The sequence below is a fragment of the Pseudomonas lalkuanensis genome (assembly GCF_008807375.1).
Classification (GTDB): domain Bacteria; phylum Pseudomonadota; class Gammaproteobacteria; order Pseudomonadales; family Pseudomonadaceae; genus Metapseudomonas; species Metapseudomonas lalkuanensis.
Genome location: NZ_CP043311.1, coordinates 2,518,122 through 2,632,737, shown reverse-complemented (window position 1 = coordinate 2,632,737; position 114,616 = coordinate 2,518,122). Strand labels below are relative to the sequence as shown.

General features: G+C 65.8%; 96 protein-coding genes and 3 pseudogenes (1 of these 99 running past the window's edge). 58 read left to right on the top strand and 41 right to left on the bottom strand.

Annotated features, from left to right (window positions below; genetic code table 11):
* The 6 genes from FXN65_RS12355 to FXN65_RS12330 all read left to right on the top strand — a co-directional run.
* Positions 1-943: the 3' portion of a YVTN family beta-propeller repeat protein gene (locus FXN65_RS12355; RefSeq protein ID WP_151133481.1), read on the top strand. It extends 26 nt beyond the left edge of the window; the window shows 943 of its 969 coding nt (coding positions 27-969); its start codon lies beyond the left edge, outside the window; it ends in the stop codon at positions 941-943.
* Positions 940-1,656, top strand: coding sequence for an ABC transporter ATP-binding protein (locus tag FXN65_RS12350; RefSeq protein WP_151133480.1), 717 nt, complete (start codon positions 940-942; stop codon positions 1,654-1,656). The genes FXN65_RS12355 and FXN65_RS12350 overlap by 4 nt, the downstream gene beginning before the upstream one ends.
* Positions 1,657-1,790: 134 nt before the next feature.
* Positions 1,791-2,585, top strand: a complete 795-nt coding sequence (locus FXN65_RS12345) for an ABC transporter permease (RefSeq protein ID WP_151138772.1) — start codon at positions 1,791-1,793, stop codon at positions 2,583-2,585.
* A gap of 162 nt (positions 2,586-2,747) precedes the next feature.
* On the top strand, positions 2,748-3,293 hold the full coding sequence (locus tag FXN65_RS12340) for a PQQ-dependent catabolism-associated CXXCW motif protein (protein WP_151133479.1): 546 nt from the start codon (positions 2,748-2,750) through the stop codon (positions 3,291-3,293).
* Positions 3,294-3,346: 53 nt separating this feature from the next.
* Positions 3,347-4,009, top strand: a complete 663-nt coding sequence (locus FXN65_RS12335) for a response regulator transcription factor (RefSeq protein ID WP_151133478.1) — start codon at positions 3,347-3,349, stop codon at positions 4,007-4,009.
* A gap of 28 nt (positions 4,010-4,037) precedes the next feature.
* Entirely contained in the window at positions 4,038-4,895 is an 858-nt protein-coding gene (locus tag FXN65_RS12330; protein WP_151133477.1) for an EamA family transporter, read from the top strand.
* Between the two features lie 118 nt (positions 4,896-5,013).
* Here the strand turns inward: FXN65_RS12330 and nahK are convergent, their stop codons facing one another.
* The 4 genes and pseudogenes from nahK to pqqF all read right to left on the bottom strand — a co-directional run bounded on the left by nahK (position 5,014) and on the right by pqqF (position 12,892).
* Positions 5,014-7,584, bottom strand: coding sequence for a hybrid sensor histidine kinase/response regulator NahK/ErcS' (gene nahK, locus FXN65_RS12325; RefSeq protein WP_151133476.1), 2,571 nt, complete (start codon positions 7,582-7,584; stop codon positions 5,014-5,016).
* Positions 7,571-8,737, bottom strand: coding sequence for a nitric oxide-sensing protein NosP (nosP, locus tag FXN65_RS12320; RefSeq protein ID WP_151133475.1), 1,167 nt, complete (start codon positions 8,735-8,737; stop codon positions 7,571-7,573). Before nosP ends, nahK begins: the two co-directional genes overlap by 14 nt.
* A 271-nt stretch (positions 8,738-9,008) precedes the next feature.
* Positions 9,009-10,109 (bottom strand): annotated as a pseudogene (locus tag FXN65_RS12315) (porin); the annotation flags it as partial.
* Between the two features lie 326 nt (positions 10,110-10,435).
* A complete protein-coding gene (pqqF, locus tag FXN65_RS12310) occupies positions 10,436-12,892 on the bottom strand; it encodes a pyrroloquinoline quinone biosynthesis protein PqqF (RefSeq protein ID WP_151133473.1) in 2,457 nt (818 codons plus the stop codon).
* Positions 12,893-13,134: 242 nt separating this feature from the next.
* Between pqqF and FXN65_RS12305 the strand changes: the two genes are divergently transcribed.
* The 12 genes from FXN65_RS12305 to FXN65_RS12250 all read left to right on the top strand — a co-directional run bounded on the left by FXN65_RS12305 (position 13,135) and on the right by FXN65_RS12250 (position 27,257).
* The gene (locus tag FXN65_RS12305; RefSeq protein ID WP_151133472.1) at positions 13,135-13,461 is read left to right on the top strand and encodes a hypothetical protein; all 327 of its coding nucleotides are present in this window, start codon (positions 13,135-13,137) and stop codon (positions 13,459-13,461) included.
* A 398-nt stretch (positions 13,462-13,859) separates the two neighbouring features.
* A complete protein-coding gene (locus tag FXN65_RS12300; protein WP_151133471.1) occupies positions 13,860-14,084 on the top strand; it encodes a hypothetical protein in 225 nt (74 codons plus the stop codon).
* A gap of 253 nt (positions 14,085-14,337) precedes the next feature.
* Positions 14,338-15,861 carry a sigma-54-dependent transcriptional regulator gene (locus tag FXN65_RS12295; protein WP_151133470.1) on the top strand — a complete coding sequence of 508 codons (1,524 nt, stop codon included), beginning with the start codon at positions 14,338-14,340 and terminating at the stop codon, positions 15,859-15,861.
* A gap of 550 nt (positions 15,862-16,411) precedes the next feature.
* Positions 16,412-16,789 (top strand): glycine cleavage system protein GcvH, encoded by a 378-nt coding sequence (gene gcvH, locus FXN65_RS12290; protein WP_151133469.1) that lies wholly within the window; start codon positions 16,412-16,414, stop codon positions 16,787-16,789.
* 9 nt (positions 16,790-16,798) lie between these two features.
* Complete coding sequence (gcvP, locus tag FXN65_RS12285) at positions 16,799-19,663, top strand: aminomethyl-transferring glycine dehydrogenase (protein ID WP_151133468.1); 2,865 nt, start codon at positions 16,799-16,801, stop codon at positions 19,661-19,663.
* A gap of 161 nt (positions 19,664-19,824) precedes the next feature.
* Entirely contained in the window at positions 19,825-21,201 is a 1,377-nt protein-coding gene (locus FXN65_RS12280) for an L-serine ammonia-lyase (RefSeq protein ID WP_151133467.1), read from the top strand.
* 77 nt (positions 21,202-21,278) lie between these two features.
* Positions 21,279-22,403, top strand: a complete 1,125-nt coding sequence (gene gcvT / locus FXN65_RS12275; RefSeq protein WP_151133466.1) for a glycine cleavage system aminomethyltransferase GcvT — start codon at positions 21,279-21,281, stop codon at positions 22,401-22,403.
* Positions 22,404-22,776: 373 nt separating this feature from the next.
* A complete protein-coding gene (locus FXN65_RS12270; RefSeq protein ID WP_151133465.1) occupies positions 22,777-23,331 on the top strand; it encodes a hypothetical protein in 555 nt (184 codons plus the stop codon).
* A 354-nt stretch (positions 23,332-23,685) separates the two neighbouring features.
* Complete coding sequence (locus FXN65_RS12265; RefSeq protein ID WP_178119314.1) at positions 23,686-25,458, top strand: multicopper oxidase family protein; 1,773 nt, start codon at positions 23,686-23,688, stop codon at positions 25,456-25,458.
* 19 nt (positions 25,459-25,477) lie between these two features.
* Complete coding sequence (locus tag FXN65_RS12260) at positions 25,478-26,116, top strand: SCO family protein (protein ID WP_151133464.1); 639 nt, start codon at positions 25,478-25,480, stop codon at positions 26,114-26,116.
* 106 nt (positions 26,117-26,222) lie between these two features.
* Entirely contained in the window at positions 26,223-26,405 is a 183-nt protein-coding gene (locus tag FXN65_RS12255) for a hypothetical protein (RefSeq protein ID WP_151133463.1), read from the top strand.
* 375 nt (positions 26,406-26,780) lie between these two features.
* Positions 26,781-27,257, top strand: coding sequence for a hypothetical protein (locus FXN65_RS12250; protein ID WP_151133462.1), 477 nt, complete (start codon positions 26,781-26,783; stop codon positions 27,255-27,257).
* A gap of 253 nt (positions 27,258-27,510) precedes the next feature.
* Here the strand turns inward: FXN65_RS12250 and FXN65_RS12245 are convergent, their stop codons facing one another.
* Both FXN65_RS12245 and FXN65_RS12240 read right to left on the bottom strand, forming a co-directional pair.
* Positions 27,511-27,801, bottom strand: a complete 291-nt coding sequence (locus tag FXN65_RS12245) for a hypothetical protein (protein ID WP_151133461.1) — start codon at positions 27,799-27,801, stop codon at positions 27,511-27,513.
* Positions 27,802-27,886: 85 nt separating this feature from the next.
* Positions 27,887-28,210, bottom strand: a complete 324-nt coding sequence (locus tag FXN65_RS12240; protein WP_151133460.1) for a hypothetical protein — start codon at positions 28,208-28,210, stop codon at positions 27,887-27,889.
* A 188-nt stretch (positions 28,211-28,398) separates the two neighbouring features.
* Between FXN65_RS12240 and FXN65_RS12235 the strand changes: the two genes are divergently transcribed.
* Positions 28,399-28,629 carry a DUF2789 domain-containing protein gene (locus FXN65_RS12235; protein WP_151133459.1) on the top strand — a complete coding sequence of 77 codons (231 nt, stop codon included), beginning with the start codon at positions 28,399-28,401 and terminating at the stop codon, positions 28,627-28,629.
* Positions 28,630-28,678: 49 nt separating this feature from the next.
* Here FXN65_RS12235 and FXN65_RS12230 read toward each other — a convergent pair whose 3' ends face one another.
* On the bottom strand, positions 28,679-29,422 hold the full coding sequence (locus FXN65_RS12230; RefSeq protein WP_151133458.1) for an SDR family oxidoreductase: 744 nt from the start codon (positions 29,420-29,422) through the stop codon (positions 28,679-28,681).
* 126 nt (positions 29,423-29,548) lie between these two features.
* Between FXN65_RS12230 and FXN65_RS12225 the strand changes: the two genes are divergently transcribed.
* Positions 29,549-30,460, top strand: coding sequence for a LysR family transcriptional regulator (locus FXN65_RS12225; RefSeq protein ID WP_151133457.1), 912 nt, complete (start codon positions 29,549-29,551; stop codon positions 30,458-30,460).
* A 251-nt stretch (positions 30,461-30,711) separates the two neighbouring features.
* The gene (gene ptrC, locus FXN65_RS12220; RefSeq protein ID WP_151133456.1) at positions 30,712-30,906 is read left to right on the top strand and encodes a type III secretion system co-regulatory protein PtrC; all 195 of its coding nucleotides are present in this window, start codon (positions 30,712-30,714) and stop codon (positions 30,904-30,906) included.
* Between the two features lie 18 nt (positions 30,907-30,924).
* Here the strand turns inward: ptrC and FXN65_RS12215 are convergent, their stop codons facing one another.
* The 4 genes from FXN65_RS12215 to FXN65_RS12200 all read right to left on the bottom strand — a co-directional run bounded on the left by FXN65_RS12215 (position 30,925) and on the right by FXN65_RS12200 (position 35,890).
* Complete coding sequence (locus FXN65_RS12215; protein WP_151133455.1) at positions 30,925-33,168, bottom strand: xanthine dehydrogenase family protein molybdopterin-binding subunit; 2,244 nt, start codon at positions 33,166-33,168, stop codon at positions 30,925-30,927.
* A gap of 11 nt (positions 33,169-33,179) precedes the next feature.
* Positions 33,180-33,638, bottom strand: coding sequence for a (2Fe-2S)-binding protein (locus FXN65_RS12210; RefSeq protein ID WP_151133454.1), 459 nt, complete (start codon positions 33,636-33,638; stop codon positions 33,180-33,182).
* Positions 33,639-33,739: 101 nt separating this feature from the next.
* Positions 33,740-34,669 carry an AraC family transcriptional regulator gene (locus FXN65_RS12205; protein ID WP_151133453.1) on the bottom strand — a complete coding sequence of 310 codons (930 nt, stop codon included), beginning with the start codon at positions 34,667-34,669 and terminating at the stop codon, positions 33,740-33,742.
* A gap of 198 nt (positions 34,670-34,867) precedes the next feature.
* The gene (locus FXN65_RS12200; protein WP_151133452.1) at positions 34,868-35,890 is read right to left on the bottom strand and encodes a zinc-dependent alcohol dehydrogenase family protein; all 1,023 of its coding nucleotides are present in this window, start codon (positions 35,888-35,890) and stop codon (positions 34,868-34,870) included.
* Positions 35,891-36,052: 162 nt separating this feature from the next.
* On the opposite strand from FXN65_RS12200, the gene FXN65_RS12195 reads away from it, so the two are divergent.
* From FXN65_RS12195 to FXN65_RS12170, 6 genes are all read left to right on the top strand, one after another.
* Positions 36,053-36,970 (top strand): LysR family transcriptional regulator, encoded by a 918-nt coding sequence (locus tag FXN65_RS12195; protein ID WP_151133451.1) that lies wholly within the window; start codon positions 36,053-36,055, stop codon positions 36,968-36,970.
* Positions 36,971-37,240: 270 nt separating this feature from the next.
* Complete coding sequence (mexE, locus tag FXN65_RS12190; RefSeq protein ID WP_151133450.1) at positions 37,241-38,485, top strand: multidrug efflux RND transporter periplasmic adaptor subunit MexE; 1,245 nt, start codon at positions 37,241-37,243, stop codon at positions 38,483-38,485.
* 11 nt (positions 38,486-38,496) lie between these two features.
* The gene (locus FXN65_RS12185; RefSeq protein WP_151133449.1) at positions 38,497-41,685 is read left to right on the top strand and encodes an efflux RND transporter permease subunit; all 3,189 of its coding nucleotides are present in this window, start codon (positions 38,497-38,499) and stop codon (positions 41,683-41,685) included.
* Entirely contained in the window at positions 41,682-43,076 is a 1,395-nt protein-coding gene (locus tag FXN65_RS12180) for an efflux transporter outer membrane subunit (protein ID WP_151133448.1), read from the top strand. The genes FXN65_RS12185 and FXN65_RS12180 overlap by 4 nt, the downstream gene beginning before the upstream one ends.
* Before the next feature lie 215 nt (positions 43,077-43,291).
* A complete protein-coding gene (locus tag FXN65_RS12175; protein WP_151133447.1) occupies positions 43,292-43,483 on the top strand; it encodes a hypothetical protein in 192 nt (63 codons plus the stop codon).
* Positions 43,484-43,629: 146 nt separating this feature from the next.
* Entirely contained in the window at positions 43,630-44,085 is a 456-nt protein-coding gene (locus FXN65_RS12170) for a hypothetical protein (RefSeq protein ID WP_151133446.1), read from the top strand.
* 6 nt (positions 44,086-44,091) lie between these two features.
* Here FXN65_RS12170 and FXN65_RS12165 read toward each other — a convergent pair whose 3' ends face one another.
* Entirely contained in the window at positions 44,092-44,454 is a 363-nt protein-coding gene (locus FXN65_RS12165; protein WP_151133445.1) for a DUF3509 domain-containing protein, read from the bottom strand.
* A 336-nt stretch (positions 44,455-44,790) separates the two neighbouring features.
* Between FXN65_RS12165 and FXN65_RS12160 the strand changes: the two genes are divergently transcribed.
* Together FXN65_RS12160 and FXN65_RS12155 are read left to right on the top strand one after the other, a co-directional pair.
* The gene (locus FXN65_RS12160; protein WP_151133444.1) at positions 44,791-45,132 is read left to right on the top strand and encodes an FKBP-type peptidyl-prolyl cis-trans isomerase; all 342 of its coding nucleotides are present in this window, start codon (positions 44,791-44,793) and stop codon (positions 45,130-45,132) included.
* Positions 45,133-45,437: 305 nt separating this feature from the next.
* Positions 45,438-46,097, top strand: a complete 660-nt coding sequence (locus FXN65_RS12155) for a glutathione S-transferase family protein (RefSeq protein ID WP_151133443.1) — start codon at positions 45,438-45,440, stop codon at positions 46,095-46,097.
* On the opposite strand, the pseudogene FXN65_RS12150 reads toward FXN65_RS12155, so the two are convergent.
* A pseudogene (locus FXN65_RS12150) lies at positions 46,055-46,327 on the bottom strand (LysR family transcriptional regulator substrate-binding protein); the annotation flags it as partial. The gene FXN65_RS12155 and the pseudogene FXN65_RS12150 sit on opposite strands and share 43 nt — an antisense overlap.
* A gap of 158 nt (positions 46,328-46,485) precedes the next feature.
* On the opposite strand from FXN65_RS12150, the gene FXN65_RS12145 reads away from it, so the two are divergent.
* Positions 46,486-47,190: a glutathione S-transferase N-terminal domain-containing protein gene (locus tag FXN65_RS12145; RefSeq protein WP_151133441.1), complete on the top strand. Its 705-nt coding sequence runs from the start codon at positions 46,486-46,488 to the stop codon at positions 47,188-47,190.
* Between the two features lie 148 nt (positions 47,191-47,338).
* Here the strand turns inward: FXN65_RS12145 and FXN65_RS12140 are convergent, their stop codons facing one another.
* Positions 47,339-47,920, bottom strand: coding sequence for an eCIS core domain-containing protein (locus FXN65_RS12140; protein WP_151133440.1), 582 nt, complete (start codon positions 47,918-47,920; stop codon positions 47,339-47,341).
* Positions 47,921-48,064: 144 nt separating this feature from the next.
* Here FXN65_RS12140 and FXN65_RS12135 point away from each other — a divergent pair, with 144 nt between their 5' ends.
* The 12 genes and pseudogenes from FXN65_RS12135 to FXN65_RS12080 all read left to right on the top strand — a co-directional run bounded on the left by FXN65_RS12135 (position 48,065) and on the right by FXN65_RS12080 (position 61,786).
* Positions 48,065-49,492 carry a mechanosensitive ion channel family protein gene (locus tag FXN65_RS12135; protein ID WP_151133439.1) on the top strand — a complete coding sequence of 476 codons (1,428 nt, stop codon included), beginning with the start codon at positions 48,065-48,067 and terminating at the stop codon, positions 49,490-49,492.
* A pseudogene (locus FXN65_RS28185) lies at positions 49,486-49,701 on the top strand (hypothetical protein); the annotation flags it as partial. The gene FXN65_RS12135 and the pseudogene FXN65_RS28185, both read left to right, overlap by 7 nt.
* 97 nt (positions 49,702-49,798) lie before the next feature.
* The gene (locus tag FXN65_RS12125; RefSeq protein WP_151133438.1) at positions 49,799-51,376 is read left to right on the top strand and encodes a malate:quinone oxidoreductase; all 1,578 of its coding nucleotides are present in this window, start codon (positions 49,799-49,801) and stop codon (positions 51,374-51,376) included.
* A 247-nt stretch (positions 51,377-51,623) separates the two neighbouring features.
* Positions 51,624-53,267 carry a phosphoethanolamine transferase gene (locus tag FXN65_RS12120; RefSeq protein WP_151133437.1) on the top strand — a complete coding sequence of 548 codons (1,644 nt, stop codon included), beginning with the start codon at positions 51,624-51,626 and terminating at the stop codon, positions 53,265-53,267.
* Between the two features lie 112 nt (positions 53,268-53,379).
* A complete protein-coding gene (locus FXN65_RS12115; RefSeq protein WP_151133436.1) occupies positions 53,380-54,075 on the top strand; it encodes a class I SAM-dependent methyltransferase in 696 nt (231 codons plus the stop codon).
* A gap of 15 nt (positions 54,076-54,090) precedes the next feature.
* On the top strand, positions 54,091-55,035 hold the full coding sequence (locus FXN65_RS12110; protein WP_151133435.1) for an SMP-30/gluconolactonase/LRE family protein: 945 nt from the start codon (positions 54,091-54,093) through the stop codon (positions 55,033-55,035).
* 191 nt (positions 55,036-55,226) lie between these two features.
* Positions 55,227-56,570 (top strand): UDP-glucose dehydrogenase family protein, encoded by a 1,344-nt coding sequence (locus FXN65_RS12105; protein WP_151133434.1) that lies wholly within the window; start codon positions 55,227-55,229, stop codon positions 56,568-56,570.
* Positions 56,567-57,559 (top strand): NAD-dependent epimerase, encoded by a 993-nt coding sequence (locus FXN65_RS12100; RefSeq protein ID WP_151133433.1) that lies wholly within the window; start codon positions 56,567-56,569, stop codon positions 57,557-57,559. The genes FXN65_RS12105 and FXN65_RS12100 overlap by 4 nt, the downstream gene beginning before the upstream one ends.
* A gap of 6 nt (positions 57,560-57,565) precedes the next feature.
* Positions 57,566-58,348 (top strand): TVP38/TMEM64 family protein, encoded by a 783-nt coding sequence (locus tag FXN65_RS12095; protein ID WP_226282030.1) that lies wholly within the window; start codon positions 57,566-57,568, stop codon positions 58,346-58,348.
* Positions 58,349-58,434: 86 nt separating this feature from the next.
* Positions 58,435-59,175 (top strand): glycosyltransferase family 2 protein, encoded by a 741-nt coding sequence (locus tag FXN65_RS12090; protein ID WP_151133432.1) that lies wholly within the window; start codon positions 58,435-58,437, stop codon positions 59,173-59,175.
* Between the two features lie 104 nt (positions 59,176-59,279).
* Positions 59,280-60,749, top strand: coding sequence for an ArnT family glycosyltransferase (locus FXN65_RS12085; protein ID WP_244620757.1), 1,470 nt, complete (start codon positions 59,280-59,282; stop codon positions 60,747-60,749).
* A gap of 77 nt (positions 60,750-60,826) precedes the next feature.
* Positions 60,827-61,786, top strand: coding sequence for an SdiA-regulated domain-containing protein (locus tag FXN65_RS12080; protein ID WP_151133430.1), 960 nt, complete (start codon positions 60,827-60,829; stop codon positions 61,784-61,786).
* Here FXN65_RS12080 and FXN65_RS28525 read toward each other — a convergent pair.
* Positions 61,773-62,216, bottom strand: a complete 444-nt coding sequence (locus FXN65_RS28525; protein ID WP_394351299.1) for a phosphatase PAP2 family protein — start codon at positions 62,214-62,216, stop codon at positions 61,773-61,775. The two genes, FXN65_RS12080 and FXN65_RS28525, sit on opposite strands and share 14 nt — an antisense overlap.
* A gap of 393 nt (positions 62,217-62,609) precedes the next feature.
* Between FXN65_RS28525 and FXN65_RS12070 the strand changes: the two genes are divergently transcribed.
* From FXN65_RS12070 to FXN65_RS12040, 7 genes are all read left to right on the top strand, one after another.
* A complete protein-coding gene (locus tag FXN65_RS12070; RefSeq protein WP_151133428.1) occupies positions 62,610-63,293 on the top strand; it encodes a response regulator transcription factor in 684 nt (227 codons plus the stop codon).
* A gap of 484 nt (positions 63,294-63,777) precedes the next feature.
* Entirely contained in the window at positions 63,778-64,956 is a 1,179-nt protein-coding gene (locus tag FXN65_RS12065; protein WP_151133427.1) for an MFS transporter, read from the top strand.
* A gap of 106 nt (positions 64,957-65,062) precedes the next feature.
* Positions 65,063-65,572: a sterol desaturase family protein gene (locus FXN65_RS12060; RefSeq protein ID WP_212632334.1), complete on the top strand. Its 510-nt coding sequence runs from the start codon at positions 65,063-65,065 to the stop codon at positions 65,570-65,572.
* 384 nt (positions 65,573-65,956) lie between these two features.
* Positions 65,957-67,279: an amino acid permease gene (locus tag FXN65_RS12055; protein WP_151133426.1), complete on the top strand. Its 1,323-nt coding sequence runs from the start codon at positions 65,957-65,959 to the stop codon at positions 67,277-67,279.
* The gene (locus FXN65_RS12050; protein WP_151133425.1) at positions 67,272-68,552 is read left to right on the top strand and encodes an aspartate aminotransferase family protein; all 1,281 of its coding nucleotides are present in this window, start codon (positions 67,272-67,274) and stop codon (positions 68,550-68,552) included. The genes FXN65_RS12055 and FXN65_RS12050 overlap by 8 nt, the downstream gene beginning before the upstream one ends.
* Before the next feature lie 10 nt (positions 68,553-68,562).
* Positions 68,563-69,585: a phosphotransferase enzyme family protein gene (locus tag FXN65_RS12045; RefSeq protein ID WP_151133424.1), complete on the top strand. Its 1,023-nt coding sequence runs from the start codon at positions 68,563-68,565 to the stop codon at positions 69,583-69,585.
* 123 nt (positions 69,586-69,708) lie between these two features.
* Positions 69,709-70,662 carry an AraC family transcriptional regulator gene (locus FXN65_RS12040; RefSeq protein WP_151133423.1) on the top strand — a complete coding sequence of 318 codons (954 nt, stop codon included), beginning with the start codon at positions 69,709-69,711 and terminating at the stop codon, positions 70,660-70,662.
* Positions 70,663-70,817: 155 nt separating this feature from the next.
* Here FXN65_RS12040 and FXN65_RS12030 read toward each other — a convergent pair whose 3' ends face one another.
* From FXN65_RS12030 to FXN65_RS11970, 13 genes are all read right to left on the bottom strand, one after another.
* Positions 70,818-71,747 carry a LysR family transcriptional regulator gene (locus FXN65_RS12030; protein ID WP_151133422.1) on the bottom strand — a complete coding sequence of 310 codons (930 nt, stop codon included), beginning with the start codon at positions 71,745-71,747 and terminating at the stop codon, positions 70,818-70,820.
* Between the two features lie 118 nt (positions 71,748-71,865).
* The gene (locus tag FXN65_RS12025) at positions 71,866-72,882 is read right to left on the bottom strand and encodes a branched-chain amino acid ABC transporter permease (RefSeq protein WP_151133421.1); all 1,017 of its coding nucleotides are present in this window, start codon (positions 72,880-72,882) and stop codon (positions 71,866-71,868) included.
* Positions 72,882-73,745, bottom strand: coding sequence for a branched-chain amino acid ABC transporter permease (locus FXN65_RS12020; protein WP_151133420.1), 864 nt, complete (start codon positions 73,743-73,745; stop codon positions 72,882-72,884). The genes FXN65_RS12025 and FXN65_RS12020 overlap by 1 nt, the downstream gene beginning before the upstream one ends.
* A 2-nt stretch (positions 73,746-73,747) precedes the next feature.
* Complete coding sequence (locus FXN65_RS12015; RefSeq protein WP_151133419.1) at positions 73,748-74,449, bottom strand: ABC transporter ATP-binding protein; 702 nt, start codon at positions 74,447-74,449, stop codon at positions 73,748-73,750.
* A 4-nt stretch (positions 74,450-74,453) separates the two neighbouring features.
* Positions 74,454-75,176: an ABC transporter ATP-binding protein gene (locus tag FXN65_RS12010; RefSeq protein ID WP_151133418.1), complete on the bottom strand. Its 723-nt coding sequence runs from the start codon at positions 75,174-75,176 to the stop codon at positions 74,454-74,456.
* Between the two features lie 69 nt (positions 75,177-75,245).
* On the bottom strand, positions 75,246-76,556 hold the full coding sequence (locus FXN65_RS12005) for an ABC transporter substrate-binding protein (protein ID WP_151133417.1): 1,311 nt from the start codon (positions 76,554-76,556) through the stop codon (positions 75,246-75,248).
* A gap of 82 nt (positions 76,557-76,638) precedes the next feature.
* Positions 76,639-77,988, bottom strand: coding sequence for an outer membrane beta-barrel protein (locus tag FXN65_RS12000; RefSeq protein ID WP_151133416.1), 1,350 nt, complete (start codon positions 77,986-77,988; stop codon positions 76,639-76,641).
* A 307-nt stretch (positions 77,989-78,295) separates the two neighbouring features.
* A complete protein-coding gene (locus FXN65_RS11995) occupies positions 78,296-78,511 on the bottom strand; it encodes a DUF3820 family protein (protein WP_151138764.1) in 216 nt (71 codons plus the stop codon).
* Between the two features lie 49 nt (positions 78,512-78,560).
* Positions 78,561-78,887, bottom strand: a complete 327-nt coding sequence (locus tag FXN65_RS11990) for a DUF190 domain-containing protein (RefSeq protein WP_151133415.1) — start codon at positions 78,885-78,887, stop codon at positions 78,561-78,563.
* Between the two features lie 96 nt (positions 78,888-78,983).
* Entirely contained in the window at positions 78,984-79,727 is a 744-nt protein-coding gene (locus FXN65_RS11985; protein ID WP_151133414.1) for an SDR family oxidoreductase, read from the bottom strand.
* A 231-nt stretch (positions 79,728-79,958) separates the two neighbouring features.
* Entirely contained in the window at positions 79,959-81,155 is a 1,197-nt protein-coding gene (locus FXN65_RS11980) for a CynX/NimT family MFS transporter (protein WP_151133413.1), read from the bottom strand.
* On the bottom strand, positions 81,142-81,603 hold the full coding sequence (locus tag FXN65_RS11975) for a nucleoside deaminase (protein ID WP_151133412.1): 462 nt from the start codon (positions 81,601-81,603) through the stop codon (positions 81,142-81,144). The genes FXN65_RS11980 and FXN65_RS11975 overlap by 14 nt, the downstream gene beginning before the upstream one ends.
* A 16-nt stretch (positions 81,604-81,619) precedes the next feature.
* Positions 81,620-82,288, bottom strand: a complete 669-nt coding sequence (locus FXN65_RS11970) for an ankyrin repeat domain-containing protein (protein WP_151133411.1) — start codon at positions 82,286-82,288, stop codon at positions 81,620-81,622.
* A gap of 104 nt (positions 82,289-82,392) precedes the next feature.
* Here FXN65_RS11970 and FXN65_RS11965 point away from each other — a divergent pair, with 104 nt between their 5' ends.
* Positions 82,393-83,265 (top strand): LysR substrate-binding domain-containing protein, encoded by an 873-nt coding sequence (locus FXN65_RS11965; RefSeq protein ID WP_151133410.1) that lies wholly within the window; start codon positions 82,393-82,395, stop codon positions 83,263-83,265.
* Positions 83,266-83,348: 83 nt separating this feature from the next.
* Here the strand turns inward: FXN65_RS11965 and FXN65_RS11960 are convergent, their stop codons facing one another.
* From FXN65_RS11960 to FXN65_RS11945, 4 genes are read right to left on the bottom strand one after another with little or no spacing between them, the layout of a single operon-like run.
* A complete protein-coding gene (locus tag FXN65_RS11960; RefSeq protein ID WP_151138762.1) occupies positions 83,349-84,806 on the bottom strand; it encodes an efflux transporter outer membrane subunit in 1,458 nt (485 codons plus the stop codon).
* Between the two features lie 38 nt (positions 84,807-84,844).
* A complete protein-coding gene (locus FXN65_RS11955; RefSeq protein WP_151133409.1) occupies positions 84,845-87,952 on the bottom strand; it encodes a multidrug efflux RND transporter permease subunit in 3,108 nt (1,035 codons plus the stop codon).
* Positions 87,953-88,011: 59 nt separating this feature from the next.
* Complete coding sequence (locus FXN65_RS11950) at positions 88,012-91,104, bottom strand: MdtB/MuxB family multidrug efflux RND transporter permease subunit (protein WP_151133408.1); 3,093 nt, start codon at positions 91,102-91,104, stop codon at positions 88,012-88,014.
* A complete protein-coding gene (locus FXN65_RS11945) occupies positions 91,101-92,369 on the bottom strand; it encodes an MdtA/MuxA family multidrug efflux RND transporter periplasmic adaptor subunit (protein ID WP_151133407.1) in 1,269 nt (422 codons plus the stop codon). Before FXN65_RS11945 ends, FXN65_RS11950 begins: the two co-directional genes overlap by 4 nt.
* Positions 92,370-92,537: 168 nt before the next feature.
* On the opposite strand from FXN65_RS11945, the gene FXN65_RS11940 reads away from it, so the two are divergent.
* Positions 92,538-93,971, top strand: a complete 1,434-nt coding sequence (locus FXN65_RS11940; RefSeq protein ID WP_151133406.1) for a TldD/PmbA family protein — start codon at positions 92,538-92,540, stop codon at positions 93,969-93,971.
* On the top strand, positions 93,971-95,299 hold the full coding sequence (locus FXN65_RS11935; RefSeq protein ID WP_151133405.1) for a TldD/PmbA family protein: 1,329 nt from the start codon (positions 93,971-93,973) through the stop codon (positions 95,297-95,299). Before FXN65_RS11940 ends, FXN65_RS11935 begins: the two co-directional genes overlap by 1 nt.
* Positions 95,300-95,424: 125 nt before the next feature.
* On the opposite strand, the gene tpx is transcribed toward FXN65_RS11935, so the two are convergent.
* The 3 genes from tpx to lspA form a co-directional block, all read right to left on the bottom strand.
* Positions 95,425-95,922 (bottom strand): thiol peroxidase, encoded by a 498-nt coding sequence (tpx, locus tag FXN65_RS11930; protein WP_151133404.1) that lies wholly within the window; start codon positions 95,920-95,922, stop codon positions 95,425-95,427.
* Positions 95,923-96,081: 159 nt separating this feature from the next.
* Entirely contained in the window at positions 96,082-96,399 is a 318-nt protein-coding gene (locus FXN65_RS11925; protein WP_151133403.1) for a DUF2388 domain-containing protein, read from the bottom strand.
* A gap of 23 nt (positions 96,400-96,422) precedes the next feature.
* Positions 96,423-96,905 (bottom strand): signal peptidase II, encoded by a 483-nt coding sequence (lspA, locus tag FXN65_RS11920; RefSeq protein ID WP_244620725.1) that lies wholly within the window; start codon positions 96,903-96,905, stop codon positions 96,423-96,425.
* A 467-nt stretch (positions 96,906-97,372) separates the two neighbouring features.
* Here lspA and FXN65_RS11915 point away from each other — a divergent pair, with 467 nt between their 5' ends.
* From FXN65_RS11915 to FXN65_RS11905, 3 genes are read left to right on the top strand one after another with little or no spacing between them, the layout of a single operon-like run.
* Positions 97,373-97,762 carry a c-type cytochrome gene (locus FXN65_RS11915; protein ID WP_151133401.1) on the top strand — a complete coding sequence of 130 codons (390 nt, stop codon included), beginning with the start codon at positions 97,373-97,375 and terminating at the stop codon, positions 97,760-97,762.
* A 14-nt stretch (positions 97,763-97,776) separates the two neighbouring features.
* Complete coding sequence (locus FXN65_RS11910; protein WP_151133400.1) at positions 97,777-99,171, top strand: D-arabinono-1,4-lactone oxidase; 1,395 nt, start codon at positions 97,777-97,779, stop codon at positions 99,169-99,171.
* A 15-nt stretch (positions 99,172-99,186) separates the two neighbouring features.
* On the top strand, positions 99,187-100,464 hold the full coding sequence (locus FXN65_RS11905) for a DSD1 family PLP-dependent enzyme (protein WP_151133399.1): 1,278 nt from the start codon (positions 99,187-99,189) through the stop codon (positions 100,462-100,464).
* A gap of 196 nt (positions 100,465-100,660) precedes the next feature.
* Here FXN65_RS11905 and FXN65_RS11900 read toward each other — a convergent pair whose 3' ends face one another.
* Complete coding sequence (locus FXN65_RS11900; protein ID WP_151133398.1) at positions 100,661-101,611, bottom strand: SphA family protein; 951 nt, start codon at positions 101,609-101,611, stop codon at positions 100,661-100,663.
* A gap of 255 nt (positions 101,612-101,866) precedes the next feature.
* Here FXN65_RS11900 and FXN65_RS11895 point away from each other — a divergent pair, with 255 nt between their 5' ends.
* Positions 101,867-102,910 carry an AraC family transcriptional regulator gene (locus tag FXN65_RS11895; protein WP_151133397.1) on the top strand — a complete coding sequence of 348 codons (1,044 nt, stop codon included), beginning with the start codon at positions 101,867-101,869 and terminating at the stop codon, positions 102,908-102,910.
* 187 nt (positions 102,911-103,097) lie between these two features.
* Here the strand turns inward: FXN65_RS11895 and FXN65_RS11890 are convergent, their stop codons facing one another.
* The 3 genes from FXN65_RS11890 to FXN65_RS11880 are packed head-to-tail and all read right to left on the bottom strand — an operon-like array spanning position 103,098 to position 109,174.
* Entirely contained in the window at positions 103,098-106,745 is a 3,648-nt protein-coding gene (locus tag FXN65_RS11890; RefSeq protein WP_151133396.1) for a translocation/assembly module TamB domain-containing protein, read from the bottom strand.
* Positions 106,742-108,472: an autotransporter assembly complex protein TamA gene (locus FXN65_RS11885; protein WP_178119313.1), complete on the bottom strand. Its 1,731-nt coding sequence runs from the start codon at positions 108,470-108,472 to the stop codon at positions 106,742-106,744. The genes FXN65_RS11890 and FXN65_RS11885 overlap by 4 nt, the downstream gene beginning before the upstream one ends.
* Positions 108,473-108,520: 48 nt before the next feature.
* Entirely contained in the window at positions 108,521-109,174 is a 654-nt protein-coding gene (locus FXN65_RS11880; RefSeq protein WP_151133394.1) for a GNAT family N-acetyltransferase, read from the bottom strand.
* Between the two features lie 132 nt (positions 109,175-109,306).
* On the opposite strand from FXN65_RS11880, the gene xthA reads away from it, so the two are divergent.
* Entirely contained in the window at positions 109,307-110,119 is an 813-nt protein-coding gene (xthA, locus tag FXN65_RS11875) for an exodeoxyribonuclease III (RefSeq protein ID WP_151133393.1), read from the top strand.
* A 75-nt stretch (positions 110,120-110,194) separates the two neighbouring features.
* Here xthA and FXN65_RS11870 read toward each other — a convergent pair whose 3' ends face one another.
* Complete coding sequence (locus FXN65_RS11870; protein WP_151133392.1) at positions 110,195-110,524, bottom strand: YegP family protein; 330 nt, start codon at positions 110,522-110,524, stop codon at positions 110,195-110,197.
* A gap of 250 nt (positions 110,525-110,774) precedes the next feature.
* Here FXN65_RS11870 and FXN65_RS11865 point away from each other — a divergent pair, with 250 nt between their 5' ends.
* The gene (locus FXN65_RS11865) at positions 110,775-112,142 is read left to right on the top strand and encodes a substrate-binding domain-containing protein (RefSeq protein ID WP_151133391.1); all 1,368 of its coding nucleotides are present in this window, start codon (positions 110,775-110,777) and stop codon (positions 112,140-112,142) included.
* A gap of 115 nt (positions 112,143-112,257) precedes the next feature.
* On the opposite strand, the gene FXN65_RS11860 is transcribed toward FXN65_RS11865, so the two are convergent.
* Positions 112,258-114,483 carry a TonB-dependent siderophore receptor gene (locus FXN65_RS11860; protein WP_244620724.1) on the bottom strand — a complete coding sequence of 742 codons (2,226 nt, stop codon included), beginning with the start codon at positions 114,481-114,483 and terminating at the stop codon, positions 112,258-112,260.
* Positions 114,484-114,616 lie beyond the last annotated feature (133 nt).

The window sequence follows — 114,616 nt, the reverse complement described above, 5'->3', positions numbered from 1 at the left end:
GGGCTCCGCCCTGCTGCTGTTCGCCGGCCAGGCGCTGGCCGCCACGGCCTACGTCTCCAATGAGAAGGACAACAGCATCAGCGTCATCGACCTGGACAGCCTGGAAGTCACCGCCAGCCTCGAGGTTGGCGCGCGCCCCCGTGGCCTGGCACTGTCCAGCGACAACAAGCTGCTCTACATCTGCGCCAGCGACTCCGACACCGTGCAGGTGATGGACCTGGCCACGCGCAAGTTCATCAAGGAGCTGCCCTCCGGCGCCGACCCGGAGCAGTTCGCCCTGCACCCCAATGACCGCTGGCTGTACATCTCCAACGAAGACGATGCGCTGGTGACGGTGGTGGACACCCAGAGCGACCAGGTGCTGGCGCAGATCCAGGTGGGCGTGGAGCCCGAGGGCATGGCGGTGAGCCCGGATGGCAAGTGGGCGGTGAACACCAGCGAAACCACCAACATGCTGCACTGGATCGACACCTCCACGCAGGAGTTGGTGGACAACACCCTGGTGGACCAGCGCCCCCGCCATGTGGAGTTCAGCCCGGATGGCAAGCTGCTCTGGGCCTCGGCGGAAATCGGCGGCACGGTGACGGTGGTCGACGTGGACAGCCGCAAGGTATTGAAGGTGCTGAAGTTCCAGATCAAGGGCGTGCACCCGGACAAGGTGCAGCCGGTGGGGGTGAAGCTGACCCGCGACGGCAAGTACGCTTTCGTCGCCCTGGGCCCGGCCAACCATGTGGCGGTGCTGGACGCCAGGACCTATGAAGTCCTCGACTACCTGCTGGTGGGCCGGCGCGTCTGGCACCTGGCGTTCACCCCGGACGAGAAGCGCCTGCTGGCCACCAATGGCATCAGCGGCGACGTGTCGGTGATCGATGTCGACAACCTCAAGGTAACCAAGTCGATCAAGGTCGGCCGCTATCCCTGGGGTGTGGTGGTGACGCCGTGAACGCCCTCGACCTGGTGGATGTGGGCTTCTCCTATGGCCCGCGTCGCGCGCTCTCGGAAGTCGGTTTCCACCTCGCGGAAGGCAGCTTCACGGCGCTGCTGGGGCCCAACGGGGCGGGCAAGTCCACCCTGATCGCCCTGCTCACCCGGCTCTACGATTTGCGCCAGGGCGAGATTCGCGTCTGCGGCTATTCCCTGCGCCAGGAACCGCGCAAGGCCCTGGCGAACCTGGGAGTGGTGTTCCAGCAGAGCACGCTGGACCTGGACCTTTCCGTCGAACAGAACCTGCGTTACCACGCCGCCCTCCACGGCCTGCCGGGCCGCCTGGCGAGCGAGCGCATCGAGCGTGAACTGGAGCGGCACCAGCTGGGACCGCGCCGGCACGACAAGGTGCGCCTGCTCAATGGCGGCCACCGGCGTCGGGTAGAGATCGCCCGCGCGCTGCTCCATGAGCCGCGCCTGCTGTTGCTGGACGAAGCCAGCGCCGGCCTCGATCCGGCCAGTCGCGAAGGCCTGAACCGGCACGTGCGGCAACTCTGCCGCGAGCAAGGCGTCGCCGTGCTCTGGACCACCCACCTGCTGGACGAGGTGCGGCCCGAGGACAACCTGCTGGTGCTCAACCAGGGACGCATCATCGCCAACGATCGCGCCGCCAGCCTGGGCGCACAGCAGGAAGGCGGCCTGGCCGCGGCCTTCGAGCGGCTGACGGCATGAACCAGCCCGGCCTGTGGGGGCGAATTCATTCGCAAAAGGACGGCGCAGCCGTCCCCAAAACCGTCCAATGGCGACCCCGCAACCCGCTTCGCGATTGAAATCGCTCCCACGAGAAGAGTTTCGGAGGCATGACGATGTTCGCTCCCTACTGGCATTGCCTGCGCGGCATCCTGCTGCGCGAATGGCTGCGGTTCGTGCTGCAGCGCACGCGCTTTCTCAGCGCCCTGGTGCGCCCGCTGCTCTGGTTGCTGGTGTTCGCCGCCGGTTTCCGCGCGGCCCTGGGCATCGCCATCATCGAGCCCTACGACACCTACATCACCTACGAGACCTACATAGTCCCGGGCCTGGCCTGCATGATCCTGCTGTTCAACGGCATGCAGGGTTCGCTGTCCATGGTCTACGACCGCGAGATGGGCAGCATGCGCCTGCTGCTCACCAGCCCCCTGCCCCGCCCCTTTCTGCTGGGCGCGCGGCTGCTGGCCACCTCGCTGGTGTCGCTGCTGCAGGTCTACGCCTTCCTCGCCATTGCCTGGCTCTATGGCGTGCAGCCACCGGCCTTCGGCCTGCTGGCGGCATTGCCTGCACTGCTGGTCGCTGCCCTGCTGCTCAGCGCCCTGGGCCTGTTGCTGTCCAACGGCATCCGCCAGCTGGAGAACTTCGCCGGAGTGATGAACTTCGTGATTTTCCCGCTGTTCTTCCTCTCCTCGGCGCTCTACCCCTTGTGGAAGATGCGCGAGGCCAGCGAGTGGCTGTACTGGCTCTGTGCCCTGAACCCGTTCAGCCATGCAGTGGAGATGGTGCGCTTCGCCCTCTACGAGCGCTTCAACGGCCTGGCGACCGCCGTGTGCCTGGCGCTGACCCTGTTGTTCGCCATCGCTGCGATGCTCAGCTTCAACCCCCAGCACGCTGCCTTGCGCAAGGCCGGCTGAAGGAAGGATCGGCGTCATCCGGCTTCTGCGGTGGCCGCTGCCGGACGCGGGGCCGGTGCGGCCATCTACTACTTTGGTACTGGTTTTCCCCTCTCAACGTCGAATACCCAAAGCAGCGGCACTGGCCTGTAATGGCTGCATAAAAAGAACAGAGTGTCCGCCATGAAGCGCCTACTCACTTGCCTCGCCTGCATTGCCCTCGCGCTGCCCGCCTTCGCCGGCGAGACGGCCGATACTCCGCTGTTTTCCGCCGACGGCTACCGCCTGACGCGCTACCGCAGCCCCACCCCCGCCAGCGCCGACGCCGCCCAGACCCTGGATACCGCCCAGCTCCGGGCCCAGTTGCAGGCCGAGCCCGACACCCTGCTGGTGGACGTCTATCGCCGCCAGTGGCTGCAGGGGCGCTTCATCGAAGACGAGCCCCATGCCAACCTGCCCGGCAGTATCTGGCTGGCCAACACCGGCGACGGCGAGCTCAGCCCCCAATGGCAGGACTACTTCAGCCGCAACCTGCAGCAGGCCAGCGGCGGCCGACGCGACCGCGCTATGGTGTTCTACTGCCGCTCCGACTGCTGGCTCAGCTGGAACGCGGTGAAGCGCGCTGCCGCGCTGGGCTACACCAACCTCTACTGGTACCGTGACGGCATCGACGCCTGGGAACAGGCCGGCCTGCCTCTGCAGCCCGCCCGTCCCGTGCCCTTCCCCTGACCCGGCGCTTCCGGGCATGCCACACCATAATGAGAAAAACGAGGTGAAAGGCCGTGTACAAGATCCTGATTGCCGATGACCACCCGCTGTTCCGCGAAGCCATCCATAACGTCATCAGCGATGGCTTCCCGGAAAGCGAAGTGATGGAGACCGCCGACCTGGACAGTGCCCTGGCGCTGACCCAGGAGCACGACGACCTCGACCTGATCCTGCTGGACCTGAACATGCCCGGCATGCATGGCCTGAACGGGCTGATCAACCTGCGCAACGAGGCGCCCACGGTGCCGGTGGTGATCGTCTCCGCCGAGCAGGACAAGCAGGTGGTGCTGCAAGCCATCACCTACGGCGCGGTAGGCTTCATCACCAAATCCTCGCCACGGGCGCAGATGACCGACGCCATCGAGCAGATCCTCAACGGCAACGTCTACCTGCCGTCGGACATCATCCGCACCCAGAAGGCCTCGCCACGCCGCCACCACGAGGAAGCCGGCATTCCGCCCGAACTGCTGCAGGCCCTGACCCGCAAGCAGCTGCTGGTGCTGGAGCGGATGACCAAGGGGGAATCCAACAAGCAGATCGCCTACAACCTGGACATCGCCGAAACCACGGTGAAGGCCCATGTCTCGGCCATCCTGCGCAAACTCAACGTGCACAACCGGGTGCAGGCCATTCTCTCGGCCAGCGATATCGACTTCACCGCTTACCTGCGTCGCTGACCATCCGGGTACTTCTCCAAGGACGACCATGCCTGCCGCCCGCACGCTGCTGTTCACGGCCCTGGCCATGCTGGCCTTCGCCGGCAATTCCCTGCTCTGCCGTCTCGCCCTCAAGCACACCGACATAGACGCGGTGAGCTTCACCGCCATCCGCATCGCCTCCGGCGCCCTGATGCTCTGGCTACTGTTGCGCCTGCGCCGCCAGCCCCTGGCCGCCACCGGCAACTGGCGCGCTGCCGCAGCGCTGTTCGTCTACGCCGCGGCCTTCTCGTATGCCTACCTGCAACTGGACGCCGGCGCCGGGGCATTGCTCCTGTTCGGCGCCGTGCAATTGTGCATGGTGGTCTTCGGCCTTGTGCGCGGTGAACGCCTGAACCTGCAACAGGCCCTCGGCTTCGCCCTGGCCACCGGTGGGCTGGTGGTCCTGCTGCTGCCCGGCGCCAGCGCACCGCCGCTGGTGGGCGGCCTGCTGATGCTGCTCGCGGGCCTTGCCTGGGGCGCCTACACCCTGCTCGGGCGCCAGGCCGGCCTGCCGCTGGCGGCCACCGCCGGCAACTTCATCCGCGCATTGCCCTTCGCCGCGCTGCTCATGCTGCCCTTCATCGACCAGCTGCGCCTCGATCTGCCGGGTTTCGTCTACGCCGTGCTTTCCGGCGCCCTGACCTCCGGCATCGGCTACGCCGTCTGGTACAGCGCCCTCCCCGGCCTCGGCGCCCTCCAGGCCGCCAGCGTGCAACTGAGCGTCCCGGTCCTGGCGGCACTCGGCGGCGCCCTGCTGCTGGGCGAACACATCAGCCTGCGCCTGGCGCTGGTGTCGGTGGTCGTCCTCGGCGGCATCGCCCTGGTGCTGCGGGCGAAGTTCCAGGCGGTGCCGCAACGGGCTTGAGGCCGGACCCTGGCGCGCGGCGCTGCCTGGCAGGGGGGCGCCAGGTGCATCGATTCAGGTGACCAGATGAATCCGTACTACCCGGACACACCGCCGGTGTGCGCCGCGCACACCGGATTCACCGCTCCAACAAATGACTCATCGCCGTCTTCAGCTTCATCGGCCGGACCGGTTTGTGCATCAGGGTGTGGCCGAGTTCGCGCATCTGCTGCTTGAGCTCGTTGCTGTAGTTGGCGGTGATCATCAGGGCCGGCAGCGGTGTGCTGCGGCGGGCGTTGATGGTGGCGACGGCGTCGACGCCATTGCAGCCGTTGTCCAGGTGGTAGTCGGCGATCAGCAGGTCGGCGTCGGCGTGGAAGTTTTCCACCTGGCGCGCCAGGTCTTCTTCCGAGAGCGCGGTGGTGACCTGGCAGCCCCAGCCTTCCAGCAGGGTACGCATGCCTGCGCAGATGGCCGCGTCATTGTCCAGCACCCAGATCCGCGCACCGTTGAGCCGTTCCAGCACGGCCTCGGGCTCGCTGCGTTCCGGTTTCTGCCGGGGGACGCGCCTTGCAAGCGGCACCTCCACGGCGAACAGCGAGCCCTTGCCCAGTTCCGAGGAGACGTGGATGCGATGGCCGAGCATGCGCGCGATTTTCTCGACGATGGCGAGGCCCAGGCCAAGTCCGCGGTCCTGCTTCTCGCGCACCACCTCCCCGCGTTTGAATTCCTGGAAAATCTCGCCGAGCTTGTCCCGCGGGATGCCAACGCCGGTATCCCATACCTCGATCCACAGGCTCTGGCGACGACGACGGCAGCCCAGCAGGATGCGGCCTTGCGGGGTATAGCGGATGGCGTTGCTGAGCAGGTTGCGGAGGATCCGCGCCAGCAGTTGCAGGTCGCTGCGCACCAGGGCCGAACTGGGCACGAAGTCCAGCTGCAGGCCCTCGCTGGCAGCGATCTGGCGGTATTCCACGGCCAGGTTGTCGAGCAGCTCGCCAACGGCGAAGGACGCGATATCCGGCTTGATCACCCCGGCATCCAGCTTGGAGATGTCCACCAGGGTTCCCAGCAGGTTCTCCACGTCTTCCAGCGAGTTGCTGACGTTGCGCACCAGGGCCAGGTTGCAGGCCTGGCTGCGTTGCTCCAGTAGCGCACTGGTGAACAGCCGTGCGGCGTTGAGCGGTTGCAGCAGGTCATGGCTGACCGCCGCGAGGAACTTGGTCTTGGACAGGTTGGCCTTCTCCGCCTCGAACTTGGCTTCGCGCAGGCGCAGTTCCATCTGCGCGCGCTCGTCGATTTCGCGGCGCAGCTGGCTATTCAGTGCGGTGAGTTCGGTGGTGCGCTCGCGTACCCGTTGTTCGAGGTTCTGGTAGGCCTGGTGCAGGGCCTCGGCGGTGCGGCGGCGTTCGGTGATGTCGCGGATCAGCACGAAGATGCCCACCACCTCGCCATTGGCCAGGCGATTGGGCACATAGGAACGCAACATGCAGCGCTCCTGGCCGTTGTGGTTGGTTTCCGTGACTTCGAAGGACAGGCTTTCACCGTTCAGCGCCCGCTCCACGTAGGGCTCCAGGCGCAGCCAGTGTTCTTCGCTGTGCACCTCGCGCAGGCTCTGGCCGAGCATCGAGCCGCGCGGCCAGCGGTACCACTCCTCGTAGACCTTGTTGGTGAATTCGTAGACCAGGTCAGCGCTCAGGTAGGCGATCAACGCCGGCACATGGTCGGTGATCAGGCGAATCCAGCGCTCGCTTTCGGCCAGTGCCTCGGCATGGCGATAGCGCTCGGTGATGTCGGTGAAGGTGTTGACGAAGCCGCCGGTGGGCAAGGGATGGGTACGCACTTCCAGCACGCGGCCGTTGTACAGGCGCTGCTCCATCTCGCGGATGGGGCGGCCATTGGCGTCGCGGGTGTCGGGGGTGAGCAGCGGCAGTTCGCTGTCGGACATTACGCCGGCGAAGGTGCGATGCGCCTCCACCGGGGCCAGCCCGCAGAGTTCGAGGAAGCGGTGGTTCCACAGTTCCAGGATGCCCTCGGCGCTGACCATGGCCACGCCCTGGGACAGGTTGTCGACGGCGCGCTGCAGCAGGCGTGACTTCTGCGCGATCGCCTGTTCGCGGCGGGCGGTTTCGCTCTGCTTCACTTCGGTGATGTCGGTATAGAGAATCACCAGCCCGCCTTCGCGGGTGGGCCGTTCGCTGACCTGCACCCAGCGACCGTCATGCAGCCGGTAGAGGACGTTGTCGTCGCTGCCGCGATGCTCTTCGACGATCAGCCCGGTGCTGTCCGCCAGGCGCCGGATTTCCGAGAGCCGGGTGCCGGCACCGATGCGCGCGCGGGTGCGGGCCCAGAAGGACTTGAAGCGGCTGTTGAAAAGGACGATCCGCTGGTCGCGGTCGAACAGCACGAAGGCGTCGGAGATGCTTTCGATGGCGTCGATCAGATGCTGGTGGGCGGTTTCCGCCCGCAGCCTGGCATCGCTCAGCAGGCGATTGCTGGCCTTGAGTTCGGCCATGGCCTGGTTCAGCGCATCGGTGCGTTCGCGTACCTGCTCGGCCAGCACCACCGAATGCTGGAAGGCGGCGTAGCTGTCGTCGCGGCGGGAGGCGCTGGACTCCACCCGCTCGATCAGGGCCGCGTTGATGCTGCGCAGCTTGCGGTTCTCTTCCTCCAGCGCCGCCAGCCGAGCCTGCTGTTCAGTGGCCTCCATTGCGCCCCCGGCGGCCGATGGCGACTCCGGTGAAGGTCTGGTTGATGTGCATGCCATTGAACTGCTCTCCATAGGAGTTGAAGCCGATGACCCGCTGCCGACGCAGGATTTCAGAGGTGCGAGCCACGGCATCTACATCGTTTTCTATTTCCAGGCGACGCAGGAAGCAGTCGCAGCCAATGGTCAGCAAGGGCGCGCCGAGCCGCTCACCAAGACGCTCGAACAGCGCCTCGAGGTTGGGCAGCAGTGGTCCGGTTCGCATGGCGGTCAGGACGATGCCGTTCTCCACCGCGCAGTAGAAGGTCAGGCTGAGGTCCGGGTTGACCCGCTGGATGGAGCGCACGTAGTACGAATCCCCCAGCCGCACCGCCAGCGGGTGCGCGGCGAACATGCGCAGGTCGAGAGCGCCGAGCGGAACGCCGATCATCCGCGCATAGACTTCCGCCGCCGGTTCGGCATTCAGTTCGAAGACGCGGCGGCTGGCGTTGTCGGCGCGGGTGACCACCAGCTTTTCCGTTCCCGGCAGGATGTGGTGGGTGCTGAACACCTCGAAATCCAGCGCCGTGTTCACCAGCACCACCACCGCCGCGCCAGCGTGGAAGCGCCCTTCGTAGTAGACGTGGGTGTGCTTGAGGTGATGGTCGTCGGCCGCCGAACCGCCGAAATGCGGGATGCTGCCGAAGGCCGCGCCGAGTGCCGCCAGCACCACCTCCTCGCGGCTGGACAGGCCATCCAGCAGGGTCAGGGCGAAGCTGTGGCCCTTGATCGGCGCCAGGGAGTTGGCCCGGCAGTCCTGCACCAGGCGCTCCACCAGTTGCTGGGCGTCGATCAGGCCGAAGCGGTCCATCTCGTCCACCAGGGCGCTGGCGATGGAAAAGCTGCGATGGTCGAAACCCACCGCGCTGACGCAGTTGCGGCCGTAGCCCAGGGGCGTGATTTCGCCAGCGCTGGTGCAACCCACCAGCCGCACGCCGCCGAAGTACTGCTCCAGGGCCTGGCCGAGAGCTTCGAGGTCGTATTCCGCCGAGCAGAAGAACAATACGAAACCCAGGTACGGGTGAATGAGCTGGCGCGCCAGGTCCTGGGCCACGGCCTCCGCCTCGCTGGCCAGGGACATGGCGGTGACGACGCCCTCTGCCGGTTCTTCGAGCATCCTCGGCCTCACTCAATAAGCCTGTTCGCGATGTGGAAATTCTACGGAGGGGGTCCGGGGCGCCCCATCCTTCTTGGGTAGCGGCGGACTAGTTCGAAGGTAGGGGCTAACCGGTACATACCCCGTAGGGGCGAATTCATTCGCCAAGGGCTACGCAGCGGCCCGTGGGTTCATTTCGCGAATGAATTCGCTCCCACAAAGAACGGGCAAGCAAAAAAAGCGGGAGGACATCAGCCTCTCCCGCCAAAACCGGAGCAATCTGGATCAGGGCTTACCAGGTCAGCACGGCACCCAGGGCGACGGTGTCGGTGTCTTCGTTCTGGGCATCACCCTCGTGGCCGTCGATCTCGAACTGGTTGTACTCGGCCACCAGCTTGAGGTTGTCGTTGATGTCGTGGAACAGCGCGATGCCGCGAGTTTCGTAGTCGGCACCGGTGTTCACCACGCCGTTGCCGTCGTCCTTGGTCTTTCCGTAGGACAGGGCCAGGCGGTTCTTGCCGAAGCGGTAGGAGCCCTGCAGCAGGTAGCCGTCGCTGTCCACCTCGCGCAGGGTCGGCTCGCCGGCGTTGTTGGTGAAGAAGGGGTTGATGCCCTTGGCCTGGAAGCCGGAACCCACCAGGGTGAAGGCGCCCATCTTGGCCTGCACGCCGTAGCCCAGGCCCTTGGAGGTAACGGAATCGACGTTGGGATCGGTGTTTTCCGAGGTCTGGTAGGCGCCGTTGACCCAGGAGTAGATCTGCGCGCCACCCAGGTCGAATTCGTAGGTGACCTCGCTCTCGAAGCGCGGGTTTTCCTGGTAGGCCTTGCCGGTGGCGCTGTCGTCGTTGGTGTCCACCGGGTCCATGATGCCCACGGCGGCGCGCAGGCCGTCGGTTTTCGGGCTGCGGTAGGTGATCTGCGAGGTCGGGAAGGGATAGGGGTAGCCACTGCCGATGTTGCCGAAGGATACGCCGCCACCATCCACCAGGCCGAGGGTATCGCTGACCTGGCCGTAACCGGCAAGCAGTTCATCGAGCAGGATGTTGGAGCGGGCAAACAGGCCGAAGTCCTTGCCCACCAGCACTTCGCCCCAGTCGCTGCCAGCGGTGCCGTAGAACTGGCGGACGTCGATGGCGGTGGCGGTGCCATTGGTTTCGCTGTCGTTGATGGTGACCCAGAAGGAGGAACGGGCGCCGAGCTTGAGGTCGTCCACCTGCTTGCCCATGTTGAAACCGATCCAGTTCGGCAGGAAGCCCATCTTTACCCGCGACTGACGGCGGTCGAACTGCTCGCCGTCGCGATCCACGTCGCTGTTGACGTAGAAGGCGTTGACGTAGCCGTCGGTGGAGAAAGTGGTCTGGTCCTTGTCGTACAGGACGATCTCCGCGGCGGCCTGCTGGGTGGCGAGGGCTACCGCTGCCGCGAGGGCAAGGCGGGACAAACGGGCTTGGGCGATCTTCTTGTTGTGCATGACGCTCTCCGCTGTGGGTTGACGACCGGGCAGGTCAGTCGAGTCGGAGGCGATTATCGAAACGCCATCGGGTCCGCCATAGGCTGCATTCGCGGGGGTTTCGCCCTGCTTTGGCCGGGTTCTGCAAGTCGCGCCGGAAAGGCTTAATACCGGGCTCGTCCAAGGTCGTAGCCCGACGGACGGTCGAACAGCACGAAAGGACGCAGCCCTTTCGGGCTCGTCCTTCAGCACAGGAATGGAGAGGGAAATCAGTACGGGTGGTGCCAACCCGACGCAGAGGTTTCGGCATTGGCCAGGGCAAGGCAGCTCATCCCGGCGATCAGGCGGTCGAGTTGCTCTTGCAGGTGGCTGGGTTGCAGCTCGGTCAAGGCCTGGTGCACCCGCGAGCGATGGTCGGCGGGCAGGCCGGCGAGATGATCGAGCCAGCATTGGCGGGCGTAGCTGGCGAATTCCGTGTCGTCCCGGACCAGCCGCTGCGCGAGGGTCAGGCGCAGAACATCCAGTTGTGCCTGGTCCAGCGCCGCCAGACGCTCTCGTTGATGCTGGAGGAAGTCCTGGAGGTGCGCGAACAGCCCGGCCACGGATTCACGCGGCGACTGCACGGCGAACAGCAGGCCACGGTGCCGCCCGAATTGCCTGAAACCACAGGCCAGGGCGTAGCCCAGTCGCAGTTCGCCCCTCAGCCGTTGGTGGAAGGCCGGCTCCAGAAGACTGGCCAGCAGCCGCGCGGAGACCTCCATCGCGGCGCGGACTGGATCGAGTGGATAGAAGAGCAGCAGCGCCGCTTCGCCTTCCATCTCCAGCCGATGCCAATTACGTCCGCTCTGCCCGGCCAACACGCCGGGCAGGGCAGGCAGCCCTGGCAGTTCGGTATCCATCACCACGTCGCCCACGGCCAGGCCCTGCCAGCGTACCTGACGCCAGAAGTGCGCCAGGGCATCCGCATCGAGCACGGCCGGCCCGTCCGTGGCCGCTGTCAACAAGCCCGGCAGGTGCTGCAGCATCTGACGCAAGGGCAGCTCACCGGAGTTGCGGCGCAGGGCACTTCGCTGCAGGCGCGGCCCCTGGGCAAGACTCCAGAGCGGTGGTGCCTGGAGCAGCGGCAGCATATCGCCGCTCACAGGGCGCAGCAGACGGGCATCGCCCAGCAGCTCAAGCGTGATCCCGCCCTGCTCCGCCTTGAGCCCGCCGGTCACACCGGCCCCGGCGGCGGCCCCCAGGATGGGACGCAGCGCGCGCTGCAGTGCAGGGAGGAGCCCATGGGGCAATCCGCCTACTGCGGCATGCCAGCGCAGGAACAGCGCGCCCTGGCCACGGGCATCGGGCAAGCCAGGCCTGGCGGGCAGCCTTGTGTGGATCGCCGTCAGAGGCACCGGCGGGACCAGGTAGGGGTTGGGCGGCGGCAGTCGCCAGTTGGCGGCGGACGTTCTGCCGGGAGCCACTCCAAGCCGCTCCAGATTCAGGGAGAAGCCGGCCGAAACATGGTTGTTCGCGCGGTCGGAATCTTCGGTCTGGAGATGGATCAGGCGTTCGGCGCGCAATTGCTCCAGCAGCGAGCGGACTTCCGGGAGCGTTGGCAGCCGGGGCGCCAGCGCGGCATCCAGCGGCGCCAGTTCGGCGTGCCGGCGGCGCAGGCACTCCAGCCGCTCCTCCCAGAGCCCCGGCCAGGGTGCGGTGGTGCGCAGAAAGTCCAGCCAGCCCAGGACCTCGGCCTCCAGTTGTGCGCAGTCGGCGTCTTCCACCCGTTCGAGGTCCATCACCAGCAGGCCTTGCCCGCCATCGGCACAAGCCAGGCGCAGGTGCACAGCGTCGCCGAGTTCAAGTGCGCTGAGATGCTCTTGCAGGCCGCCGGTCGAGTCGTCCTGGATCAGGCATTCGAGAAAAGCCGTGGCCGCCTCCAGGGCATCGCCTCGTTGTTGCAGGGCGAACGCCAGCAGGAGCCGTCCGCCTCCGCCCGGTACACCAAGCCGGAGCCGATTCGCACGAAGCGGCAGCATGGGCGGCACCACCGGTTCCGGCAGGCGCCTGCCCGCCTGCAACGGTTCGCCGTAGCGGCGGGTGAGTTCCAGCTGTTGGTCCAGGGGATGCGGCGCTACCAGGGTCAGGCACATGCGGCCCGGCTGGTAATGCTCCCGATGGAAGCCATGCAGCGCAGGCATGAATGCGGGGGATTCCAGTTTCAGGCTGGCGGCGTTGCCCGCATGAAAATCCGCCAGCGGGTGACCGGCCGCGAGCGCCCATGCCAGCGCGGCGTCGCAAAGGGTCCGGCAGTCCCGCGCGCGGGCACTGAACTCGGCCTGCAGCACTTCCCGCTCACGCCAGAGCGCAGCCGTTTCCAGCAAAGGATTGGCCAGCATGTCCAGAAGCCGCGCCAGGGCCTGATCGAGGTGCGTCGCCGGCACCTCGCAGAAGAAGCGCGTGCTGCGGGGCCGGGTACTCGCATTGACCCGGCCGCCCACACCCTGGACGAATGGAATCAGGCCCCGCTCCGGGGGGAAATCGCGGCTGCCCAGGAACACCAGGTGTTCGAGAAAGTGGGCCAGCCCCGGATAGTCGCCAGGTTCGTCGTGGCTACCCCCCTGCACGTCCACCAGCAGCGCGCAAAGCGTCGTACCGGGTCGATGCAGCAGGCGCACTTCCAGGCCATTGGCCAGGCGCGTAACCAATGGCGGCTGCTGATCGGACGACTCGACAAGGCTGGACATGGCACATCGGAAACGGGAAGGACCTGGTCCTAGGTTCCTGCCCACCTTCCGAGGTAGCAATGCTTCTTTGGAACTGGTTCAGTGGTTCATGCGTCCTATCCGGCCGAGTAATAGAAGATTTCCTACAGCGCGTTCAGAGATTTGCCAGCCCCTTGCATGGGCGTGACTCCATCGTTGCCACTGGCATCTCAAAACGATAATGGCGCAATGCCATATGGACTGGTGGCCCAATCGGAGCATTCATGGAACAGACTCCCCAACAACAAGTACCGCCAAGCGAGATCGCCTTGCTGGCCAATATCCTGGCCCTGACTACCCGCAACATGACCGCCATCACCACTCTGTTGGCGAAGGTCACCGCGAACATGGCCAGTTCCACCGACAGCAACCTCCAGGCGGCGTCGGTCGGCCTGCTGGACCAGGTCACGGGCCTGGGCCACGACCTGGAACTGCAGTGGGACCTGATCCAGTCGCTGGACCGTTACTGCCCCCTGCTCGCCCGCACACCGCCGGCGCGAACCTCGCTGGTCACCGAAATCAACATCAGCCAACTACCGCTCAGTCACTGAAGGCTTGATTTTTGCTAGGCGATCCTTTAGGGTCGCCATCGTTAGTACCAAGTTGTAAGTCAATCGGCCTTTCGATCCCTCGCCTCTCTTCCCAAGCGGGCCAACCCAAAGGGACCAGGCCAACCCCGCCGACTCACCGACCGCACTCCCGCCCCAGGCGATGCAGTAAAGCTGTCATGAGCGAGCGCTAGATTGACCAGGACTGCCGATCGGGCCAGACCCTTACCCGACGCAGCACCTGGCACCCCAAGTACCAGCTGCCAGAGCTTGAACCCGATCGGGGAACTTCATGCCGGCACCCTTGCTCCGATAAGGATCATCCGACCAGAGTCTGTTGCTCGGCGGATTCGGAGCCATTGTCTGGCGGCCCATGGCCGCAAAACGAAGGAAGCAACACGATGACCATCCATCATCAAGCCCAAGCTGCAATCAGCACCCTGACCCGCGCATTTGCGCCGTTCACCTGCCATATAACCGCCGCTCGCAACGGCAATTTCAGCTTCACCATCGTCAACGAGTTCGGTGTCGCCCGTCACAGCGAGCGTTTGTACCCGGAGCACTATGGCGACGCCGACCACCTGCAGAATGTGATCGACCGGACGCACAAGGCGCTGAGTGCCTGAGGATGCAGCCCACGACAGAAGCCCCGCAAATGCGGGGCTTTTTCGTGGCCATAACCACAATCTGCAGGAGCGAATTCATTCGCGATGGGACGCGAAGCGGCCCCACCCTCTCCTGCCAGGCAGGCCTTCGGCCTGCATCGAGAATGAATTCGCCCCAACACAGAGCAGGTCATGCAGGACTACGCAGGCCTGTTACCTAAGCACGACAGACCGGGCATAATTCGCCCCTTCAAATCGCCAGCCCAGCGTTTCCATGCGAATTCACGTCACCTTCATCGACCGCGTCGGCATCACCCAGGAGGTCCTGGCCTTGCTCGGCGGCCGCAACCTCAACCTGGATGCGGTGGAAATGGTGCCGCCCAATGTCTATATCGACGCCCCCACCCTCAGCCCGGAAGTGCTCGACGAGCTGCGCGACGCCTTGCATGCCGTGCACGGCGTGCAGGAGGTGACGGTGGTGGACATCCTCCCCGGCCAGCGTCGTCGCCTGCAGCTGGATGCGCTGCTGGCGGCCATGACCGACCCGGTACTGGCGGTGGATGGCAAGGGCCGTATCCTGCTGGCCAACCCGGCACTGATCGCCCTCTACGGCGCCGAGCCAGAGGGCCAACCCCTGGCGCAACTCTTCGGCGACGACAGCCTGCACAGCGCCCTGCTGGAGCACGGCTTCCGCCTTCCCCTGCGGGAAATAACCCTCAAGGGTCAGGCATTGCTGCTGGATGCGGTACCGATTACCGAGGGTGATCACCTGACCGGCGCCCTGCTTACGCTTTACCAGCCCAACCGGATTGGCGAGCGCCTCTCGGCGCTGCATCACGACCATGCGGCCGAAGGTTTCGACGCCCTGCTGGGCGACTCGGCCCCCATGGCCACGCTCAAGGCCCGAGCCCAGCGGGTGGCGGCCCTGGACGCACCATTGCTGATACGCGGCGAAACCGGCACCGGCAAGGAACTGGTGGCTCGCGCCTGCCACGCCGCCAGCGCGCGCCGCAATCAGCCGTTCCTGGCGCTGAACTGCGCCGCGCTGCCGGAGAACCTGGCCGAGAGCGAGCTGTTCGGCTATGCCCCCGGCGCCTTCACCGGCGCCCAGCGCGGCGGCAAGCCCGGCCTGCTGGAACTGGCCCACCAGGGCACTGTGTTCCTCGACGAAATCGGCGAGATGTCGCCCTACCTGCAGGCCAAGCTGCTGCGCTTCCTCAGCGACGGCAGCTTCCGCCGCGTGGGCGGTGACCGCGAGATCAAGGTGGACGTGCGCATCCTCAGCGCCACCCACCGCAACCTGGAGAAGATGGTCGGCGAAGGCGCCTTCCGCGAAGACCTCTTCTATCGCCTGAACGTACTCAATCTGGAAGTGCCGCCGCTGCGCGAGCGCGGCCAGGACATCCTGCTGCTGGCCCGCTTCTTCATGCAGCAGGCCTGCACCCAGATCCAGCGTCCGGCCTGCCGCCTGGCGCCCGGTACCTTCCAGGCGCTGCTGGGTAACCGCTGGCCAGGCAACGTGCGCCAACTGCAGAACGTGATCTTCCGTGCCGCCGCCATCTGCGAGAGCAGCCTGGTGGAGATCGGCGACCTGGACATCGCCGGCACCGCAGTGGCACGCCAGAGCGACGGCGAGGTTAACAGCCTGGAAGAGGCCGTGGAGAACTTCGAGCGGGCGCTGCTGGAGAAGCTCTTCGTCACCTACCCCTCGACCCGCCAACTGGCCGCTCGGCTGCAGACCTCCCATACCGCCATTGCCCACCGGCTGCGCAAGTACGGAATCCCGGGCAAAACCTGATATTTATTCGAGATAAATAGCATATCTTATTGATATATAAAGCTTTTAATCTGGATAAGCACAGGCGAAATCCGCATCGTAGGCAGTGCTGGCCGGCCCCGTGGAGTGCGCCATGCGCACCGACCCCGGGATCGGCAGCGGCACCGTTGCAAACTTCTGGTGCGCGCGGCGCTCCCTGCTTGAATTCGTCGCAGCCAACATCAAGTAACTAATATAACTATATGTTTTTATTCTATTTATTTTGAATGACAACGCACGCCGTAGCGAAATCGCTACAGCGTAACGATTCCGCAACATCCAGCCAGAGCCCGCGCCACTAGTGGTTTCTCCGCCACTCATGCAAAGAGCGCTCTCCACCCTGTAGCGATTTCGCTACAGCCACGATCATGCATTTCCTCAAAAAACCCTCTCAACACCTTGATTTACAAGGCACTCAGACTTCTGGCACTGCCCTTGCTAATGGCCGGGCAACAGCGCGCGGCAATGACCGCGTGCGGGGCTAAGCGCCTGGCAGAAGAAACAGGCGCGTCATACGAGTTGAGGACCAAAGATGAGCGTATTGCGTTTCACCGCCGACCACGAATGGCTGCGTCTGGAAGAGAACGGCAGCGTCACCGTAGGCATTACCGAGTACGCGCAGGACGCGCTGGGGGATGTGGTCTTCGTTCAACTCCCGGAACTGCAGGCCTATGCCAAGGGCGAGGAAGTCGCCGTGCTGGAGTCGGTGAAGGCCGCCAGCAATATCGTCATGCCGCTGGATGGCGAAGTGGTCGAAGTGAACCAGCAACTGGCGGACAGCCCTGAGCTGGTCAACGAAGAGCCCCTGGGCAAGGGCTGGTTCTTCCGCATGCAGCTGGCTGACACCAGCCTCCTCGACGGCCTTCTCGACCAGGCCGGCTACGAAAACCTGCTGAAAGCCAACGGCTGAGGAACGACCATGAGCATCGAGACCCCTGCCCTCGGCACCGCCAACGAATTCATCGCCCGCCACATCGGCCCGCGCGAGGGCGATATCAAGGCCATGCTGCAACTGCTCGGCCATGAAGACATCGAAGCCCTGACTGCCAACGTCATCCCCGACAGCATCAAGGGCACCAGCGTGCTCGACCTGCCCGCCGGCCAGGGCGAGGCCGAAGCCCTCGCCGCGATCAAGGCCATCGCCGCGAAGAACCAGCTGTTCAAGAGCTACATCGGCCAGGGCTACTACCCCTGCCACACCCCCAGCCCGATCCTGCGCAACCTGCTGGAAAACCCGGCCTGGTACACCGCCTACACCCCCTACCAGCCGGAAATCTCCCAGGGTCGCCTGGAAGCCCTGCTGAACTTCCAGACCCTGGTCAGCGACCTCGCCGGCCTGCCGGTGGCCAACGCCTCCCTGCTCGACGAAGGCACCGCCGCCGCCGAAGCCATGACCTTCTGCAAGCGCCTGGCGAAGAACAAGGCCAGCCAGGCCTTCTTCGCCTCGCAGCACTGCCACCCGCAGACCCTCGACGTGCTGCGCACCCGCGCCGAGCCGCTGGGCATCGAGGTGGTGATCGGCGACGAGCGTGAGCTGAGCGACGCCAGCGCCTACTTCGGCGCCCTGCTGCAGTACCCCGCCGCCAACGGCGATGTCTTCGACTACCGCGCGCTGGTGGAGCGCTTCCACGCCGCCGGCGCCCTGGTCGCGGTCGCCGCCGACCTGCTGGCCCTGACCCTGCTGACCCCGCCCGGCGAGTTCGGCGCCGACGTCGCCCTCGGCAGCGCCCAGCGCTTCGGCGTGCCGCTCGGCTTCGGCGGCCCGCACGCGGCCTACTTCGCCACCCGCGACAGCTTCAAGCGCGACATGCCCGGCCGCCTGGTCGGCGTCTCCATCGACCGCCACGGCCAGCCGGCCCTGCGCCTGGCCATGCAGACCCGCGAGCAGCACATCCGCCGCGAGAAGGCCACCAGCAACATCTGCACCGCGCAGGTGCTGCTGGCCAACATCGCCAGCATGTACGCCGTCTACCACGGCCCGCAGGGCCTGACCCGCATCGCCAACCGCGTGCACCAGCTGACCGCGATCCTCGCCGAAGGCCTGAGCCAGCTCGGCGTGACCGTCGAGCAGGCGCACTTCTTCGACACCCTGACCCTGGCCACCGGCGCCCGTACCCTTGATCTGCACGCCGCGGCCCGCGCCCAGCGCCTCAACCTGCGCGAAGTGGATGCTGTCCGCCTCGGCCTGTCGCTGGACGAAACCACCACCCAGGCCGACGTCGAGCAGCTCTGGGCGCTGTTCGCCGACGGCCAGGCCCTGCCGGCCTTCGCCGACCTGGCCGCCACCGTCGCCAGCCGCCTGCCGGCCGCCCTGCTGCGCCAGAGCGCGATCCTCGCCCACCCGGTGTTCAACCGCTACCACTCGGAAACCGAGCTGATGCGCTACCTGCGCAAGCTCGCCGACAAGGACCTGGCACTGGACCGCAGCATGATCCCGCTGGGCTCCTGCACCATGAAGCTGAACGCCGCCAGCGAGATGATCCCGGTGACCTGGGCCGAGTTCGGCGCCCTGCACCCCTTCGCCCCGGCCGAGCAGTCCCGGGGCTACGCCGAGCTAACCACCGAGCTGGAAGCCATGCTGTGCCAGGCCACCGGCTATGACGCCGTGTCCCTGCAGCCCAACGCCGGCTCCCAGGGCGAATACGCCGGCTTGCTGGCGATCCGCGCCTACCACCAGAGCCGCGGCGACGACCAGCGCGACATCTGCCTGATCCCGCAATCGGCCCACGGCACCAACCCGGCCACCGCCGCCATGGTCGGCATGCGCGTGGTGGTCACCGCCTGCGACGCCCGCGGCAACGTCGACATCGCCGACCTCAAGGCCAAGGCCGAGGAGCACCAGGAGCGCCTCGCCGCGCTGATGATCACCTACCCGTCCACCCACGGCGTGTTCGAGGAAGGCATCCGCGAGATCTGCGAGATCATCCACGCCAACGGCGGCCAGGTGTACATCGACGGCGCCAACATGAACGCCATGGTCGGCCTCTGCGCCCCGGGCCAGTTCGGCGGCGACGTCTCCCACCTGAACCTGCACAAGACCTTCTGCATCCCCCACGGCGGCGGCGGTCCGGGCGTCGGCCCGATCGGCGTGAAGGCCCACCTGGCACCCTTCCTGCCCGGCCACGCGCAGATGGCGCGCAAAGAGGGCGCGGTCAGCGCGGCACCCTTCGGCAGCGCCAGCATCCTGCCGATCACCTGGATGTACATCCGCATGATGGGCGGCGACGGCCTGCGCCGCGCCACCCAGCTGGCGATCCTCAACGCCAACTACATCGCCCGCCGCCTGGAGGAGCACTACCCGGTGCTCTACACCGGCAGCAACGGCCTGGTGGCCCACGAGTGCATCCTCGACCTGCGCCCGCTCAAGGAGACCAGCGGCATCAGCGTCGACGACGTCGCCAAGCGCCTGATCGACTACGGCTTCCACGCCCCGACCATGAGCTTCCCGGTGCCCGGCACGCTGATGATCGAGCCCACCGAGAGCGAGTCGAAGGAAGAGCTGGACCGCTTCTGCGACGCCATGATCCGCATCCGCGAGGAAATCCGCGCGGTGGAGGCCGGCGAACTGGACAAGGACGACAACCCGCTGAAGAACGCCCCGCACACCGCCCACGAGCTGGTCGGCGAGTGGACCCACCGCTACAGCCGCGAACTCGCCGTGTACCCCACCGCCAGCCTGGTGGACGGCAAGTACTGGCCGCCGGTGGGCCGCGTGGACAACGTCTACGGCGACCGCAACCTGGTCTGCGCCTGCCCGTCCATCGAGGCCTATCAGGACGCCTGATCCAGCCCGCCCCTGTGGGGGCGGATTCATTCGCGAATGAATTCGCTTCCACAATCCCGGACAAGACATGGAAGTTCGGCGGTCGGACCTTCGGGCCCGATCGTCCGGGCTGTCTACGCTGACTAATAAGAAAGAGCCGAGCGCACGCTCAGGAGCGCGACATGTCCCTCAGTGTCTTCGACCTGTTCAAGATCGGCATTGGCCCCTCCAGCTCCCACACCGTTGGCCCGATGCGCGCCGCCGCGCGTTTCGTCGAAGGCTTGCGCCGCGAGAGCCTGCTGGCCGACACCCAAAGCCTGAAGGTGGAGCTGTACGGCTCCCTTGGGGCCACCGGCAAGGGTCACGGCAGTGACAAGGCCGTGCTGTTGGGTCTGGAAGGCGAACAACCGGATACCGTGGATACGGAACGCGTGGATGAGCGCCTGGCGCGCATCCGCCAGAGCGGCGAACTGCTTCTCGGCGGCGAAAAGCCGATCCACTTCGTGGAGAAGGAGCACCTGGCGCTGATCAGGAAGCCGCTCCCCTACCACCCCAACGGCATGATCTTCCGCGCCTTCGACGACGCCGGCATCCAGATTCGCTCCCGCGAGTACTACTCGGTGGGCGGCGGCTTCGTGGTGGACGAGGAAGCCGCCGGGCTGGACCGCATCGTCGAAGACCGCACGCCGCTGCCCTACCCGTTCAAGACCGGCAAGGAGATGCTCGCCCAGTGCGCCGCCAGCGGGTTGTCCATCAGCGGCCTGATGCGCGAGAACGAGAAGGCCTGGCGCACCCCGGAGGACACCAGCGCCGGCCTGCTGAAGATCTGGCAGGTGATGCAGGACTGCGTGAAGGCCGGTTGCCGCAAGGAAGGCATCATGCCCGGCGGGCTCAAGGTCAAGCGCCGCGCCGCCGCGCTGTACCGCCAGCTCAGCGAGCAACCGGAGGCCAACCTGCGCGACAGCCTGTCGGTGCTCGACTGGGTCAACCTCTACGCCCTGGCGGTGAACGAGGAAAACGCCACCGGCGGCCGCGTGGTCACCGCGCCCACCAACGGCGCGGCCGGCATCGTCCCGGCGGTGCTGCACTACTACAGCCGCTTCGTGCCCGGCGCCAACGACGACGGCATCGAGCGCTTCCTGCTCACCGCCGCCGCCATCGGCATCCTCTACAAGGAGAACGCCTCCATCTCCGGCGCCGAGGTCGGCTGCCAGGGCGAGGTCGGCGTGGCCTGCTCGATGGCCGCCGGCGCGCTCTGCGAAGTCCTCGGCGGCACCCCGCAGCAGGTGGAGAACGCCGCCGAGATCGGCATGGAGCACAACCTCGGGCTGACCTGCGACCCGGTCGGCGGCCTGGTCCAGGTGCCCTGCATCGAGCGCAACGCCATGGGCTCGGTGAAGGCCATCAACGCCGCGCGCATGGCCCTGCGCGGCGACGGCCAGCACTTCATCTCGCTCGACAAGGTGATCCGCACCATGCGCCAGACCGGTGCCGACATGAAGAGCAAGTACAAGGAAACCGCCCGCGGCGGCCTCGCCGTGAACATCATCGAATGCTGATCAATCGTCCGTAGGGTGCGCCGCGCGCACCACAGACGTTCATCGGTGCGCCTGGCGCACCTTACTGGAGATTCCGCGTGACTACTGAAACCCTCGCCCAAACCCCGCTGCACGCCCTGCACCTCGAACTCGGTGCGCGCATGGTGCCCTTCGCCGGTTACGACATGCCGGTGCAATACCCGCTCGGCGTGCTCAAGGAGCACCTGCACACCCGCGAGCAGGCCGGCCTGTTCGACGTCTCGCACATGGGCCAGATCCTCCTGCGTGGCGCCAACGCCGCCCGCGCCCTGGAAAGCCTGGTGCCGGTGGACATCCTCGACCTGCCGATCGGCACCCAGCGCTACGCGCTGTTCACCGACGAGAACGGCGGCATCCTCGACGACCTGATGGTCGCCCGTCTCGCCGACGACGAACTGTTCCTGGTGGTCAACGCCGCCTGCAAGGAGCAGGACCTGGCGCACCTGCAGAAGCACCTTGGCGAACAGTGCGCCATCGAGTCGCTGTTCGAGTCCCGCTCCCTGCTCGCCCTGCAGGGGCCGGCCGCCGCCGCGGTGCTCGGCCGCCTCGCCCCGGAAGTGCGGGCGATGACCTTCATGCAGTTCGCCAGCGTGAACCTGCAGGGTGTGGCCTGCTACGTCAGCCGCTCCGGCTACACCGGCGAGGATGGCTACGAGATCTCCGTGCCGGTGGCCGAGGCCGAAGCCCTGGCCCGCGCCCTGCTGGCCCAGCCGGAAGTCCAGCCGATCGGCCTCGGCGCGCGTGACTCGCTGCGCCTGGAAGCCGGCCTGTGCCTCTACGGCCACGACATGAGCACCGCCACCACGCCGGTGGAGGCCAGCCTCGGCTGGGCCATCTCCAAGGCCCGCCGTGCCGATGGCCTGCGTGCCGGCAACTTCCCCGGCGCCGGCCAGGTCTTCGCCCAGCAGCGCGACGGCGTGCCGAGCAAGCGCGTCGGCCTGCTGCCACAGGAGCGCGTGCCGGTGCGTGAAGGCGCGGAGATCGTCGATGCCGACGGCACAGTGATCGGCCGCGTCTCCAGCGGCGGCTTCGGCCCCAGCCTCGGTGCCCCGGTGGCCATGGGTTACGTCACCGCCAGCCACGCCGCCCTGGACAGCGAGGTCTGGGCCCTGGTGCGCGGCAAGCGCGTGGCCATGAAAGTGGCCAAGACCCCCTTCGTGCCGCAGCGTTACTACCGCGGCTGATACAGAGTCCCTCGACTGCCCCGCCCCGGCGGGGCCTTGCAGGGTGAAGACGCAAGTCTTCACCCTTTTCTTTTTCCGGCAGAACAGCCTCAGTGGCATCGGTGCGCACGGAGCCCCCTACCAAGGGGCCGCGTGCCGGCGTTCTGCTGCAGCCCACCACACAAGGCTCTCTCCTTGTCTGGGAGAACGACAAGGGCGGTACGCGCGGCGCACCCTAGCGGGCAGTCGCGGAATTCAGCCAACTTCAAGAAGCGCTTCTAACCAACTGAAATACAACGCCTTCCCTCATTCATCGCAACGACACAATCCCGTCATCAGCCAGTCATCAGCCGCAGGCAGATTCTCTGCTCAACTTTCCTGGGGAGGACCTCCGATGAACCACAAGAAGAACCTGATCAAGCCCCTGGCCGCCGCGCTGTTGGCCGCCATGCTCGGCGGCTGCGCCATGCAGGCCCCGGCTCCCGTCAAGCCGGTAGCCCTGGATAACGAAGACTGGTACCAGATCCGCACCGAGAAAGAACTCTTCGTCTTCGACGACTACGCCACCTACCGCGAGTTCGTGAAGAGCGGCACCACGCCGGTCAAGCACAGCGTCGGCAAGAAAGACGGCTTCGGCCGCGATATCGTCCTGGTGCTCAAGTCCGCCGACCAGGGCAAGGACGTGAAGACCCTGTCCGCCCAGCGCTTCCTCGACATCAGCATGCCGCCGGCACAGCCCTTCTACGGCGAGCTGCGCGATGAAGAAGGCATCATCTACGTGTTCAGCCGTTACGGCGACATGATGGACATGTACCGCATCGGCGAGCCTACTTTCAGCTACGTCGACATCGGCGGCGGCCCGGACGGCCAGCGCGTGGTCTACGTCCTGGCCAAGGAAGAGCCGAAGCCGGTGAAGCAGATCGCCCTGTTCCACGACAAGTACAAGTGATTTCCCGGAGGCGGCCGGATTCCCCCACTTTCCGGCCGCCTCCATCCCGCCCAAACCGCTCTACCGCCTGCCCTCCTTTCCCTGCCGCCCGTCTTCGCGACACATTTTGAAACACTCAGCGCCGTGCCTAGAGCCAGAAGCGACTGGCCAGCACTCTCGGCATTTTTTTGGCTTCTCGCCAATTGCACTCACTAAGTGAGAAGTCTTTAGTCGGCTTATTGGCGCTTTGGCCGCGCGAGCCAATGACTGGCGGCCTGCACCTTCGCGTGAACGCATGGGGACAACGAGCCTTGGAGCATTGCATCCAGGGCGGGACGTTGACGCGAGTTCGCTGTGGGGAGGTGGAGTACATCCATGAAAGGCAAGAACCCTCGAACCGCCAAGAACAAGAAAGACAGGCAGGTGGATACCGCACGCCGGAACTTCCTCAAGCTTTCAGCCGCCGCCGCGGCCGCGCCTGCGCTGCTACGTGCCCCGGCCAGCCAGGCCATGGTGCCGATACTGCCCCCGAGCCCGCCCACCACGCCCTGGGTAATGGAGCTGCCCACGCAGATAGTGCCCGCCGCCGGCGTTGCCTACCTGTCCCCCGCACCCACCGAACTGGCCAATGTGGCAGGCGGCGAGGCCGGACGTGGCCGCCACCAGCGCTGGGCACAGTTCCGCCCAAATGCCGAGTACTACGAGCTGCGGGCCAAGGAACACAACTGGGTCTTCAACCCGGCTTACCCGCAGCAGAAGATCTGGAGCTATCGCGCCGCCAACACACCGGCCAACGAATTCAGCGCAACGGTCATGACCCACTATGGCCAGCCGATGATCTGCCGCATCCACAACGAGCTTCCGGCCAATCACACCGGTTTCGGCACACCGGAAATCTCCACCCACTTGCATAACTTGCACGATGGCTCGGAGAGCGACGGCTTCCCCGGCGACTACTACAGCAAGACCAAGGCCGGCCCAAACCTGACGGCACCGGGACGATTCAAGGATCATCTGTATCCCAACGTCTATGCCGGTTTCGAGGACCTGCAGAACAACGTCGGCGACTATCGCGAAGCGCTGGGCACACTCTTCTATCACGACCACACGCTGGACTTCACATCGCCCAACCTCTATCGCGGACTGGTGGGCTTCTACCTGCTGTATGACCACCTGGACTCCGGCAACGAAGCCGACCCGAGCCCCAGCGCACTGCGCCTGCCGAGCCATCCCTACGACTACCCGCTGGTGTTCGCCGATCGCCGTTTCGACGCCGCCGGGAAGCTCTTCTATGACGAGATCAACCCCGAGGGCGTGCTGGGTGACAAGGTACTGGTCAACGGCATGATCGAACCGGTGCTCAAGGTGGCCGCCCGCCGCTACCGCTTCCGGTTGCTCAACGGTGGGCCGGGCCGGTTCTACAACTTCGCGCTGGTGAATCCCAACAACGTGAGGCAGAACTTCACCTACATCGGTAACGACGGAAACCTGCTGCCCAAGCCCCTGCTCAACCAGCAGAGCGTGACCCTGGGCATGGCCGAGCGCGCCGACATCGTGGTGGATTTCTCCAAGTACCTGGTGGGTACCACGCTCTACCTGGTCAACCGCATGCGCCAGGAGGAAACCCGTCGGCCCAAAGACATCAAGGAGCCCGGCGTGCGCGTGCTGAAGATAGTGGTGGACCGCTGGCCCAGCGCCCAGGACCTCAGCCAGGTGCCGGCCAACCTGCGCCCGCTGCCGCCGATAGATCCGGCGGTGGTCGCGAGCGCGCCGGTGCGCCGCTTCGTCTTCGAGCGCGCCAACAACATGTGGGCCATCAATGGCCAGTTCGTGAACGTCAACGCCCCACGCTTCAAGGTGCCCAAGGGGCGCTACGAAATCTGGGAGCTGATGAACATCGACAACGGCTGGTCGCACCCCATCCATATCCACCTGGAGGAAGGCCGCATCCTCGCGCGTATCAAGAATGGCGTTTCGATCCCCATCCCCGCCCATGAGCAGGGGCGCAAGGATGTGTATGTGATCAACGAAGCCGAAACCGTGCGCGTGCTCATTCGCTTCCGCGACTACGTCGGCAAGTACGTGATGCACTGCCACAACCTGATTCACGAAGACCACGCGATGATGCTGCGCTTCGACGTCGAATGACGCCAGCCGGAGGTATGCCATGAATACACGCAGAAACCTGATCGGCGGGCTCGGTGCCGGCGTACTGGGGCTGGCCGCCCTGGGCTCGCTGGGCGCCGCCGCGGAACGCCGGCCAAACGTCCGTCAGGGCGATGACAGGTTCCCCAACCCGACACTCGTCACCCATCTGGGCAGGAAGGTCCGTTTCTACGACGACCTGCTACGCGGCAAGGTGGTGGTGCTGAACATGATGTACGCGAGCTGCGGCCGCAATTGCCCGACCGCCACCGCCAACCTGCGCAAGGTGCAGCGAATGCTCGGCGAACGCGTGGGAAGGGACATCTTCATGTACTCCATTACCCTGCAACCGGAGCTGGACCAGCCCCGCCACCTGCAGGAGTACGTCGACAAGTTCGACATCGGCCCCGGCTGGGAGTACCTCACTGGCGATCCGCAGGACATTCTCGACCTGCGTTACGCGCTGGGTTTCTATGACGTGGACCCACTGGTAGACGGCAACCAGCTCACCCATACCGGCATGGTGCGGATCGGCAACGAACCCATTGGCCGCTGGACCATGTCACCGGCCCTGACCGACCCCGAGCACATCCTGGCTGCGATCAACCACGTGGACCATCGCGTCCAGCTCACCGGCTGGCAGGTGGAGCAGCCCGGTTGAACCGCGATGCCCGCAGGCCCGCCCTGAGGCCGGCCTGCGGGCAGTTGGTGTATGATGCGCGCCTCCGGCCCGTTAGCGGGCCAAGCCCGCACAGAGCAGAAGCACCATGAACAGCGAAGACCTCGACCAGGCCGAAGCACAGCCCCAGGAAACCGCGGCCACTCCGGACGCGCCCGCCAAGCCGAAGAAGCAGAACATCCCTTACTACCAGACCCTCAAGGGGCATGATCGCGGTTCGCGCCTGCATCCACCGCCCCGCGGCTCCCGCCGCTCCATGGGCAAGCGCTGATTTCCGGCGAGCCTGCGATCGGCAGGTCGGGGTGAGTGCATTCGCTCCGACCTGCCGCCGAACTCCTTCCTCTCCTCCCCTGAACTACGCCAACAGCCGCTCTGGCGCTGGCCATCCAGGCCGTTCTCCGACCGTTGTCTGCCAGCGTCTCGACCTTTACATCGAATACTTCGATTATTCCAATTCCAGGAAAAAGCCTTTCCAGACGACGTAAAAGCGTTAACGATCAAAACCTAACACATTGTTTTTACTAGATATAAAACAACTATTATTGACGTCGATGGTAACCATCACGCGGCATCACTTCTTCATCGAAATCACATCAGTAACATGGGCCCCGTAGACGAATTCCAACCCTCACCGAGGTGCCCGAAAATGAAAAAGCAAATCCTTGCCAGCCTGTTCATCGCCAGCCTGTCCGCCACTGCTTTTGCCCTGCCCCAGGGTGCCGTAGTCGCTGAAGGTGGCTCCGACCGCACCAGCATCCACCGCGTAGCCGAAGGCGGTGCCGACCGTACCGGTGCCAACCGCATTGCTGAAAACGGTTCCGAGCGCTCCCAGTCGCTGCGCGTCGCTGAAGGCGGCTCCGACCGCACCAAGGCCTTCGACGTAGCCGAAGGTGGTTCCGACCGCACCAAGGGCTTCGATGTCGCCGAAGGCGGTTCCGACCGCACCAAGGCCTTCGATGTCGCCGAAGGCGGCTCCGACCGCACCAAGGCCTTCGACGTAGCCGAAGGCGGCTCTGATCGCACCAAGGCCTTCGATGTCGCCGAAGGTGGTTCCGACCGCACCAATGGCTTCCGCGTAGCCGAAGGTGGCGCCGATCGCACTGGCGCCAACCGCATCAGCTGATCCCGGGGCACCGTTCAGAGGCAGGCAATCACGATGTATGCGATACCTCGAAAGGCAGAAGGCGCCACCTGTGGCGCCTTCAGTCTTTTTGGGAAGCAGGATTACGAGCAGCCAGCGCACGACCTTGCCTATGGGGCGATTTCAATTGCGATGCGGACCGCAGGTTCGCCTTTCAGCCTCCCTCCCCGGCACCCGGCTGAACGCCCCACGCACAGTTTCCGGGGCCGCCCCCGCGCAACGCGCAACCGCCGCCCTACTTCACCAGGCTCAGGCGCTTGTCGGTGAACACGCAGATCACCCCCGCCTCGTTGTACATGACCTGGTGATTGAAGTCGCAATACGCCGCCGCCACGCTCAGCGGCAGGGACTGGTTGACCGCCTTGCCCGCCTTGAACCAGGACATCTGCCCGGGCTTGCACAACTTGGCCTCGGCATCGGTGCTGTAAGTGCAGAGCACCGCCTGGTCGATGGGTTCCTCTTTCATGCAACCAGCCAGCGGCAAGGCCACCAGGCCAACGAGCGCGAGTTTCTTCAAAGGGGTCATGGATAGCTCCGTAGTGGGATGATCCGCCGAATCTGCGGACCCGGGGCCTTTGATCCATGGCCCCGTGCCAGGTTCCGCGGCAGGATCAGGTATAGCCGGTGTACAGCAGCATGCCCCAGGACATCAGGAAGATCGCTGCCAGTCCAACCAGATAATAGACACCCGCCAGCAACAGCCTGATGGCTAGTGGGCGGGGGGAATCATGGATCAGCGGAAGCGCCGAAATGGCCGGCACCAGGAACATGCCGAAGGTGCTCAGGCTGGAGTTGAACAACCAGTTGATCTGGAAGAATTCGTGGAGCAACTGGGCGAGGAAGATGAACAGCACAGGGGACCAGACCGGAGCGACCAGCAGCAGGGCCTCCACCGGATCCCGAAAAGGATGCTTCTGCTCGCTATGGACGCCCATTTCGCCCCCTGTTCAGGTGGCCCAAGGTTCTTTTGCAACATTTTGTGTGAGGCTAGCCAAGCCTGAATCCAGCGCAAGCCCGCGTCAGCCGCAGCCGACATGCTGCCATCCGGCGGTCATGGTCGGCACAGGGTCTATAGTCGTTGGAGGTCTTTCATTCCCGTTCAACGCCCTACCGGAGACCCGTCATGGATACCAGCCATCATTCCCTCAGCGCCCTCTTCGACCAGCTCGGCCTGCCTTCCGACAAGAACGGGATAGAGCGTTTCGTCACCAACAACCGCCTGGCGGTGGGCCAGCCCCTGCCGGATGCGCCGTTCTGGAACAAGGCCCAGTCCGCCTTCCTGCGGGACGCCCTGCTGGAGGATTCCGACTGGGCCGAGGAAGCCGACGAACTGGCGGTACTCCTGAGCAAATGACCGGAACGAGAAAAGGCGGCCACAGGGGCCGCCTTTTTCATGCCACGGATCAGAAGTCCTGGACCGTGGGCCGCAGGACCACTTCGCTGATATCCACATCGGCAGGCTGCTCGATGGCGTAGGCGATGGCCCGCGCCACGGACTCGGCCGGAATGGCCATCTTGTAGAACTCGCCCAGGGCCTGGCTGCTTTCTTCGTGGGAACTGCCGTGCTTCAGCTCCGAGTCCACCGCGCCGGGAGAGATCACCGTGGTGCGGATGCTGCCACCAACCTCATGGCGCAGCCCTTCGCTGATGGCACGTACCGCGAACTTGGTAGCGCTGTAGACCGTACCCCCCGGGCTGAACACCTTGATTCCGGCCACGGAGGCGACGTTGATGAAATGCCCGCTACCCTGCTTGCGGAACAGCGGCAGCGCCGACGCCACACCGTGGAGTACGCCCATGACGTTGATATCGAACATGCGCGACCACTCGTCGACCTTGACCTCGTCCATGGGCGCGATCGCCATCAATCCGGCGTTGTTCACCAGCACATCGACACGACCGAAGCGCTGGACCGCGCCTTCGATCAGCGTCGCCACCTGGCTTGCGGAGGTGACGTCGGTGGCGATGGCCAGGGCTTCGCCGCCAGCGGCTTCGATCTCGGCGACCAGGCCCTGCAGGCGCTCGACCCGACGCGCGCCGAGTACCACCTTGGCACCCAGGGATGCCAGGTGGCGGGCGGTGGCTTCGCCCAGCCCGCTGCTGGCACCGGTAATGACCACGACCTTGGTGGAAATGTTGTTGCTCATGAGGGCACTCCCAGGAAGCCCGGAGTCGGGATGAATCCGGTAACTGGACGCCAGTATCGGGAAGGTCTTGCCGTCACTGAATGGAATAGTCAGGATTTTGAAATTCCACAAAATGGAACACCGAACATGTTCAATCGAATCGAATTGCTGCGCATCCTCTGCGTCGCCGCCGAAACCCCCAGCTTCCGCGAAGCCGCTACCCGCCTGGGTGCCTCTCCGCAAACCGTGACCCGCGCCATCAAGGACCTCGAAGACCAGTTCGGCGAGCCGCTGTTCCACCGCAGCACCCGCCACGTGCAGATCACCGCCTTCGGCGAGCGGCTCGCCAGCCAGGCCCGTGAAGCCCTGGCTGGCCTGGACCAGTTGTTCCAGCAACATGGCGGCAAGCGCGAAGAGGAGCTCGCCGGACGCGTAGGCATCGCCGCGCCCCGTTCGGTCGGGAGGCGTTTCCTGCTTCCCGTGCTGGCGCAGATCGCCCGCGAGCATCCGCGCATCCATTTCGACATGCGCCTGTCAGACCAGCTCACCGATTCGGTCGAGCAGCAGATCGACCTCGGCGTGCGCATCGGCTTCATCCGCGACCGTCGCTACATTGCGCGGGCGGTTGCGCAGATTCCGCTGCTGGTGGTGGGCGCTCCGGAACTGCTGCAGCGCCATGGCGCGCCGAAGTCGCTGGACGATCTGCACCAGTTGCCCACCACGGCGCTGATCGACAACAACACCGGCCGCGTCTGGCCCTGGATGTTCGCCGAGGGGCAACAGATCCAGCCGGCCAACGCTGCGTTCTGCACCGACGACCAGGAAAACGAAGTGGAGGCCGTACTGGCCGGCATCGGTTTCGGCCAGCTGCCCATCTACCTGGCCGAACCGTACCTTCGCGCGGGCCGCCTGGTGCCGGTGTTGCAGGACCAGGCGCCGCCACCCTGGGAAATGTTCATCTACCGCCCGCAGCAGGGCCCCGTACCGCCCCGGGTAAGGCTGGTGCACGACCTGCTGGTACAGCACCTGTCCGATCCGGCCTTTGTGCCTCAAGGGTGATCGGGAGGCTCTGGCAGGTGATGAGGGGCGACTTCTTCAGCGCGGTCCGGGTCGCAGGGTGAGTCGGGCGCACCAATTCCGGGATCGGCTTCATCCTGCCAGCTCGCGGATTCGAATCGCCACAGGTGAAGCGGCTCCGGGCCATCGACAGGAATGATGTTCACCATCACCGCCTTTCAATTCCGCGCAGGATGCACCGGCGGCACTATCGCTCCATCGGCCCTGCGGCCAACCGGAACGAGATCAACGCCATGTCTGCCGACCCTCGTATCAGCGACAGCCTTTACCAGGTCACCCACGTGACCCTCGACGAACTCCGCCTGCACTTCGAAACCGAAGTGGTGGTCAGCCTGGACGACGGCCGCCTGGCCGTGCGCGAGGCCCCGACGCCAGTGGCGGAGCGCAAGGCCCTGCGCGAGCTGATCTACGCCAGCCAGGCCGCCTGATTCCCTCGGCGGGCTGTATCAGGCCTGCTGCACCTGCCGAGGCAGCGGCAGCTTGTAGATGCGCTGCCCCACGGCCGCGTAGAGGGCATTGGCCACCGCCGGCGCGATGGGTGGCACTCCCGGCTCCCCTACGCCGGTCGGCGCTTGTGCCGACGGCACGATATGCACCTCCACCACCGGCATCTCGTTGATCCGCAGTACCTGGAAGTCGTGGAAGTTCGATTGCTCGACCACGCCATCCTTCAGGGTGATGGCGCCGTGCAGTGCTGCCGCCAGGCCGTAGCCGATGCCACCTTCCATCTGCGCACGGATCACATCCGGATTGACCGCCAGGCCGCAGTCCACCGCACAGACCACGCGATCCACCTTGAAGCTCCCGTCCGCCTTGACCGTCACCTCCGCGACCTGGGCGACGAAGGAGCCGAAGGACTCGTGCACCGCGATGCCACGACCACGCTTCTCGCCTTCGGCCCCCGGCTTCAGCGGCTGGTCCCAGCCGGCCTTCTGCGCGGCCAGCTCCAGCGCGCCGAGATGGCGCGGTTTCTTGCCCAGCAGCTCGTGACGGTAGGCGTAGGGGTCCTTGCCGGCGGTAGTGGCCGCCTGGTCGATCAGGGTTTCCACCGCATAGGCGGTATGGGTATGGCCCACCGAGCGCCACCATTGCACCGGAACGCTGATGTCATCCGGCGTATGCAGCTCTACCTGCAGGTTGGGCACCGCGTAGGACAGGTTGGCCGCCCCCTCGACCGAAGTGTGGTCGATGCCTTCCTTCACCAGCGCAGCCTCGAAGGCCGTGCCCTTGAGGATGGACTGACCCACCACGCGCTGGTGCCAGCCCTGCAGCTTGCCTTCGGCGTCCAGCGCCAGGCGGGCACGGTGCAGGTAGGCCGGGCGGAAGAAACCGCCGTGGGTGTCATCCTCGCGGGTCCAGACCAGTTTCACCGGCACTTCGTGCCCCTTGGCTCGGGCCGCCTTGGCAATGGCCACGGCCTCCAGCAGGTAATCCGACTGCGGATTGGCGCGACGGCCGAAACTGCCGCCGGCGTAGAGCTGGGTCAGGCTGACCTTCTCCACCGGAATGCCCAGGTACTTGGCAATGGACAGCTGATCCACCGTCTGGAACTGCTCGCCGTTCCAGACATCGCACTGGCCGGCGGAAATCTTCACCAGGCAGTTCATCGGTTCCATGGCGGCGTGGGCCAGATAGGGGAACTCGTAGTCGGCCTCGATCAGCTTGGCAGGTTGCGCCAGGGCCGCCGCGATGTCGCCCTGCTTGCCGGCGATCCGCCCTTCCTTGCTCGCCGCCTCGCGGTAGCGGGCGAAGATCTCTTCGCTGCCGAGCCTGAACGCCTTGCTTTCGTCCCACTCCACCACCAGGGCGTCACGCCCCTGGCGCGCGGCCCAGGTGTTCTTCGCCAGCACCGCCACGCCGGCCCGGCCATGAGGCGTGTCCTTGAACTCCACCACCTCGATCACGCCGGGCACGGCCTTGGCCTTGGTCGCATCGACGGACTTCGGTACGCCGCCGAAACGCGGCGGATAGGCGACCACCGCCACCAGCATGCCGGGCAGCTTGAAGTCCTGGGTGAAAATGGCGCTGCCGTCGGTCTTGTCGGCGCTGTCCTTGCGGGACAGGCGCTCCTGGCCGATCAGCGTGAAGTCCTTGGGCGACTTGAGCTTCACCTCGCTCGGCAGCGGCTGACGCGCCGCAGCCTCGGCCAGTTCGCCGAAACCGGCCTGCTTGCCGGACGCGACATGGCTGACCACGCCCTTGCTCACGCTGATCTCCGCGGCCGGCACCTTCCATTGTTCCGCGGCGGCCGCCACCAGCATGGCGCGGGCGCTGGCACCCGCCTTGCGCATCTGCTCGAAAGAGTTGGCGATGGCCGAGCTGCCGCCGGTGCCCTGCATCGGGCCGAAGGCGAGGTTGTTGTAAAGCGCGGCGTTGGCCGGCGCGCCCTCGACGCGCACCTGACTCCAGTCGGCATCCAGTTCCTCGGCCAGCAAGGTGGCGAGGCCCGTGTAGGTGCCCTGCCCCATCTCCACATGCTTGGCCAGGATGGTCACGCTGCCATCACCAGCGATACGGACGAAGGCATTGGGCGTGAAGGGTTCGGCAGTGGCTGCCAGTGCTTCGCCACCCCGCAGCAGCGGTGCGAAGGCGATGCCGAGGGCAAAACCACCGCTGCCCTTGAGGAAAGTGCGCCGGCTGACGTTGAGAATGCCGCTGGCCGCCCGGGTTTCGGTTTCGAAGGTGCCCATGTCTATTCTCCTCAAGCCAGGGTGCCGGCGGCTTCATGGATGGCGGCGCGAATCCGCACATAGGTAGCGCAGCGGCAGATGTTGCCGCTCATGGCCGCGTCGATATCCGCATCGCTCGGTTTGGGATTGCCCCGTAGCAGCGCGGTGGCAGACATGATCTGCCCCGACTGGCAGTAACCACACTGCACCACGTCGAGCTTGCGCCAGGCGGCCTGCACCGCCTTGCCCACCGGGTCATCGCTCACTGCCTCGACCGTGGTGATCGCCTTGCCCACCACCGCCGAAACCGGTGTGACGCAGGAGCGGGTCGCCTGGCCGTCGATATGCACAGTGCAGGCGCCGCACAGGGCCATGCCGCAGCCGTACTTGGTGCCGGTCAGATTGGCGACGTCACGCAGGGCCCACAGCAGGGGCATGTCCGGGGGAACGTCGAGTTCGTGGTCCTTGCCGTTCAGGTTGAGAGTAATCATCAGGCTCACCACCTCTGTCTGGATGGTTCAGGAAAAGCCGCTCGGCGATGCCGAGCGCATTCGGGATAAGGATGGTCCAGGGCGCCCCTGCCGGGGCGGTTTCACGCCGACTGGCGCAGGCGCGCAATGTCCCGCACGGGCGGTGCGCCGAACAGCCGGCTGTATTCACGGCTGAACTGCGACGGACTTTCGTAGCCCACGCGGCCGCCTGCACTGGCGGCGTCCAGGGCTTCCACCAGCATCAGCCGACGCGCCTCCTGCAGGCGCAATTGCTTCTGGAACTGCAACGGGCTCATCGCCGTCATCGCCTTGAAGTGATGATGCAGCGCCGAGGTGCTCATATTCACCTCATTGGCCAGGCGCTCGATCTGCAGCGGCTGGTGGAAATTCTGCCGCAGCCAGTTCACCGCGCGGCCGATGCGATGCCCCTGGGTGCCACTGCTGGCGATCTGGCGCAACTGGCCGCCCAGCTCGCCGCGCAACAGGCGGTAGAGGATTTCCCGGCGAACAAGCGGCAACAGCACGGGGATGTCTTCCGGGGCATCCAGCAGGCGCAAGAGGCGCAACACCGCATCCTGCAAGGACGTCGTCAGGCGGTTGACCGCCAGGCAGCGCGGGCAGGGGCGCAGTTCCGGGGCGGAAATGTCCAGCTCCATCAGCAGCGCACTGATTTCCTTGGGGTCCAGTGAAAGGCGCAGGCTGAGGAAAGGGACTTCCGGACTGGCCTCGAGCACCTGTCCGATCACAGGCACGTCGACCGATACGATGAGGAACTGCGACGGCCCGTAGAAATAGGTTTCCTCGCCCAGCAGCACCTTCTTGCGCCCTTGCACCACCAGGCCCAGGGCCGGCTCATAAAGGCAATGCAGCGGTTCGCTGGGGAGGGAGGTGCGATAGACCAGCAGGCCGGGAACGTCCGTTTCATAGGCACCGTCCTGGCTGGTGAATCGTTCAATGAATTGCACCAGCTCCTTTTGCTGGCGCGCAGCCGTATCCGATTCCTGCGCAGCAAGGAAGGCATGTGCATTCATGGTTTCGACCCTCGAAGAAGATGGGTCAACTCTACCCATGAGTTGTAGAGGTAGTCTCGCACTTGAAAGCGCTTCAGGAGGATCAGGCAATAATCCAGCAGAAATCGGCTATCGACCCGGCCGCCTCGCGCGGCACACTGCCCAACATTCCACAACAAGACAGATTCGGGGCGGACCCAACGGCCCGCCCCGCCTTCCTCAGTCGGCAACCTTCATCACCACACGCCCGCCTGCCGGGCAGGTTTCCATGTGACGGTTGGCCTCGACGAAGTCCTCGAACGCGAACACGCGATCAATCGGAGGCTTCAACAGATGATCACGAGTCATCTGGTTGATATGGTCCAGCGCCCGCTTGACCGCAGCCTCATTGGCCTCGATGCCCAGCTCCGGAGAACCGGTGAAGTCGAGTACGCAATGACGATAGAACTGCAGATGTTTCTTGAACGCGGCGCAAGCCGGGAACGCGGTGTCGTTGCCGCCGTTGCAGCCGTAAACCACCAGCTTGCCGCGCTGCGCGGCGACGTCGCCCAGGAGCTTCATCTGCTGGCCGGCGCACTGGTCCAGGACCACTTCAACGCCCTTGCCCTGGGTGAAGCGCTCGACTTCCAGGACCAGGTCCTGCTCCTCGGTGACGATGATCTTGTCGGCACCCAGCTGCTTGAGGAAGGCACGGCTTTCCGGGTAACTGGTGGAGGCGATGACCTTGGCACCCAGCGCCTTGGCCAGCTGGACGGTCTGCGGCGCCAGGCAGTGCCCGGCCTCGGTAACCAGAACATGCTGCCCCGGCTTCACACCGCCCAGGTCGACCAGTGCGAAATAGGCCATCAACAGTGCCGTGTAATGAATGCTGGCTTCCTCCGGCGTCAACGCGTCGGGATAGGCGACCAGGCCGCTGCGCGGCATCAGGACCAGGTCGCCCCAGGCCGGATGCTGGCTCGGCGTGCTGGCCGGGAAGCTGGCAACGGGCGTGCCGACGGTGAGGTCTTCAACACCCTCGCCAACGGCTTCCACGATGCCGGCCATCTCCGAGCCAAGGCCGGACGGTAATTGCGCTGCCTGTTCGGCCGCCAGGTTCTGCCGCCAGAGCACGTCCCTCCAGCCCACACCCAGGGCCTGGGTACGCACCAGCACTTCACCCGGCCCCGGAACGGGGGTCGGCAGCTCATCCAGTTGGAGGACTTCGGGGCCTCCGAACTGATGGAAACGGATCATGCGGGACATCACATACCTCGCCTTTTGACTCTTCATAGCCACGGACTCTATCCGGGCTTTATCCACAAAACCACCCGCAGCCATTGATAGTTGTCATAAACGGCGATGATGTGAGCCTTGACGACCGGACCGGGGAATTGCACCTTTCACACATTAATTACGGATGATTCCATGAACCGGAACGACCTGCGAAGAGTTGACCTCAACCTTCTTATAGTGTTCGAGACGCTCATGCATGAGCGTAGCGTGACGCGTGCGGCGGAAAAGCTCTTCCTCGGCCAGCCCGCGATCAGCGCGGCGCTGGCACGACTGCGCACCCTGTTCGACGATCCGCTGTTCGTCCGCACCGGCCGCAGCATGGAGCCCTCGGCGCGAGCCGTGGAAATCTTCGCCCTGCTCTCCCCGGCGCTGGACTCCATCTCCACCGCCGTCAGCCGCGCCGCCGACTTCGACCCGGCCACCAGCAACGCCGTATTCCGCATCGGTCTGTCGGACGACGTCGAATTCGCCCTGCTCCCCGCCCTGCTCCGCCGCCTGCGCGCCGAAGCGCCCGGCGTGGTGCTGGTGGTACGACGTACCAACTATCTGTTGATGCCCAACCTGCTGGCTTCCGGCGAAATCTCCGTGGGCGTCGCCTATACCGAAGAGTTGCCGGCCAACGCCAAGCGCAAGACCTTGCGCCGCTCGAAACCCAAGCTGCTGCGCGCCGACTCGGTGCCCGGTGCGCTGAGCCTGGATGATTACTGCGAACGGCCCCACGCCCTGGTGTCCTTTGCCGGCGACCTGGGTGGTTTCGTCGACGAAGAACTGGCCAAGGTAGGCAAGACCCGCAAGGTCGTGCTTGCCGTGCCGCAGTTCAACGGCCTGGGCACCCTGCTCGCGGGCACCGACCTGGTGGCCATGGTGCCGGACTACACCGCCTCCGCGCTCACCGCCGCCGGCGGCCTGCGCGCCGAGGATCCGCCCATGCCGACCCAGGCCTTCGAGCTGTCCATGGCCTGGCGCGGTGCCCAGGACAACGACCCCGCCGAGCGCTGGCTGCGTTCGCGCATCCAGATGTATTGCGGTGATCCGGATAGCCTGGAATAGACAGCCCGATCGCTCTGCTCTTGTGGGAGCGAATTCATTCGCGAAGGGATGCGCAGCATCCCCCAAAATCCTGGTGGCGGGCCTTCGGCCTGCATTCGCGAATAGATTCGCTCCCACGATGTGTTACCTGTGCCAATCATCGCATCTCCCATAACTCCACCCTGATCAATCACTTCCAGTGATATTCATCTTCAGGGCATTCGATTCGTCTGGTCGAATCCCAGCTTGCAGACTCCGCCCATTCATAAAACCAATTGGCGGAGCTGTCCCATGGAAGCACTTCACAAGAATCTCTGGCGTTATCCCCTTACCCTTGCAGCAGCAGTGGTACTGGTCGCCTGCGGTAAGGCACCGGAAGCCAACCTCAACCACGCAGCCCCCAAAGTCTCAGTCGCCGAAGTGATCGAGCAGCCCCTCAACGAGTGGGATGAATTCACCGGCCGCCTGGAAGCCCCCGAGTCTGTCGAGATCCGTCCGCGCGTGTCCGGCTACATTGACCGCGTGGCCTTCGACGAAGGCAGCCTGGTGAAGAAAGGCGACCTGCTGTTCCAGATCGACCCGCGCCCCTTCGAGGCCGAAGTCAAGCGCCTGGAAGCCCAGCTGCAACAGGCCCGCGCCAACCAGGGCCGCGCCGCCAACGAAGCCCGCCGCGGCGAGCGTCTGCGCCAGACCAACGCCATCTCCGCCGAACTGGCCGACGCCCGCACCACTGCCGCCGTCGAAGCCCAGGCCGCAGTGGCCGCCACCCAGGCCGAACTGGACAACGCGCGACTGAACCTCAGTTTCACCCGCGTGACCGCGCCCATCGACGGCCGCGTCAGCCGTGCCGAAATCACCGAAGGCAACCTGGTCAACGCCAGCCAGTCGCTGCTGACCTCGGTGGTGTCCACCGACAAGGTCTACGCCTACTTCGACGCCGACGAGCGCGCCTTCCTCAAGTACGTGGAACTGGCCCGCAAGACCGGCTCCGACACCCGCGCCGCCAGCCCGGTGTACATGGGCCTGTCCAGCGAAACCGGCAACCCGCACCTGGGCCAGCTGGACTTCCTCGACAACCAGGTCAACCCGCGCACCGGCACCATCCGTGGCCGCGCCGTGTTCGACAACAAGGACGGCAAGTTCACCCCCGGTCTCTACGCCCGCATCAAGCTGGTGGGCAGCGAGACCTACCCCGCCGCGCTGATCAAGGACGAAGCCATCGGTACCGATCTGGGCAAGAAGTTCGTCCTGGTGCTGGGCGACGACAACAAGGTGAATTACCGCTCCATCGAACTGGGTCCGAAGCTGGAAGGCCTGCGCATCGTCCGCAACGGACTGGCCAAGGGCGAGAAGATCGTCGTCAACGGCCTGCAGCGCGCCATGCCTGGAGCCCCAGTGGAACCGGAAGCCGTGCCCATGGCCGACGAAGCCACCCTTGACCAGCTGGCACGCCTGCGCCAATCCGTGGAAGAGCGCGACGCCCCGCGCGTTGCCGAGCAGAACGCCACCAAACCTTCCGTCGGTCCGCGCGGCTGAGGTAGCACGACATGAATTTTTCCCAGTTCTTCATCCAGCGGCCGATCTTCGCCGCCGTGCTGTCGCTGCTGATCCTGATCGGCGGCGCCATCTCGCTGTTCCAGCTGCCCATCAGCGAATACCCCGAAGTGGTGCCGCCGACGGTAGTCGTGCGCGCCACCTTCCCTGGTGCCAACCCCAAGGTGATCGGTGAAACCGTCGCCTCGCCGCTGGAGCAGGCCATCGTCGGCGTGGAAGGCATGCTCTACATGTCCTCCCAGGCCACCGCGGACGGCAAGCTGACCCTGACCATCACCTTCGCCCTGGGTACCGACCTGGACAACGCGCAGGTGCAGGTGCAGAACCGCGTGACCCGTACCGAGCCCAAGCTGCCGGAGGAAGTCACCCGGATCGGTATCACGGTCGACAAGGCCTCGCCCGACCTGACCATGGTCGTGCACCTCACCTCGCCCGATAACCGCTACGACATGCTCTACCTGTCCAACTACGCCGCGCTCAACGTCAAGGACGAGCTGGCGCGCCTGGATGGCGTGGGCGACGTGCAGCTGTTCGGCATGGGCGACTACTCCCTGCGCGTATGGCTTGACCCGAACAAGGTGGCCTCGCGCAACCTCACCGCCACCGACGTGGTCAACGCCATCCGCGAGCAGAACCGCCAGGTGGCCGCGGGCGCCCTCGGTGCGCCGCCGTCCAACGCCGGCAACAGCTTCCAGCTCTCGATCAACACCCAGGGCCGCCTGGTCACCGAGGAAGAGTTCGAGAACATCATCATCCGTTCCGGTGAAGACGGCGAAATCACTCGCCTGAAGGACATCGCCCGCGTCGAACTGGGCTCCAGCCAGTACGCCCTGCGCTCGCTGCTGAACAACCAGCCGGCCGTAGCCATCCCGGTATTCCAGCGCCCCGGTTCCAACGCCATCGAGATCTCCGATGCCGTGCGGGCACGCATGGCCGAGCTGAAGCAGAACTTCCCCCAGGGCATGGACTACGAAATCGTCTATGACCCGACCATCTTCGTACGCGGTTCCATCGAGGCGGTGGTGCACACCCTGCTCGAAGCCATCGTGCTGGTGGTCCTGGTGGTGATCCTGTTCCTGCAGACCTGGCGTGCCTCGATCATCCCGCTGGCCGCCGTGCCGGTATCGCTGATCGGTACCTTCGCGGTGATGCACTTGTTCGGCTTCTCGTTGAACGCCCTGTCGCTGTTCGGCCTGGTACTGGCCATCGGCATCGTGGTGGACGACGCCATCGTGGTGGTGGAGAACGTCGAGCGGAACATCGGTCTCGGCAAATCCCCCATCGACGCCACCCGCCAGGCCATGAAGGAAGTGACCGGTCCGATCATCGCCACCGCCCTCGTGCTGTGCGCCGTGTTCGTGCCCACCGCCTTCATCTCCGGCCTCACCGGACAGTTCTACCAGCAGTTCGCCCTGACCATCGCCATTTCCACGGTGATCTCGGCCTTCAACTCGCTGACCCTGTCGCCGGCCCTGGCTGCCGTGCTGCTGAAGGATCACCACGCACCCAAGGACCGTTTCTCCCGCGTGCTCGACAAGCTCTTCGGCGGCTGGCTGTTCGGCCCGTTCAACCGCATGTTCGAACGTGCCGGCGGCGGCTATGTCGGCACCGTGCGCCGTGTGCTGCGCGGCAGCAGCATCGCCCTGGTGGTCTACGGCGGCCTGCTGGTGCTCGGTTACCTGGGCTTCTCCAGCACCCCGACCGGCTTCGTTCCGCAACAGGACAAGCAGTACCTGGTGGCCTTCGCGCAACTGCCGGACGCCGCCACCCTGGACCGCACCGAGGCCGTGATCAAGCGCATGTCGGAGATCGCTTCCAAGCATCCGGGCGTGGAGAACACCGTGGCCTTCCCGGGCCTGTCCATCAACGGTTTCACCAACAGCCCGAACAGCGGCATCGTGTTCACCCCGCTCAAGCCCTTCGATGAGCGCAAGGACCCGTCCATGTCCGCCGGTGCCATCGCCGCCGAGCTGAACAAGCAGTTCGCCGACATCCAGGACGCCTACATCGCGATCTTCCCGCCGCCCCCGGTACAGGGCCTCGGCACCATCGGCGGCTTCCGCCTGCAGGTCGAGGACCGCGGCAACCTGGGCTACGAGGAGCTGTACAAGCAGACCCAGAACATCATCGCCAAGGCACGCCAGTTGCCGGAGCTGAACCCCATGTCGGTGTTCACCAGCTACCAGGTCAACGTGCCGCAGGTGGATGCCGCCATCGACCGCGAGAAGGCCAAGACCCACGGCGTGGCCATCAGCGACATCTTCGACACCATGCAGGTGTACCTGGGCTCGCTGTACGCCAACGACTTCAACCGCTTCGGCCGCACCTACCAGGTCAACGTCCAGGCAGAGCAGCAATTCCGCCTGGAACCCGAGCAGATCGGCCAGCTGAAGGTACGCAACAACCGTGGCGAGATGATCCCGCTGTCCACCTTCGTCAAGGTGGAGAACAGTTCGGGCCCTGACCGCGTGATGCACTACAACGGCTTCATCACCGCCGAGATCAACGGCGCTGCGGCCCCCGGCTACAGCTCCGGCCAGGCCGAAGCGGCGATCGCCAGGCTGCTGGACGAAGAACTGCCCAACGGCATGACCTACGAGTGGACCGACCTGACCTTCCAGCAGATCCTCGCCGGCAATACCGCGGTGTTCATCTTCCCGCTCTGCGTGCTGCTGGCCTTCCTGGTGCTGGCCGCCCAGTACGAGAGCTGGAGCCTGCCGCTGGCGGTGATCCTGATCGTGCCGACCGTGCTGTTCTCCGCCATCACCGGGGTGATCCTGGCTGGTAGCGACAACAACATCTTCACCCAGATCGGCCTGATCGTACTGGTGGGCCTGGCGTGCAAGAACGCCATCCTCATCGTCGAGTTCGCCAAGGAGAAACAGGAAGAAGGCCTGGACCGCATCGCTGCCGTCCTGGAGGCCTGCCGCCTGCGTCTGCGCCCGATCCTGATGACCTCCATCGCCTTCATCATGGGTGTGGTGCCCCTGGTGATCTCCTCCGGCGCCGGCGCGGAAATGCGCCACGCCATGGGTGTAGCGGTGTTCAGCGGGATGATCGGCGTGACCTTCTTCGGCCTGCTGCTGACCCCGGTGTTCTATGTCCTGATCCGCGGCTTCGTCGAAAAAGGCGAAGCCCGCAAGGCCGCCCGCGCCCAGAAACTGAAGGAAGCCCACGCATGATGTACAAGGCTTTTGCCCCTGCCCTGCTGGCACTGGCGCTCTCCGCCTGTGCCGTAGGCCCGGACTACAAGGCCCCTGAAAGCGAGCCCGCGCGGCTCGCCTCGGCGGACGCCGTGAAGGTCGACCGTTCGCGCTTCGAGAGCCTCTGGTGGCAACAATTCGACGACCCGACCCTGAACCAGCTGGTGCAGCAATCGCTCCAGGAAAACCGCGAGCTGCGTGTGGCCTTCGCCCGCCTCAAGGCCGCCCGCGCCATCCGCGATGACGTCGGCAACGACCAGTTCCCGGTGGTCACCGCAGGTGCCAGCGCCGAGATCGGCAAGGGCCAGCAACCCGGCGTCACCGAGGAGCGGGTCAATGCCGAACGTTACGACCTGGGCCTGAACATGGCCTGGGAACTGGACCTGTTCGGCCGTATCCAGCGGCAGATCGAGGCCAGCGAAGCGGAATCCGACGCGGCCCAGGCCGACCTGCAACAGCTGCAGGTGAGCCTGATCGCCGAGTTGGTGGACGCCTACGGCAACCTGCGCGGCGCCCAGCTGCGTGAACGCATCGCCCGCGAAAACCTGGAAAACCAACGCGAATCCCGGGCCCTGACCGAGCAACTGCGCGATGCCGGCGTCGGCAGCGAACTGGACGTGCTGCGCGCCGATGGCCGCCTCGCCGCCACCGAAGCCAGCGTGCCGCAACTGCAGGCCGAGGAAGCCCGCGCCCGCAACCGCATCGCCACCCTGCTCGGCCAGCGCCCGGAGCAGCTGACCGTGGACCTGTCGCCCAAGCCGCTGCCGGTGATTGCCAAGGCGCTGCCCATCGGCGACCCAGCCGAGCTGCTGCGCCGCCGTCCGGATGTGCGTTCCGCCGAACGCCAGCTGGCCGCTGCCACCGCCGGCGTGGGCGTGGCCACCGCTGACCTGTTCCCCCGCGTGAGCCTTTCCGGCTTCCTCGGCTTCACCGCCGGGCGTGGCTCGCAGATCGGTTCTTCCGCTGCGCGGGCCTGGGCCGTGGCACCGACCATCTCCTGGGCGGCCTTCGACCTGGGCAGCGTCCGGGCCCAGATCCGCGCCTCCGAAGCCGATGCCGAAGGCGCGCTGGCCAGCTACGAGCAGCAGGTGTTGCTGGCCCTGGAAGAGTCGGAAAACGCCTTCAGTGACTACGGCAAGCGCCAGGAGCGCCTGGTTTCCCTGGTGCGCCAGTCGGAAGCCACCCGCGCCGCTGCCGAACAGGCCGCGACCCGCTATCGCGAAGGCACCGTGGACTTCCTCGTGCTGCTGGACGCCGAACGCGAGCGCCTGGCCGCCGAAGACGCCCAGGCCCAGGCGGAAACGGATGTCTATCGTGGCATCGTCGCCATCTACAAGGCCCTCGGCGGCGGCTGGCAGCCCCAGGCCTGACCCTCTCCTCCCTTGCCCGGCCTCCCCCGGCCGGCAACTTCACCCCGCGGAGTGGTGCTCCTCGCCGCGGGGCTTTTTTTCCAGGTCCGCGCGGGCATCCGCGGGCGACCGGCAACGCCGGCCCCCGGGTCCCACGGACCGCTTCAAGGACGGTTGCAACGAATTCGGAGACTGCTCTGGATACCCCACCCCTTGATCTCGACAGGAGACCAACCATGAAAACCCTTATCACCTCCGCCACCCTGCTTGCCGTAGCCCTCTGCGCCGGTAGCGCAATGGCCTCGGGCGGCGGCGACCGCACCATCTCCCGCTACGAGAAGCGCCTCGTGAAGATCGAGCTGCAGCGCAAGGCACAGGAAGAAGTCGCGCAGCAGAAAGAACTCGCTGAAAAAGCCAAACGTGGCTAACACCCCGGGAGGGGACGGGTCCGCCCGTCCCTTCTCACCTGTTGCACAAGCGCCCGGTCCCACCTCCACGACCGTCGATGCCGGCCCCCTTGCCCGTGGAGCGTCCGCCGGCTAGCGTCATCCGGACTTCAGACGACGCCAGCGCCATGCCCACCGACACCCAGATCCTCGCCGCCATCGATGCCGCCTTCGGCGACAGTCCGCGCCCCGAGCACTTCACCCACTACCGCCACTGCTGCGAATGTGCAGAGCACGACGAGCTGCTGCGCCATCGCGACCGCGAAACCCTGCAGCACGCCGACGTCGGCAACGCCGGCTGGGACCCGATCTGCTTCTGCTCGCCCGAAGGCATCGCTTACTACTTCCCTGCCCTGGCGCGCTTTGCCCTGGCCGAACCGGTGCCGGAACTGGACTGGTACGGCTGGCAGATGGTCTTCCACCTCGACTACGGCGGCGCGGAGAACCCCTTCTTCCAGCACTGCGCCCCGCAACAGCGCCAGGCGGTCGCCGGACTGCTGGCGCATCTGCTGGAAACCCGTACGGGATTGCTGGAAATGGACGCCGACAGCGCCCTTCGCGCCCACGGCGTCTGGGCCGGCTGAGGGCCCTCAGCCAGCCTGGGTCCGGCGGCTCTGTTGCTCGAGTGCTTGCTTGCGCCGCGCCACCAGGGTCTTGGCTGCCGTCAGGTGAACGGGACCACCCTGATAGGTGGGCAGCTCGCGGGACACCCAATCGACGCCCTTGTCGTGCCAATGCACTTCTCCGGCTTCCAGCTTCAGGTCCCTTTGCAACTCGTGAATCACCTGGCGTACGCGTTCATCGCTGTAGAAGGCCTCGCTGTCGATGGCCTTGCACACGGGTTTGCCGTCCCGCCCCTGCAGGGTGAGCAGCAGCGAACCATCGGGGCGCGGCTGGACTGTTACCTGATGCTGCGGGAAGGCGTCGTAAAAGGCGGTGAATGGCAGCTTCATCCGGGACTCTCCTGTCTGGTTGTCGCATTCCTTTACCTAGCGAAGGCCGTGCCCAAACCTGTGTTTCAGGGGATTGCTTGGTAATCAGCCACATGCGCCCGAGGTTCCGGAATGGGCGGCGGGAAACTTGCACGATTGCCTCGCATCGAGTCATGCAGGATGCACGAAACCGGATTGCGAAAAGTCATGGAGGACCGGCTCCTCGGCTGAAGCACCTGTTGCCAGCGCGCCCGATTCCTGCGAAAAGGCTGCCCGCGATCGTCACAGGCAAAGCCGGTGACTCATGACCACGCCCCCAGGCGCTGGTTTTCCACGATCAAATCAAGGAGCACACCCGTGGGTGACGAACTGCAGATAACCGATATCCAGCTGGGCGACGGCAAGGAAGTGGTCAAGGGCGCCCTGATCACCACCCAGTACCGGGGCACGCTGGAGGACGGCACCGAGTTCGATTCCTCCTACAGCCGCGGCAAGCCCTTCCAGTGCGTGATCGGCACGGGCCGCGTGATCAAGGGCTGGGACATCGGCCTGATGGGCATGAAGGTCGGCGGCAAGCGCAAGCTCTACGTCCCCGCGCACCTGGCCTATGGCGAGCGCCAGATGGGTGCCCATATCAAGCCCAACTCCAACCTGCTGTTCGAGATCGAGCTGCTGGAAGTCCTGACCCGGGACGATTGAGCCGCTTCCGGCATCGGCGAACGCCTTGGCGCCTGCGGGCGGCCGGTTGCAGGCTTGTGGCCTGGAACCGCCGCCGAACCACATGGGAAGGGAGAGCGCATGCCCGGCAATCGTGTCACCGGACGGCGGCAGGATACCGGGTATTTCTGTCAGCAAGCTGTCAGCTACCCTGCAATGAATTTCTTCGCGCAAGCGGCTGGTCGAGCCGAACGTCCGGCAGTTCCGGCTCGACGGTGGAACGGCTGTCGATTTCAGTGCACGACAATCGACCAGTCAGCGAATCCGAACCTTCACAGGAGTCGCCCATGTCCCTGCAATTGTTCGCCCACCCCTTCTCTTCCTACTGCCAGAAGGTGCTGATCGCGCTCTACGAGAACGACGTTGCGTTCCGTATGCGCCTGCTTTCCCCGGACGATCCGGCCACCTTCGAGGAACTCCAGCGCCTCTGGCCGATGCAGCGTTTCCCCCTGCTGCTTGACGGCGAGCGGGCGGTGATGGAGTCGAGCATCATCATCGAGTACCTGCAGCAGCGTCATGCCGGGCCAGTCAAGCTGATTCCCGAGGCAGCGGAGGCGGCGCTGGAGGTGCGGATGCTCGATCGCTTCTTCGACTGGTACGTGATGACGCCGATGCAGAAACCGGTGCTGGACAGCCTGCGCCCGGAAGGTCATCGCGACGGGTACGGCGTGGACGAAGCGAAGCGCCAGCTGGAGCGCGGCTACGCCTGGCTCGACGAAAAGCTCGCAGGCCGAACCTGGGCCGCCGGCGAATCCTTCAGCCTGGCCGACTGTGCGGCGGCACCGTCGCTGTTCTATGCCGACTGGGTGCATCCGATCGATGGAATCTTCGGCAACCTGCGCGCCTATCGGCAACGCCTGCTGGCCCGCCCTTCCGTCGCCCGCGCGGTGGACGAGGCGCGCCCCTACCGGCCGCTGTTCCCGCTGGGTGCGCCGGATCGCGACTGAGCCAAGCCTTCCAGGGCTTCCACCACCTTGCGCAACCCCACGCCCACAGGCTTGTCCTGACGCAGCACAAGCCCCGGGGTGCGCGACAGCTCCGGGGCCAGCGGCTGCACCTCCAGGCCACACCGATGGTGCGCGGCCGTGACCGCCATGCTCGGCACGATGCTGCAGCCGAGGCCCGCAGCCACCCTTTCCCTGATGGCCTCGATGCTGCCCGGCTCCATCACCGCACGCGCTGTATCGAGTACCGGGAGTCGAACTCGCCGAGAAGTGAACCGCCATGAATCGCCACGTCAGTGGGAAGGACTGTTCCGCCGCTGGAGCCTTTCGCCAGGTGGCCGCTCGCGAGTAATGTTGCCCATCCGCTCCTCGACCTGAACAGGATGTCCCCATGAATGATCTGTCGGCTTTCACCATTACCCGCAAATGGCCCGCGACCCAGCCGGATCGCCTGCAGCTCTATTCCCTGCCGACGCCCAACGGCGTCAAGGTCTCGATCATGCTGGAAGAGACCGGCCTGCCCTACGAGCCGCACCTGGTCAGCTTCGAGACCAACGACCAGATGTCACCAGAGTTCCTCTCCCTCAACCCGAACAACAAGATTCCCGCGATCATCGACCCCAACGGGCCGGATGGCCGCCCGCTACCGCTTTTCGAGTCCGGCGCCATCCTCATCTACCTGGCGGACAAGACCGGCCAACTGATCCCGCAGGACGCCGCCGGCCGCTATGAATGCATCCAGTGGCTGATGTTCCAGATGGGCGGCATCGGCCCGATGTTCGGCCAACTCGGTTTCTTCAACAAATTCGCCGGCAAGGACTACGAAGACAAACGCCCCCGCGACCGCTACGTGCAGGAGTCCGCGCGCCTGCTGGCGGTGCTCGACCAGCGCCTGGAAGGCCGCAACTGGATCATGGGCGAGCAGTACAGCATCGCCGACATCGCCACCTTCCCCTGGGTGCGCAACCTGATCGGCTTCTACGAAGCGGGCGAGCTCGTGCAATTCGAACGTTTCACCCATGTGAAGCGTGTGCTGGACGCCTTCCTGTCGCGCCCGGCAGTGATACGCGGCCTGGGAATTCCGAAGCGGGATTGAATCCGCGGCACGCACCTCGGCAGGGTGCGCCATGCGCACCGATTCGGCGTCACATGAGCAACAGTCGTGGCTCCAATATCGGTGTTGCGCGCAGCGCACCCTACGCACTGCACAGTCCTTTGCGATTGGAATCGCCCCACAGTCGCGGCTATTTGCCTTGCAGCGCCTTCGTCACCCTGGACTGCATCTCGTAGGCCGGTTCCTCCACCGCGGCGGCGTCCTCGGTATAGCGCCTGGCGAACTCCTCCACACCCCATTCCCGGTACTGCTGCACGTGCTTGAGCTCGTGGGCCCAGAGCGCCACGTCGTGCAACGCGCCTTCCTCGTTACGGAAGAGAATGATGTCCACGAGGGTGACGGCCTGGGTATCCGGGTCATTGAGCATGGCGGCGGCGGTACCCAGTTCGTTGCGATTACCGACGCGATAGCGCACCGCATCCAGCAGGGCGGCGTCGTAGTAGCGCGTCAGTTGGCGGCGGATGTCGGGTGGTATCGGTTTCACGCCCGCGGCTTGGGCATCAGCGCGGGCCTGCACCAGCCAATGCTGCATGGCCCCTGCCGCCACGCGGATCACTTCGCCCGGTAAAGACCCCAGCACCTGGCGGGCATCGGGCACGCAAATGCAGTAGGTAACGCAGACTTCGTACTGGCCGGGCGGGCAAACCTGGGCCGTAGCCCCCAGGCAACAGGTTCCCAACGCCACCATCACCCTCGAAGCCGAGCCGGCCATTCGACCCTCCCCTGCAGGCCCGTCCCTGCAATGAATCAGACCTCGCGCCAGGGTGGATGTCGCCAGCCAACCGGCGGACGGCCCCGTTTCAGGCGCCCCGGCGCTCTGCTACCGTGACACAGGCTCACTCGCGGAAAGGAATTCATGCTCGCATTCATTCAGAACCACCCCCTGGTGTTCGGCGCACTCCTGATCCTGCTCGACCTCACGGTCTGGCGCGTCATTCCGGCCGAGCAGCGGACCTTGAAGGTGCTCTGCCGTCTGGCGCTGTTCGTGCTCTTCAGTGCCGTGATCATCGATGCGGGCATGAGCCCCCTGCAGCCGCCGCCATGGCCGGAGCCCACGCTCAATCTGGTGGCCACCGCGATGGAAATCGGCTGGTGGCTGTACGGTGCCCGCACCGCCACCGTGGTGCTGGGCCTGCTGATGCCCCGCATCGGCCATGCCGGCCGGCTGCTGCAGGACGTGATGGGGGCGCTGATCTTCCTGGTGGCGATAGTGGCTGCGGCGGCCTACGTGATGCAGCTGCCGGTGAAGGGTTTGCTGGCCACTTCCGGGGTCATGGCCATCGTCATCGGCCTCGCCCTGCAAAGCACCCTGAGCGACGTGTTCTCCGGCATCGTCCTCAACACCACCAAGCCCTACCAGCTGGATGACTGGATCTCCATCGATGGCACCGAAGGCAAGGTGGTGGAAATCGACTGGCGCGCCACCCACCTGCTCACCAACAAGGGCAGCACCGTGGTGATCCCCAATTCGGTGGCGGCCAAGACCAAGGTGCACAACTTCAGCCGCCCCTACGAGCTGACCAACGTCTCCATCAGCCTCCGGGTATCCACCCAGGTGCGCCCGCGCCGGGTGCTGGATGCGCTGGAGAAGACGGTGCAGGGCATCAGCGCCCTGCTGGCCGATCCCAAGCCCAAGGTCGCGATCAAGGAGTCGGACCTGGAGTCCATGGAGTACGAGGCCAGTGGCTTCATCCGCACCGGCCAGAACAAGACGGAAGTGCGCAACCTGATGTACGACCTGGCGCACCGGCACCTGGAAGCCGCCGGTATCGCCTTCAGCAGCGAGGCCGCACCGCAGCCCTGGTCGCGACCACGCCTGCTGCTGGAAGACGTGAAGATCTTCCGCGCCCTGAGCAGCGAAGAGAAAGACGCACTCAGCCAGGTCATGGCACCCCTGGCGTTCTCTGCGGGCCAGGTGGTGCTGGAACTGGGCGAAGTCGCCGATGGCCTGCTGGTGATAGGCACCGGCGTCGTCTCGGCATCGGTACCCGACGGCATCGGCATGCTCGAAGCCGGACGCATGGGGCCGGGGGAAATCCTCGGTGAGGAAGGTATCGCCAACGACGCGCCGTCCCAGGCGCGGTTCACCGCCCTCTCCTCCTGCGTCCTCTACCGCATTGAACGGGACGCCATCCGCACCTGCCTGGACGCGCGCGTCGAAGTCCGCGCCGCCATCACCCGACTGCGCACCTTCCGCGAGCAGGCCAGCCGCAACCTGCTCCTGCAGAAGCCCCAGGCAATCAAGAAAGGCGGCTTCCTCAGCTGGCTGCAGAAAAGGCAGTAGCCCACCCGGAAGTCTGCGAACTGGACCTTGCCCTCATTGGCACCCTGGGTGGCGGCGAGGTGGGCCACACCGAATGCATGGTCCGCCAGGGCCGGGTCTGCCGTTTCCGCATCAGGCGCCGCCACTGGCGGGTTTCCGCCCTTCTCGAGACCCAATATCAGTCGGTCCGGGCGGATTCCCGCCACCCTTCGCCTTCCTGGAGTCCCTGAAAGCCGTGGAGTGAATCGTTTCACGGCGTTTTCCCGATTCCGGCACGTCCTTTGCCTACGCACCGCCCTTTTCGAGAAAAGCAAAGGGAACCTCCCCATGAAAAAAGTCCTCACAGGACTCCTGTGCCTTGCGATGCTCGGTTGCGCCAAGCAACCGGAACCGGAGAAGACCGTCGACGTGCTGCTGATCGGCGCCGGCATCATGAGTGCCAGCCTCGGCACCTACCTCCACGAGCTGGAGCCGGACTGGACCATCGACATCTACGAACGCCTGGACCAGGTCGCTGCAGAAAGCTCCAACCCCTGGAACAACGCCGGCACCGGCCACTCCGCCTACTGCGAACTGAACTACACCCCGGAAACCGCCGACGGCGGCATCGACATCAGCAAGGCGGTGGCGATCAACGAATCCTTCGAGATCTCAAAGCAGTTCTGGGCCTATCAGGTCGAGCGCAATGTGCTGAGCAACCCGAAGTCCTTCATCAACGGCGTACCGCACATGAGCTTCGTCTGGGGCGATGACAACATCGCCTTCCTCAAGAAGCGTCACGCCGCCCTGCAGCACAGCTCGCTGTTCCGCGGCATGGAGTACTCCGAGGATCACGAACAGATCAGCAAGTGGGTTCCGCTGGTGATGGAAGGCCGCCCGGCCGAGCAGAAGGTCGCCGCCACCCGCATGGCCATCGGCACCGACGTCAACTTCGGCGAGATCACCCGCCAGCTCATCGGCTCCCTGACCAGGAGCGACAAGGTCTCGCTGAACCTCAAGCACGAAGTGCGCGACATCAAGCGCAACGACGACGGCACCTGGACCGTGGTAGTCGCCGACCTCGGCGACAACGAGGCGGTAACCAGCGTCAAGGCCAGGTTCGTCTTCATCGGCGCCGGCGGTGGCGCCCTGAAGCTACTGCAGAAATCCGGCATTCCGGAGGCCGAAGGCTATGCCGGATTCCCGGTGGGCGGCCAGTTCCTGATGACCCGCAACCCGGAGGTGGTGGCCCAGCACCAGGCCAAGCTCTATGGCAAGGCCTCCGTGGGCTCGCCGCCCATGTCGGTGCCGCACCTGGACACCCGCGTGATCGATGGCCAGAAGGTGCTGCTGTTCGGCCCCTTCGCCACCTTCTCCACCAAGTTCCTGAAGAACGGCTCGCTGCTGGACATGTTCGGCGCCCTGACTACCGACAACATCGGCCCGATGACCAACGCCGGCCTGGATAACATCCCGCTCAGCACCTACCTCATGGGCCAACTGATGCTGAGCCAGGCCGACCGCATGCACGAGCTGCGCGAATACTTCCCGGATGCCAGGGACGAGGACTGGGAACTGCTGACCGCCGGCCAGCGCGTTCAGGTGATCAAGAAGGACGCCGAGAAAGGCGGCATTCTGCAGTTCGGCACCGAAGTCGTCAGCTCCGCCGACGGCAGCATCGCCGCCCTGCTGGGCGCATCGCCGGGCGCTTCCACCGCCGCGCCGATCATGCTCACCGTGCTGGAGAAGACCTTCAAGGACAAGATCCAGACACCGGAATGGCAGGCCCGCCTGAAGGAGATCATCCCCTCCTACGGCCGCAAGCTGAACAACGACCTGGAGCTGACCAACCAGGTCCGCGCCTGGAGCAGCGAGCGCCTGCAGCTGGAACACGTTCCAGTGCTGCCCGAGGTGGCTGCGCAGTAAACGCCCTCACCCCCAGCGCAGTCCTGCCCATATCTCTGTGGGAGCGAGTTCATTCGCGAATGAATTCGCTCCCACAACCTCACGCCACCGCGCCCGGAAGCCACCTGCGAAGGCACATGCGCCTGGCCCCAACATCCCCTTCACAACTCCTACATTTTCCATAGGTTTTCTTCACAAAAGTTTGACCCTGCCGTTTCCAGACTTGGCGCCGTATCCATGAGGGATACGTCGTCACAGCGAGCGGATCATGTTCAAAAGCATCTCGGTACGCCCCGAAGCTCTGGCCTTCCTGGCCAGCTTCCTGCTTCTCTCGATCTACAACCTTCCGCTCTGGCAGCACCTCTTCTCCATCATCCCGGCGGATGCCGGCGGCCTGGGCATGGGCGCGGCGTTCGGCGTCATGGTGCTGGCCGTGTTCAACCTGGCATTGGCGCTGGTGTCGTTCCGCTGGGTGTTCAAGCCGGTCCTCATCTTCCTGTTCCTCGCAAGCTCCGGCGTCGCCTACTTCATGAGCCAGTACGGCGTGCTCATCGACGCCAACATGCTGCGCAACGTCGTGGAAACCGACGTCAACGAAGTGCGCGATCTGCTCTCGTTCAAGCTCGCGCTGTTCATCCTGGTCCTCGGTGTACTGCCAAGCTGGCTGCTGTGGAAACTGCCGGTGCGCCACCAGCCGCTGCGTCGCGAACTGCTCGGCAAGCTGGTCCTGGCCGTGGCCTCGGTGGCCGTGCTGGGCGCCGTGGCGCTGGCCAACTACCAGGGCCTGGCGTCGCTGCTGCGCAACCACCACGAGCTGCGTCTGCTGGTGGTGCCCAGCAACTACCTGAATGCCTCCTTCGGCTACCTGAAGGAGCAGCTGGCAGTGGCCGGCGAGCCGCTGCAACAGATCGGCACCGACGCACGCAAGGCGCCGGCCTGGCAGACCCACCAGCGCAAGTCGCTGACCGTCCTGGTGATCGGCGAAAGCGCGCGGGCGGACAACTTCGGCATCCTCGGCTACGGTCGCGACACCACACCACTGCTCAAAGGCCAGCCGGGCGTCACCGCATTCAGCAATGTGCGCTCCTGCGGCACCGAAACCGCGGTCTCGGTACCCTGCATGTTTTCCAACATGGGCCGCCACGACTACGACGCAGCCCGCGCCCGCAGCCAGGAAGGCCTGCTGGATGTGCTCAAGCACGCCGGGATTGCAGTGACCTGGCTCGACAACCAGTCCGGCTGCAAGGGCACCTGCGACCGAATCACCCAGGACAACCTCAGCCATCGGAAAGACGCGACCTTCTGCACCGGCGGCGAGTGTCACGATGAAATCCTGCTGAACGGCTTGCAGACCTACATCGACCAGCTCAAGGACGACTCCGTGCTGGTCCTGCACCAGATGGGCAGTCACGGCCCGGATTACGCAAAACGCTATCCCAAGCGTTTCGAGAAATTCACCCCGGTGTGCACCAGCAATGCGCTCAACCAGTGCAGCGAGCAAAGCATCGTCAATGCCTATGACAACACCCTGGTCTACACCGACTATGTGCTGTCGAACCTGATCAACCTGCTGCGCAAGAATCAGGACAAGGTCGACACCGCCATGCTCTACATCGCCGACCACGGCGAATCCCTCGGCGAATACAACCTCTTCCTGCATGGCACGCCCTACCTGCTGGCCCCCGACCAGCAGAAGCACGTGCCCCTGCTCACCTGGTTCTCCGACGGCTATCGCAAGGATTTCGCCCTCGACACTTCCTGCCTGGGCAAAGAACGGGACAAGCCGCTGAGCCAGGACAACCTCTTCCATTCCATGCTCGGCCTGCTACAGGTGCAGACCGGGGAATACAAGGAAGGCCTGGACCTGTTCGCCCCCTGCCGCGCCGGGCGCGCAACCGTGACCGGTGCCTGACGGCCCTGGTCGTCGATTGGTGGCGCCATGACATTTTTTTCACGGGCTTTTGACCTCGCCACAACAGCCCGCCCTCTAGATTGAACAGATTCCTACACGGACCGGTGCATACATGCCACAACCACGGCCGAAGCCTTTCGAGCTGGACAGCTCTGGCGACCACGACCGCGCGTACGCCGAACTTCCGTCGCCGTCGCGTCGCGAGCACCTGGCCCGGCGCCTGGCCGACTGGCGCGAGGACTTCATGGCACGGCAAGCCATGCGCATCGCCGGCGAGCCGAACCTGGTGCTCGACCTGCCCTGCGGCAGCGGCCGCTTCTGGCCGACCCTGACCCGTCACCCCAATCGCCTCGTGCTGGCCGCCGATGAGCCTGCGCCTCCGCTCGCCCGCCCCCACTCAAGCCGGCGCGTGGAGATTGCCGAGCGCATCTGTGCACTGCACACCCCGGCTTTTGCCATCGACCTCGGCGAGAACGCCGTGGACGCCATCTTCTGCATGCGTTTCCTGCACCGGCTGGACGGCGCTGACCGGCGTATGGAAGTGCTGCGGGAGTTCCACCGGGTCACCCGCGACACCCTGATCGTCTCCCTCTGGGTGGACGGCAATTACCAGGCCTGGAGGCGCAAGCGCATGGAGCGGCGACGCAACACCGATGGCCTCGGCGGGCGCCGGCCTGGCCGCTTCGTAGTGCCGCGCGCAGAGATCGAAAGCGAGTTCCATAGCGTCGGCTTCGACATCCTTTCCCATCTGGACCTGTTGCCGGGTTTCGCCATGTGGCGGGTTTACGTCCTGCGCAAGGCGTCCTGAGCGAAGGAGCGTTTCATGTCTGCAGATTCCGCCTCGATACCCTACCGCCGCTCCCCCATCCGCAAACGGCCGCGCTCCGGGACACAACTGCTGATGCTGCTGCTCGACCGGCGCGCCGCACGCTGGTTGTTGGCGGGTGCCGCCCTGCTCCTGCTGGTGGGTGCCGGAATACCCGCCTGGCACCACCTCTACCCGGCCACCGCCGCACAGGGCTGGCGCTACAAGGTGCAACTGGATGCCATCGAACGGGTCAGCGCGCTGCTACCCGACGGCCGGGGCGGCCTGTACCTCAGCCAGGAGATTCAGGATGGCAGGGGGCGGATTCTCCGCACCGGGCCGGGCGACCAGCGCAGCGTGGTGGAAACGGGCCTGTCCAAGCCCGACGGCATGGTGCGCTATCGCGGCGGCGTCGCCTTCAGCCAGGAACAGGGCGAACATCCGGTGCTGTGGCTGAACGACCAGGGCACCCGGCAGCTGTTCAGCGGCGACAGCGTCGAAGGCCTGGCGACCGACGGCCACTACCTCTATGCCATCGAGGACCTCCACAAGAACGGCCGGCTGCTGCGCTACGACCCGGAAACCGACAGCGTGACCACCCTGCGCAGCGGGCTGGACGAGGCCGAGGCGATCGCCTCCTGCCCCGATGGCCGGCTGTTCTACACCGAGAAGCACTTTGGCCAGGTTCGCCAGCTTCGCGCCGATGGGCGCGACCCCGTGGTCCTCGACGGCCTGCGTGAACCCGGATTCCTGCTTTGCAACCGCGAAGGCCTGTGGATCACCGAAGATGCCACCCACATGGCGCGCGTCCTGCTGCTGGACGGCCAGGGCGGCCTGAATGTCGTGCTGTCCCACCTGCGCTCGCCGCAGACCATAGTCGAGACTGCTCCGGGCCGTTATCTGGTCGCCGAGCAGGGCCGTAACCGGGTGCTGGCACTGGCGAGACAGGACGATCGCCCCTGAAGCCGGCGCCCGCTAGGCGCGCTACATAAAAGCGCGAGAAAACTCAACAGACTGAAACATCAGCACACAATTTTCACATTTTCCCTGTTAGGTTGTTCCCAACGCCCGCTCGCCGGGTCGGCCGGGAGGGGCCGGGACCGGCGCACCAAAAGGTCGCCAGACGGGCAGAGATAACAACAAACAGGCGCTGAATGAACATCACCATATTCGGAACCGGCTATGTCGGTCTGACCCAGGCAGCCTGCCTGGCAGAAGTAGGCCATACCCTGTGTTGCGTCGATATCGACGAGCGCCGAATCGCCCAGCTCAGGCAGGGCCTGTCACCGATCTACGAGCCTGGCCTGGAAGCCCTCCTGCGGGGCAACCTCGCCGCCGGTCGCCTGACCTTCACCACAAGCGCCGCTGAGGGCGTGGCCTTTGCCAAGGTCATCTTCATCGCCGTCGGCACGCCGCCGGACGAAGATGGCAGCGCCGACCTGCGGCATGTCTTCTCCGTCGCCGAAGCCATCGCCACGCACGCCACCGAGGCCAAGGTGGTGATCAACAAATCCACCTCCCCGGTAGGCACCGCGCAGCGCCTGAAGGCTCACCTGCACGAAGCCCTGACACGGCGCGGTCATGGGTTTGACATGCAGGTCGTGTCCAATCCCGAGTTTCTCAAGGAAGGCTCGGCGGTGGAGGACTGCATGCGTCCCGAGCGCATCATTATCGGCGTTGACGGCGCACAGGACATCGACCTGTTCCGCGAGCTTTACAAACCCTTCAGTCGCAACCATGAAAAGCTGATCGTCATGGACAGCCGCAGCGCCGAGCTGACCAAGTACGCGGCCAACAGCATGCTTGCCACCAAGATTTCCTTCATCAATGAGATGGCCAACCTCGCCGAACGCCTGGGCGCCGACATCGAAATGGTGCGCAAGGGCATCGGCTCCGATTCGCGAATCGGCTACGACTTCATCTACGCCGGCTGCGGCTACGGCGGGTCCTGCTTCCCGAAGGACATCCAGGCGCTGCAACGCACCGCCGCCGAAGTGGGCTACCACCCGCAACTGCTGGAGGCCGTGGAATCGGTCAATCGCCGGCAGAAGCACAAGGTGTTCGAGAACATCCACCGCCACTACGACGGCGACCTCAGCGGCAAGACCTTCGCCCTCTGGGGCCTGTCCTTCAAACCCAATACCGACGACATGCGCGAGGCGCCGAGCCGGGTCCTGCTGGACGCGCTATGGGCGGCCGGCGCGCGCGTCCGCGCCTTCGACCCCGAGGCCATGCCGGAAGCCCGGCGCCTCTATGGCGACCACCCCGACCTGCGCCTGGTCGACTCCAAGGAAGAAGCCCTGGACGACGCCCACGCCCTGGTGATCCTCACCGAGTGGCTGAACTTCCGCGTTGCCGACTTCGGCCTGATCCACCAGCGACTGGGCGACAAGGTGGTCTTCGATGGTCGCAACATCTTCGAACCCGCGCACCTGGCCCGCGAAGGCCTGGCCTACTACCCGATCGGCCGTGCCGCCGTAGGACTCACCGCGCAATGAAGATCCTGGTCACCGGCGCCGCCGGGTTCATCGGCTTCCACACTGCGCTGCGCCTGTGCAACGCGGGGCACCAGGTAACAGGCGTCGACAACCTCAACGACTACTACAGCGTCGACCTCAAGCTCGCCCGCCTGGAGCGGCTGCGTGCGCTTCCCGGCTTCGTCTTCCACAAGCTGGACATCGCCGACCGCGCGGCTGCACAGGCGCTGTTCCACGAGCAGGGTTTCGAGCGTGTCATCCACCTCGCGGGCCAGGCCGGGGTGCGCTATTCGCTGGACAATCCCCACGCTTACGCCGAAGCCAACCTCACCGGCTTCGTCAACGTCCTGGAGGGCTGCCGCCACAGCGGCGTCCAGCATCTTGTGTACGCCTCCAGCAGCTCGGTCTACGGGACCAACGCCAAGGTGCCCTTCGCCATCGAGGACGCCGTCGACAACCCGATCTCGCTCTACGCCGCCACCAAGCGCGCCAACGAGCTGATGGCCCACACTTACGCCCACCTCTACCGGCTGCCCACCACCGGCCTGCGCTTCTTCACCGTTTACGGTCCCTGGGGCCGTCCGGACATGGCGCCCTTCAAGTTCACCCAGGCAATCCTCGAAGGCCAGCCGATCGATATCTACAACGAAGGCGACATGTCGCGGGACTTCACCTATATCGACGACGTCGTCGAAGGCATCGTGCGCATCCAGGACTGCCCGCCGCCTTATGCCGACGAGTCGGAGCAGACCCGCCTGGGCGCTCCCGCGCGGCTGTTCAACATCGGGCTGGGCTCACCGGTGCGCCTGCTGGACTTCGTGCGCTGCATCGAATCGGCTACCGGCGTCGAGGCGATCAAGCAGCTGACGCCCATGCAGCCTGGCGACGTGCCACAGACCTGGGCCGACGTCAGCGCGCTGGCCAGGCGCACCGGCTTCCGTCCCGGCACACCACTGCGCGAAGGCGTCGGTCGTTTCGTCGACTGGTACCGGACCTTCTACGGAGTCTGATCGGATATGGGCAACGAACCGCGCCAGCTGACCGAGATCCAGCGCTCCCGCCTGCAGCAGGAAGCCCCCCGCCCCCACCAGGCTGCGGTCTTTGCGGCGCCACGGGCGATGCTCAAGGGCCTGGGACTGATCCTCAGCCTGGCGCTGATCGGCTACCTGTTCGACAGCAGTGACCTGGGCAACGCAGTCAACGAAACCTGGATCGACGCCCATATCCGCGGCCACGGCGTCGAGGGCACCTTGCTCTTTCTCGTCGTGGGCATGTCGTTCACCGCGCTCGGCCTGCCCCGGCAGATCATCGCCTTCCTTGCCGGCTACGCCTTCGGCCTGCTGCCCGGCACCCTTGTCGGCACCCTGGCGACCCTGTGCGGCTGCCTCCTCACGTTTCTCTATGCCCGGCTGTTCGGCCGCAGCCTGCTGCGCGACCGCCTCGGGGCCCGCGCCGCGCGCTTCGACCGCTTCATCCACGAGCACCCGTTCTCGATGACGCTGCTGATCCGCCTGTTGCCGGTGGGCAGCAACGTGCTGACCAACCTCGCCGCCGGCATCTCCAGCGCGCGGCTCGCGCCCTTCCTGGCTGCCAGCTTCATCGGTTTCCTGCCGCAGTCCCTGGTGTTCGCCCTGGTGGGCAGTGGCATCTCGGTCGCGCCGACGCTGCGCATCGGCCTGGCAGCCGCGCTGTTCCTGATCTCCGGCATGCTCGGCGCCTGGTTGTACCACCGCCATCGCCATGGCCTGGGTATCGATGACAAGGTGGATGCCGCACTGGGCGAGGCGGAACAGCCCTGATTGGCCTCCAGCATGGACAGGCAATGATGGCGCCGCAGCCAGGGGCCACAATGACTCGTATGAACCCTTCTGAAGACGGACACCGCATGTCGAACAGGCCTTACCTCTCCGTACTGATCCCGGCCAAGAACGAAGCCGAGAACCTGCCCACGCTGCTGCAAGAGATTCGCCATGCGCTTGCCGGCGAGTCCTTCGAAGTGATCGTGGTCGACGACGGCAGTACGGATAACACCGCCTCGCGCCTGCTCGCCATCAAGCACGCCGGCTACCCGCAATTGCGCGTCCTCAGCCATGACCGCTCGCTGGGCCAGAGCACCTCGATCTACCATGCGGCGCAAGCCGCCGAAGGCACCTGGCTGGCCACCCTGGATGGCGACGGGCAGAACGACCCGGCGGACATCCCCGGCATGCTGGCCATCGTCCGCGGCCCGGACGCCCCCATCAATCTCAAGCTGATCGCCGGCCACCGGGTGAATCGCCGCGACACCGCCAGCAAGCGCTGGGCCTCGCGTTTCGCCAACCGCCTGCGCGGCCGCCTGCTCAAGGACAACACCCCGGACACCGGTTGCGGCCTCAAGCTGATCGAGCGCGAAGCCTTCCTCCGCCTGCCCTATTTCGATCACATGCACCGCTTCATCCCGGCACTGATCCAGCGCCACCAGGGCGGCATGCTGGTCCACCCGGTGAATCACCGCCCGCGCAGCGCCGGCGTTTCCAAGTACGGCAACCTGGACCGCGCCCTGGTGGGGATCCTCGACCTGTTCGGCGTCTGGTGGCTGATCCGCCGCACCCGCTTCAACACCACGGCCCGCGAACTGGAGGGCTGAGCATGGGTCGCCTCTCGCCCACCCTGGACGGAACCGACGAACCCCTGAGCCTGCTGAGCTCCCGGCGCATCTCGCTGCTGCTCCTGCTGTTGCTCGCCGCCGCGATGATCAGCGCGGGCCTGGGCATGCGCCACCCGTCCAACGTGGACGAGGAGCGCTTCCTCGGCGTGGCCCTGGAGATGCTACAGGGCGGCGACTGGCTGATTCCCCATCGCGCAGCCGAGATCTACCCGGACAAGCCGCCGCTGTTCATGTGGGCCATCGCCGGCCTTACCCGGCTCGGCATTGCGCCGACCATCGCGCTGTTCGTGCCGGCTCTGCTGGCCGGCCTGGTCACCGTCGCCTGCCTGCACGACCTCGGTGCGCGCTTGTGGAACCGCCGTGTCGGCGTGATCGCCGGCCTGCTGTTCCTGGCCACCTACCAGACCTACAGCATCCAGCGCGCCGGGCAGATCGACGGTTTCCTGCTCCTGTGGACCGCCCTCGGCCTTTACGGCATGGCCAGGCACCTGTTGCTGGGTCCCGCCTGGGGCTGGTTCTACCTGGCCTGCGCCGCCATGGGCTTCGGCATCATCAGCAAGGGCGTGGGCTTCCTCCCGGCGCTGATGTTGATTCCCTATGCCTTTGCCGCACGCCGTGGCTGGCACGGCGTGGCGCGGATGCCGGGCGAAGGCCGCGCCTGGCTGCTCGGCCTGGTGGTGGCCCTGGCGGCCATCGGCACCTGGCTACTGCCGCTGATCATCAAGGTGGTGCTGTTCGGCGACCAGGCCAGCCGCGCCTACCTCAACGAAATCCTCTTGCGCCAGACCGCCCACCGCTACGCCAACGCCTGGCACCACCGCGAACCCTTCTGGTTCTTCTTCACCCATGTGATCCCCAAGTACTGGCTGCCCCTGGTTCTGGCCCTGCCCTGGCTGGTACCGGCCTGGCGCCGCCAACTGACCAAGCGCGACGGCCGTTACCTGGTGCTGCTGGGCTGGGTCGTGCTGGTGCTGATCTTCTTCAGCCTCAGCTCAGGCAAGCGCAAGCTTTACATCTACCCCGCCCTGCCCGGCCTGGTGCTGGCCACGGCGCCCCTGGTTCCCTGGTTGCTGCGCCGCTGGTTCGCCAGCCGTCCGCGTGGCCGGAAGATTTTCATTGGCCTCGCCCTGTTCTGGTTCTTCGCGTGGTTCGCCCGGGGGTTCGTCGAGCCGATCAAGGAAGGCGTCAATCCACGCCAGACCCTGATGACCGAGGTGGCCGACGTCACCAACGGCACCGAACTGATGCTCACCCACTGGCGCGAAGGCCACTGGTTGTACGCACGCCAGCCCTTGGTGCACTTCGGCATGGTTGGGCCGCAACAGGTGGAGAAAGCCGCCGAGTGGCTGCGCAGCCACCCCGGCAACTCCGCGCTGATCCGGCCTGAAGACCTGCCCCGCTGCTTCAAGCCGGAACTGGCCAAGCGCGTGGGCGATGGTGACGACGAAGACTGGTACCTGGTACAGGGCAACGCCGACAACGGCCAGTGCCAGGACGCTGCGGCCCGGCAACAGCAGCCCTATCGATTCGCCTGGAAACGACCACTCGACTGATGGACCGATAACGGAGTGCGGCCCCTCACCGTGGGGGGCTCGCGGCCGGCGCTCGTCCGAAGTACAGGATAAAAACGATGAACAGTGCAGTAGATCTCAAGCGACACGGCACCCGGCCGGGGCCGAACCTGCGCCGGCTAGGCCTCTGCGGACTGGGGCTGGTGGCCCTGCTCGCCGCCGTGGTCGCCACCGCCAAGTTCCACTGGCACCAGCGAGCCTGGTTCTACGTCACCAGCAACCTGCACGCGGAAGCCTGGGCGGGCCGCAGTGTCTGGCTGCCGGATTACCGCGTCGAGGTCGAGGCCCGTCCGGTGGAAGGGGTGAACGACGACCTGTCCGCTATCGACTTCGCCCCGGATCGCAAGGGCCTGCTGGCGGTAACCAACGCGCCACCGATCAAGCTGCTGGAGCTGGACCACGAGGGGAAGATCACCGCGCAGTACCCGCTGGAGGGCTTCGAGGACGTCGAAGCCCTGGCCTACATGGGTGACGGCCAGGTGGTAGTGGCCGATGAGTTGCAGCAGCAGTTGGTGTTCTTCCACCTACCCGGACAGCCCGGCCAGGCCATCGACAAGCGGGACAGCCAGAGCCTGGCACTGCCGCTGGCCTCCAGTGCCCACAACAAGGGCTTCGAAGGCGTGGCCTACGACGCCGCCCACGACCGCATTTTCGTCGCCAAGGAGCGTGACCCGCGCCAGCTCCATAGCGTGAGCGGCGTCAAGGCGAGCCTCGGCGGCAAATTGCAGCTCAAGGTGGAGGACCTTGGCGACTGGATCGATCGCAGCGTCTTCACCAGCGATATTTCCGACCTGCATTTCGACGCCGCGACGGGGCACCTGCTGGTGCTCAGCCATGAATCGAGGCTGGTGATCGAACTGGACGAGAACGGCGATCTGGTCAGCTTCCGCACCCTGCTCGGAGGCTTCGGCGACCTGAAGGAAAGCGTGGGCCAGGCCGAGGGCCTGACCCAGGATGACGCGGGCAACCTGTACGTGGTGAGCGAGCCGAACCTGTTCTACCGCTTCAGGAAGAACTGACCGGCAGCGCAGCGTCTGCCTCCACCCGTGCCGGACGGTAGAGTATCAGGCGGTAGCAGACCAGGCTGATCATCCAGTCGAACAGCAAGGTCCAGACATTGTGGGAGAGGAAATGCGCACCCTGCATCATCCGCCCCAGGGAGAACAGGCTGCCGAGAGCCAGGGCGCCCACCAGCGCCACTCGTGCCAGGCGCGGACGACGGTCACGCAGGGCGAAGAACAGCGCCAGCAGGGAGAAGCCGGCCGAAGCATGGCCGCCAGGCCAGCAGCGCCCGGGCTTGTCGACATAGGGGTGGTGGCCCACCAGCGGCGAGTACGGCTCGACGCCGCCGAACGCCTGCAGGCTCCAGGGGCATTGCACGGCGGTGACAGCCTTGAGTGGGGTGACGATGGCCGTTGACAGCCCCAGGGCCAGAACCAGGTAGCCCAGCGTACGACGCCACTGGCGCAGGCCGCTGAGCAGCAGGCTGGCGATGAAGCCGGCGATGGCCAGCACGCCGAGACCGATCACCGCCTGCTTGGCGCGGTCGTGCAACACGTCTTCGAGGAAGGCGCTGTGACGGCCGATGAAGCCGGTCTGCGGGTCGTAAAAGAGATGGGCAAGGGCAAAGTCGAGCCGTGGTACGTCGACCAGCAGCAGGAGCGCCATGGCCGCCAGCGGCAGGCCGCTCCAGAGCGCGAAATTGAAGGGTCGCGAGAGGGGCATCGTGAAGTCCTGGGTGAGGAAAGGCCGCCGCAGTCTGGCCTCCCTCGTGTGAGCAACTGGTAAAGGTCTTGTGAAAAAAGCATCAACGGCGCCCAGGCGCCGGAGAGGGGGCAACACGTGCGCATACTGATCATCGAAGACAACCGCGACATCCTTGCCAACGTGCTGGACTACCTCCAGCTCAAGGGCTACGGCGTCGACTGCGCCCAGGACGGCCTCTCCGGCCTGCATCTGGCCACCACCCAGCACTACGACCTGATCGTGCTGGACATCATGCTGCCCGGCATCGACGGACTGCAGCTGTGCAACCGTCTGCGCCAGGAAGCCCGCCGCGACACCCCGATCATCATGCTCACCGCCCGCGACACCCTGGAGGACCGCCTGGCCGGGCTGAGGTCCGGTGCCGACGATTACCTGGTCAAGCCCTTCGCCCTGTCCGAGCTGGTGGCGCGCATCGAGGCCGTGGTGCGCCGCAGCCACGGCGGGCGCAAGCGCCAGCTGCAAGTAGCCGACCTCAGCTACGACCTCGACACCCTCGAAGCCACCCGTGCGGGCCAGATCATCAAACTCAATCCCCTCGGTCACAAGCTGCTCACCACCCTGATGCGCAGGAGCCCGGCGGTGGTTCGCCGCGAAGTGCTGGAAGAAGCCCTGTGGGGCGACAACTGCCCGGACAGCGACAGCCTGCGCAGCCATATCCACCAGTTGCGCCAGGCCCTCGACAAACCCTTCCCGCGCCCGCTGCTGCACACCATCCATGGCGTCGGCTATCGGCTGGCGGACCTGGAGGAACGGGACTGAGGGCGTGTTTCTCGTTGGGGGCGAATTCATTGGCCATGAACGCGTTAGCTGTTGCCAGAGATCGCCCATCGGTCCGGGAAACCTTTAGGAGCCAGCTTGCTGGCGAAAAGGGGCCATTCGCTGGCAAGCCAGCTCCTGCGTGCAATGCAGCTGCTTGCAACACTTGATGCAGACACAGCGAATTCATTCGCCATGTCTGCGTTGGGATGCAGGGGCAAGCCTGTTTGGTTCCTTTTTGTGGGCAGCATTCCGACGCTTGAAAAAAGGAGTCGCCCGGCAAGGCGAAACCAGAAACATCCGCAGAACTCGGCAAGCAGCGTGGCTGAAAACGTTCTAACAGCTCAATCGCCAAGGGACGCGCAGCATCCCCCAACCGGTTCGCCGGCCGGACCTGCGGCCCGGCCGGCGAATGCATTCGCGTTCACAGATTCTTGCCCCCCTTCTTGCCTAACCTGAAACAGACCGGAACCAACAGGACAGGGACATGCCCGCTGCCACAACCACCTCCCGCATCCCGCGCACGGTCTGGGCGCTGGGTTTCGTCAGCCTGTTCATGGACCTGTCCTCCGAACTGGTGCATGGCCTGCTGCCGCTTTACCTGGTGGGCAGCCTGGGCGCCAGCATGCTGGCCGTGGGGCTGATCGAGGGCCTGGCCGAAGCCACGGCCCTGGTGGTCAAGGTCTTCTCCGGGGCCATCAGCGACTATCTGGGCAAGCGCAAGGGCCTGCTGCTGTTCGGCTACGGCCTGGCGGCGCTGACCAAACCCCTCTTCCCCCTCGCCGGTTCCGCTGACCAGGTGCTGCTCGCCCGCCTGCTGGACCGGGTCGGCAAGGGTATTCGTGGGGCGCCTCGGGATGCCCTGGTGGCCGACGTCGCCCCGCCGGAGATCCGTGGCGCCTGCTTCGGCCTGCGCCAGGCCATGGATACCGTCGGCGCCTTCCTCGGGCCGCTGCTGGCGATCCTGCTGATGACGCTGCTGGACGGCGATATCCGCCTGGTGCTCTGGTTCGCCGTGCTGCCGGCCCTGGTGTCCGTGGCCTGCATCCTGGTCGGGGTGAAGGAGCCCGAGGCTTCCCGGCCTTCCCGACAGCTGCGTTCGCCGCTCCGCTTCCGCGCCTGGCGCAGCTTCCCCGCAGCCTACTGGTGGGTGGTGAGCCTCGGCGCCCTGTTCAGCCTGGCCCGTTTCAGCGAAGCCTTCCTGGTGCTGCGGGCGCAGGACGCCGGCTTTTCCACCACCTGGATCCCCTTGGTGATGGTGGTGATGGCGGGCTTCTACATGCTGTCGGCCTATCCGGCCGGCAAACTCTCCGATCGCGTCAGCCCGACGGGGTTGCTGGCGTTTTCCCTGGTGCTGCTGATCGTTGCCGACCTGCTGCTGGCCCGTGCCGACTCCCCCGCCCTGCTGCTGGCCGGCGTCGCCCTCTGGGGCCTGCACATGGGCTTCAGCCAGGGCATCCTCGCGGCGCTGGTGGCCGAGACCACCCCGACAGACCTCAAGGGCAGCGCATTCGGCCTGTTCAACCTGGCCAGCGGCGCCGCGCTGCTGGTGGCCAGCGTGCTGGCAGGCTGGCTGTGGCAGAGCCTGGGCGCAGCCAGCACCTTCCTTGCCGGTGCCGTCTTCTGCGTGGCGACGCTCCTGCTGCTGGCCCTGCGTCGACGCTAATCGAAAGGCGGGCTGCCCTACTTGCCCGCCGGCGCGAACCTTGGTCCGATGGCCCGGGGCGGGTGCCGTACTCCGGGTTGCATGGGACGACGACAAGGATAAGAAAATGCCCTGGTACTTCGAAGCGCTGATCAGCATCCCCGCCGGCCTGCTGCTCGGCAATTTCACCGAATGGTGGTTCCACCGCATCGTGCTGCACGGCATGGGCCGCAAACGCGGGACTTTCTGGAGCTTCCATTTCCACGAACACCACCGCAACGCCCGCCAGCACAACTTCTACGACCCCTGCTACCGCCGCCCTCCCCTGGGCTGGCACGCCCAGGGCAAGGAAGCCTGGGCGCTGGTGGCCGCCAGCGTGCTGGTGGCACCGCTGATCCTCTGGGCGCCCTGGCTGTGCCTGACATTGTGGTACTGCGCCGGCAACTACTACCTCACCCACAAGAAGGCCCACGACCATCCCGACTGGGCACGCAAGAACCTGCCCTGGCACTACGACCACCACATGGGCCCCAACCCGCAGGCCAACTGGTGCGTGACCAGGCCCTGGTTCGACTGGGTGTTCGGCACGCGGGAGCATTTCGTGGGGAGGGAGCGGGAGGCGGGGGCGGCTTCTTGAAACTCAGGGTCCGAGCGGCCTGAAACACCCTCACCCCCGGCCCCTCTCCCTGAAGTGGAGAGGGGTGACTCGCGCCTGTACCTACGTGCCACAGACAGATCCATCTGCTGTGGGAGCGAATTCATTCGCGAAAGGCGTCTGAATCCGAGCTATCCGCAACCACACTCTCCCCGGTCCCTCTTCCTGAAGGGATAGGGGTGACTCAACGCCCACCATCGGCGCCATCCCGGTACGGGCGAATTCATTCGCCAAGCGGGCCGCAGGTCCGCCCGCGCGCCACTTTGCGCATTCCTGATATCGCCTCCCCTTGCCCCGCCTTAACGTCTCTCTTGCAGGCGCGGGGCTCCCGCGCCTGTTCGACAACAACAATAAGGAACCACCGCCATGCTCAAGAAAGCTGTACTCGGCTGGCCCCAGATCGCGGGGCTCGGTATCTCGCTGGTGATCGCCGGCCAGTTCTCCGGTTGGAATTTCGGCCTCGCCGACAACGGCTGGGCCAACATGCTCCTGGCCACCCTGCTGATGGCCATACTGAGCTGTGGGCTGGCCCTGTGCATCAGCGAGCTGTCCACCGCCATGCCCCATGCCGGCGGCGTGTTCGCCTATGCGCAAAGCGCCTTCGGCCCCTTCGTCGGCTACCTGGTGGGCTCAGCCTGCACCCTGGCGCTGACCATCGGTACCGGCGCCGCCGCCAGCTTCGTCGCCTCCTACATGGAATCGGTGTTCGGCTTCGGCGGCTGGCCGGTGAAGCTGGCGCTGTTCGCCCTGATCATCGGCGTGCATATCCGCGGCGTCGGCGAGGCCCTGGGGTTCACCCTGCTGGCTGGCGCCATCGCTGCCGCGACGCTGCTGGTGTTCGGCGCCGCCATGCTGCCGCACCTGGAGGTCGCCAACCTGACCGGCACTTCCGGCCGCTTCGGCGAGGCCCTCAGCCTGCACGGCATCTTCGCTTGCGTACCTTTTGCCATCTGGATGTTCATCTGCATCGAGCAGGTCAGCTCCGCCGCCGAGGAAGCGGTCGATCCGGGCCGCAGCATGTCCCGCGGCATCATTGCCGCCGTCGCCACCCTGCTGCTGACGGCCATCACCGTACTGGTTTGCGCACCGGGCGCCGCTGGCGTGCAGGTGGTGGGTTCGGCTGCGGACCCGCTGTACGCCGCCATGACCCACAGCGGTGGTCATGACGAGTCGAGCTGGCTGGCGCAGCTGGTAGGCATCGGCGCCATCTGCGGCCTGCTGGCCACCTTCTTTTCGGTGGTGTATTCGGCATCCCGCCAGCTCTTCGCCCTTTCCCGCGACGGCTACCTCCCGACCGTGCTGGCACGCACCAATCGCCGTGGCTCGCCCTATGTCGCGCTGCTGGCGCTGGCGGCCATAGGCCTGCCGCTGACCCTGGTCAGCCCGGAGAAACTGCTGCTGTGCGTGGTGCTGCTGCTCTGCACCTGCCACCTGTTCCTGTTCGCCGCCTATATCCGCATGCGCCGCACCCACGCCCACCTGGCGCGGCCGTTCCGCCTGCCTGGCGGCCCGGTGATCGCCGGCCTCGGCATGGTGCTGACGCTGATGGTGATCGCCGCCTGCTTCCAGCTGGAGGTCGAAATGCTCAGCGCCCTTGCCGTGCTGGCCGTGCTGCTGGTCATCAACTACCTGGTGCGCGCCTCGCGCGGCGCCAAGCCCATCGCCTCGGAGAACCCCGACCATGTCTGAACTGGACCTTCTGCAACGCCGCCACCGCGCCATGGGCGACCAGTCGCCGCTGTTCTACGACCAGCCGCTGGAGCTGGTGAAGGGCCACGGCGTATGGCTCTTCGATGAGAGCGGCAAGCGCTACCTGGACGTCTACAACAACGTGCCCTGCGTGGGCCATTGCCACCCGCGCGTGGTGGAAGCCATGGCCAGCCAGGCGGCCACCCTGAACATCCACACCCGTTACCTGAACGACCGCATCGTCAGCTACGCCGAACGCCTGACCGCCACCTTCGACCCGTCGCTGGACTGCGTGATGTTCACCTGCACCGGCAGCGAGGCCAACGAACTGGCCCTGCGCATGGCCCGGTTCTGCACCGGCGGCAACGGCGTGATCGTCAGCAGCTACAACTACCACGGCAACACCACCAGCCTGGCCGAGGTGACCACCGCCCTGCCGAGCTCCGAGCCCTTCTCGCCCGTCGCCCGCGCGGTGCCGATTCCCTGCCTGTACCGGGCGCCGGCAGGCACCAGCGCGGCCGAACTGGCCGACCAGTATGTGGCCCGCGTGGCCGCGGCCATCGACTCGCTGAAGGCCGAGGGCGTCCAGCTCGCGGCGATGCTGATCGACACCCTGTTCGCCAACGAGGGTTTGCCGCGCCTGCCCGCAGGCTATGTCGAACGCATCGCTGCGCTGGTTCACGAGGCCGGGGGCCTGTTGATCGTCGACGAAGTACAGGCCGGTTTCGGCCGCACCGGCGAGCACATGTGGGGCCACCAGGCCCACGGCGCGGTGCCGGACATCGTCACCCTGGGCAAACCCATGGGCAACGGCTTCCCCCTGGCCGGGCTGGTGGCCAGCCGCGAGCGCGTGGAAGCCTTCGGTGGGCGCAACCTGTACTTCAACACCTTCGGCGGCTCGCCGGTGGCCGCCGCCGTGGGCAGCGCGGTGCTGGACGTGATCGAAGACGAACAACTGCTGCGCAATGCCCGCGAGGTGGGTGCGCACCTGGCCAACGGGCTGGAGACTCTGGCCGGCCGGCATTCGATCATCGGCGATGTGCGCGGCAAGGGCCTGTTCTTCGCTGTCGAGCTGGTGCGCGACCGTCACGCCAAGACGCCGGCAGGCGCCGAAGCACGCCGGGTGGTCAACCAGATGCGCCAGCGCGGCGTGCTGATCAGCAAGATCGGCCAGGACGACAACCTGCTGAAGATCCGCCCGCCGCTGGTGTTCTCCCGCGCCGATGCGGACCTGTTCATCGACACCCTCGACTCTGTCCTTCGCGAACTCTGAGGCCAGCGCCATGAGCCGATTCCACACCCTCGACCACGAACAGCAGGTGGCCAGCCTGCAACGCCTGGCCTACGACGCCCTGCGCCAATGGGACGGCGACTACGTTCGCCTGGACCTGATCAAGTACCGCGAGAACGCTGTGTTCTGCGCCACCCGCAGCGACGGCCGGCGCAGCGCCCTGCGCGTGCACCGCGACGGCTACCACTCCGAGGAAGCCCTGCGTTCGGAGCTGCAATGGATGGAAGCCCTGGCGGCCGACGGCATCCGTGTGCCGCAGATCATCCGCACCCGCGCCGGCGAACACCTGGCGCAGGTGCACAGCGAGGAGCTGGGCGAGTCGCGCTACATCGACATGCTCGGCTGGCTCGGCGGCGCCAGCATCGGTTCCGCCGAACATGGCCTGGAGGTGGATGCCGACATCGCCGGGCTGTTCTTCGATGCCGGCGCGGTGGCCGCGCGGATCCACCTGAGTTCGGCCCGCTGGGAACAACCCAATGCCTTCAGCCGCCATGCCTGGGACGAGGAAGGCCTGATCGGCCAGCGTCCGTTCTGGGGGCCGTACTGGCAGCTCGACCTGCTCGACGACGGACAGCGCGAGCTGTTGCACGCCACCCGCCAGGCAGCCCGCGCCGACTTGCGCCGCTACGGTCGCAACCTGGACAACTTCGGCATGATCCACGCCGACCTGGTGCCGGAAAACCTGCTGCTGGAAAACGCGCGGCTGCACCTGATCGACTTCGACGACGCCGGTTTCGGCTGGCACATGTTCGAGCTGGCCACGGCGCTGTACTTCTGCCTGGACGACCCGCGCTTCACCGAAATCCAGGCGGCGCTGCTGTCCGGCTACCACTCGGTGAAGCCGCTGACCCCGGACGACCGCGCTACCCTGCCGCTGTTCCTTGCGCTGCGCGGCCTGACCTACCTGGGCTGGATCCACACCCGCCGGGAAAGCCGCACCGCCGAGGAACTGGCGCCCATGCTGATCGAGCGGGCCTGCCGCCTGGCGCAGGCCTACCTCGGCCAGCGCGGCTGATCCGTCGTGCCGGCACCTGGCAGGGATGCACAAGTGCCTGGCGCGCATGGCAATGCCGGTTGTGCGACGCTCCGCCATCATGGCCCGGAGCGTCCGCCACCCGCGCTCGACAGGTGAACCGACATGACAGGCATAGCCCGACACCAGGCATCCGACTCGGACGAGCTCGCCGGCGCGCTGTCCGGCTGGAGCCAGGACTACACCCAGCTGGGGCGTGGCCGGCTGCACGCCGAGTTGCTGCACATCCAGCTCGTCGAGGCATCGCTGATCTACGAGCACTCCAACCTGCACCTGCACGAAAACATGACGCCGCCGGAAGGCCAGGTGGTGTTCGGCATTCCCTTGTCGATGTCCACGGATTCGACCTTCAACGGCGGCACCCTGGCCCGCGACACCCTGCTGGTGCTGGAAGGTGGCCAGGAGATGGAAATCTGCGCTCCCGGCGAGATCGGCATGCTCGGGATGACCATCGACCGTCGCCTCCTTGCCCACCTGCTGGGGGCCGAAGAACAGGAGCGCCTGGAGCAGGCCCTCGACCGGCGCCGCCTGGATATTTCACCGCTGTCCGCGCAACGCCTGCGCCAGGATCTCTGCACCTCGATCGGCGCCTTCGAGCGTGCCGAGTTCGATCCGCGCTCCGCTGACGATGGCCTTCGCGCCGTGATGCCGGGGCTGGACTGCGTGTTCCAGGGGCTGGACGAGGTGCTGCGCGCGCCCGCCCGGCACAGCGGCGTCATGCCCCGCTCGCTGGAACAGCGTCGCCGCCTGGTGCTGGCGGCGGTGGAGATCATGCAGGCCCGCCTTGACCTGCCGTTGTCCATGCCGGAGCTCTGCCAGGCACTGAACACCAGTCACCGCACCCTGCAGTACTGCTTTCGGCAAATCTGCCAGGCAACGCCCCAGCAGTTCTTCCTCTCGCTGCGCCTGGCCGAGGCCCGGCGCCGGCTCAAGCAGGACCCGGTGCAGAGCATCACCACGCTGGCACTGGACCTGGGTTTCGCCAGCTCCAGCCATTTCTCTTCGCTCTACAAGCGCCTCTACGGCGAGCAGCCCTCGCTCACCAGCCGGCGTGCTTAGGACTGTACGAAAGGTCGTCGAGCGAAGGTCAGGCAAGGCGAAATCGGCCGAAGAAGCGCAGTTCACGAGTTGTAAATGAGCATTCTGATCGGACTCGCGCACGAGGCCGATTTCAACGCAGCATCACCGATGCGCAGACACTTTTCGTATAGCTCCTAGGGCTGTACCCAGCCTTTGTCCAGTAACGGACGGTCCCACGCCGGCTCGTCGCTGATGCGCTCCACCAGGAATTCGATCAGGGTGCGCACCTTGAGCGCCCGGCGCTGGGTGGCCGGGTACACGGCGGAGAAGTTGAAGGAAGTCAGCGAATAGTCGGTAAGCACCGGCACCAGGCGGCCGTCCAGCAGGTCGGCGCTGGCCGCGAGGGTGGGCAGGCAGACCACGCAGGCGCCGGTGATGGCGTAGTCCCGCAGCAGGTGCACGGAGTTGGAGCGCACTTGCCCGGTGAGGTTGAGCTCCACCGGGTCGATGCCGTTGAACACCCACTTGTTGCGCGACGGGTAGCCCTCGTAGAGCGCCACCTTGTGCGCCTGCAGATCCGCCGGCACGGCAGGCGCGCCATGACGCTCCAGGTACTCCGGGGATGCGCAGAACAGCCGGCGCACAGAGAACAGCTTGCGTTCGATCAGCGATTCGGCCAGCGGCGGGAACATCTGGAACGCCACGTCGAAGCCCTCTTCGATCGGGTCCACCACCCGGTCATTGACGATCACGTCCACCTCGATGTCCGGGTACAGCCCGGTGAACTCCGCCAGCAACGCACCGAAATGACCGAGGGCGAAACCCGGCAGCATCTGGATGCGCAGCTTGCCGCTGGGTTTGGCACGCAGGTCGCGCATCTGCTCGGTGAGGCTGTTGAAGCTCGCCACCATGTCGGCGCACTCCTTGTAATAGGTCTCCCCGACTTCCGACAGCCGCACATGGCGGGTGCTGCGATGGAACAGCGGCGCGCTGATGTACTCCTCCAGCTGCTGGATGCGGTGGCTGATGACCGAACGAGTCACCCCCAGCTGCTGGGCGGCCCTGGCGAAGTTGCCGGTTTCCGCGACGCGGACGAAGGCTTCGATGCTGAGCAGGCGGTCCATGTTCGATTCTCAAAGGTCATTGTTTTTGTGGGAGCGAATTCATTCGCGAATGGGCTGCGACGCAGCCGGTATTGTCCATCGCGAATCAATTCGTTCCCACAGGGTAAAGGTCAAGACCTCAGCCGCTCACCAACCGCCGCTGCATCGGAAACAGCTGCCAACCCAGGCGCTCGCTCACCAGCCCCCACACGCCCTGGGGTGCTTTCAGCATCATCACCACCGCCACGCTGCCAAGGATGATCATGTACAGCGCGCCGAACTCGGCGAAGCAGCTGCGCAGCGCGAAGTAGATCAGGGTGCCGATCAGCGGGCCTTCCAGGGTGCCGATGCCACCGATGATGACGATGAAGATCACCGCGGCGGTCCAGTCCTGCACGCTGAAGGCGGCGTCCGGGGAGATGCGCAGCTTCTGCAGGAAGATCAGGGCGCCCACCACGCCGGTGCAGCCGGCGGCCAGCACGTAGACCATCAGCTTGGTGCGGAACACATTGACGCCCAGGCTCCCCGAGGCCGGCTCCGAGTCGCGAATGGCGGTCAGCGCCAGGCCCTGGCGCGAACGCAGCAGCAGGTAGACCACCAGCACCGCGCCAACGGCAATGGCCAGTGCGCTGAAGTACAGCAGCATCTCGCGGCCATCGCGGCTGCTGCCGATCTGCCGCACGATGGACGCCGGCAGGCTCTGCCCGGAGCCGCCGCCCAGGCTGCCGACCTGGGCCAACCCAAGGCGGAACACCTCGGCCACCACCCAGGTGCCGATGGCGAAGTAGGCGCCGCGCAGGCGGAACAGCACCAGCGCCGTGGGCACTGCAAGCAGCGCCACCACCAGCCCGGAGAGGAACACCGCCGCCAACGGCGGCACGCCCAGTTGCGAGGCCAGCACGAAGAGCAGGTAGCCCCCCAGGCCAACGAAAGCCTGTTGCCCCACGGAGACCATTCCGGCGTAACCGGCCAGCAGGTTCCACATCTGCGCCAGGGCCAGGTAGTAGGCGAATTCCACCACCAGGCGCAGCAGTGCGCGGTCCGCCCAGAACGGCAGGGACGCCAGCAGCAGGACCAGCACACCCAGCAGCGCCAGGCCCACCCGGCTGCTGCGGGTAGCGCGCTGGACAAGGTAGGCATTGTTCATCGCATTCATCAGTCGACACTCCGGGGGAACAGGCCGCGCGGGCGGAATACCAGGATCAGCAGGAACACCAGGTGGCCGGCGAGGATCTGCCAGCCCGGATCGATGCGCGCACCGATGGCCTGGGCGACGCCGAGGATCACCCCGCCAGCCAGGGTGCCCCAGAGGCTGCCGAGGCCTCCGATGATCACTGCCTCGAAGCCGTAGAGCAGGCGCGCCGGGCCAACACTGGGATCGAAGCTGGTGCGCACCGCGAGGAACACCCCGGCGATGGACACCACCGCCATCGCCAGCGCCATGGCCAGGCCGAAGATGTGGCGGTTGTCGATGCCCATCAGTTGCGCGGTGGACTGGTCGTCCGAGGTGGCGCGGAAGGCGCGGCCGAGACGGGTCTTGTAGAACAGCAGCTGCAAACCGCCGATCACCGCCAGGGCGCAGCCGAACACCAGCAGCGGCATCACGCCGAGGCTGAGGCCGCCCACGGCCACGCTGGCCACTTCCAGGTCGCCCTGGGAGAGCTTCTGGCTGTCGGCGCTGAAGAATTCCAGCAGCAGGTTCTGCAGGATGATCGACAGCCCGAAGGTCACCAGCAGCGGCGGCAGGATGTCGTTGCCAAGGGTGCGGTTGAGCAGTTGGCGCTGCAGGCAGTAGCCGACCACGAACATCAGCGGCACCACCAGCACCAGGCTGGCCAGGGGCGACAGGCCAAGCACTTCCACCACCACCAGGGCCAGGTAGGACGCCAGGACGATGAAGTCGCCATGGGCGATGTTGACCAGGCGCATGATGCCGAACATCAGCGACAGGCCGACCGCGAACATGGCGTAGAGGCCGCCGAGCAGCACGCCCTGCACCAGGGTATTGAGCCATTCCATCGTCATGCCTCCGCCAGGCCGAAATAGGCCGCCTTGATCTGTTCCTTGCTCACCTGGCCCGGCTTGCCGGACAGGGAAATGCGCCCTTCCTGGAAGCAGTAGAAACGGTCGGCGACGCTGAGGGCCTGGTTGATGTCCTGCTCCACCAGGATCACCGCCGTACCATCGGCCTTGATCGAGGGCAGCGCGGCGTAGATGTCCTTGATGGTCGTGGGTGCCAGACCCAGGCTGATCTCGTCGCAGAGCAGCAGGCTCGGGCTCGACATCAGCGCGCGGCCAATGGCGACCATCTGCTGCTGGCCGCCGGACAGCGCGGTGCCGGGGCGTTTGCGCAGTTTCTCCAGCACCGGGAACAGGCCGTAGATGCGCTCCAGGTTCCAGGCGCCCTGGCGCTTGCTGTAGGCACCGATCAGCAGGTTCTCCTCGACACTCAACGAGGGGAACAGCTTGCGGCCTTCCGGCACCAGGGCGATGCCGCGTTCCAGCACCCGGTTGGCCGGCAGGCTGCCGATGTATTCGTCCTTGAAGCGGATGGCGCCGGAATCGTTGCGGATCAGCCCGGCCAGTGAGCGCAGGAAGGTGGATTTGCCGGCGCCGTTGGAGCCGATGATGGCGACGGTTTCCCCCGCCGCCAGGTCCAGGTCGATGCCGAACAGTGCCTGGAAGTCGCCGTAGCCGGCGCGCAGTTTGCGGATCGTCAGCATGCCTTCAGCTCCCGATGCCCATGTAGATTTCCTGCACCTTCGGATTGGCCATCACCGCATTGGGCTCGCCCTCGTCCAGCTTGCGGCCGAAGTTGATCACCGCCAGGCGGCTGACCACCGCCAGCAGCGCGTGGACGATGTGCTCGATCCAGATGATCGCGGTGCCGGAGCGATGGATGCCCTGGATGGTGCCCACCAGCTCCAGGCACTCCGGCTCGGTGAGGCCGCCGGCGATCTCGTCGAGCAGCAACAGTTGCGGCCGGGTGGCCAGGGCGCGGGCCATTTCCAGGCGTTTGCGTTCCAGCAGCGTGAGCGAACCGGCCGGGGCGTTGGCTTTCTTCATCAGGCCGGTGAGTTCGAGGATGTGCGCGCACCAGGCGTAGCTGTCCTTCTCCGACTGGCCGGCGCCGAACGTGGCGCCCACCAGCAGGTTCTCGAACACGGTCATCTTCACGAAGGGATGGGGAATCTGGTGGGAGCGGCCGATGCCACGCTGACAGCGCTTGAACACCGGCTCGCGGGTGACGTCTTCACCCTGAAAGCTGATGCGCCCGCTGTCGGCGGCGACGCCCCCGGCGATGAGGTTGAACAGCGTGCTCTTTCCGGCGCCATTGGGCCCGATGATGCCCAACGCCTCTCCCGGCGCCAGGGCCAGACTGAGATCGTCGGTCACCTTCACCGAGCCATAGCGCTTGTGCACCTGCTCCAGTACGAGGAGTTGTTGCATGTGTCGATACCTGCTTCATACCGCTCCCTCTCCCCGTGGGGGAGAGGGCTGTGGGGAGGGGGTAAGAAATCAGCCGCCGTAAGTGATCGCCTGCATCTCCCCACCAACGGGAATCTGCGGCGCGGTCTGGTTGCTGGTGATCACCAGGTCGTAGGTGAAGGGCCCGCCCAGACGCCACTGGCCGGACACCAGCGGCGTCTTGGCGACGTTCTTCACCGGACCGCTCTTCCAGCTCACCGGGCCGACCACGGTGTTCAACTCGGTCTTCAGCAGCGCATTGCGGGTGGCCTCGGGATTACCCACTTCCTCGGTGCGCTGGAGGATGTCCACCGCCAGCTCGAACAGCGCATGGACGAAACCCAGCGGCTGGGTCCACTGCTTGCCGGTGGCCTTGGTGTAACGCTCGGCCAGTTGCCCGGCGGTGAGGCCATTGAGCGATGAACTGAAGGGATGGCTGGGGCTCCACCAGATTTCCGTGGAAAGGTTGTGCCCTGCCTTGCCCAGTGCCTCCACCGCCGAGGGGAACAGCAGCGCCTTGCCCACCGACATGGCCTTGGGCTGGAAGCCCTGCTGGCGCGCCTGGGTCCAGAAGGTGGTGAGGTCCGGCGGGATGACCACGCCTGTGACGATCTCCGCCTCGGCCTTCTTGAAGGCGGAAATCTGCGCGGAGAAGTCGTCGGTCAGGCTCTGGAAGCGCCCCGGGTCCACCAGTTGGAAGCCCTTCTGCGAGAGCACCGGCGGGAAGCCCAGCTTGCTGTCGCCCCAGGCATTGCCGTCGCCGTCGTTGGGGAACAGGCCACCGATCACCTTGTTGCTGCCCATGCCGCCCCACATGGCGGTATAGGTGGCGATCACGTCTTCCAGGCCCCAGAAGAAGTGGTAGGTCCACTGGAAGCCTTCATCCGGCTTGCCGCCACGGGTGAAGAACCAGGGCTGCCAGGGCGCCACGGTGGAAATGCAGGGGATTTCGTTGATCTCGCACTGGTCCGACACCGGGTTGGTGGTTTCCGGGGTGGACGACACCAGCATCAGGTCGATGCCGTCGGAAAGGATCAGCTCGTTGGCCACCTCGGCGGCGCGGTTGGGGTTGGACTGACTGTCCTTGACGATTACCTCCAGACGGCAGCGCTGGCCGCCCACGGTGATGCTGTTCTTCAGCACCGACGCCAGGCTCTCGATGATGTAGGCGTCCGCGGCGGCGAAGGGGGCCAACGGCCCGGTCTGCGGGCTGACGTAGCCGATGCGGATGACCTTTTCCGCCGCCAGCAGCGGAGCTGAAGAAAAGCCTGCGAGCAGCGAGCCGCCAGCCACGACGCCGCTGGCCCGCAGGAAATCACGCCGGGAAAGCCCGGCACCGAGGAGTTTCTTGTTGTTGTCCATGACGGATACCTCGACGGAAGGATGAGTTCCGGCGCGAACGCACGTTGGCGCCCGGCCGGGAGGGCAGTGGTCGGGAGCCGGATCAGAAGAAGACGGTGATGTCGAAGGAGCCCACCAATTGGCTGTCTTCGCGGCCATCGCCGAAGGCGTCGCGGCCGTTGCCGCTGTGGATGTCGTAGCGCAGTTCGGGGCGCAGGCGGACGTTGGGCACCGGCGTCCAGGCCAGGTTGGTGGTGAAGCCGTAGAAGCTGCCCCAGCTCGGGTCGGGGATGCCGGTCTGCGGGTCGATGTTGGCCATCACCACGTGCACCGGGGCGTCGGTGTAGAACCACTCGGCGCGGCTGTTCCACATCAGGTTGTCGCCCAGGCGGTGGTACCAGTTGACGTCAGTGCCGTACCAATGGGCGTTGCCCTTGTTGGCGAAAGCGGCGAAGGCCGCGTCTTCCTGCTGACCGTAGTTGAACTCCACGGCGACCCGGTTGCGCTCGTCGAGCACATGGGAAACCGTCAGGTAGGAGGCGTAGCGGGTCAGGTCCTCGTCCCTGGTGCCGGCCGGAATCGGCGAGCCGCAGGCGCATTCGGCGAAGCTGTCGCCCGCGCCGTTGCCGTAGATGTTTTCCCAATCCACCCAGGTGCGGAAGTCGGCCGAGCGCCAGCGCAGGTTGGCGATCAGGTCCGGGTCGCCGTTGGGGTCCTGCATATTGTTCCAGCCCTGCACCAGGCCCAGTTCGAAACCGAGCATGCTGCCGCTCTCCTCCTGGGGCAGCTTGAAGGAGTAAAGCGCGCCGGTGTGCTTGGCCGGGCCGTGCATGAACGAATAGGTGTGGCTGTAGAAGTCCGCCGGGGCCGGGCTGCCCAGGGCGAAGCCGATCTCGTTCTCCAGCGGCGTGTGGAAGACGCCGAGCATCAGGTTGGAGCCGCCGAGCACCGGGAGGTAGAAGTCCAGGTAGGCCTGGGCGATGTTGAAGTTCTCGTCGTTGGCGTCGGCGCTGCGGTTGACGCCCAGGTCTTCGTCGAAGCCATAGGTCTTGAAGAAGCGCGCGTCCTTGCCATAGAGCGCGGTGACGTTGAAGCCCCAGTCGGCTTCCTGCGGCATCGGCCCCGGAAACGGGCCGACACGGCCCACCACGTTGCCCTTGGGCGTCTTCTCGATGGCCAGGGCGAACTGGTTGAGGTTGAAACCTTCGTCGTTGTTGAAGAAGGCCTGCTTGCTCACGTCGTCACTGCCGTTGTCGTTGTAGATCCAACCGGCCTGGGCCCAGCCATGGACCTTGATGCCGTAATCCTTTTCCAGGCCGTCACCGAAGGCGCTGCGAAACAGCGAACCGGACGGACCCGGCTCGGCGGCCTGGATGATGTGGGGGAACAGTGCGGCGGCCGCCAGGACCGGGGCGAACAGGGAGATTGCGGAACGATGCTTGCGAGGGATCATGGCAGCTACCTTGTTGTTATTAGTCAGCCTGATGCGGACGCGCCCCGCTGGCAGTGCGGGCCCGGCTGTCCGGTTGGGTCGCAAGCTACAAGCGGCCCTCACCTCCAACAATTCCGGTTTCAGCGATATGAGTGTTTGCGAATCGAGAACAATGACGCCTGCCCTGAGCTAGAGCGGCTGATGAGGGAATGGGGTACGGCGGGATGGGCGATTATCGGACGGAATTGGCGGGTTAGCGCTGAGCGGGCCATCTCCCTCTCCCCCGTCCGCTCTCCATGAAGGGAGAGGGTAAAGGCCGTGGGCTGCTTCAACGCCTCTTGCGCAATGGCTCCAGCAACGGCTTCAACCCGTTGTGGTCGATCTCCTGCATGAGCATCAGCAGCCGTCCGATCTCGCCCTTGGGGAAGCCTTCGCGAGCGAACCAGTTGAGGTAGTGGCCGGGCAGGTCGGCGATCAGGCGGCCCTTGTACTTGCCGTAGGGCATCTCGCGGGTGACCAGGAGCAGCAGGTCTTCGGGGTTCATCGGGCGGCCTTGCAGGTAGTGGAAGCGAAGATTGTCGCAGAGCCAAGGTTCAGGCATCCACCGGCGCGCCCAGCAGGCCGAACTCCGCCGGCACCTTCACGTAGAACAAGGTCAAGCCCTCCTCTTCCAGGCGCTTGAGCAGGGCGTCGCACTCCGCCTCGCTGAGGGCCATGAGGATCAGCATCGGCTGGTCGGCCATCTCGAAGAAGTGATGGGAATGGAAGTGCTTGGTATGCCCGAACCCTTCGATACCGGAAACCAGGGTGGCACCGCGCAGACCCATATCCATGGCCAGGCCGACGATCCAGTCGGCGAGCATCTTGCCCTCGTGGCGGCGGTTCTGCTGGGTGTAGAGGGTGAGTTGATAGCCGTTCATGCAACCTCCTCGTGGTTCGCGCGAGCTGCAAATGAACCAGCCCGAAGCCATTCGCAACGCTGCTGTTCCGATGCGCAGCCGATCATGGGCAGGCTCTCAGATGATGCCGCCATTGACGCGCAATGTCTGGCCATTCACCCAGGCGCCCTCCGGGCCCACCAGGAAAGCCACCAGGTTGGCGATGTCCTCCGGGTTGCCCAGTCGCTCCAGCGGAGCCTGCTTGGTCAGGCGTTCTACCAGCTCCGGGGGTTTGCCGTCGAGGAACAGGTTGGTGGCCGTGGGGCCCGGCGCCACGCAGTTGACCGAGATGCAGCGGCCACGCAATTCGCGGGCGAAGATCGTGCTCATGGTTTCCACCGCCGCCTTGGACGCCGCGTAGACGGCATAGCCCGGCAGCCCCATCCCCACCACGCTGCTGGACAGGTTGACGATGCGCCCGCCGTTGCGCAGGCGCGAGGCAGCCATCTTGAGGGTGTTGAAGGTTCCGCGCGTGTTGATGGCGAACATCCGGTCGTAGAGCGCCACTTCGGTATCGGCCAGCGGCACCAGGCCAGGCTGGATCACCCCGGCGTTGTTCACCAGGATGTCGATGGCGCCGAACTCCAATTCCGTCTGGTCGAACAACACCGCGACCGCGACCGGGTCGCTGACATCGGCCAGCACCGGATACGCCCTGCCACCCGCCCGCCTGATTTCGTCCACCACCCGCTCGGCGGCTTCCGGCCGCGTGGCGTAATTGACGACCACCTGGATACCGTCGGCTGCGAGACGGCGCGCAATGGCGGCGCCGATACCCCGGGAGGCTCCGGTGACGATTGCGGTTCTGGCAGTTTCTGGCATGCGGCTCTCCCAAATGGCCCTCGAAGCCACGGCTGGTGCCGCTTGCGGGGGCCTTTTCAGTGGTATAGCCGCAGATGGCGCACTGTGCGGGACCGGCTATCCGGCGGCCGTAGGGTGCGCTGTGCGCACCGATTCCGGGATCGACTTCGGCACCACGTCTGACCGCCGGTGCGCATGGCGCCCCCTACCGGACTGCGCAACAGCCCTGCTGGGTGGATCAGGTTGGGACTCCTATCCCAGTTCGGCCACCGGCTCCTTGGCCATTGCCGGGCGATAGCTGGCCGGGCTGAACAGCCGGGTCACCCCCAGCATCAGCAGCACGCCGACCACCAGCACCAGCCAGGCGGCAGTGAAGCTGCCGGTGACCTCCCGCAGCCAACCGCTGAGCCAGGGCGACACGGCATTGATCAGGAAGCCCACGCCCTGCACGAAGGCGGCCAGCTGGCCCGCCTCACGCGGATCGCGGCGATGATCGAGGGTGAGAATCAGGCTGAGGGCGAAGCACGCGCCCAGGCCGTAGCCGATCAGGGCGATCCACAGGGCGAACAGTTCCAGGGGCGCCCAGATCAGCCCGGCGAAGCCCACCGCCTGGGCGATCAGGCTCACCGACAGCAGCGGTCGGCGGTCCGTGCCGCGTTGCGCCAGGGCGGGCATGCCCAGGGCCGCGATCACCTGGAAGATGGTCATGAAGGCCAGCAGCGAGCCGCTGCGGGTCGGGCTCCAGCCCAGTTGCTGATAGTAGGCCGGCAGCCAGGCCACCATGCTCATGTAGCCGCAGTTGACCAGGCCGAAATACAGGGCGAGCAGCCAGGCGCGGCGATTGCCCATGAAGCTCACGGACCGGCCGCCGGATACAGGCGCAGGGCTCGGCAAGGGGCGCGACAGCCAAAGCACCAGGGCCAGCAACGCCGGCACCAGCCAGAGCCCAAGCCCCGCCTGCCAGTGCTCGAAGTGATGGGCCAACAACGGGCTAGTCAGCGCTGCCATGCCACCACCGCCCATCAGGGAGGCGGAATACACGCCCATGGCCAACGCCACCCGGCCCTCGAAACGGCGCTTGATCACCGCGGGCAGCAGTGCCTGGATCAGCGCCACACCGGCGCCACCCAGCAAGGCGGTCGCCAGCAGCGGGCCGGCCTGGCCACACAGCAGCCGCGCCAGGCAGGCGCCGGCGATCAGCCCGAGTCCGAGACCGATGCCACGCCGTTCTCCCAGACCACCCAGGCGGTTGCTCAGCAGCGCCACCAGGCCCATGCAGATGACCGGCAGCGTGGTCAGCAGCGCGGCGGTCTGGAAGCCCATTCCGGTGGCGCTGCGGATGTCCGCCAGGAGTGGGCTGACCGAGGCGAGGATGGGCCGCAGGTTCAGCCCCACGACCACCAGCAGCGCCCAGGCGGCGAGGTTATCGAGACGGTCAGCGCGCGGCATGCAGGGCCTGCCAGCGCGCATAGACTTCGCTCATGGCCGGTTGCGGCAGGTGCTGGATGTCCAGCTTCTGTGCTTCCAGAGGCAGCGCCATCTGCTGGTACACGGCCGCAGTGGACAGGCCGAAAGGCTCGCCCACCGCATTGGCCGCAGCGAACACCACGCGGCTCACGCCGCACATATGCATGGCCGCCAGACACATGGGACACGGCTGGCCGCTGGCGTAGATCACGCAGCCATCCAGGCGTGGGCCCAGTTGCCGGCTGGCGGCGCGGATGGCCTGGAGTTCGGCGTGGCAGGTGGGGTCCTGGGTCAGGTGGATTTCATTCACCGCGCGGGCCAGCACCTGGCCTTCACGCACCAGCAGCGCGCCGAACGGGCGACCGCCCTGCTCCACGTTCTGCCGTGCCAGCTCCACGGCCTGTTCCAGGTAGTTGCGATCATCGGACATGGGGAAACTCCATCAATCAGCGGGCGCCAGCGGCGCGCAGCCTGGCGGCGATGGCCTGCTGGCCGCGCTGTTCGGCATGTTGCAAGGGGGTGACGCCTTCGTTGTCGGGCAGGTCGAGGTCGGCATCGGCGGCGATCAGCAGTTCGACGATGCGCTGGTGGGCCGGTCCGCCGTCGCCCAGCAGCACGGCCTCCAGCAGGCAGGTCCAACCGAGCTTGTTGACGTGGTCGAGGTCGACACCGGCAGCGATGAGGGTGCGCACGGTGTCCACATGGCCACGCTCGCAGGCGGGAATCAGCGCGGTGCCGCCGAAACGGTTGGTGCTGCGCAGATCGGCGCCGTGGGCCAGGGTCAGTTCGAGGATCTGCTGGTGTCCACTGGCGCCCGCCAGCAGGTAGGCGCTGTCCTGCATGCGGTTCTGCAGGTTGACGTCAGCGCCGGCCTCGATCAGCCGGCGGGCCACGTCCACCCGGTTGGCGGCGGTGGCGAGCAGCAGGGGCGTGTTGCCCTGGCCGTCGCGCACATCCACCGGCACGCCCTGTTGCAGCAGGCCGTCGACGCTGCCCAGGTCACCCGCTCCGGCAGCCTGCAGCAGGCGTTGGGCGGCGCTGTCATCGGCCCTGGCCTGTGTCGCCAACAGCAGGCCGCTGGCCAGGAACAGGCACTGGATGAGTCCGGCTTTCATGGTTCGCCTCCGCACTTGGTCGAATGCGCGAAATTATGTCCGGCTGGTCAGGTATTCTGAAATTAAATATAACCATGCCTATCAGTGGCATATGGAATACATCCATGTTCGATCCCCTCCTCCTGCGCAGCTTCGTCGCCGTCGCCGACTGCGGGAACTTCACCCGCGCCGCCGAACGCCTGCACCTCACCCAGTCCACCGTCAGCCAGCAATTGCGCCGGCTGGAAGAAAGCCTCGGCTGCCGCCTGCTGGATCGCAGCCAGCGCCAGGTGGTGGCAACCGCCGAAGGCGAACAGTTGCTCGGCTACGCCCGGCGCATCCTCGCCCTGCAGGACGAAGCCGCCGAGGTGCTGCGCCACCAGCCCGGCAGCGGTGTGCTGCGCCTGGGAGTGCCCGAGGACTTCGCCGCCGAACGCCTGATGCCGGTACTCGCGGAATTCTCCGCCGCCTGGCCCGGCGTGCGCCTGGAGGTGACCAGCGGCCTCAGCCCGGAACTGCTGCGCCTGTACCAGGGCGGCGAGTTCGACCTGCTGCTGGTCAAGCGCATGGGCGACGGCGGCGACAGCCTGGCCTCCTGGCCGGAACCCCTTGGCTGGGTGGACAGCACCTCCCGCCCGGCCTACGGCCGCGAGCCGCTGCCCCTGGTGGTGTTCCCCAGTGGCGGGTTGTATCGCAACGAGATGCTCCACGGTCTCGATGTGCAGGGCCGGCGCTGGCGCATCGCCTACTCCAGCGCCAGCCTGGCCAGCGTGCGCGCGGCGGTGGCGGCGGGTCTGGGCGTCAGCCTGCTGCCGTTGCGCGTGCTGGGGCCGGAGCATCGGCTGCTCGGCAAGGAAGAGGACCTGCCGGAGATACAGGGATTGCGGCTGGCACTCTACGGGCGCAAGGGATTGGGGCGTGCGGAGGAGGAGTTGGTGGGAAGGTTGAAAGCGCTCTGCGGAGCGGATGACTCTTGTGGGGGCGAATTCATTCGCTAAGCGGGCCGCAGGCTCGCCCTGGAAGTTTCATTAGGACAGCTGCGCTGTCCTTCGCGAATGAATTCGCCCCCACAGAAAAGCAATCAGGGCGACTCAGCGGAATCCGAATCCACCTTCTCCAGCTGCCCCTGATCCCAACCGCCACCCAGCGCCGCGATGAGCTGGACGCTGGTGGTCAGGCGGCTGCCCATCAGGGTCAGGACGGTGCGTTCATTGCTCAGCGCGGTGGCCTGGTTGGTGACCACGCTGTTGTAGTCCACCGTGCCGGCCTTGTACTGGTTGGTGACCAGGCGCAGGGCTTCGCGGGCCGCGTCCAGGGCTTCCTGTTGTACCGCGCTCTCCTCTTCCAGGACGTCGAGCTGGACCATGTAGTCCTCGGTTTCGCGGAAGCTGTCCAGCACGGTCTGGCGGTAGGCGGCGACGGTCTGGTCGTAGCTGGCTTCGGCCTGGGCTACCTGGGAGCGGATCAGACCACCATCGAACAGGGTCATGGCGAATTCCGGCCCGATGGACCAGAAACGGTTCGGCGTGGTGATCCAGTCGTGCAGGCTGCCGCTGCGATAGCCGCCGGCGGCGCTGAGGTTGAGGCTGGGAAAGTAGGCCGACTTGGCCACGCCTATCCGGGCGTTGGCGGACATCACGTCGCGTTCGGCCGAGGCCACATCCGGGCGACGCTCCAGCAGTTGCGACGGCAGCAGGGCCGGCACGCTCGGCAGTGCCGGAACGCTGTCCACCTCGGCCAGGCTGAACTCCGCCGGCGGCACGCCGACCAGCACGGCGATGGCGTTCTCCAATTGCGCGCGCTGGTACTTGAGATCGATGGCCTGGGCCTCGGTGCTCTTGAGCTGGGTGGTGGCCTGGGCCACGTCGGCGCGGGTGACGATCCCGGCCCTGTACTGGTTCCGGGTCAGGGTCAGGGCACGCTGATAGCCGGCGATGGTCGCTTCCAGCAGGCGCTTCTGGGCGTCCAGCACGCGCAGTTGCAGGTAGTTCTGCGCCAGCTCCGATTGCAGGCTGAGGCGCGCGGCGGCAAGGTCGGCGGCGCTGGCCTGCATACTGGCGGTGTCGGACTCCAGTTGCCGACGCAGCTTGCCCCACAGGTCGATTTCCCAGTTCACGCCAAGGCTGGCGTCGTAGCTCTTGGACACGCCACCACCGCCGGAGCTGGTGACCGTGGAGCCATCGGACAGGCGCACGGTGCTGTCGCCACCGCCCTGCCCCGAGCGGGTCTTGCCGGCGTTGGCGGTCACCGAGGGGAAGAACGAGGCACGTGCGCCTCGGGCCAGGGCCTGGGCCTGGCGGTACTGGGCGACCGACTGGGCCAGGGTCTGGTTGGACTGTTCCAGGCGCAGTTGCAGGTCGTTGAGGGTAGCGTCGCCGTACAGCTCCCACCAGCGGCCGCGGTGCTCCAGGTCCGCCGGGCTGGCCGGGGTCCAGCCTTCGGCATGCTTGAACTGTGCGGGCACGCTCTGCTCCGGACGCTTGTAGTCCGGGCCGATGGCGCAGCCGCCCAGCAGCAGGCCGGCAAGGGCAAGGGCCATGGCGCGACGCAGGGGTTTCAGGGAAGTGGCAGCGGTGTTCATAGGGGTGTTTCCAGAGCGGCGTCAGTGCGCACGCCACGCCAGCGGTTGAAGCGATGGCGCAGACGGTCGAGATAGAGGTAGACCACGGGGGTGGTGTAGAGGGTCAGCAACTGGCTCAGCACCAGGCCGCCGATGATGGCCACGCCCAGCGGCTGGCGCATTTCCGCGCCTTCGGCCCCGCCGATCAGCAGCGGCACGGCGCCGAGGATGGCGGCGATGGTGGTCATCAGGATCGGCCGCAGGCGCAGCAGGCAGGCCTGGCGGATGGATTCGTCCGGGGACAGGCCGTCGTTGCGCTCCAGCTGCAGGGCGAGGTCGATCATCATGATGGCGTTCTTCTTCACCACGCCGATGAGCAGGAACAGGCCCAGCAACGAGATGAGGCTGAACTCGCCCCCGGTGAGCAGGATCGCCAGCAGCGCGCCGACACCCGCCGACGGCAGTGTAGAGAGGATGGTCAGCGGGTGGATGTAGCTCTCGTAGAGGATGCCGAGCACCAGGTACACCAGCACCAGTGCGGCGAGGATCATCCACGGCTGGTTCTGCTGGGTGCTCTGGAAGGCGTCGGCGCTGCCGCCCATGCGGGCGATCACCGAGCTGGGCAGGCCGATGGCGGCCACCGCCTTCTCGATGGCCACGGTGGCCTTGTCCAGGCTGACGCCGGGCGCCAGATCGAAGGCAATGCTCTCCGAGGCGAACTGGCCTTCGTGGTTGACCCGGTCTTCCTCCAGGCTGCGCTCGTAACGGGCGAAACTGGACAGCGGCACGCGCTGGCCATCGGCAGTGACCAGCTGGACCTGCTTGAGGGTTTCCGGGTCCTGGGCGTACTTCGGGTTGACCTCCATCACCACCTGGTACTGGTTCAGGGTGTCGTAGATGGTGGAGATCTGCCGCTGGCTGTAGGCATTGTTCAGGGCGGTGGTGACCATGGACATGTCGATGCCCAGGCGCTTGGCGGTGTCGCGATCCACCTTCAGGGTGACCTGCTGGGCACCCTCCCCTTCGTTGGCGTCGATGGCCGTGAGCTCCGGCAATGCCTTGAGCGCGGCGGTGACTTTCGGCGCCCAGGTGCGCAGGTCGGACAGCTCGCCGCTCTGCAGCACGTACTCGTACTGCGAGCTGCGCTGTTCGCGCCCACCGCCGAACTGCAGGTCCTGGTCGGCCATCAGCATCAACCGGCCGCCGGGCACCTTGGGCAGTTCGGCGCGCAGGCGTTCGATCACTTTCTGCGCCGACACCTTGCGCTCGGCGATGGGTTTCAGGCGCACGATCATGAAGGCGTTGTTGATGCCGCCACTGCCGCCGATGAAGCCGGCCACGCTTTCCACCGCCGGGTCCTTGAGGACGGCGCGGCGGAAGATTTCCATTTTCGGCTGCATCACGGTGAAGGACAGGCCATCGTCGCCGCGGATGAAGCCGATCAGTTGGCCGGTGTCCTGCTGCGGCAGGAAGGTCTTGGGCACCAGCACGTAGAGAGCGATGTTGCAGCCGATGGTGAGCAGCAGGCTGGCCAGGGTCAGGCGCGGATGGCGCAGGGCGACGCCCAGGGTCCGGTCGTAGAGGTCCACCATGCGCGTATGCAGGGCCTCGCTCCAGCGTTGCAGGCGGCTGTCCTTGTCGGGCACGTGGGGTTTCAGCCAGCGCGCGCAGAGCATCGGCGTCAGGGTCAGGGACACCAGCAGCGAGACCAGGATGGCCACCGCCAGGGTCAACGAGAACTCGCGGAACAGCCGGTCGATGATGCCGCCCATGAACAGGATGGAAACGAACACCGCCACCAGCGAGAGGTTCATCGACAGCAGGGTGAAGCCCACTTCGCGGGTGCCCTGCAGCGCGGCCTTGAACGGCGCCATGCCGTCGTTGATATGCCGCGAGATGTTCTCCAGCACCACGATGGCGTCGTCCACCACCAGGCCGGCGGCGAGGATCAGCGCCATCAGCGACAGCACGTTGAGCGAGAAGCCCATCAGGTACATCACGGCGAAGGTGCCCACCAGGGACACCGGCACCGCCAGCGCCGGGATCAGCGAGGCGCGCAGGTTACCGAGGAACAGGTAGACGACCAGAATCACCAGTGCCACGGCGATCAGCAGGGTGCGCTCGGCTTCGTGCAGGGTGGCGCGGATCACCGGCGAGCGGTCCATGGCCAGGTCCAGCTTGACGCTGGCCGGCAGCACCGCCTGCAGCGCGGGGAGCTGCTGCTTGATGCTTTCGATGGTCTCGATGATGTTGGCGCCGGCCTGGCGGTTGATCACCAGCAGCACCGCCGAGTCGTCGTTGAAGAAGCCACTGTTGTAGCGGTCTTCCACCGCATCGCGGACCTTGGCCACGTCTCCCAGGCGCAGGGCGGCGCCGTCCTGGTAGCGGATGATCAGCGGCGCGTAGTCGGCGGCCTTCTCCAGCTGGTCGTTGGCGCCCACCTGCCAGTGGCGATCGGCGTCTTCCACCGCGCCCTTGGGCCGGCGCTGGTTGGCGGCGGCAATGGTGCTGCGCACGTCATCCAGGGCGATGCCGTACTGGGTCAGCAATTGCGGTTCCAGTTCCACCCGCACCGCCGGCAGGGAGCTGCCGCCGATCTGCACCTCGCCCACGCCCTTAACCTGCGACAGGCTCTGGGCGAGGATGGTGGAGGCCAGGTCGTAGAGCTCGCCCTTTTCCTTAACGTCGGAGGTCAGCGACAGCACCATGATCGGCGCCTGGGACGGGTTGACCTTCTTGTAGGTGGGCATGCTGCGCATGCCGCTGGGCAACAGGTTGCGCGAGGCGTTGATGGCCGCCTGCACGTCGCGGGCGGCGCCGTTGATGTCACGGTCCAGGTCGAACTGCACGATGATCCGTGTCGAGCCCTGGCTGGTACGGCTGGTCATCTGGTTGATGCCCGCGATGGTGCCCAGCGAACGCTCCAGCGGCGTGGTGACGCTGGACGCCATGATCTCCGGGCTGGCGCCGGGCAGGCTGGCCTGCACGGTGATCACCGGGAAATCCATCTGCGGCAGCGGCGACACCGGCAACAGGCCGAAGCTGACGCTGCCCAGCAGCAGGATCGCCAGGCTCAGCAGCATGGTGGCGACCGGGCGGTGGATGAAGGGGGCGGAAAGATTCATGACTGTCTATACCCTCACCCCAACCCTCTCCCGCACGCGGGAGAGGGAGCAGAAGCGGCTCATACGGCCACCCCTGCCGCGCTGCGGCCGGTGAAGCGGCGGGCCAGGCGGTCGAAGGCCAGATAGATCACCGGGGTGGTGAACAGGGTCAGCACCTGGGACAGCAGCAGGCCGCCGACCATCACCAGGCCGAGGGGTTGGCGCAGTTCCGCGCCGGAGCCGGTGGCGAGCATCAGCGGTACGGCGCCGAACAGGGCCGCCAGGGTGGTCATCAGGATCGGCCGGAAGCGCAGCAGCGCCGCCTGGTAGATGGCCGCTTCGGGGGACATGCCCTGGTGCCGCTCCGCCTCCAGGGCGAAGTCGATCATCATGATGGCGTTCTTTTTCACGATGCCGATCAGCAGGATGATGCCGATGATGGCGATCAGGCCCAGGTCGTTGCCGGTCAGCAGCAATGCCAGCAAGGCGCCGACGCCCGCCGAGGGCAGCGTGGAGAGGATGGTCACCGGATGGATGTAGCTCTCGTAGAGCACGCCCAGCACGATGTACATGGTCACCACCGCCGCCAGGATCAGCAGCAGGGTGCTGGACAGCGACGCCTGGAAGGCCGCCGCCGCGCCCTGGAAGCGGGTCTGGATGCCTTCGGGCATGCCGATGTCCTGTTGCACCCGCTCGATCACCGCCACCGCCTCGCCCAGGGCAACCCCCGGAGACAGGTTGAAAGAGAGGGTTACCGCCGGGAACTGGCCGATATGGTTGATGGCCAGCTGGGTCTGGCGTTCCTCGACACGCGCCAGTGCCGACAGCGGTACCTGCCCGCCGTCACGGTTGGCGACGTGGATCTGCTGCAGTGCCTGCGGACCGATCGCCTGGCCGGCGGCGGACTCCAGTACCACGCGGTACTGGCTGGCCTGGGTGAAGATGGTGGATATCTGCCGCTGGCCGAAGGCGTCGTAGAGCGCATCGGTGATGGCGGAGATCTCCACGCCCAGGCGCCCGGCCATGTCGCGGTCGATGTTCAGGTACACCTGCAGGCCCTTGTCCTGAAGGTCGCTGGCCACGTCCGACAGTTCAGGCTGCTGACGCAGCGCGTCCACCAGCTTGCCCGTCCACTCGTCGAGCAGATCGGCGTCCGGGGATTCCAGGCTGAACTGGAACTGCGTGCGGCTGACCCGGTCCTCGATGGTCAGATCCTGCACCGGCTGCAGGTAAAGGCGGATGTCGCTTTGTCTGTCCAGCTCGGGCTGCAGGCGCGCGATCACCTCGCTGGCGGTTACGTCACGCTCGCCGTGGGGCTTGAGGTTGATCAGCATGCGGCCGCTGTTGAGGGTGACGTTGTCACCGTCCACACCGATGTAGGAGGTCAGGCTGGCCACCGCCGGGTCCTTGAGGATCAGCGCGGCGACCTTCTGCTGGCGTTCGCTCATCGAACGGAAGGACACCGACTGCGGCGCCTCGGTGATGCCCTGGATGACGCCGGTGTCCTGCACCGGGAAGAAGCCCTTGGGCACGGCCAGGTAAAGCACCACGGTGAGCACCAGGGTGCCGACGGCCACCAGCAGGGTCAGGCCCTGGTGCCGCAGTACCCACTGCAGGCCGCGGCCGTAGCGTTCGATCATGCCGTCGATGAAATCGCCGCTGGCCTTGTAGAAGCCACCCTCCTCTTCTTTTTTCTCCCGCTTGAGCAGGCGCGCGCACATCATCGGCGTCAGGGTCAGGGACACCACCAGCGAGATCAGGATGGCCACCGCCAGGGTGATGGCGAACTCGCGGAACAACCGGCCCACCACGTCTGCCATGAACAGCAGCGGGATCAGTACCGCGATCAGCGAGAAGGTCAGGGAAATCAGGGTGAAGCCGATCTGCTTCGCGCCCTTGAGCGCGGCGTTGAGCGGCGTTTCGCCCTCCTCCAGGTGGCGGGCGATGTTCTCCAGCATGACGATGGCGTCGTCCACCACGAAACCGGTGGCGATGGTCAGGGCCATCAGCGTCAGGTTGTTGATGGAGAAGCCGGCCAGGTACATCACCGCGAAGGTGCCGACCAGGGACAGCGGCACGGCGATGGAGGGGATGATGGTGGCGCTCATCCGGCGCAGGAACAGGAAGGTCACCATCACCACCAGGGCGATGGCGAGGAACAGCTCGTGCCGCACGTCGGTGATGGCGGCGCGGATGGTCTGGGTGCGGTCGGTGAGCACCAGGACATCGATACCCGCCGGCAGGTTGGCGGTGATCGACGGCAGCAGCGCCTGGATGCGATCCACCACCTCGATCACGTTGGCCCCCGGCTGGCGCTGGATGTTCAGCAGCACCGCCTCGTTCTGGTTGGCCCAGGCGGCGAGGCGTTCGTTCTCGGCACCGTCGACGATCTCCGCCACGTCCTTCAGGCGCAGGGCGGCGCCATTGTTGTAGGCGACGATGAGGTTGGCGTATTCCTCGGCGGACTTGAGCTGGTCGTTGGCGTCCAGCATGGACACGCGGGTGGGGCCGTCGAAGTTGCCCTTGGGCTGGTTGACGTTGGAGGCGCTGACCAGGCTGCGCACGTCCGACAGGTTCAGGCCGTTGGCCGCCAGGGCTTCGGGGTTGACGCGTATGCGCACCGCCTGGCGCTGGCCGCCGGCGATGCTGACCATGCCCACGCCGCTGATCTGCGCCAGTTTCTGCGCCATGCGGGTGTCCACCAGGCTATGCAGCTTGGGCAGCGGCATGGTCTTCGAGCTGATGGCGAGTGTCAGTACCGGGGTATCGGCCGGGTTGACCTTGTTGTAGACCGGCGGCGCCGGCAGGTCGTTGGGCAGCAGGTTGGTGGCCGCGTTGATGGCCGCCTGCACCTCCTGCTCGGCCACGTCCAGTTCCACTTCGAGACTGAAGCGCAGGGTGATGACCGAAGCCCCGCCGGAGCTGGTGGAGGACATCTGGGTCAGCCCCGGCATCTGCCCGAACTGGCGCTCCAGCGGCGCGGTGACGGCGCTGGTCATCACGTCCGGGCTGGCCCCCGGATAAAGGGTGAGGACGCGGATGGTCGGGTAATCCACCTCCGGCAGCGCGGAAACCGGCAGCAGGCGGTAGGCGATCAGGCCGGCGAGGAGGATCGCCAGCATGCTCAGCGTGGTGGCGACCGGTCGCAGGATGAACAGGCGAGAGAGGTTCATACGCCGCCTTTCGCGTCCTGGCCTTCAGGCTTGGCGCCTTGCAGCTGTTCGGTTGGCTGGCTGGGGATTTCGTCGGCGTCGTGCACCACTTCCACTTCGCTGCCGTCGCGCAGACGGTCAGTGCCTTCCAGCACCACACGCTCGCCCGGCTGCAGGCCGCTCTTGACCACGGTGCGCTCGCCGTCGTCCGGGCCGGTTTCCAGCTTGCGCACCTTGACCTTCTTCTCACCGTCCATCACGTAGGCGAAGGTGCCCTGGCTGCCGAACTGCACGGCGGCGGACGGGATCAGCACGGCTTGCGGCAGCATCTCGGCGCGCAGGCGGATGTTCACGAACTGGTTGGGGAAGAGGGTTTCGTCATCGTTGGCGAAACGCGCCTTGAGCTTCAGGGTGCCGGTGGTGGTGTCGATCTGGTTGTCCAGGCTCTGCAGCACGCCTTCGGCCTGCAGGCGTTTGTCGTTGCGGTCCCAGGCCTCGACCGCCAGGGGCTGGCCGGCGCGGAAGCGGCTGACAACCTCAGGCAGCTGGCCTTCGGGCAGGGTGAAGGCAACGCTGATGGGCCGGGTCTGGGTGATCACCACCAGCGGCGTGGTGTCGCCGCTGCTGACCAGGTTGCCCAGGTCCACCTGGCGCAGGCCGAGGCGGCCGGAGATGGGTGCGCGCACCTGGGTGAAACCAAGGTTGAGCCTGGCTGAGGCAACGGCCGCCTCGTCGGTCTTGATGGTGCCGCGATATTGCGCCACCAGCGCTTCCTGGGTGTCCAGGGTCTGCTTGGCGATGCTGTCCTCGGCATACAGGCCCTTGTAACGGGCCAGGTCGATCTCGGCGTTCTTCAGCTGCGCGCGGTTCTGTGCAAGGGTGCCTTCGGCCTGCTGCAGGGCGACCTGGTAAGGACGCGGGTCGATCACCGCCAGCAAGTCGCCGGCCTTGACCTGCTGGCCCTCCTCGAACAGCAACTTGACCAGTTCCCCATCGACGCGGCCGCGCACGTTCACCGTGTTCAGTGCGGTGACGGTGCCCAGGGCCTTGAGATAGACCGGGAAATCGCCCTGGGTGATGGTGGCGACGCGCACCGGCACCGGCCCCGAGAACGCGCCGAAGCCGGGGCGTCCCGGCCCGCCCCGGCCTCCCTGGTGATTGGGCTTGGCGGCGGTTTCCGGCCAGAACCACCAGATCAGCAGCACGAGCGCCAGCAAGGCGACGGCGATGGCCAGCCAGTTACGGAAGGAACGGGAGTTCGGGGATTTCTCAGGGATCGGAGACATGATTCAGGTCGAGATAGGCGAGAGCGTGAACGATAAGCAGTTGAAAGCAGAAGGCAAAGTCAATTTACCGGCTATTTACCTAGGCCTGACGCAGCGAACTATCCTTTATGACCTGCAATCGCCCTGCTTTGAGGGCACAACTGATTTCACCGGACCAGGGAGAGCTCCGTGTTCGAAAGTTTCAGGCAGCGTTTCGCCGCCCTTGCCACCCGCGCCGAGTTCCATTCCCTGCGCGTCGTCCGCCAGACCAGCGAGCAGGCCCTGCTGCGCCGGGGCGTCGCCGAGCCGCCGTCCCTCAGCCAGGACATGGGCGCAATGCTCAGCGTACGCCTGGCCGGCGTGGAGGCCTACGCGGCCACCGCCGACCTCAGCCAGGCTGGCCTGCAGCGGGCGCTGGACCAGGCCGAGACGCTGGCCCGGCAGATCGCCCGCTACGCCCTGATCGACCAGAGCCGGCTGGACCCGCCGCCTTTCAGCGCCCAATACCGTTCGCCGGGGCTGGACCAGCCCTACCCCAGTCTTGCCGAGCGCTTCGAGTTGCTCGCCGAGGAGTCGGCACGCATTCCCGGCGACCCGCGCCTGGTCAACTGGAACCTCTATCTGGACGCCCAGCGCCATGAGCAGCTCTACCTCAACAGCGCCAGCGCCGAGCAATGGCAGGACTTGCGCTTCACGTACCCGGGCATCAGCGTCACCGCCTTCGACGGCAGCGACAGCCAGACCCGCACCTTCGGCGGCTACGGCAGCGGCCAGCAGGGCGGCATGGAAGTCCTGCAGCGCCTGGGCTTTGCCGGGGCCGCGGCCAGGGTGGCGGACGAGGCCCTGCAATTGCTGATGGCGCCCAATGCGCCCAGCGGCACCACCGACCTGCTGCTGATGCCGGACCAGATGATGCTGCAGATCCACGAATCCATTGGCCACCCGCTGGAGCTGGACCGCATCCTCGGCGACGAACGCAACTACGCCGGCACCAGCTTCATCGGCCTGGAGGATTTTGGCCGCTACCAGTACGGATCGAAGCTGCTGAACATCAGCTTTGACCCCGGCGTACCGGAAGAGCTGGCCAGCTACAGCTTTGATGACGACGGCCAGCCGGCGCGCAAGGAAATGCTCATCAGCGACGGCCTGCTTCTGCGGCCCTTGGGTGGCGCACTGTCCCAGCAGCGCAGCGGTCTGCCCGGCGTGGCCAACAGTCGCGCAAGCAGCTGGAACCGCGCGCCCATCGACCGCATGGCCAACCTCAACCTGGAACCGGGCGACCAGAGCCTGGCCCAGCTCATTGGCGGCATCGAGCACGGCGTGCTGATGAGCACCAACCGGTCCTGGTCCATCGACGACTCTCGCAACAAGTTCCAGTTCGGTTGCGAATGGGGCCGGGTCATTGAAAATGGCGAGCTCGGGGCTGTAGTGAAGAACCCCAACTATCGAGGCGTATCCGCCCATTTCTGGCGTAGTCTTGCTGCCGTGGGCGATGCCAGTACCGTCGAGGTGCACGGCACGCCCTACTGCGGCAAGGGCGAGCCCAACCAGGTGGTGCGCGTGGGCCACGCCTCGCCCGCATGCGTCTTCAGACAGGTGGAAGTCTTTGGAGGAGCCCAGTGATGGCCGACGCAGAATCCCGCTTCACCGCCCTGGCCGAGAGCCTGCGCGCCAGCCTGCAGGCAGGCGAGGACTTCAGTCTCTGGTACAGCGCCGAGGAGTCCGAGTTCGTCCGGTTCAACCGCGCCCAGGTGCGCCAGGCAGGCCATGTGATCCAGGCCACCGGCCGCTTGCGCCTGATCCGCAACGACCGCAGCGCGGAAATTGCGATCACCCTCTCCGGCGACCTGGACAGCGACCGCCAGCACCTGGCCGAAGGCCTGGTGCAGCTGCGCCTGGTGATCTGCCAACTGCCGCCGGACCCGTACCTGCAAGTGGAGCGCTCGGCCTGGCACCGCCGTGCGGTGGACGACGCCAACCTCCCCGACTGCACCAGCGTGCTGGCCGAGATCGACAAGGCCGCCAACGGCCTCGACCTGGTGGGCATCTACGCCGCCGGACCGCTTTACCGGGGCTTCGCCAACAGCTTCGGCGCCCTTGGCTGGCATGCCGCCCACTGTTTCAACTTCGACTGGAGCCTGTTCCACGCCAACCACCAGGCGGTGAAGGCCGACTACGCCGGCGCACGCTGGGACGCTGCCGACTTCGCCAGCCGCTTCTCCAATGCCCGCCAGCAACTGGAGCACCTGGGCAAACCGGTGCGCCACCTGCAACCCGGCGACTACCGCGCCTACCTGGCCCCGGCAGCCCTGGACGAAGTGCTGGGCATGCTGTCCTGGACCGGCTTCTCCGCCCGCGCCCTGGCCAACAAGGAAAGCCCCCTGCAGCGCCTGCAGGACGGCAGCGCTTCTTTCAGTCCGCTGCTGAACCTGGACGAACAGGTGGCCGGCGCACTCGCCCCGGCCTTCGGCCCCGAGGGTGCACCGCGCTGCGACGTGGCCCTGGTGCGCGACGGCAAGCTGGCCGGGCAACTGGTCTATCCCCGCAGCGCCCGTGAGTACGGGCTGGAAGCCAACTGCGCGGACGCCAATGAAGCCACCCAGTCGCTGGTGATGGGCCCCGGTACCCTGCCCGTGGACAAGGTTCTGGAACAACTGGACCACGGCCTCTATATCGGCAACCTCTGGTACCTGAACTGGTCCGACCTGCCCGCCGCGCGCATGACCGGCATGACCCGCTTCGCCACCTTCTGGGTGGAAGACGGCCAGATCCAGGCGCCGGTGGACACCATGCGCTTCGACGACAGCCTGTTCAGCCTGCTCGGCGACCAGCTGGAAGCCCTGACCCAGGAACGCCAGCTGCGCCTGTCCAGCAGCACCTATGGCGAACGCCAGACCTGGTCGGCGCTGCTCCCGGGAGCATTGCTGGGAAACCTGAAGCTGACGTTGTAGGTGTCCCTTCCATCTGTGGGAGCGATTTCAATCGCGAATGAATTCGCTCCCACAGGTCAGCCTCGATCCCGCAGCGCGCACAAAAAAGGGAGGCCTCAAGCCTCCCTTCTTCATTTCCGCATCCGTTACAGGACGGCGATGGCAGCCGCGTAGTTCGGCTCGTCGGCGATCTCGCCCACCAGCTCGCTGTGCAGGACCTTGTCGTTCTCGTCCAGCACCACGACGGCACGGGCGGCGACGCCGGTCAGCGGGCCGCTGGCGATGGCTACGCCGTAGTCCTTGAGGAAGTTGGCGCCGCGCATGGTGGACAGGTTCACCACGTTCTCCAGGCCTTCAGCGCCGCAGAAGCGCTTCTGGGCGAACGGCAGGTCGGCGGAGATGCACAGCACCACGGTGTTCGGCAGTTTGCTGGCTTCGACGTTGAATTTGCGCACGGAAGTGGCGCAGGTCGGGGTGTCGATGCTCGGGAAGATGTTCAGTACCTTGCGCTTGCCGCTCAGGCTGGCCAGGGTCACGTCGGCCAGGTCGCCGCCGACCAGGCTGAATGCCGGAGCCTGCTGGCCCTTCTGCGGCAGCTGGCCATCGACGTTGATCGGGTTGCCCTTCAGGGTTACTTGAGCCATTGCAATAGTCCTTGTTTGAGGTGGTGTTGTAGGAAAACGCTGAGTTAACCACGAGCCAGAAAGATTGTCCTGACTTTCGAGTCAGCCAGCGCCGAAAAGTCCTTCTGGATGCTAGCTCATTCGATTCCACGGATGAACGCGGCGATTCGATGCCCCCGATCAACCCTGGCTGGCGATGGCCAGGGCCAGCTGCATGTCGCTCAGCGTCGACTGCGGATGCATGTGCCGGTAGTGACGCAGCGCCTGCTCCAGCTGAGCACCGTGGATGCCCCCGGCGGACGCGACGTAGGCCAGGGCGTCGTCACGGGCGGCCGTGTAGGGCTGCACGGGATGGCTGGTGGATTCGCTGACCGCCGCGGTGCCGAGGCTGGTGGCGACGGTGAAGTGATCGACGGAGTTGCCCTGCCCGTCCATGGCCCGTGCCGGGCCGCAGGCCGCCAGGAGTGTGGCGATCATCAGTGCGCGTAGTCGGTCCATGGCATCGCTTCCGGAGCAGAACATCACCCTTGAGCGGGCGCTTCCCTGCTCCCCAGGGACCCCAGCAGCACCATCAGGGCGCCGACGTTGATCGCGACATCGGCAAAGTTGAAATTGGGAAAGCCCCGCCCCTGCCAATGGAGCAGAACGAAATCGATCACGTGGCCGAAGACGACTCGATCGATCAGGTTGCCGGCGGCGCCGCCAAGTACCAGGGCCAGGCCGAGAACATGGATAAATCGGTCATTGGACTGCCGGATGATCCACACCAGGAGTGCCGCGATGACTACCAGTGCGATGGCGGCGAACAGAATGCGCTGCCAGCCGCCCGCATCACCCAGCATTCCAAAGGCGGCACCGGTGTTGTAGGAGAGCTGGAGATCGAAGAAAGGAAGGACGGCTACCGCGCGCCCGAACTCCAATGAGGCATCTGCCATGTACTTCGTCAGCTGATCGACGACGATCACGATCAGGGAAACCAGCAGAAAACCCGACTTCGACCACACCCTGGAATCCAACTCGACATCTCCCTTCTCGTCCTGCTCCAGCAGGTTTTTTCCATGAACTCAATGTGCCGGCCCGCCGGCAACGGCACAGATCGGCGGGACCGGCACTATACACAAGCACTTCAAGCGCTGCTGCGCCCGTCGCATGCGCATAGCGCTGCCTTCTCGCTGCCCGCCCGTTTCAGCACATCGGTTCCGGCAAAAGGGACAGCCGGCGGCCCACCCTCGAACAGTCCAATCGGGACAGACACGGAATGTCGAAACCAGGGTCCTGATAGACGCGGGTGAACCTGGTGCCCTTCATCGACGGAATCTCCCATCACAGTTGGCCGCGCTGGCCTCATAAGCCCCCCTTGTTGGCCGCCAATACCCTCAGGCGCGGGCAGCGCCTGCCTTAGTGTTCCGTTCTGCCTGTCACAACAAGAACCCGTGTCCGCCTGGCGGGCACGGCACAAGAGAGGAACGCCATGCAGACACCCAGAACGAGGCCGCTGACCAGGCGACCCTGCCGCACAGCTGCCTTGCTGGCCCTGGCCGGACTGCTCGCCGGCTGTGGTGAAGCCCCCGAGTCCGCCACGCCACGCGCCACCACTACTGCGCTGACTCCCGCCAACAAGGAACTGGCGCAGGTCTACGACAACAGCTGCAAGATGTGCCACGCCAACCCGGCCTCCGGCGCACCGCAGACCGGTGATGTCGCTGCCTGGAGCCCACGCGTCGCCCAGGGGGCGGACAGCCTGCTGGATCACAGCATCAACGGCTACAAGGGCATGCCGCCGATGGGCTTGTGCATGCAGTGCTCGGAAGAAGAGTTCCTGGCACTGATTTCCTTCATGTCCGGTAAGCCCGTCCAATAAGCACAAGGTTCCCCATGGCTATACACCTCACCAGACGTCAGCTGCTGCAGCGGGCCGGCGTCGCTGCTGCCTTCACGGCACTGTCCAGCTCCCCGGCAATGGCGCAGCTGGTTCGCGCCCCCCGCCTGATTCCCTGGCGCAACTGGTCCGGCGGGCAGAGCTGCCTGCCGCAGGCGCGAGTGGCACCGAAGAGCCTGGACGAACTGGTCCAGGTCATCCGCCAGGCTGACGGCAAGGTCCGCCCGGTGGGCTCGGCCCATTCCTTCAGTGCCCTGGTGCCCACCGACGGGACCCTGCTCTCGCTCAGCTACTTCAATGGCCTGCTCGGGCACGACGCCAGCACTTTGCAGGCGGAATTCGCCGCCGGCACACCGATGTCACTGATGGGCGCGGCGCTGAAGGAGATCGGCCAGGCACTGCCCAACATGGCCGATATCGACTACCAGACCCTGGCCGGGGCGATTTCCACCTCGACCCATGGCACCGGCGTCGGCTTCGGTTCCTATTCTTCCCTGGTCACGGGCCTGCAACTGGTGACCGCCAGCGGCGAAGTGCTGGATTGCGACGCCCAGCGCAACCCCGAAGTCTTCAACGCCGCGCGAGTGTCCCTCGGCGCGCTGGGCGTGGCGACTCGGGTGCGGCTGCAGAACCGCGCGTCCTATCGCCTGCGCGAGCGGCAGTGGATCGCCGGCACCGAGGAACTGCTGGAGGACGTGGAGAAGAACACCCGCGAGAACCAGCACTGGGAAATGCTGGTGATCACCCACTCCGACTATGCGCTGTCCGTCGCCCTGAACGAGACCAGCGACCCGGCCACTCCACCACGGGACCCCGCACAGGAGGGTGGCAACGAGTTCGTCAGCCTGATCGAAAGCCTCGACAAGTACGGCAGCGACTTCCCGTCCGCGCGCCGGGCGCTGCTCAACAGCCTGCGTCATATCGCCAGCTTCGAGGACCGGGTCGGCGAGTCCCACGAGATCTACGCCAACGTGCGCAACGTGCGTTTCAACGAGATGGAGTACTCGGTCCCTGCCGAGTACGGCCCGGCCTGCCTGCGCGAGATTCTCAAGCTGATCCGCGACAGGGACCTGCGCACCTGGTTTCCAATCGAATACCGCTACGTGAAGGCCGATGACATCCCCCTGAGCATGTTCGAAGGACGCGACAGCTGCTCGATCTCCGTGCACCAGCACTACAGCATGGATCACCACAATTTCTTCGCCGCCATCGAGCCGATCTTCTGGAAGTACGCCGGCCGGCCGCACTGGGGCAAGTTGCACACCCTGAACGCCCGGACCCTGCAACCGCTCTATCCGCGCTGGAGGGAATTCACCGAAGTGCGCCGGGAGCTGGACCCCCACGGCAAGTTCCTCAATGCCCATCTGTCATCGATCCTGGGCGTGGCCTGACAACAAGGAGAACCCATGAATCGCCGCAACTTCATCGTCGGTACGGCCGGTGCGGGCGTGCTGCTCGCCGGGGTTGGCGCCTGGCTGCGGCCAGCCGACAAAGGCGCCCCGTACAGCGAGTACTTCGCCAGGCTGAATCGCGAGCTCAAGGCCCTCGGGCCGATGAGGCCGGTCATGCTGATCGACCTGGACCGCCTGGATCACAACATCGATGTGGTGGTGCAGTCGGTACGCCGCGCCGGCAAGGCACTGCGCCTGGTGGAGAAGTCCCTGCCTTCCCCGCGACTGCTCGACTACATCGCCCGCCGCGCCGGCACCCGCCGGCTGATGTCGTTCCACCAGCCTTTCCTCAATCACGATGCCGAGCGCTTTCCCGACGCCGACCTGCTACTCGGCAAGCCGTTGCCGGTCCGCTCGGCGCTGCTGTTCTACGAGAACCACCGCGGCCCCTTCGACCCGGCCGCCCAGTTGCAGTGGCTGCTCGATACCCCCGAGCGCCTGCAGCAGTATCTGGGGCTGGCCCAGGCCCTGAACAGGCGGCTGCGGATCAACATCGAGCTGGATGTCGGGCTGCACCGTGGCGGGGTGCAGGACCATGCGACCCTGGGGCGGATGCTCACCCTGATCGGTGCCAACCCGCAGCATCTGGAGTTCTCCGGTTTCATGGGCTACGACCCCTTCGTCGGTATGGGCGTGCCCGGCATACTCGGTTCGCCGGATGAGTTGTTCGCCAGGGTCATGGCCCTCTACGACGGCTTCGTCGACTACACCCGCACACGACACGCCGCGCTCTGGCGTCCGGGCCTGACCCTGAACACCGCCGGAAGCCCGAGCTACCGCATGCACGAGCACGAGCGCACCAGCAGCGAGGTTTCGGTGGGCTCGGCGCTGCTCAAGCCGACCCACTACGACCTGCCTTCCCTAGCAGAACACCAGCCCGCGGCCTACATCGCCAGCCCGGTGCTGAAGAGCACCGGGACCGTGAAGATTCCGGCGCTGGACGGCAAGTCGGCACTGTTCTCCTGGTGGGACCCCAACCAGCGCGAAACCTACTTCATTTACGGCGGCAACTGGATGGCCGAGCTCGAGTCCCCCAGCGGCCTGCAGTTCAACGGCCTCTATGGCCGCAGCTCCAACCAGGAGATGGTCAACGGCTCCAGCGCCGTCGGCCTGGGCGTGGACGACCAGGTATTCCTGCGGCCGGCCCAGTCCGAATCGGTGCTGCTGCAGTTCGGCGACCTGCTGGCGGTACGCGATGGCCGGATCGTCGAGACCTGGCCGGTGTACAGCTGACCGCCAGCGCCTTGCAGGGTGGGCTTCCGCCCACCACCCAGGTCCATGGCGGAACACTCCTGCCATTGCCCAATGGCGGGTTTCGCTCCGCTCTACCCACCCTACGAAAAGCCGAAGCCTGGTGATGCCAGGCTTCCGGCGCTCGACCGGAAACCTCAGGTCACCGACCTGAGGCTTTACTCTTTCCGGGGAAGGATCAGAGGGTGAACGGCAGGTTCAGCTTGGCCCAGAACATCTCGCCTTCGGGACGATTTTCCACCGCGAATTCCTTGGCACAGCGCATCTCGAAACTGGCGTACTTGAGGAAGGTCAGATGCACGGCCGGTCCGATGGCGAACACCTGGCCGCGCACACCGTCGTCGACATCCTCGCCCATGAAGGTCACGGCCCTGCCGAACTGCTCGTCGTCGGTGGTCTGCTTCAGGTAGTAGCCGTTCAGCCCCAACCGGAGGTTGTCGGTCACCCTGTAGCTGGTGGAATAGTCGAAGTGGAACAGTTGGCCCGAGCGGTAGTCGGTGTCGTGGTTTTCCTCGTTGAAGCTGTAGGTAGCCTTGACCGACAGCTCGGTGAGCTCGGTGGGCAGCCAGGTCGCGGAAAACAGTGGCTTGCAGGTGTAGAAGTTATTGCTGGTATTGGCCGGGCGCGCCGCATCGTAGTCGCCGGTGGGCACGGTGATCTCCAGCGCGGCCCCCAGGGTCAGGTCCCTGCCCATGTCCCAGAGGATGATCGGTGCGACCGTGGTGTCGCCCTGGCTCTCGCGACGGCTATCCAGGCCGAACAGCGAGACCTGCTGGCGCATGTAGGGTTGCGCGACGTAGCCACCCACACGGCCGCCGAAGATCCTCAGCGGGCTCAGGTAATCCAGGCGCGGGATGATCGCGTCGGACCTGATCTTCACGTCCGGCACCTTGCCACCGAGGGAACTGATGTCCAGCTTCTTCGCCTCGTAATGGTTGTAGTAGAGGTTGAAGGCGAACATGTGGTCCGGCAGGTTGTTCACGTCCAGCGGCAGGGTGAAGAAGCCATCGGTCCCGGGACCAATGTTGTCGACGCCGTTTTCGGTGGCGTGGGCCGGTAGCACGAGGAATGACGCAATGGTGACGGCGGCTGCCAGCGACGGCGGCCGGGGAACACGAATCGGGTTCATGGCTGGGCTCATTCTTATTGTTGGCGAACAACACCCGGGCATGGCCCGGGCCCCGCATAGAAATAAGCCTTCCAGGCCAGACGATGCAGGGCATTGCCGGACAATCAGGGGGACTTTCGGGGACAGCCCGCAATCTTTTGTTACACCCAACCATGGTCCACCCCGAACGCGATATGATGCTGCCGCCGCCGCGCCCAGGCCGCGCGCCGCAATCCAGAACAAGAACCCAAGGCGTTCCGGATCGGGAACAGCTCCATGCCCATGAAAACCATCGACTCCCAATTTGAACTGGCCCTGGTTTCGCCCTTCCTGCTGCAAACCCTGGCAGAAGTCGCGAGCGATAAAGGCGTCAGCAGCGAGCGCCTGTGCCGGGGCCTGGGTTTCACCCCGGACGACCTGCAGGACCCTGCCCAACGCATCTCCTATCGGCAGGCGGCGACAATGATCCAGCGCACGCTCGCGGCACTGCCCGACCGTGGTCTGGGCCTCTGGGTCGGAAACCGTAACGTGGTTGGAACCCTCGGCCTGCTCGGCCATGTGCTGTCACTGTGCAGGACCCTGCGCGACGCCCTGGAGATCGGCGTGCGCTTCCAGCACACATCCGGCGGCATGGCCGTGTCCAGCCTGCAGGAGGGCGTCGAAGAGAGTTTCCTGGAGGTGGAATGCCGGCTGCCTTACGCCGATGTCCAGGTGTTCGCGGTGGAGGAGTTCTTCGCCAGCGTCATGGTCTACAACCGCGCGCTGATCTCCGCCGACTTCCAGCCCCTGCGTTTCGAGTTCACCCACGCCGCGCCGAGCTATGAAGCCGAGTACCGACGCCTGCTGGGGCCGAACGTGCATTTCGGCTGCCTGCACAATCGCATGGTGATCGCCAGCCATTGGCTGGACACGCAACTGCCCACCCACCAGCCGGTCGCCCTGCGCCAGGCGCTCCACCTGCTGGAACTGGAAAGCGCACAGGTGCAGCAGAAAATAGACCTGCTGCAGACGGTGGAACGCGCCATCGCTCGCGACCTGCCCCATGGCAGCCAGATCGAGAAGGTCGCGAGCGACCTCAACATGAGCAGCCGCACCCTGCGCCGCCGTCTGGCCGAGCACGCCGTGACCTTCGACGCCCTGCTGGAGCAGGTACGCCGGGCGCGCGCCATGAGCCTGCTGAACAACCCGGAAATGCCTATCGAACGAATTGCCGAAGAACTCGGCTACAGCGACGTGCGCGGCTTCCGCCGGGCCTTCAAGCGCTGGACCGGGCTAAGCCCCTCGGCCTGCCGCGACGAAGTTGTGGCCTCGCCCAACTGACCCGGCGACTTCGCTCAATCGGTCTCAGGAAGCTGCCGGTGCGCACGGCGCACCCTACCGGCTCGACTTCATCCTGCTAGCCCAACCATTCGAATCGTCACAGGCAGGGCCGGTGAAGCGTGGTCCACCCTACGCCATACAGGCGATTTCAATCGCGAATGAATTCGCGCCCACAAGGCATGCGCGCTTAGAAGTCCCGCTTGTAGAACAGGTCCAGGGAGCTGGCCAGGCCGCTCGCGGCTTCGAGGTAGAGGCGTTTGGTCAGTTCGTAGCGCAGCGCGACGACGCTGGTGGAGTCGACCACACCGAGGCCATAGCGAATGCTCAGGCGCTCGGTAATCTGGCCCGTCGCTCCGTCATCGTCGAGCTGCAGGTCCTTGAGGCCGAGTCGCTGGGCCAGTTCGCTGGTCAGCGGCGCGCTGCCGGACAGGCCCATGGCCAGCGCCGCGCGGCCCACGGCATTGCCGTCGCCTTCGCTGCTGTTCAGCGGGCGGCCGAGGATCAGGTAGGACAGCGCCTGTTCCTGGCTCATGGCCGGGTTGGAGAAGACTTCGGTGCTCGGCTCGTCGGCGCGGCCGTTCAGGCGCAGGCCGGCGGTGACGTCACCCACATTGCGCACGGCCTCCACATCCAGGTACGGCTGGTCCAGCGGGCCGGCGAACAGCAGGCGTGCGCGGCGCAGGTCGAGGCGCTGGCCATAGGCGCGGTAGCGGCCATTCTTCAGCACCAGTTCGCCGTTGCCGGTGAGGTTGTCGCCGACCTTGAGATGGCCCAGGAGGTCGGCGGTCAGGCCGAAGCCGGAAAACTGCAGACGGTCCTGGCCGACTTCCACGTCCACATTCATGGCCATTTGCAGGGGCTGCTGTTCCTCGTCCTGCTCACCCACCACGCGAGCGTCCGGGGAGACCTTGACCGCCTGGGGCGGCAGCTCGCGGACCTTGATCTTGCCGCGCGGCACCTGCACCTTGCCGGTCACCGCCAGACGCTCGCCGGCAAGACCGATGCGCAGGTCCGGCTCCACTTCCAGGTTGGCGTAGGGCTCCACCACCAGCGGCAGGCGCGATCCACGCAGTTCCAGGTCGACATCGATCCCCTTGGCCCAGGCCAGGTTGCCGGACAGGCTGCCCTGCCCCTGTTCGCCGCTGCGCCATTGACCAGTCAGCTCCAGGCTCTCGCCGGCAATGCGCGCGTCCAGGCCCAGCGCATCGAAGCTCATCGGCAAGTCGCCGCCACCAATGCGGCCATCGGCCAGGCGCAGGTTGCCCAGCACGTAAGGGGCCTGCAGGGTACCGCTCAGGCTGCCGGCGCCCTGCAGGCGGCCTTCCAGGGTTTCCACCCTGGGCACGAAGGGACGCAGTACGGCGAGGTCCAGTCCATCCAGACGGAACTGCCCGGACAGCGGCTTGTTCGCCGGGCGCGGATCGATTCGCGCGTCCAGTTGCAGCTCGCCCAGACCCTGTCCCTGGAAGCTCAGCTGGCTGTCGATGCGTTGCGGGCGCAGGGTGCTGTCCAGCGACAGGCGCTGGTAGGGAAAGTCGAGCCAGCGGTCTTCTTCCTTCAGGCGCAGTACGCCCCTGCCGGCGTCCACGGTGATGCGGCCATTGGGGCCGCTGGCCGGCAGGTCGAGCTTGAGGTCGGCATTCAGTTCGCCCTGCCAGGCGAAATCTTCCGGCAGCCAGCGTGCCAGGCTGGCCAGGGGGAAGTCGCGCAGGCGGTAGTCCAGTTTCGGCTCGGGCATCAGGCGCTGTTCGCCACCGCACAGGCTCGCCTGCCCGGCACGCCAGCAATGGGCGCCGAAGTTGAGCTTGCCATCGGCCAGCCGCTCCAGCCGCGCCGGCGCTTCCAGGCGCCAGTCCTGGCCGCCTGCCTGGATTTCGCCGCGCGCCAGCCGCCCGCGCCAGTTTCCGGCGTCCAGCTTGCCGTCCAGCGCCAGCAACAGGTCGAGCATCGGCCCCTTGAGATTGAGTTCCAGCTGCTGGCGCACGCGGTCACCGGAACCTTCGGCGGTCAGCGTGCCGAACTCGTTGTCACCGGCTGCCAGGCCGTCCACCTGCACTTGCACACGGCCGCGCTGGGCGGCATCGAGTTGTGCAACCAGCTTCAGGCGGTCGAGGCGGTTGTCGCCCTGCCCCATGCGCTCGCCGGTCAGCGCCAGCTTGCCTTGCGGTGCCTGCAGGGTACCGGCGAGGTCGAGGCGCCCCTGGGCCTTGCCGAACAGCTTCGGCCAGAGCTGGCCCAGGCGGTTCAGGGCCAGGTCGAGATGACCGCTGAGCTTGTGGTCCAGTTGCCCCCGCCCTTCGATCCGGTTGTCCCCCAGGCGCACGTGCAGGGCATTGAGCAGCCAGCGCTCGCCTGCACCCTCGGCCCTGGCCTGGAGCAACGCGGGCTGGCCACGCAGCTGGCCCTTGAGGTCAAGGTCGGCGTTCAACTCCAGCCGCTGGTCCCGCCAGGCGCCCCGGGATTGCAGCTTGCCGGCGAGGGCTCCCGGCAGTTCGGCGAGCCAGAAGGAAGGGTCCAGGTCACGCAGGGCAAGTTGGCTGTCCCAGCCGACACCATTGGCGAAATCGATCTTCACCTGGCCTTCGGCCTTGCCCTGCCCCGCCTTCAGTTGCAGGTCGGCCAGGGTGACGCTGGCCAGGTCGCCCGCCACCGGGCTGCCGAGGCTGAAATCACCGGCCGGGCCCTCGAGCCTGGCGTCGAAGCGGCCTTCGTAGCGTGACTCGGCGTAGCGCACTTCGGCATCCAGTTGCCGCATGTCCACCGGCGGTGGCTGCTCCTGGGGGAACAGCCGTTGCCAGGGGAAGTCGCGCCACTGCAGGCGGCTGTCGATGGCGAGCGCCTGCTGCCAGTCGACGCGGCCCTGCACCGCCAGGGTCTGCTGCGGATCGCCGGTGAGCAGGAGCTGCTGGATATCCGCACCGCGGGCATCGACGCGGCCCGCCAGGTCCAGCGTTACCACGCCACCGTCCCCCGGTAGGCCGGCCTTGCCCTGGACCGTGTAACCCTCCTTGAGGTCGCCCTTGGCGCTCAGTTCCACCTGATTGAGGGTCAGCGTTTCCGGCAGGTCGGCGCTGGCCTTGAAGCCGTCGGCCCGCAGCGTGGCGCTGGCCGGCAGGTTTTCCGCCAGGGGGTGCAACTCGCCATTCAGACGGCCGTCGAGATAGCCGCTGCTGTCGGCCTGGAGCTTGAGCGTGCCTTGCAGGTCACCGTCGGCTTTCAGCGCCAGCTTCCAGGGCATCTCGCCGGGCGCCGGCAGTTGCAGGCTGCCTTCCACCGTCAGCGGCCAGTCGCCGTCAGGACGCAGGGTGCCGTGCAGCTCCAACGCCAGTTCATCGCGACGCAGGCTGAGGCGCTCCAGTTGCAGGCCGTCTGCCTGCCAGTGGGCCACCAGGTCCAGTTGTTGCAGCTGGTCGTCGCCATCGAGCACGAAGCGCCCGACGCGCACCTGTCCGATCTCCAGCGCCAGGGGCAAGCACAACTCAGGCAGGCTGATGGGGCCGGAATCTTCGTCGGGAGCGGTTGCGGGCAGGTCCAGCTGGATGCTGTCGCTGGCCAGTTCGTCGATGCAAAGGGTGCGACGCAGCAGGCAACCGGGTGACCACGCCAGCAGCGGCGCCTCCACCTTCAGGGCGGTGCCGTCCTGCTGCCAGCTCAGGCGCGTGGCGCTCCAGCGTCCACCCAATGTGCCGTCGAACCCCTCCACCGCCAGCCCCGGCACCTGGTCCAGCAACCAACGGCCACCGGTTTCCGTGAACAGCAGGACCGCCGGAATCGCCACCACGCCCGCCAGAACGGCGGCCAGCCCCGCGAGGCCGACTTTCAGCGCGCGCCTCACAGTTCCGGCCCCATGGAGAAGTGGATGCGGTAGCCGCCCGGATCATCCAGGGCCTTGGCCAGGTCGAGGCGGATCGGCCCCACCGGCGAAACCCAGCGCACGCCCAGGCCGGCGCCGCTCTTCATCGCGGCATTGAGGGAATCCATGGCATTGCCACGGTCGACGAAGGCCGCCAGGCGCCACTTCTCGGTGATCGGGAACTGGTATTCCGCGCTGCCCACCAGCAGGTAGCGGCCGCCCACCTTCTTGCCGTTGCTGTCTTCCGGCGAGAGGGTCTGGTAGTCGTAGCCGCGCACGCTCTGGTCGCCACCGGCGAAGAAGCGCAGGGACGGCGGAATGGCGTCGAAGTCGGTGGTGGCGATGCCGCCGGCCTGGACCCGGCCCAGCACACGATGGCCGCCGGGCAAGGTGTAGAGCCCCTTGGCCATGGCGCTGGCGTAGGTGAAGTCGGTGTCGGAGAGGATCCCCTCCTTGGCGCCACGCACGTCGAACTGCAGCGAATAGCCGCGATTGGGGTCGAGCTTGTTGTCGCTGCGGGTCACGCCGTAGCTGATGCCGGGAATGAGGAAGCTGCTGCGGCCATCGTCGCTGCCATCGCCGAAGTCGAAGGTTTCCTGCTCCCAGCGCAGGGACACCACCCGCTGCCAGTCGCTGGGCAGCTTGGACTGCCATTGCCCCCCGATGGTGAAGCGACGGCTTTCCACGTCCACCAAATTCTCCCGTTGCAGGCCGGTGGAGAAGCGCAGCGTGTCGGTCAGCGGCGGGTCCAGGGGAATTTCGTACCAGGTGCCGACGTTCTGCCGCACTGGGGAAACCTCGGTTTCCGCGCCCAGGCGATGACCCTGGGGGTTGATCCAGTGGCGGGTCCAGTTGGCGCGGGCACGCGGGCCCACGTCGGTGGAGAAGCCGACACCCAGGCCGACGGTACGCGGCTTCACCGCCGCCAGCTTGACCTTGACCGGTATCACCCGGCCGCCGCCCTTGACCGGGCTGGCGTCCACCCGCACTTCATCGAAGTAGCCACTGGCCTGCAGGTTCTGGCTGAGCTTGGCGACCTGGTCGGAGTCGTACGGTGTATTGGCCGGGAACGGCACCAGCCGCGCCAGCAAATCCGGGTCGAAGGGGGTGTCGCCGTCGAAACTCACGGCCCCCAGGCTATAGCGCGGGCCACTGTCGTAGACCAGCTCGATATCGGCGAAGCCCGCGCGCGGGTCGATGTCCAGGCGCTGGCGCGTGAAGCGGCCATCGAAGAAGCCGTAGCGCAGGGCCTGGTTCTGGATCAGTTTCTTGGCGTCCTCGTAGGCGCCCTGGTCGAGCTGGGCGCCCTGGATCAGCGCCTTGCTTTGCGGCACGCGGAAGCCCTTGTGGGCACTGGCTTCGCCTTCGATCCGCACCACGACATTGCGCAGACGCACCGGCTCGCCGGGAACCACCAGCAGGTGCAGGGAGGGGTCCTTGCCGCCGTCGATGCGGCTGTCGATCTCGGCCTGATAGTAGCCAAGTGCCTTCGCGGCCTGGCGCGCCTGGTCCTCGGCGGAGCGCCGGAAACGTCGCAGAGCTTCTTCATTGCGATCGCCAAGGGCGCCGATGTAGGCCTCGATATTGGCCTTCAGCGCCGCATTGGCAGGTTCGATCTTCACATCCAGCGTGGCCTTGGCCAGCGCCAGACTACTCGTGCAAAGCAGGCCCAGCAGCAGTGGCCCACGCAATCCTTGGCGGTATTTCATGCGCGGCATGCTAGCACGGCAGTCCGGCGATTCCGTGAGAAAGCTCTGTCAGAGGTTGGCACGCATCAGGGGTCGAGGATTGGGGTGGAAGAACACATGCTCGACCACCGGCCCCAGCGCCACCTCCCCCACTTCCTCGTAACCCTGGCGCTTGTAGAACTCCAGGTAGCGGACGTTGCCGGTATCCAGCACCACCCCCTGGGAGCCATCGTCCTCGGCGCACCAGTTGTGCAGGGCCTCCAGCAGTTTCTCGCCGAGGTGACGCCCCTGGAACTCCGGGTGGATGCCCAGCAGCGGTAGCACGTGATATGGCCCCGGCGGCAGGCAGGCGAGCACCGCGTCGTGGTAGTCGAGGTAACGCCGCGTGCAGCGGAAACCGGTGGTGAGCAGCATGCGCAGGCGCCAACCCCAGCTTTCGGTGATGTCCAGACGGCGCTGCGGCGGCGCTATCAGGGCGACACCCACCAGGCGCTCTTCGATCAGCAGGCCAATGGCCGGCAGGTCCTCCAGGAAATGCTGCTGCACCAGTTCGCGCACCGTTGCGCGCACCCGCTGCTCGTAGCCGGGTCTTTCGGCATCGAACAGATAGGCGAAAGTGGGTTCGTGACGATAGGCGTGATACAGCAGCGACCGTGCTTCGCGAGCGTAACCGCCGTCCAGCATGCGCACCTCGACCGGCGCGGTAGGGATGTAACCGGGCATTCACGGCACCTCATTTGTTATGGGTTCTATCGGGCCTCAAGGGAAATTAGCACCAGTTCTCCAGACCAGCCACGCGGCTGGCCGGCCAGTCATCCATGGGCTAGCATCGCCTTTTTGCCAGGATGTCTCGCGATGAAGATCGTTTCTTTCAATATCAACGGCCTGCGGGCACGTCCCCACCAGCTCGAAGCGCTGATCGCCAAGCACCAGCCGGACGTCATCGGCCTGCAGGAAACCAAGGTCTCCGACGAGCAGTTCCCCGAAGACGAAATCCGCCAGCTCGGCTACCACGTGCACTACCACGGGCAGAAAGGCCACTACGGAGTCGCCCTGCTCTCCCGCCAGGAACCCCTGGCGCTGTCCAAGGGCTTCCCCGGTGACGCCGAAGACGCCCAGCGCCGCTTCATCTATGGCACCTTCGCCGACGCCCAGGGCAACCCGGTGACCGTGATGAACGGCTACTTCCCCCAGGGCGAAAGCCGCGATCACCCCATCAAGTTCCCGGCCAAGGAACGCTTCTACGCCGACCTGCAGGTCCTCCTGGAGCAGCAGTTCCAGCCCAGCCAGCCACTGGTGGTGATGGGCGACATCAACATCTCGCCGGAAGACTGCGACATCGGCATCGGCGAAGAGAACCGCAAGCGCTGGCTGAAGACCGGCAAATGCAGCTTCCTGCCAGAAGAGCGCGAATGGCTGGCGCGCCTGAAGAGCTGGGGCCTGGTGGACAGCTTCCGCCAGCTCAATCCGGAAGTGAACGACCGCTTCAGCTGGTTCGACTACCGCAGCCGTGGCTTCGAGGACGAGCCCAAGCGTGGCCTGCGCATCGACGTGATCCTTGCCAGCCAGCCGCTGCAGGCGCGCCTCAAGGATGCCGGTATCGACTACGAACTGCGCGGCATGGAAAAGCCGTCGGACCATGCGCCGATCTGGCTGGAGCTCGCCTGACGCCCCACACGGCGCTGTTTCCGCCCCACGAAAAAGGCCCATCGATGATGGGCCTTTCTTCATTCAGTGCCTGTCTCAGGCTTCCTTCACCTGCTGGGTCGTACCGACCCGCATGATGGTTTCGATGGCGTGCTGCAGGGCGATCTCGGAATCGTACAGATGGCTGCGCACGATCACGTCCTGGTTGGCGGCACGCAGCTTGAAGTAGTTCTTGCCGCCTGAATCGATGCGCCGCACGAAGCGTTCCTCACGCACGCAGTTCTCGCGCAACAGGGCCATGGCGTCTTCCGCGGTGGCCCTGTCCTGGTACACGCCACTGTCCAGCAGGGTCCGCGCATCGGCCGCTTTCAATCGCAGGCGCCAGGTGCCGCTGCTGTTCTTGCGCAGCTCATACCAACCACTCATGTCACAAAACTCCTTCAGGTTTCGGGGAATGCGCTGCAAGACACCGTTGGGAGCGCTTGCAGAGGCCGGCCACCCTACAGGCGAAGGTGATGAGCCGGGGCTCAGTTCCATGAAGGCACCTGGCCCTTCGCTGAAGGGAATTTTCCTAGGCCCGTGGAAAACCGCAGAACAGAGCAGTCCTGTCATATCTCCGTCACCCGACTGACTTAATCTCGCGACTCCCTCCAAACCCAGAACAAGGTGTCTGCCCATGCCGCGCGCCATGACCGCCAGCGACAAGGATCTGTGGGGTCGCACCCTCAGCATGTTGCTGCTCGGTTTCATCTGCTACGCATTCCCCTGGTCGGTGTTCGCCGCCCAGCCCGAAACCGTCCTGCGAATCCAGGGCTCCAACACCATGGGCGCCAGGCTTGGGCCAGCCCTGGTCAAGGGGATGCTGGAAGAAGAAGGGATGCGCGCCGTCCACCAGACACCGGGTGATCGCGAGAACGAGGTGCACATCCTCGCCCACGATGCCAATGGCAACGAGGTCCGCGTGGAACTCGCGGCCCACGGTTCGTCCACCGGCTTCGCCGCGCTCAAGGACGGCAGCGCCGACCTGGCTGCCGCCTCCCGCCCGATCAAGGACGCGGAATCCCGGGACCTGTCCTCCTTCGGCGACCTGCGCGGCCATCAGGCCGAACAGGTGATCGCCATCGACGGCCTGGCCATCATCCTGAACCCGGACAACCCGCTGCGTGCCCTGACTACCGCGCAACTGGCCGCGGTCTTCGCGGGTGAGGTGAAGACCTGGGAAGAGCTCGGCGGCAAAGGCGGCGCCATTCATATCTACGCCCGGGATGACCAGTCCGGCACCTACGACACCTTCAAGGAACTGGTGCTGGCCCGCCAGGGCAGGACCCTGGCCGGCACCGCCCAGCGCTTCGAGTCCAACGACAAGCTCTCCGCCGCCGTCAGCGGCGACCCGCAGGGCATCGGCTTCGTCGGCCTGGCGTCGGTCAACCAGGCCCGCGCCCTGGCCATCGCCGACGGCGACTCGCAGACCATGCCGCCCAGCGCCGAGCTGATCGCCACCGAGGACTACCCGCTGTCGCGCCGGCTGTTCTTCTACATCAGGCCGGGCGAGCAGAACCGCTGGGCCAAGGCCCTGGTGCACTTCGCCCAGAGCCCGCGCGGCCAGGCGATCGTCGACCAGACCGGCTTCGTTGCCCAGCAGGTGCAGGCGATCAAGGTGCAGGTTCAGCAGGACATGCCGGAGAGCTATCGCGAACTGGCCACCAATGCCCAGCGCCTGTCGGTGAACTTCCGCTTCCAGGAAGGCAATGCCAACCTCGACAACAAGGCCCTGCGCGACGTGCAGCGGGTACTGGACTACCTGAAGCAGGCCGACAAGCTGCAACGGAAGGTGGTGCTGGTGGGCTTCGGCGATCCGAAGGCGGACCCGCAGCGTGCCGAACTCCTGTCCAAGCTCCGCGCCATGGCCGTACGCCGCGAACTGGCCAAGGGCGGCGTCACCCTGAAGGACGTGACCGGTCTGGGTGATGAACTGCCGGTGGCAGCCAACACGGCCGAAGAGGGACGGATTCGTAACCGTCGGGTGGAAGTCTGGGTGTATTGAGAACGTAGGAGCGAGCTCTGCTCGCGAACAGTTCGAGCAAGGCCCTTCGCGAGCAAGCTTGCTCCTACAGGAAATCAGGGGCCCCTTTCCCGGTCGGGACAGGGGCCTCGCCGCATCAGAAATCGAAGCGGGTGGTCAGGGTGAAGCTGCGCGGATCGCCATAGAAGCCACCGTTGTAGAAGCCCAGGTTGCTGAAGTACTTCTCGTCGGTGAGGTTGTTGCCGTTCAGGGTGACGGAAACCTGCTCGGTCACCTGGTACTTGGCCATTGTATCCAGCACCCAGTAGCTGCCCTGGGTGTAGCGCTGCGGGTTCACGTCCGTCCAGATCTTGCTCTGCCAGCTGGCCGAACCGCCGATGCTCAGCTTGTTGAACCGGCCCGGCAGGCGGTAGTGGGTGGAGAGACGGAACATGTCTTCCGGCTCGGTGGTGGAGATCTTGTCGTCGTCGCCATCACGGGTGATGCGGTGGGTGTAGCCGCCCTGCACCTGCCAGTCCGGCATCAGTTCACCGGCGACTTCAAGCTCGAAGCCTTTGGTCTTGGCGCCCTGCACCGCCCGGAACACGCTCCGGTTGGTGACCGGATCGATGACACCGGTATCCACCGCCAGGTTGTCCTGCTTGACCTCGAACAGCGCCAGGCTGGCGTTCAGGCGGCAATCGAAGAACTCCCCCTTCAGGCCCATCTCGTAGGCGTCGCCCTCTTCCGGCTCGATGGCCTTGCCGCTGGCGTCCGTTTCGCTTTCGTGGGGCTTGAAGATGCTGGTGTAGCTGGCATAGACCGACCAGGTATCGTCGAGGTCGTAAACCACGCCGGCATAGGGCACCACCACACCGTTTTCCTGGAGGTCCTGCAGCTTGCCGCTCTGGCCGCTCACCAGGTTGGTCCCGGTGCTGTCCATCTCCCAGTTGGAAACACGGCTGCCCAGGATGACCGACAGGCCTTCGGTGGGTTTGAAGCGTCCGGCCAGGTAGGCCGCGGATTCCTTCAGCTCGTCATCCTGCCTGGATATCGGGTCGCCCCAGGCGGGCTCGGGGAAGTCGCCGGTCCAGCCGTTGATGTCGGACACGCTGTCGAAGAAGAACGGCCAGTTGCTGGACGTGGACTCGATGTCACGGTGCGACAGGCCGACCACCAGCTCATGCTCCCGGCCCAGCAACTGGAAAGGTCCGTTGGCGTAGAGATCGTAGGCGTTCTGGCTGGTCTCGTAGCGATACTTGCCACGCCAGATGGACATGCCGCTGCCATCCGCCGGATTCGGGTTGCCGCTGGCCGCCGAGCCCAGGGTGATGGGCGCATCGGTCTCGGTGCGGGTGATCGACGCCTTCACCGTCCAGTCGTATGCCAGGCGCTGTTCCAGGGTCACGAAGGCGTTGTCGTTGGTGTTGTCCCACTGGCTCCACTTGGTGCCGGGGTTGAACGAGCGGGAGAAGCGGAACTGCTTGCCATCGCTGTCGAACAGCGGCGTCGAGGGCCCCCAGGAGGAACCCTCCGGACGGTTGGTCTGGCGGCTCACGCCTGCGCTCAGCAGGGTGTCCTCGGTGATGTCGGTTTCGAGGATGCCGTAGAACACCTGCTTCTTCTCGGACAGGTGGTCCATGAAGGACTGACTGTCCTCGTAGGCGGAGACGAGACGGCCACGCACGTCGCCTTCGGGGGTCAGCGCGCCGCCGATGTCGAATTCGCTGCGGTAGGTATCCCAGCTGCCCGCGCTGGCCGAGACGTAGCCGGAGAACTCGCGGGTCGGGCGTTTGCGCACCAGGTTGACGGTGGCCGACGGGCTGCCGAAACCGCTGAGCAGGCCCGTGGAGCCCTTCAGCACTTCCACGCGGTCGTAGATGACCATGTCGGTCTGGTCGATGCCGTTGCCGAAGCGAAAGGCCGCCGGCATGCCATCGACCTGGAAGTTATCGATCTCGAAGCCGCGGGACTTGAAGCTGGCGCGGCTGCTGTCGAGCTTGTTGACGGTGATGCCGGGGGTCTTGGACAGCACTTCGCCGATATTGGTCAGGCCCTGGTCATCCATCTGCTGGCGGGTGATGACGCTGACCGATTGCGGGGTCTCGCGGGGCGAAAGCGCCAGCTTGGTAGCAGTGCGCGTCGAGCCGGTGGTGTAGGAGCCCGTGCCTTCGGTGGTCTCCCCCAGGCGGTTGTCGGTAATGGCTGTAGCCCCGATTTCCAGCGTACCTTTGCCGCTCTGCTGCTCTTCGGCCAGCACCATTCCGGTCTGCATTGCCAGGGTCATCCCCAGGATCGCCATGGATAACGGATGGCGCGTGAGCCGCGCGGCAACGGCATCCCCAGCCGTCCCTGCCGCGTTGAACGCATTCTGCTGTTGCACTCTCAAACCCCTTGGATGGTCTGTCTGCTTGTTGGCCGGCTAACCAATGGACTTGTTCTTCTGTGCGGCGCTCTTGGCTGGCGCCTGGGGACCACGCAGACGGGATCGCATCCGGCGGCGGGTGCGAAATCTA

What these genes read in the sequence shown, in the direction of transcription:
- FXN65_RS12345 (WP_151138772.1), top strand. Translation starts at nt 1,791, where the DNA reads ATGTTCGCTCCCTACTGGCATTGCCTGCGCGGCATCCTGCTGCGCGAA.
- FXN65_RS12340 (WP_151133479.1), top strand. Translation starts at nt 2,748, where the DNA reads ATGAAGCGCCTACTCACTTGCCTCGCCTGCATTGCCCTCGCGCTGCCC.
- FXN65_RS12330 (WP_151133477.1), top strand. Translation starts at nt 4,038, where the DNA reads ATGCCTGCCGCCCGCACGCTGCTGTTCACGGCCCTGGCCATGCTGGCC.
- nahK (WP_151133476.1), bottom strand. Translation starts at nt 7,584, where the DNA reads ATGGAGGCCACTGAACAGCAGGCTCGGCTGGCGGCGCTGGAGGAAGAG.
- nosP (WP_151133475.1), bottom strand. Translation starts at nt 8,737, where the DNA reads ATGCTCGAAGAACCGGCAGAGGGCGTCGTCACCGCCATGTCCCTGGCC.
- pqqF (WP_151133473.1), bottom strand. Translation starts at nt 12,892, where the DNA reads ATGTCCAGCCTTGTCGAGTCGTCCGATCAGCAGCCGCCATTGGTTACG.
- FXN65_RS12305 (WP_151133472.1), top strand. Translation starts at nt 13,135, where the DNA reads ATGGAACAGACTCCCCAACAACAAGTACCGCCAAGCGAGATCGCCTTG.
- FXN65_RS12300 (WP_151133471.1), top strand. Translation starts at nt 13,860, where the DNA reads ATGACCATCCATCATCAAGCCCAAGCTGCAATCAGCACCCTGACCCGC.
- FXN65_RS12295 (WP_151133470.1), top strand. Translation starts at nt 14,338, where the DNA reads ATGCGAATTCACGTCACCTTCATCGACCGCGTCGGCATCACCCAGGAG.
- gcvH (WP_151133469.1), top strand. Translation starts at nt 16,412, where the DNA reads ATGAGCGTATTGCGTTTCACCGCCGACCACGAATGGCTGCGTCTGGAA.
- gcvP (WP_151133468.1), top strand. Translation starts at nt 16,799, where the DNA reads ATGAGCATCGAGACCCCTGCCCTCGGCACCGCCAACGAATTCATCGCC.
- FXN65_RS12280 (WP_151133467.1), top strand. Translation starts at nt 19,825, where the DNA reads ATGTCCCTCAGTGTCTTCGACCTGTTCAAGATCGGCATTGGCCCCTCC.
- FXN65_RS12270 (WP_151133465.1), top strand. Translation starts at nt 22,777, where the DNA reads ATGAACCACAAGAAGAACCTGATCAAGCCCCTGGCCGCCGCGCTGTTG.
- FXN65_RS12265 (WP_178119314.1), top strand. Translation starts at nt 23,686, where the DNA reads ATGAAAGGCAAGAACCCTCGAACCGCCAAGAACAAGAAAGACAGGCAG.
- FXN65_RS12260 (WP_151133464.1), top strand. Translation starts at nt 25,478, where the DNA reads ATGAATACACGCAGAAACCTGATCGGCGGGCTCGGTGCCGGCGTACTG.
- FXN65_RS12255 (WP_151133463.1), top strand. Translation starts at nt 26,223, where the DNA reads ATGAACAGCGAAGACCTCGACCAGGCCGAAGCACAGCCCCAGGAAACC.
- FXN65_RS12250 (WP_151133462.1), top strand. Translation starts at nt 26,781, where the DNA reads ATGAAAAAGCAAATCCTTGCCAGCCTGTTCATCGCCAGCCTGTCCGCC.
- FXN65_RS12245 (WP_151133461.1), bottom strand. Translation starts at nt 27,801, where the DNA reads ATGACCCCTTTGAAGAAACTCGCGCTCGTTGGCCTGGTGGCCTTGCCG.
- FXN65_RS12240 (WP_151133460.1), bottom strand. Translation starts at nt 28,210, where the DNA reads ATGGGCGTCCATAGCGAGCAGAAGCATCCTTTTCGGGATCCGGTGGAG.
- FXN65_RS12235 (WP_151133459.1), top strand. Translation starts at nt 28,399, where the DNA reads ATGGATACCAGCCATCATTCCCTCAGCGCCCTCTTCGACCAGCTCGGC.
- FXN65_RS12230 (WP_151133458.1), bottom strand. Translation starts at nt 29,422, where the DNA reads ATGAGCAACAACATTTCCACCAAGGTCGTGGTCATTACCGGTGCCAGC.
- FXN65_RS12225 (WP_151133457.1), top strand. Translation starts at nt 29,549, where the DNA reads ATGTTCAATCGAATCGAATTGCTGCGCATCCTCTGCGTCGCCGCCGAA.
- ptrC (WP_151133456.1), top strand. Translation starts at nt 30,712, where the DNA reads ATGTCTGCCGACCCTCGTATCAGCGACAGCCTTTACCAGGTCACCCAC.
- FXN65_RS12215 (WP_151133455.1), bottom strand. Translation starts at nt 33,168, where the DNA reads ATGGGCACCTTCGAAACCGAAACCCGGGCGGCCAGCGGCATTCTCAAC.
- FXN65_RS12210 (WP_151133454.1), bottom strand. Translation starts at nt 33,638, where the DNA reads ATGATTACTCTCAACCTGAACGGCAAGGACCACGAACTCGACGTTCCC.
- FXN65_RS12205 (WP_151133453.1), bottom strand. Translation starts at nt 34,669, where the DNA reads ATGAATGCACATGCCTTCCTTGCTGCGCAGGAATCGGATACGGCTGCG.
- FXN65_RS12200 (WP_151133452.1), bottom strand. Translation starts at nt 35,890, where the DNA reads ATGTCCCGCATGATCCGTTTCCATCAGTTCGGAGGCCCCGAAGTCCTC.
- FXN65_RS12195 (WP_151133451.1), top strand. Translation starts at nt 36,053, where the DNA reads ATGAACCGGAACGACCTGCGAAGAGTTGACCTCAACCTTCTTATAGTG.
- mexE (WP_151133450.1), top strand. Translation starts at nt 37,241, where the DNA reads ATGGAAGCACTTCACAAGAATCTCTGGCGTTATCCCCTTACCCTTGCA.
- FXN65_RS12185 (WP_151133449.1), top strand. Translation starts at nt 38,497, where the DNA reads ATGAATTTTTCCCAGTTCTTCATCCAGCGGCCGATCTTCGCCGCCGTG.
- FXN65_RS12180 (WP_151133448.1), top strand. Translation starts at nt 41,682, where the DNA reads ATGATGTACAAGGCTTTTGCCCCTGCCCTGCTGGCACTGGCGCTCTCC.
- FXN65_RS12175 (WP_151133447.1), top strand. Translation starts at nt 43,292, where the DNA reads ATGAAAACCCTTATCACCTCCGCCACCCTGCTTGCCGTAGCCCTCTGC.
- FXN65_RS12170 (WP_151133446.1), top strand. Translation starts at nt 43,630, where the DNA reads ATGCCCACCGACACCCAGATCCTCGCCGCCATCGATGCCGCCTTCGGC.
- FXN65_RS12165 (WP_151133445.1), bottom strand. Translation starts at nt 44,454, where the DNA reads ATGAAGCTGCCATTCACCGCCTTTTACGACGCCTTCCCGCAGCATCAG.
- FXN65_RS12155 (WP_151133443.1), top strand. Translation starts at nt 45,438, where the DNA reads ATGTCCCTGCAATTGTTCGCCCACCCCTTCTCTTCCTACTGCCAGAAG.
- FXN65_RS12145 (WP_151133441.1), top strand. Translation starts at nt 46,486, where the DNA reads ATGAATGATCTGTCGGCTTTCACCATTACCCGCAAATGGCCCGCGACC.
- FXN65_RS12140 (WP_151133440.1), bottom strand. Translation starts at nt 47,920, where the DNA reads ATGGCCGGCTCGGCTTCGAGGGTGATGGTGGCGTTGGGAACCTGTTGC.
- FXN65_RS12135 (WP_151133439.1), top strand. Translation starts at nt 48,065, where the DNA reads ATGCTCGCATTCATTCAGAACCACCCCCTGGTGTTCGGCGCACTCCTG.
- FXN65_RS12125 (WP_151133438.1), top strand. Translation starts at nt 49,799, where the DNA reads ATGAAAAAAGTCCTCACAGGACTCCTGTGCCTTGCGATGCTCGGTTGC.
- FXN65_RS12120 (WP_151133437.1), top strand. Translation starts at nt 51,624, where the DNA reads ATGTTCAAAAGCATCTCGGTACGCCCCGAAGCTCTGGCCTTCCTGGCC.
- FXN65_RS12115 (WP_151133436.1), top strand. Translation starts at nt 53,380, where the DNA reads ATGCCACAACCACGGCCGAAGCCTTTCGAGCTGGACAGCTCTGGCGAC.
- FXN65_RS12110 (WP_151133435.1), top strand. Translation starts at nt 54,091, where the DNA reads ATGTCTGCAGATTCCGCCTCGATACCCTACCGCCGCTCCCCCATCCGC.
- FXN65_RS12105 (WP_151133434.1), top strand. Translation starts at nt 55,227, where the DNA reads ATGAACATCACCATATTCGGAACCGGCTATGTCGGTCTGACCCAGGCA.
- FXN65_RS12100 (WP_151133433.1), top strand. Translation starts at nt 56,567, where the DNA reads ATGAAGATCCTGGTCACCGGCGCCGCCGGGTTCATCGGCTTCCACACT.
- FXN65_RS12095 (WP_226282030.1), top strand. Translation starts at nt 57,566, where the DNA reads ATGGGCAACGAACCGCGCCAGCTGACCGAGATCCAGCGCTCCCGCCTG.
- FXN65_RS12090 (WP_151133432.1), top strand. Translation starts at nt 58,435, where the DNA reads ATGTCGAACAGGCCTTACCTCTCCGTACTGATCCCGGCCAAGAACGAA.
- FXN65_RS12085 (WP_244620757.1), top strand. Translation starts at nt 59,280, where the DNA reads ATGATCAGCGCGGGCCTGGGCATGCGCCACCCGTCCAACGTGGACGAG.
- FXN65_RS12080 (WP_151133430.1), top strand. Translation starts at nt 60,827, where the DNA reads ATGAACAGTGCAGTAGATCTCAAGCGACACGGCACCCGGCCGGGGCCG.
- FXN65_RS12065 (WP_151133427.1), top strand. Translation starts at nt 63,778, where the DNA reads ATGCCCGCTGCCACAACCACCTCCCGCATCCCGCGCACGGTCTGGGCG.
- FXN65_RS12060 (WP_212632334.1), top strand. Translation starts at nt 65,063, where the DNA reads ATGCCCTGGTACTTCGAAGCGCTGATCAGCATCCCCGCCGGCCTGCTG.
- FXN65_RS12055 (WP_151133426.1), top strand. Translation starts at nt 65,957, where the DNA reads ATGCTCAAGAAAGCTGTACTCGGCTGGCCCCAGATCGCGGGGCTCGGT.
- FXN65_RS12050 (WP_151133425.1), top strand. Translation starts at nt 67,272, where the DNA reads ATGTCTGAACTGGACCTTCTGCAACGCCGCCACCGCGCCATGGGCGAC.
- FXN65_RS12045 (WP_151133424.1), top strand. Translation starts at nt 68,563, where the DNA reads ATGAGCCGATTCCACACCCTCGACCACGAACAGCAGGTGGCCAGCCTG.
- FXN65_RS12040 (WP_151133423.1), top strand. Translation starts at nt 69,709, where the DNA reads ATGACAGGCATAGCCCGACACCAGGCATCCGACTCGGACGAGCTCGCC.
- FXN65_RS12030 (WP_151133422.1), bottom strand. Translation starts at nt 71,747, where the DNA reads ATGGACCGCCTGCTCAGCATCGAAGCCTTCGTCCGCGTCGCGGAAACC.
- FXN65_RS12025 (WP_151133421.1), bottom strand. Translation starts at nt 72,882, where the DNA reads ATGAATGCGATGAACAATGCCTACCTTGTCCAGCGCGCTACCCGCAGC.
- FXN65_RS12020 (WP_151133420.1), bottom strand. Translation starts at nt 73,745, where the DNA reads ATGGAATGGCTCAATACCCTGGTGCAGGGCGTGCTGCTCGGCGGCCTC.
- FXN65_RS12015 (WP_151133419.1), bottom strand. Translation starts at nt 74,449, where the DNA reads ATGCTGACGATCCGCAAACTGCGCGCCGGCTACGGCGACTTCCAGGCA.
- FXN65_RS12010 (WP_151133418.1), bottom strand. Translation starts at nt 75,176, where the DNA reads ATGCAACAACTCCTCGTACTGGAGCAGGTGCACAAGCGCTATGGCTCG.
- FXN65_RS12005 (WP_151133417.1), bottom strand. Translation starts at nt 76,556, where the DNA reads ATGGACAACAACAAGAAACTCCTCGGTGCCGGGCTTTCCCGGCGTGAT.
- FXN65_RS12000 (WP_151133416.1), bottom strand. Translation starts at nt 77,988, where the DNA reads ATGATCCCTCGCAAGCATCGTTCCGCAATCTCCCTGTTCGCCCCGGTC.
- FXN65_RS11995 (WP_151138764.1), bottom strand. Translation starts at nt 78,511, where the DNA reads ATGAACCCCGAAGACCTGCTGCTCCTGGTCACCCGCGAGATGCCCTAC.
- FXN65_RS11990 (WP_151133415.1), bottom strand. Translation starts at nt 78,887, where the DNA reads ATGAACGGCTATCAACTCACCCTCTACACCCAGCAGAACCGCCGCCAC.
- FXN65_RS11985 (WP_151133414.1), bottom strand. Translation starts at nt 79,727, where the DNA reads ATGCCAGAAACTGCCAGAACCGCAATCGTCACCGGAGCCTCCCGGGGT.
- FXN65_RS11980 (WP_151133413.1), bottom strand. Translation starts at nt 81,155, where the DNA reads ATGCCGCGCGCTGACCGTCTCGATAACCTCGCCGCCTGGGCGCTGCTG.
- FXN65_RS11975 (WP_151133412.1), bottom strand. Translation starts at nt 81,603, where the DNA reads ATGTCCGATGATCGCAACTACCTGGAACAGGCCGTGGAGCTGGCACGG.
- FXN65_RS11970 (WP_151133411.1), bottom strand. Translation starts at nt 82,288, where the DNA reads ATGAAAGCCGGACTCATCCAGTGCCTGTTCCTGGCCAGCGGCCTGCTG.
- FXN65_RS11965 (WP_151133410.1), top strand. Translation starts at nt 82,393, where the DNA reads ATGTTCGATCCCCTCCTCCTGCGCAGCTTCGTCGCCGTCGCCGACTGC.
- FXN65_RS11960 (WP_151138762.1), bottom strand. Translation starts at nt 84,806, where the DNA reads ATGGCCCTTGCCCTTGCCGGCCTGCTGCTGGGCGGCTGCGCCATCGGC.
- FXN65_RS11955 (WP_151133409.1), bottom strand. Translation starts at nt 87,952, where the DNA reads ATGAATCTTTCCGCCCCCTTCATCCACCGCCCGGTCGCCACCATGCTG.
- FXN65_RS11950 (WP_151133408.1), bottom strand. Translation starts at nt 91,104, where the DNA reads ATGAACCTCTCTCGCCTGTTCATCCTGCGACCGGTCGCCACCACGCTG.
- FXN65_RS11945 (WP_151133407.1), bottom strand. Translation starts at nt 92,369, where the DNA reads ATGTCTCCGATCCCTGAGAAATCCCCGAACTCCCGTTCCTTCCGTAAC.
- FXN65_RS11935 (WP_151133405.1), top strand. Translation starts at nt 93,971, where the DNA reads ATGGCCGACGCAGAATCCCGCTTCACCGCCCTGGCCGAGAGCCTGCGC.
- tpx (WP_151133404.1), bottom strand. Translation starts at nt 95,922, where the DNA reads ATGGCTCAAGTAACCCTGAAGGGCAACCCGATCAACGTCGATGGCCAG.
- FXN65_RS11925 (WP_151133403.1), bottom strand. Translation starts at nt 96,399, where the DNA reads ATGGACCGACTACGCGCACTGATGATCGCCACACTCCTGGCGGCCTGC.
- FXN65_RS11915 (WP_151133401.1), top strand. Translation starts at nt 97,373, where the DNA reads ATGCAGACACCCAGAACGAGGCCGCTGACCAGGCGACCCTGCCGCACA.
- FXN65_RS11910 (WP_151133400.1), top strand. Translation starts at nt 97,777, where the DNA reads ATGGCTATACACCTCACCAGACGTCAGCTGCTGCAGCGGGCCGGCGTC.
- FXN65_RS11905 (WP_151133399.1), top strand. Translation starts at nt 99,187, where the DNA reads ATGAATCGCCGCAACTTCATCGTCGGTACGGCCGGTGCGGGCGTGCTG.
- FXN65_RS11900 (WP_151133398.1), bottom strand. Translation starts at nt 101,611, where the DNA reads ATGAACCCGATTCGTGTTCCCCGGCCGCCGTCGCTGGCAGCCGCCGTC.
- FXN65_RS11895 (WP_151133397.1), top strand. Translation starts at nt 101,867, where the DNA reads ATGCCCATGAAAACCATCGACTCCCAATTTGAACTGGCCCTGGTTTCG.
- FXN65_RS11885 (WP_178119313.1), bottom strand. Translation starts at nt 108,472, where the DNA reads ATGAAATACCGCCAAGGATTGCGTGGGCCACTGCTGCTGGGCCTGCTT.
- FXN65_RS11880 (WP_151133394.1), bottom strand. Translation starts at nt 109,174, where the DNA reads ATGCCCGGTTACATCCCTACCGCGCCGGTCGAGGTGCGCATGCTGGAC.
- xthA (WP_151133393.1), top strand. Translation starts at nt 109,307, where the DNA reads ATGAAGATCGTTTCTTTCAATATCAACGGCCTGCGGGCACGTCCCCAC.
- FXN65_RS11870 (WP_151133392.1), bottom strand. Translation starts at nt 110,524, where the DNA reads ATGAGTGGTTGGTATGAGCTGCGCAAGAACAGCAGCGGCACCTGGCGC.
- FXN65_RS11865 (WP_151133391.1), top strand. Translation starts at nt 110,775, where the DNA reads ATGCCGCGCGCCATGACCGCCAGCGACAAGGATCTGTGGGGTCGCACC.